General features: G+C 68.6%; 106 protein-coding genes. 64 read left to right on the plus strand and 42 right to left on the minus strand.

Annotation, left to right across the window (positions count from 1 at the left end; genetic code table 11):
• Nucleotides 1–98: 98 nt before the first annotated feature.
• Entirely contained in the window at nucleotides 99–449 is a 351-nt protein-coding gene (locus ABD260_RS27225) for a DUF2000 family protein (protein ID WP_344238085.1), read from the plus strand.
• 171 nt (nucleotides 450–620) lie between these two features.
• On the opposite strand, the gene ABD260_RS27230 is transcribed toward ABD260_RS27225, so the two are convergent.
• The 5 genes from ABD260_RS27230 to sdhC form a co-directional block, all read right to left on the minus strand.
• Nucleotides 621–1781 (minus strand): WD40/YVTN/BNR-like repeat-containing protein, encoded by a 1161-nt coding sequence (locus ABD260_RS27230; RefSeq protein ID WP_344237800.1) that lies wholly within the window; start codon nucleotides 1779–1781, stop codon nucleotides 621–623.
• An 88-nt stretch (nucleotides 1782–1869) separates the two neighbouring features.
• Nucleotides 1870–2589: a succinate dehydrogenase iron-sulfur subunit gene (locus tag ABD260_RS27235; protein ID WP_344237802.1), complete on the minus strand. Its 720-nt coding sequence runs from the start codon at nucleotides 2587–2589 to the stop codon at nucleotides 1870–1872.
• Nucleotides 2589–4343, minus strand: a complete 1755-nt coding sequence (sdhA, locus tag ABD260_RS27240) for a succinate dehydrogenase flavoprotein subunit (RefSeq protein ID WP_344237804.1) — start codon at nucleotides 4341–4343, stop codon at nucleotides 2589–2591. Before sdhA ends, ABD260_RS27235 begins: the two co-directional genes overlap by 1 nt.
• 8 nt (nucleotides 4344–4351) lie before the next feature.
• On the minus strand, nucleotides 4352–4825 hold the full coding sequence (locus ABD260_RS27245) for a succinate dehydrogenase hydrophobic membrane anchor subunit (protein ID WP_344237806.1): 474 nt from the start codon (nucleotides 4823–4825) through the stop codon (nucleotides 4352–4354).
• Nucleotide 4826: 1 nt separating this feature from the next.
• On the minus strand, nucleotides 4827–5204 hold the full coding sequence (gene sdhC, locus ABD260_RS27250) for a succinate dehydrogenase, cytochrome b556 subunit (protein WP_344237808.1): 378 nt from the start codon (nucleotides 5202–5204) through the stop codon (nucleotides 4827–4829).
• Between the two features lie 224 nt (nucleotides 5205–5428).
• Between sdhC and ABD260_RS27255 the strand changes: the two genes are divergently transcribed.
• The gene (locus ABD260_RS27255) at nucleotides 5429–6238 is read left to right on the plus strand and encodes an MBL fold metallo-hydrolase (RefSeq protein ID WP_344237810.1); all 810 of its coding nucleotides are present in this window, start codon (nucleotides 5429–5431) and stop codon (nucleotides 6236–6238) included.
• 113 nt (nucleotides 6239–6351) lie between these two features.
• On the opposite strand, the gene ABD260_RS27260 is transcribed toward ABD260_RS27255, so the two are convergent.
• The 4 genes from ABD260_RS27260 to ABD260_RS27275 all read right to left on the minus strand — a co-directional run bounded on the left by ABD260_RS27260 (nucleotide 6352) and on the right by ABD260_RS27275 (nucleotide 9563).
• The gene (locus ABD260_RS27260) at nucleotides 6352–7581 is read right to left on the minus strand and encodes a glycosyltransferase (protein WP_344237812.1); all 1230 of its coding nucleotides are present in this window, start codon (nucleotides 7579–7581) and stop codon (nucleotides 6352–6354) included.
• A gap of 49 nt (nucleotides 7582–7630) precedes the next feature.
• Entirely contained in the window at nucleotides 7631–8755 is a 1125-nt protein-coding gene (locus tag ABD260_RS27265) for a glycosyltransferase family 4 protein (protein ID WP_344237814.1), read from the minus strand.
• Nucleotides 8756–8911: 156 nt separating this feature from the next.
• Nucleotides 8912–9346, minus strand: coding sequence for a type II toxin-antitoxin system VapC family toxin (locus tag ABD260_RS27270; RefSeq protein ID WP_344237816.1), 435 nt, complete (start codon nucleotides 9344–9346; stop codon nucleotides 8912–8914).
• A complete protein-coding gene (locus tag ABD260_RS27275) occupies nucleotides 9333–9563 on the minus strand; it encodes an AbrB/MazE/SpoVT family DNA-binding domain-containing protein (protein ID WP_344237818.1) in 231 nt (76 codons plus the stop codon). The genes ABD260_RS27270 and ABD260_RS27275 overlap by 14 nt, the downstream gene beginning before the upstream one ends.
• Before the next feature lie 136 nt (nucleotides 9564–9699).
• Here ABD260_RS27275 and ABD260_RS27280 point away from each other — a divergent pair, with 136 nt between their 5' ends.
• Nucleotides 9700–11274, plus strand: a complete 1575-nt coding sequence (locus tag ABD260_RS27280; protein ID WP_344237820.1) for an acyl-CoA mutase large subunit family protein — start codon at nucleotides 9700–9702, stop codon at nucleotides 11272–11274.
• 7 nt (nucleotides 11275–11281) lie between these two features.
• Here the strand turns inward: ABD260_RS27280 and ABD260_RS27285 are convergent, their stop codons facing one another.
• From ABD260_RS27285 to ABD260_RS27295, 3 genes are all read right to left on the minus strand, one after another.
• The gene (locus tag ABD260_RS27285) at nucleotides 11282–12463 is read right to left on the minus strand and encodes an amidohydrolase (RefSeq protein WP_344237822.1); all 1182 of its coding nucleotides are present in this window, start codon (nucleotides 12461–12463) and stop codon (nucleotides 11282–11284) included.
• Nucleotides 12464–12503: 40 nt separating this feature from the next.
• On the minus strand, nucleotides 12504–12851 hold the full coding sequence (locus ABD260_RS27290) for a hypothetical protein (protein ID WP_344237824.1): 348 nt from the start codon (nucleotides 12849–12851) through the stop codon (nucleotides 12504–12506).
• A 104-nt stretch (nucleotides 12852–12955) separates the two neighbouring features.
• Entirely contained in the window at nucleotides 12956–13492 is a 537-nt protein-coding gene (locus ABD260_RS27295; RefSeq protein ID WP_344237826.1) for a hypothetical protein, read from the minus strand.
• A gap of 302 nt (nucleotides 13493–13794) precedes the next feature.
• Here ABD260_RS27295 and ABD260_RS27300 point away from each other — a divergent pair, with 302 nt between their 5' ends.
• The 6 genes from ABD260_RS27300 to ABD260_RS27325 all read left to right on the plus strand — a co-directional run bounded on the left by ABD260_RS27300 (nucleotide 13795) and on the right by ABD260_RS27325 (nucleotide 20697).
• Nucleotides 13795–14883, plus strand: a complete 1089-nt coding sequence (locus tag ABD260_RS27300; RefSeq protein WP_344237828.1) for a BMP family lipoprotein — start codon at nucleotides 13795–13797, stop codon at nucleotides 14881–14883.
• A gap of 99 nt (nucleotides 14884–14982) precedes the next feature.
• A complete protein-coding gene (locus ABD260_RS27305) occupies nucleotides 14983–16533 on the plus strand; it encodes an ABC transporter ATP-binding protein (RefSeq protein ID WP_344237830.1) in 1551 nt (516 codons plus the stop codon).
• Nucleotides 16534–17751 (plus strand): ABC transporter permease, encoded by a 1218-nt coding sequence (locus ABD260_RS27310; RefSeq protein WP_344237832.1) that lies wholly within the window; start codon nucleotides 16534–16536, stop codon nucleotides 17749–17751. It begins immediately after the preceding gene.
• Entirely contained in the window at nucleotides 17748–19037 is a 1290-nt protein-coding gene (locus ABD260_RS27315; protein WP_344237834.1) for an ABC transporter permease, read from the plus strand. Before ABD260_RS27310 ends, ABD260_RS27315 begins: the two co-directional genes overlap by 4 nt.
• Nucleotides 19012–19422 (plus strand): cytidine deaminase, encoded by a 411-nt coding sequence (locus ABD260_RS27320; protein ID WP_344237836.1) that lies wholly within the window; start codon nucleotides 19012–19014, stop codon nucleotides 19420–19422. The genes ABD260_RS27315 and ABD260_RS27320 overlap by 26 nt, the downstream gene beginning before the upstream one ends.
• On the plus strand, nucleotides 19423–20697 hold the full coding sequence (locus tag ABD260_RS27325; RefSeq protein WP_344237838.1) for a thymidine phosphorylase: 1275 nt from the start codon (nucleotides 19423–19425) through the stop codon (nucleotides 20695–20697).
• A 102-nt stretch (nucleotides 20698–20799) separates the two neighbouring features.
• On the opposite strand, the gene ABD260_RS27330 is transcribed toward ABD260_RS27325, so the two are convergent.
• Together ABD260_RS27330 and ABD260_RS27335 are read right to left on the minus strand one after the other, a co-directional pair.
• On the minus strand, nucleotides 20800–21465 hold the full coding sequence (locus tag ABD260_RS27330) for a hypothetical protein (protein ID WP_344237840.1): 666 nt from the start codon (nucleotides 21463–21465) through the stop codon (nucleotides 20800–20802).
• Nucleotides 21466–21563: 98 nt separating this feature from the next.
• The gene (locus tag ABD260_RS27335; protein WP_344237842.1) at nucleotides 21564–22163 is read right to left on the minus strand and encodes a uridine kinase family protein; all 600 of its coding nucleotides are present in this window, start codon (nucleotides 22161–22163) and stop codon (nucleotides 21564–21566) included.
• A gap of 59 nt (nucleotides 22164–22222) precedes the next feature.
• On the opposite strand from ABD260_RS27335, the gene ABD260_RS27340 reads away from it, so the two are divergent.
• The gene (locus tag ABD260_RS27340; protein WP_344237844.1) at nucleotides 22223–22684 is read left to right on the plus strand and encodes a hypothetical protein; all 462 of its coding nucleotides are present in this window, start codon (nucleotides 22223–22225) and stop codon (nucleotides 22682–22684) included.
• Here the strand turns inward: ABD260_RS27340 and ABD260_RS27345 are convergent.
• Together ABD260_RS27345 and ABD260_RS27350 are read right to left on the minus strand one after the other, a co-directional pair.
• The gene (locus tag ABD260_RS27345; protein ID WP_344237846.1) at nucleotides 22641–23426 is read right to left on the minus strand and encodes a phosphotransferase; all 786 of its coding nucleotides are present in this window, start codon (nucleotides 23424–23426) and stop codon (nucleotides 22641–22643) included. The genes ABD260_RS27340 and ABD260_RS27345 overlap by 44 nt on opposite strands.
• A gap of 6 nt (nucleotides 23427–23432) precedes the next feature.
• Complete coding sequence (locus ABD260_RS27350; RefSeq protein WP_344237848.1) at nucleotides 23433–24392, minus strand: sugar-binding transcriptional regulator; 960 nt, start codon at nucleotides 24390–24392, stop codon at nucleotides 23433–23435.
• A 160-nt stretch (nucleotides 24393–24552) separates the two neighbouring features.
• On the opposite strand from ABD260_RS27350, the gene ABD260_RS27355 reads away from it, so the two are divergent.
• From ABD260_RS27355 to ABD260_RS27375, 5 genes are read left to right on the plus strand one after another with little or no spacing between them, the layout of a single operon-like run.
• A complete protein-coding gene (locus tag ABD260_RS27355) occupies nucleotides 24553–25893 on the plus strand; it encodes an ABC transporter substrate-binding protein (protein WP_344237850.1) in 1341 nt (446 codons plus the stop codon).
• A gap of 12 nt (nucleotides 25894–25905) precedes the next feature.
• Nucleotides 25906–26859: a carbohydrate ABC transporter permease gene (locus ABD260_RS27360; RefSeq protein WP_344237852.1), complete on the plus strand. Its 954-nt coding sequence runs from the start codon at nucleotides 25906–25908 to the stop codon at nucleotides 26857–26859.
• A complete protein-coding gene (locus ABD260_RS27365; protein ID WP_344237854.1) occupies nucleotides 26856–27701 on the plus strand; it encodes a carbohydrate ABC transporter permease in 846 nt (281 codons plus the stop codon). Before ABD260_RS27360 ends, ABD260_RS27365 begins: the two co-directional genes overlap by 4 nt.
• Nucleotides 27698–29161 (plus strand): mannitol dehydrogenase family protein, encoded by a 1464-nt coding sequence (locus tag ABD260_RS27370; protein ID WP_344237856.1) that lies wholly within the window; start codon nucleotides 27698–27700, stop codon nucleotides 29159–29161. The genes ABD260_RS27365 and ABD260_RS27370 overlap by 4 nt, the downstream gene beginning before the upstream one ends.
• Nucleotides 29162–29171: 10 nt before the next feature.
• The gene (locus tag ABD260_RS27375) at nucleotides 29172–30665 is read left to right on the plus strand and encodes an FGGY family carbohydrate kinase (RefSeq protein WP_344237858.1); all 1494 of its coding nucleotides are present in this window, start codon (nucleotides 29172–29174) and stop codon (nucleotides 30663–30665) included.
• On the opposite strand, the gene ABD260_RS27380 is transcribed toward ABD260_RS27375, so the two are convergent.
• Nucleotides 30645–31691, minus strand: coding sequence for an ArsR/SmtB family transcription factor (locus tag ABD260_RS27380; RefSeq protein ID WP_344237860.1), 1047 nt, complete (start codon nucleotides 31689–31691; stop codon nucleotides 30645–30647). The two genes, ABD260_RS27375 and ABD260_RS27380, sit on opposite strands and share 21 nt — an antisense overlap.
• Nucleotides 31692–31747: 56 nt before the next feature.
• On the opposite strand from ABD260_RS27380, the gene ABD260_RS27385 reads away from it, so the two are divergent.
• The gene (locus ABD260_RS27385; protein WP_344237862.1) at nucleotides 31748–32581 is read left to right on the plus strand and encodes an aldo/keto reductase; all 834 of its coding nucleotides are present in this window, start codon (nucleotides 31748–31750) and stop codon (nucleotides 32579–32581) included.
• Nucleotides 32582–32703: 122 nt separating this feature from the next.
• A complete protein-coding gene (locus tag ABD260_RS27390; RefSeq protein WP_344237864.1) occupies nucleotides 32704–33168 on the plus strand; it encodes a YkvA family protein in 465 nt (154 codons plus the stop codon).
• On the opposite strand, the gene ABD260_RS27395 is transcribed toward ABD260_RS27390, so the two are convergent.
• Together ABD260_RS27395 and ABD260_RS27400 are read right to left on the minus strand one after the other, a co-directional pair.
• Nucleotides 33161–33412 (minus strand): hypothetical protein, encoded by a 252-nt coding sequence (locus ABD260_RS27395; RefSeq protein ID WP_344237866.1) that lies wholly within the window; start codon nucleotides 33410–33412, stop codon nucleotides 33161–33163. The two genes, ABD260_RS27390 and ABD260_RS27395, sit on opposite strands and share 8 nt — an antisense overlap.
• The gene (locus ABD260_RS27400; protein ID WP_344237868.1) at nucleotides 33409–34152 is read right to left on the minus strand and encodes a sulfite exporter TauE/SafE family protein; all 744 of its coding nucleotides are present in this window, start codon (nucleotides 34150–34152) and stop codon (nucleotides 33409–33411) included. Before ABD260_RS27400 ends, ABD260_RS27395 begins: the two co-directional genes overlap by 4 nt.
• Nucleotides 34153–34234: 82 nt before the next feature.
• Between ABD260_RS27400 and ABD260_RS27405 the strand changes: the two genes are divergently transcribed.
• The 3 genes from ABD260_RS27405 to pepN are packed head-to-tail and all read left to right on the plus strand — an operon-like array spanning nucleotide 34235 to nucleotide 37966.
• Nucleotides 34235–35116, plus strand: a complete 882-nt coding sequence (locus ABD260_RS27405) for a LysR family transcriptional regulator (RefSeq protein WP_344237870.1) — start codon at nucleotides 34235–34237, stop codon at nucleotides 35114–35116.
• Nucleotides 35113–35514 (plus strand): hypothetical protein, encoded by a 402-nt coding sequence (locus ABD260_RS27410; protein ID WP_344237872.1) that lies wholly within the window; start codon nucleotides 35113–35115, stop codon nucleotides 35512–35514. The genes ABD260_RS27405 and ABD260_RS27410 overlap by 4 nt, the downstream gene beginning before the upstream one ends.
• A gap of 10 nt (nucleotides 35515–35524) precedes the next feature.
• Complete coding sequence (gene pepN / locus ABD260_RS27415; RefSeq protein ID WP_344237874.1) at nucleotides 35525–37966, plus strand: aminopeptidase N; 2442 nt, start codon at nucleotides 35525–35527, stop codon at nucleotides 37964–37966.
• Between the two features lie 26 nt (nucleotides 37967–37992).
• Here the strand turns inward: pepN and ABD260_RS27420 are convergent, their stop codons facing one another.
• A complete protein-coding gene (locus ABD260_RS27420; protein ID WP_344237876.1) occupies nucleotides 37993–38532 on the minus strand; it encodes an RNA polymerase sigma factor in 540 nt (179 codons plus the stop codon).
• Between the two features lie 46 nt (nucleotides 38533–38578).
• Here ABD260_RS27420 and ABD260_RS27425 point away from each other — a divergent pair, with 46 nt between their 5' ends.
• Together ABD260_RS27425 and ABD260_RS27430 are read left to right on the plus strand one after the other, a co-directional pair.
• Nucleotides 38579–39589, plus strand: a complete 1011-nt coding sequence (locus ABD260_RS27425; protein ID WP_344237878.1) for a serine/threonine-protein kinase — start codon at nucleotides 38579–38581, stop codon at nucleotides 39587–39589.
• Between the two features lie 17 nt (nucleotides 39590–39606).
• Entirely contained in the window at nucleotides 39607–40227 is a 621-nt protein-coding gene (locus ABD260_RS27430; RefSeq protein ID WP_344237880.1) for a hypothetical protein, read from the plus strand.
• On the opposite strand, the gene ABD260_RS27435 is transcribed toward ABD260_RS27430, so the two are convergent.
• From ABD260_RS27435 to deoC, 4 genes are read right to left on the minus strand one after another with little or no spacing between them, the layout of a single operon-like run.
• Nucleotides 40224–41237 (minus strand): S66 family peptidase, encoded by a 1014-nt coding sequence (locus ABD260_RS27435; RefSeq protein ID WP_344237882.1) that lies wholly within the window; start codon nucleotides 41235–41237, stop codon nucleotides 40224–40226. The two genes, ABD260_RS27430 and ABD260_RS27435, sit on opposite strands and share 4 nt — an antisense overlap.
• A 5-nt stretch (nucleotides 41238–41242) precedes the next feature.
• Complete coding sequence (locus ABD260_RS27440; protein ID WP_344237884.1) at nucleotides 41243–42118, minus strand: aldehyde dehydrogenase family protein; 876 nt, start codon at nucleotides 42116–42118, stop codon at nucleotides 41243–41245.
• Nucleotides 42108–43544, minus strand: coding sequence for an aldehyde dehydrogenase family protein (locus tag ABD260_RS27445; RefSeq protein WP_344237886.1), 1437 nt, complete (start codon nucleotides 43542–43544; stop codon nucleotides 42108–42110). The genes ABD260_RS27440 and ABD260_RS27445 overlap by 11 nt, the downstream gene beginning before the upstream one ends.
• 4 nt (nucleotides 43545–43548) lie before the next feature.
• Nucleotides 43549–44505: a deoxyribose-phosphate aldolase gene (gene deoC / locus ABD260_RS27450; RefSeq protein WP_344237888.1), complete on the minus strand. Its 957-nt coding sequence runs from the start codon at nucleotides 44503–44505 to the stop codon at nucleotides 43549–43551.
• 64 nt (nucleotides 44506–44569) lie between these two features.
• On the opposite strand from deoC, the gene ABD260_RS27455 reads away from it, so the two are divergent.
• From ABD260_RS27455 to ABD260_RS27470, 4 genes are all read left to right on the plus strand, one after another.
• Nucleotides 44570–45130, plus strand: coding sequence for a PH domain-containing protein (locus ABD260_RS27455; protein WP_344237890.1), 561 nt, complete (start codon nucleotides 44570–44572; stop codon nucleotides 45128–45130).
• A gap of 4 nt (nucleotides 45131–45134) precedes the next feature.
• Nucleotides 45135–46031 (plus strand): alpha/beta hydrolase, encoded by an 897-nt coding sequence (locus ABD260_RS27460; RefSeq protein ID WP_344237892.1) that lies wholly within the window; start codon nucleotides 45135–45137, stop codon nucleotides 46029–46031.
• Between the two features lie 113 nt (nucleotides 46032–46144).
• On the plus strand, nucleotides 46145–47128 hold the full coding sequence (locus tag ABD260_RS27465; RefSeq protein ID WP_344237894.1) for a neutral zinc metallopeptidase: 984 nt from the start codon (nucleotides 46145–46147) through the stop codon (nucleotides 47126–47128).
• Nucleotides 47129–47294: 166 nt separating this feature from the next.
• Nucleotides 47295–47744, plus strand: coding sequence for a hypothetical protein (locus ABD260_RS27470; RefSeq protein WP_184836555.1), 450 nt, complete (start codon nucleotides 47295–47297; stop codon nucleotides 47742–47744).
• A 34-nt stretch (nucleotides 47745–47778) separates the two neighbouring features.
• Here ABD260_RS27470 and ABD260_RS27475 read toward each other — a convergent pair whose 3' ends face one another.
• Nucleotides 47779–49413: a phospho-sugar mutase gene (locus ABD260_RS27475; RefSeq protein ID WP_344237898.1), complete on the minus strand. Its 1635-nt coding sequence runs from the start codon at nucleotides 49411–49413 to the stop codon at nucleotides 47779–47781.
• 9 nt (nucleotides 49414–49422) lie between these two features.
• Entirely contained in the window at nucleotides 49423–49884 is a 462-nt protein-coding gene (locus ABD260_RS27480) for a gamma-glutamylcyclotransferase (protein ID WP_344237900.1), read from the minus strand.
• Between the two features lie 31 nt (nucleotides 49885–49915).
• Here ABD260_RS27480 and ABD260_RS27485 point away from each other — a divergent pair, with 31 nt between their 5' ends.
• The 3 genes from ABD260_RS27485 to ABD260_RS27495 all read left to right on the plus strand — a co-directional run bounded on the left by ABD260_RS27485 (nucleotide 49916) and on the right by ABD260_RS27495 (nucleotide 53438).
• Nucleotides 49916–51295, plus strand: a complete 1380-nt coding sequence (locus ABD260_RS27485) for an NAD(P)H-quinone dehydrogenase (RefSeq protein WP_344237902.1) — start codon at nucleotides 49916–49918, stop codon at nucleotides 51293–51295.
• 609 nt (nucleotides 51296–51904) lie between these two features.
• Nucleotides 51905–52456 carry a hypothetical protein gene (locus tag ABD260_RS27490; protein WP_344237904.1) on the plus strand — a complete coding sequence of 184 codons (552 nt, stop codon included), beginning with the start codon at nucleotides 51905–51907 and terminating at the stop codon, nucleotides 52454–52456.
• Between the two features lie 61 nt (nucleotides 52457–52517).
• Nucleotides 52518–53438, plus strand: coding sequence for a hypothetical protein (locus ABD260_RS27495; protein WP_344237906.1), 921 nt, complete (start codon nucleotides 52518–52520; stop codon nucleotides 53436–53438).
• A gap of 76 nt (nucleotides 53439–53514) precedes the next feature.
• On the opposite strand, the gene ABD260_RS27500 is transcribed toward ABD260_RS27495, so the two are convergent.
• Nucleotides 53515–54345 carry a hypothetical protein gene (locus tag ABD260_RS27500; RefSeq protein ID WP_344237908.1) on the minus strand — a complete coding sequence of 277 codons (831 nt, stop codon included), beginning with the start codon at nucleotides 54343–54345 and terminating at the stop codon, nucleotides 53515–53517.
• A gap of 171 nt (nucleotides 54346–54516) precedes the next feature.
• Here ABD260_RS27500 and ABD260_RS27505 point away from each other — a divergent pair, with 171 nt between their 5' ends.
• The 3 genes from ABD260_RS27505 to ABD260_RS27515 all read left to right on the plus strand — a co-directional run bounded on the left by ABD260_RS27505 (nucleotide 54517) and on the right by ABD260_RS27515 (nucleotide 58407).
• Nucleotides 54517–55941, plus strand: coding sequence for an N-acetylmuramoyl-L-alanine amidase (locus ABD260_RS27505; RefSeq protein ID WP_344237910.1), 1425 nt, complete (start codon nucleotides 54517–54519; stop codon nucleotides 55939–55941).
• Entirely contained in the window at nucleotides 55938–57164 is a 1227-nt protein-coding gene (locus ABD260_RS27510; protein WP_344237912.1) for a SpoIID/LytB domain-containing protein, read from the plus strand. Before ABD260_RS27505 ends, ABD260_RS27510 begins: the two co-directional genes overlap by 4 nt.
• Nucleotides 57165–57324: 160 nt before the next feature.
• Nucleotides 57325–58407: a glycoside hydrolase family 76 protein gene (locus tag ABD260_RS27515; RefSeq protein ID WP_344237914.1), complete on the plus strand. Its 1083-nt coding sequence runs from the start codon at nucleotides 57325–57327 to the stop codon at nucleotides 58405–58407.
• Nucleotide 58408: 1 nt separating this feature from the next.
• On the opposite strand, the gene ABD260_RS27520 is transcribed toward ABD260_RS27515, so the two are convergent.
• Complete coding sequence (locus tag ABD260_RS27520; protein WP_344237915.1) at nucleotides 58409–59296, minus strand: peptidylprolyl isomerase; 888 nt, start codon at nucleotides 59294–59296, stop codon at nucleotides 58409–58411.
• 166 nt (nucleotides 59297–59462) lie between these two features.
• Entirely contained in the window at nucleotides 59463–59846 is a 384-nt protein-coding gene (locus ABD260_RS27525) for an SMI1/KNR4 family protein (protein WP_344237917.1), read from the minus strand.
• A gap of 97 nt (nucleotides 59847–59943) precedes the next feature.
• Here ABD260_RS27525 and ABD260_RS27530 point away from each other — a divergent pair, with 97 nt between their 5' ends.
• Nucleotides 59944–60351 carry a hypothetical protein gene (locus tag ABD260_RS27530; RefSeq protein WP_344237919.1) on the plus strand — a complete coding sequence of 136 codons (408 nt, stop codon included), beginning with the start codon at nucleotides 59944–59946 and terminating at the stop codon, nucleotides 60349–60351.
• Nucleotides 60352–60394: 43 nt separating this feature from the next.
• On the opposite strand, the gene ABD260_RS27535 is transcribed toward ABD260_RS27530, so the two are convergent.
• Both ABD260_RS27535 and ABD260_RS27540 read right to left on the minus strand, forming a co-directional pair.
• Nucleotides 60395–62191: an acetyl/propionyl/methylcrotonyl-CoA carboxylase subunit alpha gene (locus tag ABD260_RS27535; protein ID WP_344237921.1), complete on the minus strand. Its 1797-nt coding sequence runs from the start codon at nucleotides 62189–62191 to the stop codon at nucleotides 60395–60397.
• A 120-nt stretch (nucleotides 62192–62311) separates the two neighbouring features.
• The gene (locus ABD260_RS27540) at nucleotides 62312–63877 is read right to left on the minus strand and encodes a three-helix bundle dimerization domain-containing protein (protein WP_344237923.1); all 1566 of its coding nucleotides are present in this window, start codon (nucleotides 63875–63877) and stop codon (nucleotides 62312–62314) included.
• Between the two features lie 215 nt (nucleotides 63878–64092).
• Here ABD260_RS27540 and ABD260_RS27545 point away from each other — a divergent pair, with 215 nt between their 5' ends.
• Together ABD260_RS27545 and ABD260_RS27550 are read left to right on the plus strand one after the other, a co-directional pair.
• The gene (locus ABD260_RS27545; protein WP_344237925.1) at nucleotides 64093–65022 is read left to right on the plus strand and encodes an SMP-30/gluconolactonase/LRE family protein; all 930 of its coding nucleotides are present in this window, start codon (nucleotides 64093–64095) and stop codon (nucleotides 65020–65022) included.
• 244 nt (nucleotides 65023–65266) lie between these two features.
• Nucleotides 65267–66073: a nucleotidyltransferase domain-containing protein gene (locus ABD260_RS27550; protein ID WP_344237926.1), complete on the plus strand. Its 807-nt coding sequence runs from the start codon at nucleotides 65267–65269 to the stop codon at nucleotides 66071–66073.
• Between the two features lie 56 nt (nucleotides 66074–66129).
• Here the strand turns inward: ABD260_RS27550 and ABD260_RS27555 are convergent, their stop codons facing one another.
• Nucleotides 66130–67566: an Nramp family divalent metal transporter gene (locus ABD260_RS27555; RefSeq protein ID WP_344237927.1), complete on the minus strand. Its 1437-nt coding sequence runs from the start codon at nucleotides 67564–67566 to the stop codon at nucleotides 66130–66132.
• A 90-nt stretch (nucleotides 67567–67656) separates the two neighbouring features.
• Here ABD260_RS27555 and ABD260_RS27560 point away from each other — a divergent pair, with 90 nt between their 5' ends.
• Nucleotides 67657–70692, plus strand: coding sequence for a helix-turn-helix transcriptional regulator (locus ABD260_RS27560; RefSeq protein WP_344237928.1), 3036 nt, complete (start codon nucleotides 67657–67659; stop codon nucleotides 70690–70692).
• Here ABD260_RS27560 and ABD260_RS27565 read toward each other — a convergent pair.
• On the minus strand, nucleotides 70679–71863 hold the full coding sequence (locus tag ABD260_RS27565; RefSeq protein ID WP_344237929.1) for an MFS transporter: 1185 nt from the start codon (nucleotides 71861–71863) through the stop codon (nucleotides 70679–70681). The two genes, ABD260_RS27560 and ABD260_RS27565, sit on opposite strands and share 14 nt — an antisense overlap.
• A gap of 82 nt (nucleotides 71864–71945) precedes the next feature.
• On the opposite strand from ABD260_RS27565, the gene ABD260_RS27570 reads away from it, so the two are divergent.
• Nucleotides 71946–72989, plus strand: a complete 1044-nt coding sequence (locus ABD260_RS27570; protein ID WP_344237931.1) for an ArsR family transcriptional regulator — start codon at nucleotides 71946–71948, stop codon at nucleotides 72987–72989.
• Here ABD260_RS27570 and ABD260_RS27575 read toward each other — a convergent pair.
• On the minus strand, nucleotides 72976–73416 hold the full coding sequence (locus tag ABD260_RS27575) for a YdeI/OmpD-associated family protein (protein ID WP_344237933.1): 441 nt from the start codon (nucleotides 73414–73416) through the stop codon (nucleotides 72976–72978). The genes ABD260_RS27570 and ABD260_RS27575 overlap by 14 nt on opposite strands.
• A gap of 183 nt (nucleotides 73417–73599) precedes the next feature.
• Here ABD260_RS27575 and ABD260_RS27580 point away from each other — a divergent pair, with 183 nt between their 5' ends.
• Together ABD260_RS27580 and ABD260_RS27585 are read left to right on the plus strand one after the other, a co-directional pair.
• Nucleotides 73600–74316: a hypothetical protein gene (locus ABD260_RS27580; RefSeq protein ID WP_344237935.1), complete on the plus strand. Its 717-nt coding sequence runs from the start codon at nucleotides 73600–73602 to the stop codon at nucleotides 74314–74316.
• A gap of 26 nt (nucleotides 74317–74342) precedes the next feature.
• On the plus strand, nucleotides 74343–75215 hold the full coding sequence (locus tag ABD260_RS27585; RefSeq protein WP_344238087.1) for a DUF3037 domain-containing protein: 873 nt from the start codon (nucleotides 74343–74345) through the stop codon (nucleotides 75213–75215).
• A 14-nt stretch (nucleotides 75216–75229) separates the two neighbouring features.
• On the opposite strand, the gene ABD260_RS27590 is transcribed toward ABD260_RS27585, so the two are convergent.
• A complete protein-coding gene (locus ABD260_RS27590) occupies nucleotides 75230–77356 on the minus strand; it encodes an MMPL family transporter (protein ID WP_344237937.1) in 2127 nt (708 codons plus the stop codon).
• A 237-nt stretch (nucleotides 77357–77593) separates the two neighbouring features.
• Here ABD260_RS27590 and ABD260_RS27595 point away from each other — a divergent pair, with 237 nt between their 5' ends.
• The 9 genes from ABD260_RS27595 to ABD260_RS27635 are packed head-to-tail and all read left to right on the plus strand — an operon-like array spanning nucleotide 77594 to nucleotide 89325.
• Nucleotides 77594–78961, plus strand: coding sequence for an MFS transporter (locus tag ABD260_RS27595; protein WP_344237939.1), 1368 nt, complete (start codon nucleotides 77594–77596; stop codon nucleotides 78959–78961).
• Complete coding sequence (locus ABD260_RS27600) at nucleotides 78958–81057, plus strand: molybdopterin oxidoreductase family protein (protein WP_344237941.1); 2100 nt, start codon at nucleotides 78958–78960, stop codon at nucleotides 81055–81057. The genes ABD260_RS27595 and ABD260_RS27600 overlap by 4 nt, the downstream gene beginning before the upstream one ends.
• Entirely contained in the window at nucleotides 81054–84932 is a 3879-nt protein-coding gene (gene nirB / locus ABD260_RS27605; protein WP_344237943.1) for a nitrite reductase large subunit NirB, read from the plus strand. The genes ABD260_RS27600 and nirB overlap by 4 nt, the downstream gene beginning before the upstream one ends.
• Nucleotides 84929–85327 (plus strand): nitrite reductase small subunit NirD, encoded by a 399-nt coding sequence (gene nirD, locus ABD260_RS27610; RefSeq protein WP_344237945.1) that lies wholly within the window; start codon nucleotides 84929–84931, stop codon nucleotides 85325–85327. Before nirB ends, nirD begins: the two co-directional genes overlap by 4 nt.
• On the plus strand, nucleotides 85324–86451 hold the full coding sequence (locus ABD260_RS27615) for a uroporphyrinogen-III synthase (RefSeq protein WP_344237947.1): 1128 nt from the start codon (nucleotides 85324–85326) through the stop codon (nucleotides 86449–86451). Before nirD ends, ABD260_RS27615 begins: the two co-directional genes overlap by 4 nt.
• Nucleotides 86448–87239, plus strand: coding sequence for a sirohydrochlorin chelatase (locus ABD260_RS27620; RefSeq protein ID WP_344237949.1), 792 nt, complete (start codon nucleotides 86448–86450; stop codon nucleotides 87237–87239). The genes ABD260_RS27615 and ABD260_RS27620 overlap by 4 nt, the downstream gene beginning before the upstream one ends.
• Before the next feature lie 46 nt (nucleotides 87240–87285).
• Nucleotides 87286–87516 (plus strand): hypothetical protein, encoded by a 231-nt coding sequence (locus ABD260_RS27625; RefSeq protein WP_344237951.1) that lies wholly within the window; start codon nucleotides 87286–87288, stop codon nucleotides 87514–87516.
• 24 nt (nucleotides 87517–87540) lie between these two features.
• Nucleotides 87541–87978: an SRPBCC family protein gene (locus ABD260_RS27630; RefSeq protein ID WP_344237953.1), complete on the plus strand. Its 438-nt coding sequence runs from the start codon at nucleotides 87541–87543 to the stop codon at nucleotides 87976–87978.
• Nucleotides 87979–88017: 39 nt separating this feature from the next.
• Entirely contained in the window at nucleotides 88018–89325 is a 1308-nt protein-coding gene (locus ABD260_RS27635; protein WP_344237954.1) for a hypothetical protein, read from the plus strand.
• 104 nt (nucleotides 89326–89429) lie between these two features.
• Here the strand turns inward: ABD260_RS27635 and ABD260_RS27640 are convergent, their stop codons facing one another.
• On the minus strand, nucleotides 89430–89852 hold the full coding sequence (locus tag ABD260_RS27640; RefSeq protein ID WP_344237956.1) for a MerR family transcriptional regulator: 423 nt from the start codon (nucleotides 89850–89852) through the stop codon (nucleotides 89430–89432).
• Between the two features lie 52 nt (nucleotides 89853–89904).
• Between ABD260_RS27640 and ABD260_RS27645 the strand changes: the two genes are divergently transcribed.
• The 3 genes from ABD260_RS27645 to ABD260_RS27655 all read left to right on the plus strand — a co-directional run bounded on the left by ABD260_RS27645 (nucleotide 89905) and on the right by ABD260_RS27655 (nucleotide 93367).
• Nucleotides 89905–91068 (plus strand): acyl-CoA dehydrogenase family protein, encoded by a 1164-nt coding sequence (locus ABD260_RS27645; protein WP_344237958.1) that lies wholly within the window; start codon nucleotides 89905–89907, stop codon nucleotides 91066–91068.
• Nucleotides 91069–91075: 7 nt separating this feature from the next.
• Nucleotides 91076–92605 carry an acyl-CoA carboxylase subunit beta gene (locus ABD260_RS27650; protein ID WP_344237960.1) on the plus strand — a complete coding sequence of 510 codons (1530 nt, stop codon included), beginning with the start codon at nucleotides 91076–91078 and terminating at the stop codon, nucleotides 92603–92605.
• A gap of 66 nt (nucleotides 92606–92671) precedes the next feature.
• Nucleotides 92672–93367, plus strand: a complete 696-nt coding sequence (locus ABD260_RS27655) for a maleylpyruvate isomerase N-terminal domain-containing protein (protein WP_344237962.1) — start codon at nucleotides 92672–92674, stop codon at nucleotides 93365–93367.
• Between the two features lie 105 nt (nucleotides 93368–93472).
• On the opposite strand, the gene ABD260_RS27660 is transcribed toward ABD260_RS27655, so the two are convergent.
• Entirely contained in the window at nucleotides 93473–94546 is a 1074-nt protein-coding gene (locus tag ABD260_RS27660; RefSeq protein WP_344237964.1) for a CobW family GTP-binding protein, read from the minus strand.
• Between the two features lie 106 nt (nucleotides 94547–94652).
• Here ABD260_RS27660 and ABD260_RS27665 point away from each other — a divergent pair, with 106 nt between their 5' ends.
• The 6 genes from ABD260_RS27665 to ABD260_RS27690 are packed head-to-tail and all read left to right on the plus strand — an operon-like array spanning nucleotide 94653 to nucleotide 100092.
• The gene (locus ABD260_RS27665) at nucleotides 94653–95861 is read left to right on the plus strand and encodes a GNAT family N-acetyltransferase (protein ID WP_344237966.1); all 1209 of its coding nucleotides are present in this window, start codon (nucleotides 94653–94655) and stop codon (nucleotides 95859–95861) included.
• Nucleotides 95862–95878: 17 nt separating this feature from the next.
• On the plus strand, nucleotides 95879–96679 hold the full coding sequence (locus ABD260_RS27670) for a DUF4129 domain-containing protein (protein ID WP_344237968.1): 801 nt from the start codon (nucleotides 95879–95881) through the stop codon (nucleotides 96677–96679).
• Nucleotides 96676–97263: a hypothetical protein gene (locus ABD260_RS27675; RefSeq protein ID WP_344237970.1), complete on the plus strand. Its 588-nt coding sequence runs from the start codon at nucleotides 96676–96678 to the stop codon at nucleotides 97261–97263. Before ABD260_RS27670 ends, ABD260_RS27675 begins: the two co-directional genes overlap by 4 nt.
• A gap of 8 nt (nucleotides 97264–97271) precedes the next feature.
• Nucleotides 97272–98255 (plus strand): AAA family ATPase, encoded by a 984-nt coding sequence (locus tag ABD260_RS27680; protein WP_344237972.1) that lies wholly within the window; start codon nucleotides 97272–97274, stop codon nucleotides 98253–98255.
• Complete coding sequence (locus tag ABD260_RS27685) at nucleotides 98252–99553, plus strand: DUF58 domain-containing protein (RefSeq protein WP_344237974.1); 1302 nt, start codon at nucleotides 98252–98254, stop codon at nucleotides 99551–99553. Before ABD260_RS27680 ends, ABD260_RS27685 begins: the two co-directional genes overlap by 4 nt.
• Nucleotides 99550–100092, plus strand: coding sequence for a hypothetical protein (locus ABD260_RS27690; RefSeq protein WP_344237976.1), 543 nt, complete (start codon nucleotides 99550–99552; stop codon nucleotides 100090–100092). The genes ABD260_RS27685 and ABD260_RS27690 overlap by 4 nt, the downstream gene beginning before the upstream one ends.
• On the opposite strand, the gene ABD260_RS27695 is transcribed toward ABD260_RS27690, so the two are convergent.
• Nucleotides 100089–100634 (minus strand): TetR/AcrR family transcriptional regulator, encoded by a 546-nt coding sequence (locus ABD260_RS27695; protein ID WP_344237978.1) that lies wholly within the window; start codon nucleotides 100632–100634, stop codon nucleotides 100089–100091. The genes ABD260_RS27690 and ABD260_RS27695 overlap by 4 nt on opposite strands.
• Before the next feature lie 91 nt (nucleotides 100635–100725).
• Here ABD260_RS27695 and ABD260_RS27700 point away from each other — a divergent pair, with 91 nt between their 5' ends.
• Complete coding sequence (locus tag ABD260_RS27700; RefSeq protein ID WP_344237980.1) at nucleotides 100726–102171, plus strand: DHA2 family efflux MFS transporter permease subunit; 1446 nt, start codon at nucleotides 100726–100728, stop codon at nucleotides 102169–102171.
• Nucleotides 102172–102173: 2 nt separating this feature from the next.
• Nucleotides 102174–102500: an MmcQ/YjbR family DNA-binding protein gene (locus ABD260_RS27705; RefSeq protein ID WP_344237982.1), complete on the plus strand. Its 327-nt coding sequence runs from the start codon at nucleotides 102174–102176 to the stop codon at nucleotides 102498–102500.
• On the opposite strand, the gene ABD260_RS27710 is transcribed toward ABD260_RS27705, so the two are convergent.
• Complete coding sequence (locus ABD260_RS27710; protein WP_344237984.1) at nucleotides 102493–103707, minus strand: neutral zinc metallopeptidase; 1215 nt, start codon at nucleotides 103705–103707, stop codon at nucleotides 102493–102495. The genes ABD260_RS27705 and ABD260_RS27710 overlap by 8 nt on opposite strands.
• 112 nt (nucleotides 103708–103819) lie before the next feature.
• Between ABD260_RS27710 and ABD260_RS27715 the strand changes: the two genes are divergently transcribed.
• The 3 genes from ABD260_RS27715 to ABD260_RS27725 all read left to right on the plus strand — a co-directional run bounded on the left by ABD260_RS27715 (nucleotide 103820) and on the right by ABD260_RS27725 (nucleotide 107920).
• A complete protein-coding gene (locus ABD260_RS27715; protein WP_344237986.1) occupies nucleotides 103820–105523 on the plus strand; it encodes a DUF885 domain-containing protein in 1704 nt (567 codons plus the stop codon).
• Nucleotides 105520–106704 carry a Maf family nucleotide pyrophosphatase gene (locus tag ABD260_RS27720; RefSeq protein WP_344237988.1) on the plus strand — a complete coding sequence of 395 codons (1185 nt, stop codon included), beginning with the start codon at nucleotides 105520–105522 and terminating at the stop codon, nucleotides 106702–106704. The genes ABD260_RS27715 and ABD260_RS27720 overlap by 4 nt, the downstream gene beginning before the upstream one ends.
• 85 nt (nucleotides 106705–106789) lie before the next feature.
• Complete coding sequence (locus tag ABD260_RS27725; protein ID WP_344237990.1) at nucleotides 106790–107920, plus strand: hypothetical protein; 1131 nt, start codon at nucleotides 106790–106792, stop codon at nucleotides 107918–107920.
• A gap of 49 nt (nucleotides 107921–107969) precedes the next feature.
• Here the strand turns inward: ABD260_RS27725 and ABD260_RS27730 are convergent, their stop codons facing one another.
• Both ABD260_RS27730 and ABD260_RS27735 read right to left on the minus strand, forming a co-directional pair.
• Nucleotides 107970–108161 carry an acyl-CoA carboxylase subunit epsilon gene (locus tag ABD260_RS27730; RefSeq protein ID WP_344237992.1) on the minus strand — a complete coding sequence of 64 codons (192 nt, stop codon included), beginning with the start codon at nucleotides 108159–108161 and terminating at the stop codon, nucleotides 107970–107972.
• Nucleotides 108158–109735, minus strand: coding sequence for an acyl-CoA carboxylase subunit beta (locus tag ABD260_RS27735; RefSeq protein WP_344237994.1), 1578 nt, complete (start codon nucleotides 109733–109735; stop codon nucleotides 108158–108160). The genes ABD260_RS27730 and ABD260_RS27735 overlap by 4 nt, the downstream gene beginning before the upstream one ends.
• 88 nt (nucleotides 109736–109823) lie before the next feature.
• Here ABD260_RS27735 and ABD260_RS27740 point away from each other — a divergent pair, with 88 nt between their 5' ends.
• Both ABD260_RS27740 and ABD260_RS27745 read left to right on the plus strand, forming a co-directional pair.
• On the plus strand, nucleotides 109824–110540 hold the full coding sequence (locus tag ABD260_RS27740) for a hypothetical protein (RefSeq protein ID WP_344237996.1): 717 nt from the start codon (nucleotides 109824–109826) through the stop codon (nucleotides 110538–110540).
• Between the two features lie 516 nt (nucleotides 110541–111056).
• Nucleotides 111057–113543, plus strand: coding sequence for a hypothetical protein (locus ABD260_RS27745; RefSeq protein ID WP_344237998.1), 2487 nt, complete (start codon nucleotides 111057–111059; stop codon nucleotides 113541–113543).
• A 127-nt stretch (nucleotides 113544–113670) separates the two neighbouring features.
• On the opposite strand, the gene ABD260_RS27750 is transcribed toward ABD260_RS27745, so the two are convergent.
• On the minus strand, nucleotides 113671–114150 hold the full coding sequence (locus ABD260_RS27750) for an SCP2 sterol-binding domain-containing protein (protein WP_344238000.1): 480 nt from the start codon (nucleotides 114148–114150) through the stop codon (nucleotides 113671–113673).
• Between the last annotated feature and the right edge of the window lie 83 nt (nucleotides 114151–114233).

Genomic DNA, 114233 nt, shown 5'->3' on the forward strand with positions numbered 1-114233 from the left:
CCCGACCAGCCCCCACCCCACCGCCGCCCGCCGCCCGCCCGTCCCCTGCTGCCCCGTCTCAGGGGTCAGCCCCTGAGCCGATGGGTTGACCCCCGAGAATCAGCCGGCCAAACCCACCAACTCAGGGGTCAGCCCCTCAAACGACGGCCACGCCAGGGCGGCCGTATGAGGACGCGGACGGTACGAGGTACCTGCCGATGTTCCGGCAGCCGGTGATGGTGTTCGCGGGGTCCAAGGAGTTTATGGCGACCGCGCACGAGCGGGCGCTGTCGCGGCAGATTGAGCACTCTGTTTTCACCCAGGACCTGTTCAGCACCGGCAACGATCGCGACAACCGCGCGGCCGTCAAAGCAGTCCGCACCGCCGACCTGGACCTGGTCGGGATCGCCTTCTACGGTCCGAAGAACGCCGTCGACAAGGTTCTCAAAGGCGCCGCGAAGCACCCCTGATCAGCGCCTGCTCACCGCGCCCTCGGCGCCTGCTCACCGCGCGCTCAGCGCCGCTCACCGCGCGCTCAGCGACTGCTCACCGAGCCTCAGCGCCTGCTCACCGTGCCCTCGGCGCCGCTCGCCGCGGCCTCGGCGTCTGCTCATCGGGCCGTCGGCGGCTGGGCGCCGGGTTCAGCGTGGTGCGAATTTGGTCCAGTTCGCGCCTTGGTCGGTGCTCAGGACGACCTCGGTGGTGCGGCGTTTCGGTACCTCGAAGCCGTACATCAGCTGGGCGTCGCCTTCGAGGTCGGCCAGGTCGCCGGGGTAGCCGCGGTCCAGGTTCGCGGCGCCGTCGCGGACCCGGTACAGCCGCGGCCGCTCGTTCGGGCGGCCGCCGAGCATCAGCGCGGTGCCGTCGTCGAACGCCAGCGGCGGGGTGTTCAGGGCCGGCGGCGGGTGGTCGACCGTACGCCAGCTCGCCCCGCGGTCGGTGGAGATCCGCATCGACGCGACCGTCTGTCCGTTGTCGCCGACCGTGACCGCGGTCATCACCAGCGTGCGCCCGTCCGGGCTGACCGCGAGCTGGCCGAGCTGGTTGTGGCTGTCCAACGCCCGCGAACCCCAGGTCTTGCCGCCGTCGTCGGTCCAGAGCACGTCCGTCCGGCCGATCCCGCTCAGCACCCAGCAGCGGCTGGTCTGGTCGCAGATCGGCGACCGGGTACCGCGGGTGTCGAGCATCCGCACCGACGACTCGTGCGGGTTCACGACCACGATCCGGCCCGGCACGATCCGGTCGGAGAGGATCTCGCCGCGCTGGAAGGTCGACGTGGACAGCCGGTACCGCAGCCGGGTCAGCAGCGGGCCGTCGTACGTGAGCTGGTACATCATCGTGGTGTCGCCGGTCAGCGTGCCTTCGCGCGGCGGCGCGATCGCGATCGCCTCGTTGCCGGACTTCAGCGTCACGTACGGGACCGGCCACTCCGGGGAGGTCGCGCGGGCGCCGTCACGGTCGATCACCGCGGCGTACTTGCAGTTCGGCCCGCTGGTGCAGTCGGACCAGCCGGCCGCCCAGCGGTTCCGGGTCACCATCGTGATCGACAGCACCTGCGCCCGGGACGCGTTCACCACGGCGGTCCCGGGCCGCCCGGCCGCGGCCGGCGAGATCACCACCGGGTCGGCAACGGCCTCGCCCCGGTGCCCGGTCGCGGTCAGGACCGCGAGCACCAGGGACGCGATCACGGCCAGCACCCCGAGGACGAGCAGCGGGGGCATGCTGCGGGGGAGGCCGCAGCGCGCCAGCAGGTCCACCAGCCGGCGGTATCCACGGTCGAGGACCTCACGCAGGCGCTGCACGTTCACCCCCCGGGGTCAGATCGGTCCCCGGCGAGGGCAGGGATCAGGTCGGCGGGAGAATCTTATCCGGCGCGAGGCCCAGCCGAGGTCACACCCGGCGGAAGATCAGCGCCCGCTTGACTTCCTGGATCGCCTTCGTCACCTCGATGCCGCGCGGGCAGGCGTCGGTGCAGTTGAAGGTGGTCCGGCAGCGCCAGACACCTTCCTTGTCGTTCAGGATCTCCAGCCGCTGCTCGGTGCCCTCGTCCCGGCTGTCGAAGATGAACCGGTGCGCGCCGACGATCGCCTGCGGGCCGAAGTACTGCCCGTCGGACCAGAACACCGGGCAGGACGTCGTACACGCCGCGCACAGGATGCACTTGGTGGTGTCGTCGAAGCGGTCCCGGTCCTCCTGGGACTGGATCCGCTCCCGGGTCGGCTCGTGCCCGGAGGTGACCAGGAACGGCATCACCGCCCGGTACGCGTCGAAGAACGGCTCCATGTCGACGACCAGGTCCTTCAGCACCGGCAGGCCCTTGATCGGCTCGACGGTGATTTCCTTCTCCGGGTTCAGGTCCTTGATCAGCGTCTTGCAGGCCAGCCGGTTCCGGCCGTTGATCCGCATCGCGTCCGAACCGCAGACACCGTGCGCGCAGGACCGCCGGAAGGTCAGCGTGCCGTCCTGTTCCCACTTGACCTTGTGCAGCGCGTCCAGCACCCGGTCGGTCGGCTGCAGCGTGACCGAGTACGTCTTCCACTCGGCATCAACAGAATGCTCAGCGTCGACGGCCTCGGGGTTGTACCGCAGGATCTTGACCTTGACGTCCATCAGTACTTGCGCTCCATCGGCTTGTAGCGAGTCTGTACGACGGGTTTGTAGTCGAGCCGGATGCTGACAGTTTCCGTACCGTCCTCGGCAACTGAGACTTCCCGGTACGCCATCGTGTGCCGCATGAAGTTCACGTCGTCGCGCTTGTCGTAGTCCTCGCGGAAGTGCCCGCCGCGGGACTCCTTGCGGGCCAGCGCGCCCGCCACCAGCACCTCGGCCAGGTCGAGCAGGAAGCCGAGCTCGACGGCCTCGAGCAGATCGGTGTTGAACCGCTTGCCCTTGTCCTGGACGGCCACGTTCGCGAAGCGCTTCTTCAGCGCCTCGAGATCGGTCAGCGCCTGCTTCAGCGAGCCCTCGGTCCGGTACACCTGCGCGTTCAGGTCCATCGTCGCCTGCAGGTCGGACCGGATCGCCGCGATCCGCTCCTCGCCGGTGGAGTTGCGCAGCCCCTCGACCAGGTCGACGACGTACTGCTCCGGGTTCTCCGGGAGCTCCTCGAAGGACGCGGTGGCGGCGTACTCGGCGGCGGCGATGCCCGCGCGCCGGCCGAACACGTTGATGTCCAGCAGCGAGTTCGTCCCCAGCCGGTTCGCGCCGTGCACGGACACGCAGGCGACCTCACCGGCGGCGTACAGGCCGGGGATGATGTCGTCGTTGGTGGCCAGCGCCTCGCCCTTGATGTTGGTCGGGATGCCACCCATCGCGTAGTGCGCGGTCGGGAACACCGGGATCTGCTCGGTGTACGGCTCCACCCCGAGGTACGTGCGGGCGAACTCGGTGATGTCCGGCAGCTTGGCGTCGATGTGCGCCGGCTCCAGGTGGGTCAGGTCGAGCATCACGTACGCGCCGTCCGGGCCGCAGCCACGGCCTTCGCGGACCTCGTTCGCCATCGCGCGGGCGACCATGTCCCGCGGCGCCAGGTCCTTCACGGTCGGCGCGTACCGCTCCATGAACCGCTCGTTGTCCTTGTTCCGCAGGATGCCGCCCTCACCACGGGCCGCCTCCGACAGCAGCACGCCGAGCCCGGCCAGACCGGTCGGGTGGAACTGGAAGAACTCCATGTCCTCCAGCGGCAGGCCCTTGCGCCAGACGATGCCCATGCCGTCACCGGTCAGCGTGTGCGCGTTCGAGGTGGTACGGAACACCTTGCCGAAGCCACCGGACGCGAAGATCACCGACTTCGCCGAGAACACGTGCAGCTCACCGGTGGCCAGCTCGTACGCGACCACGCCGCTGGCCTTGCCGTCGGTCATCAACAGGTCGAGAACGTAGTACTCGTTGAAGAATTCGACGTTCTGCTTGATGCACTGCTGGTACAGCGTCTGCAGGATCATGTGACCGGTACGGTCGGCCGCGAAGCAGGAGCGGCGGACGACCGCCTCGCCGTGGTTGCGGGTGTGCCCACCGAAGAACCGCTGGTCGATCTTGCCCTCGGCGGTCCGGTTGAACGGCAGGCCCATCTTCTCCAGGTCGAGAACCGCGTCCACGGCCTCCTTGCACATCACCTCGGCCGCGTCCTGGTCGACCAGGAAGTCACCACCCTTGACCGTGTCGAAGGTGTGCCACTCCCAGTTGTCCTCCTCGACGTTCGCCAGCGCGGCGCACATCCCACCCTGGGCGGCGCCGGTGTGCGAGCGGGTCGGGTAGAGCTTGGTGAGCACGGCGGTACGGGTCCGCTTGCTGGATTCGAGCGCGGCGCGCATACCCGCTCCGCCCGCGCCGACGATGATTACGTCGTACTGATGGACCTGCATGACGTCCTTTATTTGTTGGTGCAGACCGGCAACGTGGAGTTGGGGTCGAGGCAGGGGTCGAAGGTGAAGATCACCAGGGTGCCGAGGACGACGATCACGACCGCGGCCGTGATCAGCAGCGCCTTCAGCCAGAACCGGGTCTGGTCCTTCTCGGCGTAGTCGTTGATGACCGTGCGCAGCCCGTTGCTGCCGTGCAGCATCGCCAGCCAGAGCATCAGCAGGTCCCAGACCTGCCAGAGCGGGTTGGCCCACTTGCCGGCCACGAAACCGAAGTCCAGCGCGGTGATCCCGCCGCCGAGCATCAGGTTCACGAACAGGTGCCCGAGCACCAGGATCACCAGGGCGAGCCCGGACAGCCGCATGAACAGCCAGCTGTACAGCTCGAAGTTGGTCTGGCCGGACCGGTTCCGGCCACCGCCCTTGAGCTTGCGGCCGCGGCTGCTGGACCGGGGCGCGGCGATCGCGGGGGTGTTGTCTGGCATCTCAGCCTCCGAACACGTGGGTCAGATGCCGGATGACGAACGGCACGAACAGCACCACCCAGAGCACGCCGACACCGATCATCAGCTGCCGCTGGTAGCGCGGGCCCTTGGCCCAGAAGTCCACCAGGATCAGCCGGATGCCGTTGAACGCGTGGAACAGGATCGCCGCCACCAGCCCGACCTCGAGCAGGCCGACGACCGGGTTCTTGTAGGTGCCGATGACCTCGTTGTACGCGTGCGGCGAGACCCGGACCAGTGCGGTGTCCAGCACGTGCACCAGCAGGAAGAAGAAGATCCCCACACCGGTGATCCGGTGCGCGACCCATGACCACATGCCCTCCCGGCCGCGGTAGAGCGTACCGGCTGGTTTGCTGGGCAAACCGATCCTCCGATCGGGGTTCCGAACCTGGCGGACACCAGGCCGATTCGATGCTAGTCCCGCCACCGCCCCGGAATTGTCCTGACAGGTGTGAGATCGGTCGCGTCGGTGGCCCATCGGCCCGGCCCCGGAGTGGCCCTCGACGGGGTGCCCTTCGATGCCCTTGACTTCAACTGAGCTTGAACGGAAACACTGGCGAGCAGCCGAACGACAGGAGAACTACGGTGAGTTTCTGGATCTGTGCGACCTGCGCGGTCGAGCACGCCGAGCAGGTCGAGGTGTGCGCGATCTGCGCCGACGAACGGCAGTGGGTGCCCGCCGACGGTCAGCACTGGACCACCCTCGACGAGCTGGCCGGCACCGAGGTGACCATCGACGAGGTGGAGCCCGGCCTGTACGGCCTGCGCTCGAAGCCGCCGATCGGGATCGGGCAGCAGTCGATGCTGGTGACAACGACCGCTGGCAACCTGCTCTGGGATCCGATCGGGTACGTGGACGACGACGCCGTCCGCCGGGTGCGTGAACTCGGCGAGGTGGTGGCGATCATCGCCAGTCATCCGCATATGTACGGGGTGCAGGTCGAGTGGAGTCGTCTGCTCGGGGATGTGCCGGTGTACGTCGCGGAGGCCGATCAGGAGTGGGTGGCGCGGCCGGACGCGGCGATTCGTACCTGGTCCGGTGAGTTGAAGCCGCTACCGGGCGTGACGGTTGTTCAACCGGGCGGTCATTTTCCGGGGAGTGCGGTGGTGCACTGGGCGGATGGTGCCGAGGGCAAGGGAGTGATCTTGTCGGGCGACACGATCTTCGCGAACCCGGACCGGACGTCGGTCAGCTTCATGCGCAGCTACCCGAACCGGATCCCGCTCTCCGGCGCTGTTGTCGATCGGGTTGCCCGGTCGCTGGATCCGTTCGAGTACGACCGGCTGTACAACAACTTCGGCGCCTCGATCCCGGTCGACGCCAAGGCAGTGGTCCGCAGCTCCGCCGACCGGCACGCCGCCTGGGTCCGGGGGGATTACGACCATTTGACGTGAGGGGGCGGCTAACGACAGGAGGTAGTGCTGGATTGCTGGGCTTGCGGTGTCGCGCTGAGCGTGAAATCCGGCTCAGCGGGCGACTACCTCCTGTCGTTAGGCGACCAGGACAGTCAGGCGGCTAGGCGGGCGTGAGCCAGGCGGTGGTGGAGGGCTAGGAGGCGGTTGGTGCAGGTTTGCCAGGTGTAGAGCTCGGCTCGGCGGCGGGCGGCGGCTCGGCGGTGGGGGAGCTCGGCCAGGGCCAGGACGGCATCCGCCAGGTCAGCGGGGTTGGCGGGGGCCCAGCGGCCGCAGGTTTCGTCGACCAGTTCGCGGGCGCCGCCGGTGTTCGCGGTGACGACCGGCGTGCCGGCCGCCAGCGCTTCCAGAACCGCCAGCCCGAAGGTTTCGCCGGGGCAGACGGACAGCGCGATGTCCGCCTCGGCGAGCCGGGTCGCGAGCGTTTGCCGGCCGTCGACGTACCCGTGGAACGTCACCGGCGCATCACCGGCGATCTCCACCAGTTCGTCCAGGTGCGGACCCGTCCCGTACACATCCAGCCGCAGCTTCACACCCCGCCGGTGCAGTTCGGCGGCAGTGGCGACGGCGAGGTGCGGGCTCTTCTCCCGGGACAGTCGCCCGGCGTGCACAAGTTTCAGTACGCCGTCATCGGCCGGCGTACCGAGCGACGGGTGGAAGGTCTCCAGATCGACCCCAAGCGGAATCCGTACCAGCGGGGTCGTCACCTCGTCGAACTCGGCCGCCGCGTACCGCGAGGTCACCACCACCGCGTCGTACGTCCGCCCGAGGATCTTGTACAACGCGGCCACCGTGGCGACCATCCCGAGCTGGCTGTACTTCACGCCGTCGGAGCCCCACCACAACGTCCGCAGGCTGCTGTCGCCCGCCCGTTGCGTGACCGCGCCGAGCATCCGGCCCGGCCGGAGCACGTCGTTCCCGCCGAGCTGACCCGGACGGGCCGCGCCGAGCGCGAGCATCGCGTCCAGCCGTTCGTGGCTGAACAGTACGGTGCCGATGTCGTTCCGCCGGGCCCAGCGCGCGACCGGGAGCAGGGTCGACTTGTCGGAGATCTCGACCGTGGTCGGCTGGAACTTCTTCAGCAGGTCGATCACGGTCCAGGGCGTGGTGATCAGCCGGTACCCGCCACTCACCTTGGGCGCCTTCACCCGCACGATCGTGCCGAACTCGGTCTCGACCACGACGTCCTTCTCGCCCGGCGTGATCACGATCCGCTCGGCGCCCGCCTCGACGTACCCACGCCCGACATGCTCGATCGCGGTCCGCATCCCGCCGGACGTCGGCCCGACGAAGTTCGCCAACTGCGCGATCCGCAACCCGTTCATCGGCGTCCCCGCGGCGCCGCGCTGGTGCGGCTCGTGTCGCTCGGCCGGCTCATGCGACCCGCCGGACGGTGGCGGCTTCGCGGAGCACTTCGGCGTAGTGCCGGTCGACCAGGTCGTCGACGACCGCCGGCCACGTACGCGACTGAACCCGCCGCAGCCCACTCGCCGCCATCCGGCCGCGGGCGGTCGGATGATCCAGCAGCGTCTTGACCGCGGCACGCAACGACCCGGGCTTGCCGGGCTCGAACAGCAAGCCGTTCTCACCCGGATGAATCAGATCGAGCGGCCCACCCGCCGCCGGCCCAACCGTCGCGACCCCCGACGCCTGCGCTTCCTGAATGGTCTGGCAGAACGTCTCGTGTTCACCTGTGTGCACGAAAACGTCAAGCCCGGCGAAGATCGACGCCAGGTCGGCCCCACGGCGCATCCCGAGAAAGGTTGCCGTCGGCAACGCATGCTCCAGCGCGGCCCGATCCGGCCCGTCCCCGACGACCACGATCCGGCAGTCCAAGTCAGTCAGTTCAGCCAGCCGGCGAACCTTCTTCTCGGCCGCGAGCCGTCCCACGTACCCGACGATCGGCCGCCCGTCCGGCGAAATCTCCCGCCGCCACTGCTCGTCCCGATGCTTCGGATCGAACAGTTCGAGGTTCACGCCACGTCCCCACAAATGCACCCGCGGCACGCCCCGCTGCACCAGCGCGCCGACGGCCGCGGACGACGGAGCGAGGGTCCGATCGGCGCGGGAGTGCGTGCGCGTCACCCAGCGCCAGATCCCGCGATCCGCGGCCGCGTACCACGGGTACTGCCGCGCGAACCCGGCGATGTCGGTCTGGAAGATCGCCACCGTCGGTACGCCGAGCCGGCGCGCGGCGCGCAGCCCGTACGCCCCGATGATGAACGGTGACGCGAGATGCACCAGGTCCGGGCGGAAGTCGGCCATCGCCCGCTCGATCGACGGATCCGGCAGGCCGACCGGGTACTCCTTGTACCCCGGTGTGCGGAAACTGCGGGCCCGGATCACCTGGACGTCGCCGTAGCTGTCCGGCCCGGGCCCGGGGGCGATGATCAGCAACTCGTGCCTGCGGGCACGCAGCCGGTCGGCGACGTGGCGAGCCGTGTTCGCCACGCCATTGATCTGCGGCAGGAAAGTCTCGGCCACCATCACGATTCGCACACTCCGAAGGTTCCTCACCAAGCGTGAACCCTCGGCGACACTCCCATGACCCCACGTCGATCCCCTGTCGACACCTGCAAAACATTGAAGTGTCCTTCAGGTAGCCACCGAGCGGCGTTTGGTCGCCGGACGCGAACCTGGGGGATCAGCACAGGGTCAAGGCGCGATGACCGGAACGCTGGGGAAGTACGTCAGGTAGCGGTTGGCATCGCGGGTGAGGAGGCGGTGACCGGCGATCGCGGCGTGGGCGCCGATGTAGAAGTCAGCGATCGGTGACCGGCGGGTTCCGCCCCGCCGGCGGTAGCTGACGTAGGCCTTCCCGGCGAGGAACCCGGCCTCGAACGGCAGCGGCTCACGCTGCAACTCGGCTTCGGCAAGCACCTCGTCCAGTTCCTCGATGGAGCCGAAGTCGACCGACACCTCCGCGTACACGATCGGGTTGATCACCAGCGGCCCCTCGTCGCCCGCGCGGGCGAGGGCGTCCTCCGACCAGTCCGCCCACTTCGGATCGTCGGTGGTCAGGTCGAGCAGGACGCAGGCGTCGACGAGTGTCGTCGGCGGCCGGACCAGGGTGAGATCAGTCTTCGCCACGGAGCAGGTCCATGATCTCGTCGGTGCTCATCCCGCTGCTGCCACGGCCGCGCAACCGGCTCGCGGCCCGGCGGCCGTGGGACCGGTTGGACTTTGCCCGGACCAGCTGCACGGCGCTCCCGCGGACGACGAACTCCACCTCGTCGCCTTCGTGCAGCCCGAGGTGCTCGCGGATCTCCACCGGCACGGTCAGCTGACCCTTCGGTCGCAGTTTCATGGCACCTCCCGAGTAGGAATCCAACTGGTAGGAATCCTACCCGCCGGCCGGAGCTCGTGCGCGGCGGCGGTAGAGGTGCTGGATGTCACCTGGTGGTGCGTACCAGTGGGGGTGTGGTTCGGATTACCGTGGGGAGATGGGTCATCGCAGTGAGTCGGGGTTCGAGGTTTTGCCGGTGTACGGGCCGTTGGACGGGTTCGATCCGGCGGCGAAGCTCGGTGCGCCGGGGGAGTTTCCGTACACCCGGGGCGTCTACCCGACCATGTACACCCAGCGGCCGTGGACGATGCGGCAGTACGCCGGGTTCGGGACCGCGGCCGAGTCGAACCAGCGGTATCACCAGCTGATCGACCACGGCACGATGGGTTTGTCGGTCGCGTTCGACCTGCCGACCCAGATGGGGTACGACTCCGACGCCCCGATCGCGCACGGTGAGGTCGGGAAGGTCGGTGTCGCGATCGACTCGATCGACGACATGCGGGTGCTGTTCGACAAGATCCCGCTGGACCAGGTGTCGACGTCGATGACGATCAACGCGCCGGGTTCGGTGCTGCTCCTGCTGTACCAACTGGTCGCCGAAGAGCAGGGCGTGTCCGGCGACAAGCTCACCGGCACGATCCAGAACGACGTGCTGAAGGAGTACATCGCCCGCGGTACGTACATCTATCCGCCGAAGGAATCACTGCGGCTGATCAGCGACATCTTCGCGTACTGCAAGGCCGAACTGCCGCGCTGGAACACGATCTCGATTTCCGGGTACCACATGGCCGAGGCCGGTGCGACGCCCGCGCAGGAGATCGCGTTCACGCTGGCGAACGGGATCGAGTACGTGCGGGCGGCGATCGCGTCCGGGCTGGACGTGGACGAGTTCGCGCCGCGGTTGTCGTTCTTCTTCGTCGCGCGCACCACGCTGCTGGAGGAGGTGGCGAAGTTCCGCGCCGCGCGGCGGATCTGGGCGCGGGTGATGCGGGACGAGTTCGGCGCGAAGAACCCGAAGTCGCTGATGCTCCGCTTCCACACCCAGACCGCCGGCGTCCAGCTCACCGCACAGCAGCCCGAAGTGAACCTGGTACGCGTCGCGGTGCAGGGCCTGGCCGCCGTCCTCGGTGGAACCCAGTCGCTGCACACGAACTCGTACGACGAGGCGATCGCGCTTCCGACCGAGAAGGCGGCGCGGCTGGCCCTTCGTACGCAGCAGGTGCTCGCGTACGAGACGGATGTGACGGCGACGGTGGATCCGTTCGCCGGGTCGTATGTGGTGGAGGCGCTGACCGACGAGGTCGAGGCCGCCACGCTCGAGTTGATGGAGCAGGTCGAGGAGTACGGCGGTGCGGTCGCCGCGATCGAGCAGGGCTTCCAGAAACAGGAGATCGAGCGGTCCGCGTACCGCATCGCGCAGCAGATCGACACGGCCGAACGGGTTGTCGTCGGCATGAACAAGTTCAAGATCTCCGACGAGGAACCGTACGAGCCGCTCCGCGTCGACCCGGCCATCGAGGCCCAGCAAACCGCCCGCCTGGCCACCCTCCGCAGCACCCGCAACCAGGCCGCCGTCGACGAGGCCCTGGCCGCCCTGAAAAAGGCTGCCCAAGGCACCGACAACTGCCTCTACCCGATGAAACAGGCCCTGAAAGCCCAGGCCACGGTAGGCGAAGTCTGCGACACCCTCCGCGAAGTCTGGGGCGCCTACGTCCCCGCCGACACCTTCTGATCCGGACCTAATCCAGGAGGGCGGTCGAGGTCAGGAGGGTGGTGGCTACGGTGATGGCTTCTTCGGAGGGGTTGAAGGTGGGGGTGTGGAGGTCGCCGGTGGTGTCCAGGGTGGGGGGCCGGACGCCTAGGCGGGCCATGGCGCCGGGGACGTGTTCGAGGTACCAGGCGAAGTCTTCGCCGCCGAGGCTCTGATCGGTGGGGGCGACGGCGCTGGAACCCAGTGTCTGGTGGACGGCGTTCTGGAGGACGGCGATCGCGGTGGCGTCGTTCATCACGGGAGGTACGCCGTGGGTGACCTCCGTGTCGACCTCCACGCCGTACGGGCGGGTGATCTGCTCGGCCAGCGCGGGGATGAGCTCCTCGGCGAGGCGCCAGGCGTTCACATCGAGGCAGCGGAGCGTACCTTCGGCCTCGCCCCGGGACGGGATCGCGTTTGCGGCGGAGCCTGACGTGATGCGACCCCAGACCAGCGACATGCCCGCGCGCGGATCGACGCGCCGGGACAGCGCGGCCGGCAACTGAGAGACCAGCGTCGCCAGCGCGTACACCAGATCAGCAGTCAAATGCGGCCGGGACGTGTGCCCGCCAGGTCCGGTCAGATACACCAGAAGCTTGTCAGCAGCGGCAGTCAGCGCGCCGACCCGCAGACCGACCTGCCCGACCTGCAGCCGCGGGTCGCAGTGCACGCCATAGATCCGGCGTACGCCGTCGAGCCCGCCCGCCGCGATCACGCCGAGCGCACCGCCGGGCATCACCTCCTCGGCCGGCTGGAAGATCAACCGCACCCGCCGGTCCAGCTGCCCGTCACGCGCCATCCCGGCCAGTACCAGCCCGGTGCCCAGCAGCGCCGAGGTGTGTACGTCGTGACCGCACGCGTGCGCGACACCGTCGATCGTCGACTGCCAAGGCTCCACCACACCATCCGGCACCGGCAGGGCGTCGATGTCCGCCCGGAGCGCGACGCAGGTGTCACCCGATCCGATGTCGCAGATCAGCCCGGTACCGGTCGGGAGCACCCGCGGCGACAGTCCGGCTTCGACCAGGCGCTTCTCCAGCAGCGCGGTCGTGCGTACCTCATGCCACCCGAGCTCCGGGTGCGCATGCAGGTCGCGCCGTACGTCGACCATCTCCTCGCGTACTGCCTCGACGCGCGCCAGCACGTCCGCGACCAGTAACTGGTGAGTCATCCCGCGATTGTGGCAGACGGTGAATTTCAGGCCGAAAGCACTATTTCGCCGGCTGCTTTTCCTTCGCCACGATGAATGTCCAGTGCGTTCCCGGTGTCGTTGTCAGCCGCAACGAGGTGGCCTTGGACTCGGTCAGCATCCGGAGCCGGGCCGGTACGCCGTCGCAGCTCACGTCCCAGGGATCGCTGCCCGTGACCTCGACATGCAGACCCGCGCCCCGGCACCGTGCGTACAGAACGTAATCGGGTCCGAAGGAGCCGGCGATCGGCGCCTTGAGCGAGCTCTGGCCACTGCGTGTGACGACGGCAACATCGGTCGGCAGCGTCGTCAGCGAGACGTCACCCGCGGAACCCCCGGCGTCAGGCCCAGAGGAAGTCGGCTCAACCACAGGGGTCGACGGTGTACTCGCCGCGGTGCCGGAGCCCTGCCCGCACCCGGCCGCGAGGGCGAGCACGGCAACCGCCGCGCCCACCCCCAAGACCGAGGGCCGGCTCAGTAGATCAGCCACTGGGCCCGGCTCGGTGCGTGCGCGGTCCAGGACTGCCGGATCGTGCCGGCGCCGCCGCCGTAGTACGAGAGGGTGCTGTGGCCGCGGACGTTCTCCTGGTAGATGCCGCGGTCGCAGTACACGGTGTCCTTCGCCTTGACGGTGAAGTTTGCCGAGGTCACGTACCCGGTGGCCATCGAGGTCTGTACGTTCGCGGTCACCGACGCCTCGACGCTGGCGAAGATCGCGGCCTTGACCTCGGCCTTCACGCCGACGCTGACGCCCCAGGTGACGGTCTTGCTGACCGAGGCCTGGCAGGACGCCGTGATCGGGTAGTTCCGCAGGTTGCGGACCGAGTCGCGGTAGCCGGCCGTGAACGAGACCGGGATGCGCTTGTCGATCGTGCTGCAGGCGCGCCAGTTGTAGCCCGACTTGCAGGAGGTCGCGGCCGAGGCGGTCGGCGCCTGGACGACGCTCAGGCCGACGACGGCGAGGGTGGCAGTCAGGCCGGCGGCACCGGCCTTGATCAAACGTGAACTCATCCGAACTCCCCCGTACAGGTTGTCCCGGTGGCCGGAGCCACTCGAGATGGTTGCTGAGAGTCACAACATAGGTCGCCGTCCGCGAGCAGGTCGATGCCTTCTGCAACAACCTGCAATGTGGCCTATCACACACCGAAGTTGACTCGTCACCGAAAGTCGATCGGCCGGAGTGGCTGGTCACTATCAGGTATCGGGGTCGCCGCGCAGTTCTGCGAATGCGTCCGGACGCTTATAGTCTGCGGATGCGGTACGCGGGAATCCGGCGTGTCGCGAAAAGATTTCCGGGACTAAGGAGACCTCCGGTGAAGAAGTACCTGCGGGGAGTGGCAGTTGCGGGCGTCCTCACGCTCGCCGTTGCCGCATGCGGTAGCAAGCCGACGACCAGCGACAACGCCGGCGGCGCCAAGAAGGACTTCAAGGCGTGCATGGTCTCCGACTCCGGAGGTTTCGACGACAAGTCCTTCAACCAGACCTCGTACAAGGGGATGCAGGACGCCGTCAAGGCGCTGAACATCAACGAGGCGAAGGTCGAGTCGAAGTCGGACAACGACTACCCGACCAACATGACCGCGATGGTGTCGCAGAAGTGCAACATCATCGTCGGGGTCGGCTTCAAGCTGAACGACTCCACCTACAAGGCGGCCGCGGCCAACGCCGGGATCAAGTTCGCCCTGGTCGACCCGGGTGACCTGGCCACGCTGCCGAAGGCGGCCAACGTCAAGCCGCTGGCCTTCAACACCGCCCAGTCCAGCTACCTGGCCGGCTACCTGGCCGCCGGGATGTCGAAGAGCGGCAAGGTCGGTACGTTCGGCGGCGTGCAGATCCCGACCGTGACCATCTTCATGGACGGTTTCGCCGAGGGCGTCAAGCACTACAACGAGGCAAAGGGCAAGAACGTCCAGGTCCTCGGCTGGGACGAGAACACCCAGAAGGGCCTGTTCGCGGGCGGCTTCGAGGACAAGGCGAAGGGCCAGACCACCGCGCAGAACCTGGTCACCCAGGGCGCGGACATCCTGTTCCCGGTGGCCGGCCCGGCCGGTCTCGGCGCGCTCCAGGCGGCCAAGGCCAGCAGCGGCAAGGTGAACGCGATCTGGGTGGACACCGACGGCTGCGTCAGCGCGGCGGAGTACTGCAGCGTGCTGCTGTCCAGCGTCTTCAAGGGCATGGACGTCGCGGTCCAGGACGTCATCACGGCGACGGTCGACAACAAGTTCGACCCGACCGCGTACGTCGGAACCCTGCAGAACAACGGCACCGGCCTGTCGCCGTACCACGAGTTCGACAGCAAGATCCCGGCCGACCTGAAGTCGGAGATCGACCAGCTGAAGAAGGACATCGTGGACGGCAAGATCACCATCGCGTCGAAGGCTCAGCCGAAGAGCGCGTCCTGATCCACCGCGGTACCGAACAAGGAGTACGGTGCGAGCCAGGAGGGCGGACCCACAGGTCCCGCCTTCCTGGCTCGCCGTCTGAGAGGGAGGCGTCCCCGCATGCACCTCGAGCTGTCCGGGCTGACCAAGAGCTTCGGCTCGCTGGTCGCCAACGATCACATCGACCTGGTCATCGAGCCGGGCGAGATCCACTGCCTGCTCGGTGAGAACGGCGCCGGCAAGAGCACGCTGATGAACATGCTGTACGGGCTGCTGCAGCCCGACGAGGGCGAGATCCTGATCGACGGCGAAAAGGTGAAGATCACCTCGCCGAGTGACGCGATCAAGCACCGGATCGGGATGGTGCACCAGCACTTCATGCTGGTCCCGGTGTTCACCGTCGCCGAGAACATCATGCTCGGCCGGGAGAACACCCACCCCGGCGGCGTACTGGACCGGAAGAAGGCGCACGCCCTGGTCACCCAGCTGTCCGACCGGTACGGCCTGCAGGTCGATCCGGAGGCACTGGTCGAGGACCTTCCGGTCGGTGTCCAGCAGCGGGTCGAGATCATCAAGGCGCTCACCAACGACGCCAGCGTGCTGATCCTGGACGAGCCGACCGCGGTACTCACCCCGGCCGAGATCGACGAGCTGATCGGCGTGATGCGGCAGCTCAAGGAGAGTGGCACGTCGATCGTCTTCATCACCCACAAGCTCAAAGAGGTGAAGGCGATCGCGGACAAGATCACCGTGATCCGCCGCGGCCGGGTGGTCGGCAACGCCGAGCCGTCCGCGTCTGAGGAGGAGCTGGCCGAGCTGATGGTCGGCCGCGCGGTCGATCTGGTCGTGGACAAGGCGCCGGCCGAGCCGAAGGACACGGTGCTGCGGGTCGAGGGGCTGACCGTGATCGACGAGCGTGGCTTCACCGCGGTCGACGACGTGGACCTCGAGGTACGCGCCGGTGAGATCCTCGCGGTCGCCGGCGTGCAGGGCAACGGCCAGACCGAGCTCGCCGAGGCGCTGCTCGGGCTGACCCCGGTGGCGGCCGGCAAGATCAGCCTGGACGGCGAGGACCTGACCGGGCGGAACACCCGGCACCGGCTCGACGCCGGCATCGGGTACGTCCCCGAGGACCGCGCGCACGACGGTTTCGTCGCCTCGTTCTCGGTCGCGGAGAACCTGGTACTGGACCTCTTCCGGCAGGCGCCCTTCGGCAACGGGCTGTCGCTGCGGACGGACGAGATCGAGAAGAACGCAACGGCCCGGGTCGAGGAGTTCGACATCCGTACGCAGAGCATCGACCTGGCGGTGTCGTCGTTGTCCGGCGGCAACCAGCAGAAGGTCGTACTGGCCCGGGAGCTGTCCCGGCCGCTGAAGCTGCTGGTCGCCTCGCAGCCGACCCGCGGCGTGGACGTGGGCTCGATCGAGTTCCTGCACACCCGGATCGTGGAAGAGCGCGACAACGGTACGGCGGTGCTGATCGTGTCCACCGAGCTGGACGAGATCGCCGCGCTGGCGGACCGGGTCGCGGTGATGTACCGCGGCAAGGTGGTCGGCGTCGTACCGGCCGACACCCCCCGCGACGAGCTCGGCCTGATGATGGCCGGCGCGTCCAAGTCCGAGGCGCACGACGAGGCGATCGAGCACCCGACCACGTTGGGAACCATCTAGATGACGCCCGAAGAGAACAACACAGAAACTCCTGCCGAGCCCGCTCCGGCGCCGGCTCCGGCCAAGGAGCCGCAGCGGTCCGGGCTGCCCACCTGGGCGGTCCAGGGCCTGGTGTCGCTGAGCGCGGTCGTGCTGGCGCTGGTGGTCGGGGCGATCCTGATCATCGTCGGCGACGACAAGGTGCAGACCACGGTCGGGTACTTCGGTGCCGCGCCGATGGACACGATCTCGGCGGCGCTGAGCGCGGTCGGCGAGGCGTACAAGTCGCTGGCCGCCGGTGCGCTCGGCGGCTGGACGCCGATCAGCGAGTCGCTGACCCAGGCCACGCCGCTGATCTGCGGTGGCCTGGCGGTTTCGCTCGCGTTCCGGACCGGGCTGTTCAACATCGGCGCGCAGGGCCAGCTGATCATGGGCGCGGTGCTCGCGGCGTACGTCGGTTTCGCCTGGCACCTCCCGCCGGTCCTGCACCTCGTCCTCGCGATCGTGGCCGGCCTGGTCGGCGGTGCGATCTGGGGTGGTGTCGTCGGCCTGCTGAAGGCGCGTACGGGTGCGCACGAGGTGATCGTGACGATCATGCTGAACTACGTCGCGATCTACCTGCTGCAGTGGTTGCTGACGACAACGACCTTCCAGCGGCCGGGGCGGACCGACCCGATCTCGCCGATCGTGGACGCGAACGCCCAGTTCCCGAAGTTCGGCGGCACCCGGTTGCACCTCGGGTTCGTCCTGGCGTTGCTGGCCGCGGTCTTCGTGTGGTGGTTGCTGAACAAGTCCACGATCGGCTTCGAGCTGCGGGCAGTCGGTGCGAACGCGGACGCGTCTCGTACGGCGGGCATGTCGGTCGGTCGTGCGTACGTGATCGCGATGGTTGTTGCCGGAGCGCTGGCCGGTTTGGCCGGTGTTCAACAGGTACTCGGCACTGATCTACCGCTGACCGATGGCGTCGCGGCGTCGGTCGGGTTCGACGCGATCACGGTCGCGCTGCTCGGACGCGGTACGCCACTCGGCACCGTACTGGCCGGGTTGCTGTTCGGCGCGCTGAACGCGGGCGGTCTGCAGATGCAGCTGATCACGCAGACGCCGCTGACCCTGACCACTGTCCTGCAGGCCGTGATCGTGCTGTTCGTCGCGGCTCCGGCGCTGGTGCGCTCGATCTTCCGCTTCCTGCCGAAGGAACGCGGCGCCGGCGCCGTTCTCGCGAAGGGTTGGAACGGATGAGCGACACGACTCCGGACGCGGTTCCGGCCGCGGCACCGGCCGGACGCCAGATCGAGGCGCCGGCCGAGCGGACCCGGCGGTTGCGGGTCGGCGGTCTGATGGTGGTGTTCGCGCTGCTCGGTCTCGGGCTGGCGATCTTCACCAAGGGCGGCAAAGCGACGTTCCAGCTGGTGTCGGGGGACTTCGAGAACAACCTGCTCGGGCTGCCCGCGCAGACGGTCGGCCTGATCCTGGGCATCGTCGGCGTCGGCGCGGCGGTTGCGTACGTGCTGCGCCGGGTGCCGCAGCGGTACTCCGGCTGGCTCGCCGCCGCGCTCGGCATCTGCTTCATCGGCGCGTTCCTGTGCTGGGCGGCGGCCGGCAAGACCTTCCCGCTGGCCAACCAGTTCCAGGGCACGCTGAACTTCGCCACCCCGCTGATCCTCGGCGCGCTGGCCGGCGTGATGTGCGAGCGGGCCGGTGTCATCAACATCGCGATCGAGGGCCAGTTCCTGGTCGGCGCGTTCACCGCGGCGATCGTGTCGAGTACGACCGGCAGTGCCGCGGCGGCGCTGATCGCCGCGTCCGCGAGCGGTGTGGTGATGGCCGCGCTGCTGGCGGTGTTCTCGATCAAGTACCTGGTCAACCAGGTAGTCCTCGGGGTCGTGCTGGTGGTCTTCGCGACCGGTATCACCGGCTTCCTGTTCGACCAGTTCATGCAGCCGAAGGCGGATCAGCTGAACACACCGGCCGTGCTGTCGGCGATCAAGATCCCGGGGCTGGGCGACATCCCGTTCATCGGGCCGATCCTGTTCCGCCAGACGATCCTGGTCTACCTGATGTACCTGGCGGTCGTGGTGGTCACGTTCGTGTTGTTCCAGACCCGCTGGGGTTTGCGCATCCGCGCGGTCGGCGAGCACCCGAAGGCGGCCGACACCGTCGGGATCAAGGTCAAGCGCATCCGGTACTCGGCGGTGCTCGCGGCCGGCGTACTTGCCGGTCTGGGCGGTGCGTTCTTCACGGTCGGGTACGCCGGATCGTTCAGCAAGGAAATGACCGCGGGCAACGGGTTCATCGCGCTGGCCGCGCTGATCATGGGCCGCTGGCACCCGATCGGTGCGACCGTCGCCGCGTTGTTCTTCGGGTTCGCGACCCAGCTGCAGTCCCAGCTCCAGATCATCAACACCCCGATCCCGGGCCAGTTGTTGCTGATGGCACCGTACCTGGCGACCATCATCGCGGTGGCCGGTCTGGTCGGACGGGTCAGAGCGCCAAAGGCCGATGGTGAGCCGTACGTCACCGAGTGAGGTCGACTGGCCGGCGCTGCGGACGGCGGCCGTCGACGCGATGCACCGTGCGTACGCGCCGTACTCCGGGTTCGCGGTGGGTGCGGCCGCGTACGCCGACGACGGCCGGATCGTGGCCGGCTGCAACGTCGAGAACGCCTCGTACGGGCTGACGTTGTGCGCCGAATGCGGTCTGGTGTCGGAGCTGCACCGGACCGGCGGCGGGCGGCTGGTCGCGTTCACCTGTGTGGACCGGCACGGGCACCTGCTGACGCCGTGTGGACGGTGCCGGCAGTTGCTGCACGAGCATGGTGGCCCGGCCATGCTGATCGAGACGGCGACCGGCGTCCGGCCGCTGCGGGAGTTGCTGCCGGACGCGTTCGGGCCCGAGTTTCTGGAGGAATAGATGAGTTTCGACGCGGTGGACGTGATCCGTACCAAGCGCGACCGGGGCGAACTGAGCGACGGGCAGATCGACTGGGTGATCGACGCCTACACCAAGGGCGACGTCGCCGACGAGCAGATGTCCGCACTGGCGATGGCGATCCTGCTGAACGGGATGAACCGGCGCGAGATCGCCCGCTGGACAGCCGCGATGATCGCGTCCGGCGAGCGGATGGACTTCGGCAAGCTGTCCCGGCCGACCGCCGACAAGCACTCGACCGGTGGCGTCGGCGACAAGATCACGTTGCCGCTGGCACCGTTGGTGGCCGCGTGCGGGGTCGCCGTACCGCAGCTGTCCGGTCGCGGCCTCGGCCACACCGGCGGGACGCTGGACAAGCTGGAGTCGATCCCGGGCTGGCGGGCGGCGTTGTCGAACGACGAAATGATGCGGCAGTTGGAGGACACCGGCGCGGTGATCTGCGCGGCCGGTGACGGGCTGGCTCCGGCTGACAAGAAGCTGTACGCGTTGCGCGACGTCACCGGTACGGTCGAGGCGATTCCGCTGATCGCCAGCTCGATCATGAGCAAGAAGATCGCCGAGGGTACGGGCGCGCTGGTGCTGGATGTGAAGGTCGGCTCCGGTGCTTTCATGAAGGATCTGGCGAACGCGCGTGAGCTCGCCGAGACGATGGTTGCTCTGGGCACCGATGCCGGGGTGAAGACGGTTGCCTTGCTCACCGATATGTCGGTGCCGCTCGGGTTGACCGCGGGGAACGCGCTCGAGGTGCGGGAGTCGGTCGAGGTGCTGGCCGGTGGTGGTCCCGCCGATGTCATCGAGCTGACGCTCGCGCTCGCGGCCGAAATGCTCGCCGCGGCTGGTGTGACCGATGTGGACCCGGCGGAGAAGCTTCGCGACGGCAGTGCGATGGACGCGTGGCGGGCGATGATCTCCGCGCAGGGCGGTGACCCGGACGCCGAACTCCCGGTCGCGCCGGAGCAGCACGTCGTACCCGCTCCTTCAACTGGGGTGCTGTCAAAGCTGGACGCACTCGCGGTGGGCGTCGCCGCCTGGCGCCTCGGCGCCGGCCGCGCCCGCAAGGAAGACCCCGTCTCCCCGGTAGCCGGCGTCCAACTCCACGCCAAGCCCGGCGACCACATCACCGAAGGCCAGCCCCTCCTAACCCTCCACACCGACGACCCCACCCGCATCCCCCGCGCCCTGGACTCCCTCACCACCGCCGTCGCCGTAGCCCCCACCCACCAACCCGCCCCCCTCGTAATCGACCGAATCAGCTAGGGGTCAACCCCCGAGCTGGTGGGTTGCCCCCCGGGATTTCGAGGGGCCAACCCACCAGCTTAGGGGCCAACCCCTGAGGTGCTGGGTTGGCCCGTGGGTGTTTCAGTTGGAGGTGGGGGTGGTTAGGCGGGTGTGTTGGTCTTTGGTGAGGGTGGTGAGGAGGGCTGTGTCGGGGGTGAGGGTGGTGCCCAGGGGTGCGGTTTCGCGGATGGTTAGTTCGGCGACGATTGCGCCGACGGTGAGGCTGGCTTCGGCGATGGCTACGGACTGGTCGGCGGCGCCGTCGTACTCGACGTGGGCGTCGGCGAGCGCGTTCGGGATCGCGAACGGGTGCTGACGGCTGTCCTGCGACCACAACCCCTGCTGCAGCGTCTTCGCCTTCGCCGCGGAGCCGGCTTTGAACAATTGCAGCGTGTAGCGCTTCTTCTTGTCCGGACTCAACCGGGTCGCCCGGTAACCCTCCACGAAACTCGCATTCAGCAGCAACGCCCGATCCAAAGCAGGATCCGCGGACCACGTGTTCAGGAACGCGCTCGCGGTGAACGGACCAGTCCCCTTCCGGGTGTCAGCGACAAAACCACGAGGCAGTACGACGTACTCGGCGAGCGCGCTCTTCGTGGGTCGCTCCACCGGACCGGAGAGTGCCGAATGATCAGCGGCGGGGGACGGTCCGGCACCGGCCGATGAGCCGTCCTCGTTGCCGCAGGCGGTCACGCCCAGCAGCAGCGCGGTCACTGCAACGGCAACGCCTGGCGCACTTCGCGTCACGGTCCCTCTCCGTCCGGCCACACGCCCCCCACAGCGTTTTCGGCATCTCGGAGTTGATGGCACCAGACGTTGGTGAACTTCAGGCGAACAGGCTCCTGTTATTGAGATGCGGCCGCAGTGAGAAGCGTCTCGATCCGGGCGCGGGCGGCCTTCGGGTGGAGCGGTTCGCAGCCCGCGTCGACGCAGCGGCGAATCACCTTCGGGTCGTCGCGGAGCAGCAGGAGACCGCGGCGGAGCAGGGTGAGCGGGGGTTTGCGGTGCTCACGGAGATCCCGCTGGAACCGGCGCGCGAACGTGACGATCCGGTGGTGGTACACGCAGATCGCCGCCGCGAGCAGGTCGCGCTCGCGCAGTGCGCCGGTGATCTGGTCGGCGAAGATGCCCTCAGCAACGATCAGCGGCGAACCGTCCGTGGTGACGGGACGATGACCGACAGTACCGTCGGCGGCGATGTCGTAGATCGGTAGCTCGGCGGCGCCGGTCGTACACAGCTGCTCGAGCGCGGCGACGGCGCGGTCGCCGTCCCAGGAGCGTGGGTCGTCCCAATCGACGATGCCGAGCGGTGAGCGCGGCATCGCGGCGTCGTCACCGTCGCGGTAGAAGTCGTCCAGCCGGACCACGGGCAGCCCGGCGTGCTCGGCGAGCCGCGACTTCCCGGCCCCCGACGGCCCCGCCAGCAACACCACCCGTGAACGCATCCGGACATTCTCCGCCACGCCCACCCGTAACGGCCAATCCCGCCCAGCGATAACCAGGTGTGCCGAAACTGAAGCTGGGAGCCGCGGTGTACGCGCTGGCCGCCGTGGGCTGGTTCGTGTCCGCCGTGCTGATCCTCCGCGGGTACGGCGACTACGCCGGCGCCGACCGGTGGTTCCTGATCGCCACCGCGATGCCGGTCGCGCTCACCGGCGTGCTGTACACGATCGGCGCAGTGACCCGCCGAGGCCTGATCGCCTCAGAAGGCCCCCGGATCTGCCAGATCGGCTGGGCCTTCGTGATCGGCCTGGTGGCGGTGGAGCTCGTGCTGTCGTTCATCTACGACCAGACCGGCGGCCCGATCGCCGGGGACTCCTCGCCGATGATCGCACCGAGTATCGCCGCGGTCTTCATCCCGCACTGGATTGGGCGGCTGCAGGAGAAGTACTACGAGGGCATCGCCGAAGGCGAGCAGGAGCTCAGTTCTCGAGAATCTGGCGGAGGACCTGCGCCGACTGCTTGAACCACGCGTTGGTCCGGTCGGTCAGTTCGGATTCGCCACTCGTCCATCGTTGGTGGAACCACGGATGTCCGGTCTCAGCCCCACGGCGTACGTAGTCCATGCACCACACGTGATTGTCCGCCGCCGCCTGCACCAACCGCGCGCGATCCGCCCCCGACAGCCCATAACTGTCCGCGAAACGCCGCAACCGCTCCGCCGAGCGCCCCCGGCGTACGTCATGAATATCCGCCTCCGGCCGCAGCGGCGCCCACAACCGCACCGCAGTCGCCACATCCCACAACGCCGACCCCGGCCCGGCGAGATCGAAGTCGATCAACGCGACCGCGACCCCGTCCCGGAACACCACGTTGTCGAGGTTCGGATCGTTGTGCCCGATCAGCCCAGTCACGTACGCGTCCGGTACCGGCTCGGCCCACTCCAGCCCAACCGGCCGGAAGTCCGCCACCGCCTCGTGGTACGACCGCAGCAGCACGGCCACGCTGTCCAACGCCGCATCCGTCATCGACCACGCCGGGTACGGCGCCTGCACGGTCTCGCCAGGCAGGTACGACAGCACTTCCCGCCCTTGCTCGTCGACGCCCAGCAACCGCGGTGCACCGTCGAAGCCGACCCGCTCCAAGTACTCCAGCAACGCATGCGTCGCCCCGCTACTGGCACGCAGCGGCCGCCGGACGGTGTCTCCGATCCGCACGACGAACCCGCGGTTCGCAGTCCCGCCGAGCAGCAACGTCTCGTCAGGCATCGCCGGTCAGTCTGTCTCGTTCAGCAGCGCCTTCGCCAGGGGTGCGTGGGTAACGATCCCGTTCACCAGTCCGCTGCGTACGGCGGCCCGTACCGCAGCGACCTTCGCCAGCCCGTACGGAATCGCGATCACCTCGTCGATCTTGGCCATCTGCTCCGCGTTGATCGCGATCACCCGATCGGTCACCCGGCTGTGGACGGGTACGCCGTCGGCGTCGACGAACACACCCGAGATGTCCGCGACCACCCCGCCCTTTTCAAGCTGGACACACGCCTTCGGGTCCATCGCGTCGTACAACGTCGACTGCCCGGCCGACCAGGAGCCGAGCCCGACGACTGCCTTCGAGACCGAGTCGAAGTGGCCGATCGCCTCCGCGACCTCAGGCTGCTGCCGCAAGGCCCGCGCGGTCGCCGCGTCCGGGACCACGAGCGGCGCGTAGAACAGGTACGCCGGGCCGCCGGAAAGCCGCGCGGTGTGCCGGACCAGCTCGACCGAGTTCGCCTCGACGTCCGGCCGGGTGAGCGCGCCGGTGAGCTGTACGACCGGCACGGGCGCGAGTGACGTCAGCTGCTCGGTCATCGCGGTCACTGCCCGCGCCCAGGCCAGCCCGAGGACGTCCTCGGCGGTGACGATCTCCGACAGCAGATCGGCGGCGGCCTTGCCGAGCTGGGTCCGCAGCGCCGGGTCGTCGACCTCGGGAGTGTCGACGACGATCGCGCGGCGCAGGCCGAGCGCCTCCTGCAGGCGGGCGGACAGGTCCAGGTCGATGGCGCCCGGATGGCTGATCTCGATCCGTACCAAACCGCTGCTGCGGGCCTGGTCGAGCAGCCGCGCGACCTTGAACCGGCTGAGCCGGAACTCGTCGGCGATCTCCACCTTGGACCGGCCGTCGACGTAGTACCGCCGCGCGATCGACGCGGTCAGGACCAGCTGAGCCGGCCCGACGGCACCCGGACTCGATTCCATTGCAGCCTCCCCGCTCATCTGAGCACCACCGAACCCAAGTGTTGCACAGCCCCTTGACAGGTCAAGTGCCTTCCCGGTTCACTCGTAGCATGAGCGGATGCTTGCTCATTTGAGCGGATTGGAGCGGCTTGTGCCCGGAAGCAGGCTCAGGACACGGCTGGTGGCGGTCGGGACCGTACTCGCGCTGAGTGCGGTCAGCGGCTGTGCCGGTTGGGGTGGCGGCGGTGGTGGCGGCGGTGCCGACAGCATCAACGTGCTGATGGTGAACAACCCGCAGATGGTCGACCTGCAACAGCTGACCGCCGAGAACTTCACCAAGCAGACCGGCATCAAGGTCAACTTCACCGTGCTGCCGGAGAACGACGTCCGGGACAAGATCAGCCAGGAGTTCTCCAGCCAGGCCGGTCAGTACGACGTGGCGTCACTGAGCAACTTCGAGATCCCGATCTACGCGAAGAGCAAGTGGATTGCGCCGCTGTCGGACTACATCGGCAAGGACGCCGCGTTCGACCAGGCCGACGTACTCAAGCCGATGACCCAGTCGATGACCGGCGAGGACGGCAAGATCTACGGCGAACCGTTCTACGGCGAGTCCTCGTTCCTGATGTACCGCAAGGACATCCTGGCCGCCAAGGGCGTGACGATGCCGGCCAAACCGACCTGGCAAGAGGTCGCGGACATCGCCGCCAAGGTCGACAACGCCCAGCCCGGTATGCGCGGCATCTGCCTGCGCGGCCAGCCCGGCTGGGGCCAGCTGTTCGCCCCGCTGACCACGGTCGTGAACACCTTCGGCGGCACCTGGTTCAGCAAGGACTGGCAGGCCCAGGTGGACTCGCCGGAGTTCACCGCGGCGACCAAGTTCTACGTCGACCTGGTCCGGGCGCACGGCGAGGCGGGCGCGCCGCAGGCCGGCTTCACCGAATGCCTGAACAACACCGTCCAGAGCAACGTCGCGATGTGGTACGACGCCACCTCCGCCGCCGGTTCGCTCGAGGCACCGAACTCACCGGTGAAGGGCAAGATGGGGTACGCCCCGGCGCCCGTGGTGAAGACGGACAGCTCCGGCTGGCTGTACGCGTGGGCGTGGGGAATCCAGGAAGCCTCGAAGAAGAAGGACAACGCCTGGAAGTTCATCTCCTGGGCCTCGGGCAAGGGCTACGAGAACCTGGTCGGCCAGAAGCTCGGCTGGTCCCGGGTCCCGGCGGGCAAGCGGACGTCGACGTACGCGAACCCGGCGTACCTCAAGGAGGCGTCCGCGTTCGCGGAACCGACCAAGAACGCGATCGAGCACGCCGACCCGAACAACCCGGGGACCCAGCCGCGCCCGGCGCCGGGCATCCAGTTCATCGACATCCCGGAGTTCCCGGACCTCGGGACGCAGGTCAGCCAGGACGTCAGTTCGGCGATCGCCGGGCGGATGAGCGTCGACCAAGCCTTGAAACGCGGGCAGGTGCTCGCCGATGACGTCGCCGAGCGGTACCGCTCGCGCGCAGCGAAGTAAGGGGTGCCGTTCATGTCAGTCGACGCGAAACCCGAAGCCGAGCACCGGCCCGCGGCACCACCTGGTTCCGAAGGCACGATGATGCGCAAGGCCGGCAACTGGGCGCGCCGGGCACCGTTGCTGCCGGCGCTGGTGTTCATGATCATCGTCACCCAGCTGCCGTTCGTGGTCACGATCATCACGTCCTTCATGGACTGGAACGCGTACTACCCGGACGAGCGCGGTTTCGCCGGGTTCGCGAACTTCCGCCGGGTGCTGACCGACGCGAACACCCGGAACGCGATCTGGGTGACGATCCTGCTGACCGCGGGCGTGGTGCTGCTCAGTCTGGTCCTGGGGTTGCTGATCGCCTTGTTGCTGGACCGGAAGTTCCGTGGTCGTGGTGTCGTCCGGACGATGATGATCACGCCGTTCCTGGTCGTCCCGGTCGCGGCCGCGCTGCTCTGGAAGCACGCGCTCTACAACCCGACGTACGGGCTGTTCAACGGCGTCCTGAAGTGGATCTTCGGCGACAACGCACCACAGCCGGACTGGATCAGCAATCAGCCGTTGTGGTCGATCATCTTCGCGCTGGTCTGGCAGTGGACGCCGTTCATGATGCTCATCCTGCTGGCCGGGCTGCAGAGCCGTCCGCTGGACGTGATCGAGGCGGCCGGGATCGACGGCGCGAACCAGTGGGACATCTTCCGGTACATGACGCTGCCGCACCTGCGCCAGTACCTGGAACTGTCCGCGCTGCTCGGATCGATCTACGTGGTGCAGAACTTCGACGCGGTGTTCACGATCACGTCCGGCGGGCTCGGTACGGCCAACCTGCCGTACACGATCTATCAGACCTTCTACACCGCGCACGACTACGGGCGGGCGTCGGCGGCGGGGGTGATCGTGGTGATCGGGACGATCGCGATCGCGACGTTCGCGCTGCGCTCGGTGTCCACGCTGTTCCGAGAGGAGACCGGTCGATGAGCGGCCAAGTCGCGATCGTGACTGGGAAGAAGAAGCGTGGCGGTGGGTTCGTCCTGAGCGGGGTGGCCTGGGTTGTCGGCATCCTGTTCGTCCTGCCGGTGCTGTGGATGCTGCTGACCTCGTTCCACTCCGAGGAGGACGCGGCGAAGAACCCGCCGGACGTGGCTGCTCCGCTGACGCTGGACGGTTACAAGTCGTTCTTCGACAGCGGACCGTGGCCCTCGATCGCGAACTCGCTGACCGCGAGCATCCTGTCCACGGTGCTGGTCATCCTGCTCGCGTTCCCGGCCGCGTACGCGCTGTCGATCCGGCCGGTGAAGAAGTGGACGGACGTACTGTTCTTCTTCCTGTCCACGAAGATGCTGCCGGTGGTGGCCGGGCTGCTGCCGATCTATCTGTTCGCGCAGAAGACCGGATTCCTGGACAACATCTGGCTGCTGATCATCCTGTACACGTCGATGAACCTGCCGATCGCGGTCTGGATGCTGCGCAGCTTCCTGTCCGAGGTACCGGTCGAGATCCTCGAAGCGGCCTCCGTCGACGGCGCGTCGCTGACCCGTACGCTCCGCTCCGTGGTCGCGCCGGTGGTGACGCCGGGGATCGCGTCGGCGGCGCTGATCTGCTTCATCTTCAGCTGGAACGAGTTGCTCTTCGCCCGGGTGCTGACCGGTACGGTGGCGCAGACGGCGCCGGTGTTCTTGACTGGGTTCGTGACCAGCCAAGGACTGTTCCTCGCCAAAGTCTGCGCCGCGTCGATCGTGGTGTCGTTGCCGGTGCTGATCGCCGGATTCGCTGCCCAGGACAAACTCGTCCAGGGCCTGTCGCTGGGGGCGGTCAAGTGAAGTTGTCAGCTGCGGTTCTCGATGCCCTGGGCAACGATGTGGCGGTGCCGTCGTACGACCGGGCGACGGTCACGCCGGGGATCGTGCACTTCGGCGTCGGTGGTTTCCACCGGGCGCATCAGGCGATGTACCTGGACCGGCTGATGTCGGACGGGAAAGCCCTCGACTGGGGGATCGTCGGCATCGGCGTACTCCCGCAGGACCGCCGGATGTACGACGTGCTGTCGGCCCAGGACCACCTGTACACGCTGGTGATCAAGCACCCGGACGGGACACTCGAACCGCGCGTGATCGGATCGATCGTCGACTACCTGTTCGCGCCCGACGACCGCGAGGCCGTACTCGCCCGGATGGTCGACCCGGCGACCCGGATCGTGTCGCTGACGATCACCGAGGGTGGTTACCACGTGAACCAGGTGACCGGGGAGCTGGACGCCTCGGACCCGGCGCTGGCCGCCGACCTGGAGCCGGGCGCGACGCCGGGGAGCGCCTTCGGGTTCATCGTGGAGGCGCTGCGCCGGCGGCGGGATGCGGGCGTACCGCCGTTCACGGTGATGTCCTGCGACAACATCCCGGGGAACGGGCAGGTCGCGCGGAAGATGCTGGTGTCGTTCGCCCGGTTGAAGGACGCGGCGCTGGCGGACTGGCTCGCGGCCGAAGTGCGCTTCCCGAACTGCATGGTCGACCGGATCACTCCGGTCACCACCGACGCCGACCGGGAGGCGCTGGCGGAGCGGTTCGGGATCGAGGACGGCTGGCCGGTGGTGTGCGAGCCGTTCACGCAGTGGGTGCTCGAGGATGAGTTCGGGGGCGTACGGCCGCCGTACGAGGATGTCGGCGTCCAGATCGTCGAGGACGTCGAGCCGTACGAGCTGATGAAACTGCGGCTGCTGAACGCATCGCACCAGGCGCTGGCGTACCTCGGGTTCTTGTCCGGGTATCGCTACGCGCATGAGGTGTGTCAGGACAAGCTGTTCGTGGACTTCCTGCTGGGCTACATGGACAACGAAGGGACGCCGACGTTGCCGGCAGTGCCCGGGGTGGACCTGGACCGGTACAAACATCAGCTGATCGAACGGTTTGCGAACCCGGAAGTGCGGGACACGCTGGCGCGGTTGTGCGCGGAGAGTTCGGACCGGATCCCGAAGTGGTTGCTGCCGGTGGTGCGTGAGCAGTTGGCGGCCGGCCGGGAGATCACCCGGTCCGTGCTGGTGGTCGCGTCGTGGGCGCGGTACGCGGAGGCCGTGGACGAACAGGGTCAGCCGATCGAGGTCGTGGACCGGTTGCGCGACACGTTGGTCGAGCGGGCGCGGCACAACCGGGACGATCCGTTGGTGTTCATTTCGGACCCGGATCTGTTCGGTGACTTGGCGTCGGACGAGCGGTTCGTGACGCCGTACAAGGCTGCTTTGAAGTCACTCCACGAGATCGGCGCCCGCCGCACGCTCGAAGCCCTTTAGTCTGGGAGCCATGACTGAGCTGAGGCTGGTTGCAGGGGTTGACTGCTCGACCCAGGCGACCAAGGTTCTGGTGTGCGACGCCGAGACCGGAGCGGTCGTCCGCGAAGGGCGGGCGCCGCACCCGGATGCCACCCAGGTGGACCCGGCGGAGTGGTGGAAGGCGTGGGAAACCGCGTCGGACGGTCTGCTCGACGGTGTGCAGGCGATCGCGGTCGGTGGTCAGCAACACGGCATGGTCCTGCTGGACGAGGCCGGCGAGGTCGTCCACCCGGCAGTCCTCTGGAACGACACCAGCTCAGCCGACGCCACCACCGAGCTCATCGCGGAGCTGGGCGGTCCAGAAGCCTGGGCCGAGGCAATTGGTTCCGTCCCGGTCCCGTCGTTCACGGTCACCAAACTGCGCTGGCTGCGTGACGAGGCCGCCCGCTCCGCGGCGGGCGGTGTCGCAGCAGGCGGTGACGCGGCGGCGATGCGCCGCGAGGCGGCGCGGCGGGCGGCGGCGGTGGTGTTGCCGCATGACTGGATGACCCACCGGCTGGCTGCCGACCGGTCGGGGATTGCGGGGATCACCACCGATCGGGGCGACGCGTCGGGTACGGGGTGGTGGTCGCCGACTACCAATGACTACCGGACTGATCTGGTGGAGCTTGCGTTTGGGCGTCAGCTCGCGCTGCCGCGGGTTGCGGGGCCTGCTGAAGTGGTGGGGGAGACCGCGTTCGGTGCGGTGATCGCGGCCGGCACCGGCGACAACGCGGCCGCCGCGCTCGGGCTCGACCTGCAGCCCGGTGACGTCGCCGTCTCGCTCGGTACCAGCGGCACCGCGTTCGCCCGCTGCGCGCACCCCACCAAGGACGCCTCCGGCCTGGTCGCCGCCTTCGCCGACGCGACCGGCGAGTACCTCCCGCTCGTCTGCACCTTGAACGCGGCCCGTGTCATGTCCGCGACCGCCCACCTCCTCGGCCTGGAGCTGTCCGCCTTCGACGAGGCAGCGATCACGTCATCCGGCAGCGACGGCCTGGTCCTGCTCCCGTTCCTGGACGGCGAACGTACGCCCGACCTCCCGCACTCCACCGGCCTGATCTACGGACTCACCCGCGCCACCATGCAACCCGCGACGATGGCCCGCGCGGCGGTCGAGGGCTTGCTCTGCGGCCTCGCCGACGCCGTCGACGCACTCCGCGACCAGGGCGTACCTGTCCAGCGCGTCCTGCTCCTCGGCGGCGGCGCCCGCTCCCGCGCCGTCCAGGCCCTCGCTCCGGCTCTCCTCGGCGCGGAGATCGTCCTCCCCGAACCAGCCGAGTACGTCGCCCTGGGCGCAGCTCGCCAGGCCGCCTGGGCGTTGTCCGGCGCCGCCACCCCGCCCACCTGGCAAGTCCCGCTGGGCAAACCCGAACCAGCGATCACCGTCGACGCCGCCACCATCCGCGCCAACTACAGCCAGGTCCTCACCAGCACCCGGCCCCTCCTCTCCACCCCCTACCCCTCACCGGGCAGCGGCCAGTAGCGCCTCGGCGGCCGGCGTACGGGCATACAGCACGACCCGCCCGGCTCGATGTGGGATCACCAGCCCAGCGTCCCGAAGCGCCGTGAGGTGCTGTGAAACACCACCCGGAGTCAGCCCGGTGCGCCGCGCCAGCTCGGTCGTCGACAGCGGACCCTCGAGCTGATTGAGCAGCTCGGCACGCGAGCGCCCCAGTACGCCGGCCAGCCCTGTCGGCGTCGCCCGCCCCGACTCGTCCCACAACCCCGCCATCCCACGCGCCGGGTACGTGAGCGTCGGCTGCCACGGCGGGATCGTGGTCGTGTACACCGTCGGCCAGAGGAACGCCGACGGAATCAGCAGCAGCCCCTCACCGGACAAGTTCCGCTCACCCCCGAACCGCCGATGCCTAATCGACAGCGTCCCGTCGCGCCACCGCACCCCGTCGGCCAGATCCTCGAACAACCCAGCCGGCCCGGCCTGCCCCAACCGCCGCCCGCGATACAGCAGATCCCCGTCGAGCAGCGCGCGGATCCGTCCCCAGTACGGCGCGATCGCGAGTTCCCAGTACGCCTCGACCTGTTCCGCGAGTCGCGCGATGCCCGCGTCCGGGTCGGCGTACAGCGCGGCGACCGCCGCGGACGGCAGCTCATCGGGCCGGGCCCGTCGTAACCTCCGCGGCACCCGCACCTCCGCCAGCGACCCGAGCGGCGTACGGCGCGCGTACGCGAGCACGTCCAGGTCGGCGCGGACCTGCTCGGCCGGTACGCGGCGAAGTGCGCCGAGGTCGGTCTCGAGGTCTGGCAGCGGACTGTTCGGCGGCGGGGTGAGGAAATCGGCCAGGTACCAAGCGGTGGGGTCGACCAGATCGAACAGCAGGCCCAGCTCCGCGCCGGCAATCTGCTGCCGCGCCGCCGACACCCAGCGGCGATGGAACGGGTGCGGCCGTGATGCCTTGAGCAGCCGGATGCTCGCCACCGCCTCCCAGAGCGGCGACATCGCGAGCCGCGTCCGGGCCAGGTCCGGCACCGTGAAGGTGATCGTCAGCATTTAGCTCAGTCTAAATCATTTCCAGGACCCCATCCGCCGGCCGGACCCTGTCCGGTATGGACAACCTGCGTTTGAAGATCGGCGAACTCGACATCCACCGGCTGGGCTTCGGCGCGATGCGCCTGACCGGGTACCGCCCGGCCGCTGACCGTACCGAAGCGATCCGGGTCGCCCGCCGCGCCGTCGAGCTCGGCATCGACTTCATCGACACCGCGGACGCGTACGGCGTCGGCGCGAACGAGGAACTGCTCGCCGAAGCCCTGCATCCGTACGACAACCTGCTGATCGCGACGAAGGTCGGGCACACCCGGCCGTCGCCGCGCGAGTGGATACCGTGCGGCCGCCCCGAGTACCTGCGTCAAGCCACCGAGCTGTCGTTGCGCCGGCTGCGGGTCGAGCGGATCGATCTCCTTCAACTGCATCGCGTCGATCCCGCGGTGCCGCTCGCCGATCAGCTCGGCGCGCTGGCCGGACTGGTTGCCGAGGGCAAGGTACGGCACGTGGGACTGTCCGAGGTATCGGTGCAGCAGTTGCAAGAGGCCCGCCGGTACGTGGAGGTGGTGAGTGTGCAGAACCGCTACAACCTCACCGACCGGCAGCATGAGGAGGTCCTGGACTACTGCACCGCCGAAGGGATCGCGTTCATTCCGTGGGTGCCGATCGCGCACGGTGAACACGCCGCCTCCCAGTTGCTCGGCCTGATCGCGGGCGAACTCGGAGCAACCGCCGCCCAACTGTCCCTGTCCTGGCTCCTGCACCGCTCACCGCAGCTGGTCCCCATCCCAGGCACCAGCTCACTCGACCACCTGGAAGAGAACGTCGCAGCCGCCGCCCTGACCCTCACCGAAACCCACCTAGCCCGCCTGGCCGCCCTGAGCCCGTCGCGCTGAGACCGGCAGCTCGACAGTACGTATACGTCTGCTGCGCGCCGCAGCAGGCGGGGCGGGGCGGCTGGAGCTGGGGTAGTGGGGATATACGTACTGTCGGGCTGCCGACCGCCTACAGTTGGTGGATGGTGCCTTTCGGTGGGTTGATTGCGCTGATCGGGTTGCTGACGCTGGTGTTCCGCGACGGCGACGTGCTCGGCGTGCCCGCGGTTGGAGTGGGCGTCGGCCTGCTGGTGATCGGCGTCGGCGTCGGTGCGCTCGGGGTGTGGCGCCGGCGCGTGGTGCGGCGGCGGAAGATCGCGCGCGGCGAGCCGGTCCCGGTCGGGAACGTGATCGAGCGGGCGCAGGCACTGCCGAGACTGCTCCGCGACGTCCGCCGCGGCACATACGCGGACCTGCCGAAGAGCCGCACGTTCCTCTGGCTGCTCGCGCTGGTCTACCTGGTCTCACCGATCGACATCATCCCCGACCTGCTCCCGATCATCGGCGTCACCGACGACGCCGGCGTCGGCGTCTGGCTCCTCACCAGTGTCTCCACAGCAGCCGGCTTGTACCTCCGCAAAGAGCGTGAACAGCAGCAGCTCAAGTAGTCCGCTCTAGCCAGCTGGCAATGTCCGCAGCTGCCTCTTCCGGGTGCTCGTACGCGAACAACTGCAGTGGGTCGGTCGGCGGTTCGCCGGTGCTGAGGTGGTTGGCGGCCGCAACCAGCGACTGGGCGGCGGCTAGTACCCGAGCGGCCTGTTCTGTTGCTTCCTGCGGGTTGTGCACCAGCGCGGCAGCAAGATCGGCCACCTCACAGGCCTGGTACGCCACGGCCAGTTGAGCGCGGTTCATCCGAACGCCCGGACAAAGAACACCGCGGTCATCAGCACCGCAGTCGTCAGCACGAGCGTACGAAGCACCCGCGCCGGCATCCGTCGTACCAGCTGCGCGCCCGCGTACCCACCGATCATCGCCCCGCCCAGCATCGCCACCAACGCGACCGGCTGCGACAACACATCAGCCGCGAACACAAACACCACCCCAGCGGTCAGGTACACGGCCGCGACCTGAATCACCCGCAACGGATTCCCCCGCGCCGGATCCAGCGAGGTCGTAGCGGTCCAGAACGCGAGCATCATCAACCCGACCGCCCCACCGAAATACCCACCGTAAATCGCCAGCAAGAACTGCCCGGCCAAGATGACGGCAGGCCCCGGCCGACCCAACCGAAGCGCCGCGCTGACCCGCTTCCCGAACGCCAGCACGACGGTCGCGAACGCCAGCAACCAAGGAACCGCCGCATCAAAGGATGCCGACGGCAACCACAACAGCAACCCGGCACCGAGCGCCCCGCCCAGCACGCTCGCCAGCGTCAGCCGCGTCCGCGACGGCTGCCCGATCCCCTCGATCTCCCGCCGATAGACCCACGCGCTGGTCGCGTTCCCCGGCAGCATCGCGACCGTCGTGGTCGCGTTCGCGGTCACCGGCGGCATCCCGGCCGAGACCAGCGCGGCCAGTGCCACGAAGCTCCCGCCACCGCCGACGGCGTTCAGCGCGCCGGCCACGACACCGGCCAGGAGGATCAGCAGCACCCTTCGAGGATCAGGCTTGGGCCGGTTCGCCACAATGCGCGATCCCCGTACCCAGCCTAAGGCTGAGGCGTAGGCTGATCCCATGCGGTACGACCTGGACGACCTCCGACTGTTCACGAATGTGGCGGCAGAAGGCTCGATCACCGGCGGCGCCCGGATGATGCACCTCAGTCTGCCTTCGGCCAGTGCGCGGGTCAGAGCGCTCGAAGCGCAGGCCGGCGTACCGCTCCTGGTGCGCGAGCGTCGCGGCGTACGGCTCACTCCGGCGGGCGCCACGCTCGCCCGGCACGCCCGTGACGTACTCGCGCAAACGATCCGCCTCGACAGCGCGGTCGCCTCGTACGCGGTCGCCCGTACCGCCCCGATCCGGCTCGTCGCCGGTGGGTCCGCGATGCACCAGCTCGTACCGCTCGCACTGGCGACGTTCCTGCGCGACCACCCCGAGTACGACGTGAACGTGGCCGAGCGGCGGACGGTCCGCAGCGTACGGCTGCTCGCCGCGGGTGAGGCCGATCTCGGCGTGATCCTCGACGACGAACCGACCGAGCTCCGGACCGAACCGCTCGCCGACGACTCGCTGGTCGTGATCGGCCAATCCGGCGGCATCCTTTCGGGCCGCGCCTCGATCGCGTACGCGGAAGTGGCCGAGCACCCGTTGGTAGGACTGGACCGCCACTCACCGCTCAGCCAATGGATGGACGAACGACTGGGTCGGCACGCACCGGCGCCCCGCTACCGCACGCTGGTCCCGACACTGCATGCCCTGATCACGCTCGCGACCGCGGGCGCCGGGCTGGCCGTCGTACCCCGCCGGGCCGTGCACTCCAACGCCGACGTGGACATCTGCCCGCTCCAGGACGCCTGGTCCACCCGCGGGCATCTGCTCTGTTACGCCACCGATGCGCCAGAGTCCGTACACCTGCTCGCCGAGCACTTGCACCTGGCGGCTAGCGTGCCTACATGAGCGTGGACATCCCCCTGCAGGCGTTCGGCGCGCTGCTGCACAGCGCGAACATCCCGACCGTCTGCCGGGCGCTGAACATGTACCAGGTCGCGGCCGCGTACACCCAGCTGAGCGGCGGCAACCCGCTCGAACCGATGGCCGATGAGGTACGGCAGGTGGCCCGCGAGATCCTGTCCCGGCCGCCGGTCGAGGCGAGCGACGACATCCAGGCCGGCTTCGACCACCTGAGTGCGCTGAACGTACTGACCACGCTCGCCGAGCCTGCCGACGCCGACCTGATCGCGGGCGTACTGGCTAGCACGGAGGACGAGCAGATCCGCGCGGTCGCGTCTCTAGTAGCAAGCACCGCGCTGGCAGCAGACACCGCGCGCCGCGAGGTGACCGGCGGCGAGGGATAGCGTTCATCCCATGCGTGCGTTGACAGTAGAAGAGGCCCGGCAGCGGGCGGCGGACCTGAGCCTGCGGTCGTACGAGGTGTCGTTCGACCTGACCGGCGAAGGCGACACGTTCGTGGCGAGCAGCCGGATTCGCTTCGGAGCGACGAGTGCCACTACCTGGGTGGACGTGAAGCCCGAGCAGCTGATCTCCGTCTTCCTGAACGGGCAGTCGCTCGATCCGAGTGCACTCGACGGCGGACGGTACCCGCTGACCGACTTGCAGGCGGAGAATGATCTGGTCGTCACCGCCGAGCTGAAGTACTCCGCGGACGGTGAGGGTCTGGTGCGATCCGTCGACGCCGCGGACGGCCGCGTCTACACGTACGGGATGTCGTCGCTGGAGTCCGCGCCGCGGTACTTCCCGTGCTTCGACCAGCCCGACCTCAAGGCGCCGTACACGGTCACGGTGAAGTGCCCCGAGGACTGGATCGTGCTGGGCAACGGCGCCGCCACCCGGACCGCGCCGGGGGAGTGGACGCTCGCCGAGACCAAGCCGCTGTCGACGTACTTCGTCACGCTCGTCGCCGGGCCGTACCACCAGCTCCGGAGCGAGCACGACGGCATCCCGCTCGGCATGGCCTGCCGGCAGTCGCTGCGGGAGTACCTGGATCGCGACGCCGAGGACCTGTTCCGGACGACTGGGGAAGCCTTCGACGCGTACCACCAGCTGTTCCGCGCGCGGTACCCGTTCGGCGAGTACTGGCAGGTGTTCGTACCGGACTTCAACCTCGGTGCGATGGAGAACCCGGGCTGCGTGACCTTCACCGACGGCCTGCTGTACCGCGGGCAGGCGACCGAGGCGGAACGCAGTACCCGGGCGCGGATCGTCGTGCACGAGATGGCGCACATGTGGTTCGGCGACCTGGTCACGATGAAGTGGTGGAACGACATGTGGCTGAACGAGTCGTTCGCCGAGTACATGGCGCACCGCGTGACCGAGGACGCGACCAGCTACGGCGGCAACTGGACCGACTTCGCGTTCGTGCGGAAGTGGTGGGGGTTGCAGACCGATCAGAGCAGCTCGACGCACCCGGTCGCACCGGACAGCCTGAAGGACGCCCGCCAGTCACTCGACGACTTCGACGGCATCTCGTACGCGAAGGGCGCGGCTGTCCTGAAACAGCTGGCGAAGTACTTGGGCGACGACGTGTTCCTGAAGGGCGTCAACGCACACCTGGAGGCGCACGAGTACGGCAACGCCGACCTGTACGAGTTCGTCGCGAAGCTCACCGAGGCCGGTGCACATGGGCTCGACGGTTGGGTTGACCAATGGTTGCGGACCGCTGGTGCGGACACGATCACGGTCGAGCGTACGGACACTGGTGTCGTTCTGCACCGGAAGAGCCCGGACGAGTCGCGCCGGTTGCACAAGCTGAGCGTCGGTGGGTACGCCGCGGACGGTGCCGTCAGCTTGGTTGACGTTGAGTTGACCAACGATTCGGTAGAAGTTGCGTTGGGCAATGATGTGGTGGTGCCCGATGCCGGTGACGACACCTGGGCGAAGATCCGGCTCGATCCGGCCAGCCTCGAGGCCTTGCCGCGGGTCCTGCCAACGATCGCGGACAGCACCACCCGGGCGGTGATCTGGAACTCGATCCGGGACGCGGTCGCCGACGCGGAGCTCGACCCGCGGCAGGCGCTCGCCCTGTTCCGCGCCGCGCTGCCGGCCGAGGACAGCGACATCGCGGTCGGCTCGCTGATCCGCTGGCTCGAGGACCGCGTACTCGGTGGCTACCTGGACTACGAGACCGCCCGCGGCCCGATTGCCGAGGCCCTGAGCAACAAACTGGCAACCACCGAGCCCGGCAGCAGCCTCCAGCTGATCACCGCCCGCGGGGTTGTCGCGACCACCGACGACGCGCAGTTGCTGCAGTCGTGGCTGGACGGTTCGGCCGGCCCCGACGGTCTGGTGATCGACCAGGATCTGCGCTGGTCGATCACCCTGCGGCTGGTCCGGCTGGGCGCGTTCGGGGCGGACGAGATCGACGCGGAGCTCGGCCGGGACAAGTCGACCGAGGGCGTGAACCACGCCGCCCGGTGCCGGGCCGCGCTGCCGGACGGCAAGGAGGCGGCCTGGGCGCGGATCATGACCGACCCGTCGATCGGTGTGCAGGAGCTGCTGGCCGCGGCCGAGGGTTTCTGGCACCCGATGCAGTCCGGAGTCACGGCTCCGTACGTCGAGCGCTTCTTCGCCGACATCCCCCGCACCGGCGAGATCCGGGCCGGGATGGTGGTCAGCCTGACCGTACGCCGGATCGCACCGCGGTACGCGATCGACCCGGCGCTGATCGCCCCGGCCGAGGCGCTGATCGGGAACGCCGACGTGGTCTCGGGCATCCGCCGGCAGACCGCGGACTTCCTCGACGACCTGCGCCGGACGCTGGCGGTCCGCCAGGCGTTCAGCGGACGATGAGGGCGTTCAGCGAACGGTGAGGGTGCTCAGCGGACGGTGAGCCGTTCCGCGACGGCCTTCCGGGCCTGGTGGATGCGGGCCTTGACGGTGCCGAGCGGGACATCCAGCTCGTCGGCGATCTCGGCGTACGTGAGTGCGCCGAGATCACGCAGCACCAGCGGCTGAACCAGCTGCGGGTGGCTGGACTCCAGCGCTTCGAGCGCTTCCAGGAGGTCCAGCCGGGAGCCCGCGATCACCGAGGTGGTCCGCGGGTCGACGGACTCGGGCAGCATCTCGGCGGACTGCTCGACCGCGCGGCGCTTGAGTGAGCGGTATGTCTGCCGGGCCTGGTTGGTGGCGACGATCGTCACCCACCCGGCGAAACTGCCGGTGCCCTTGAACGTGTGCACCTTGTTCGCGACCTGGAGCAGGGTGTCCTGGACGGCCTCCTCGGCGTCCTCCCGGTACGGCAGGAACTTGGCCACCCGCCGCTGCACCTGCGGCCGGATGGCCTGCAGGAGCTCCGGCAGCACGCTCTGATCGCCCGAAGCAGCCCGAGCGCCCAGAACCTCAAGCTCGTCGTTCATCGTCCCCCAGTGTTGGATGAGCTCGCTGTGACCGACAATAGCTGGAATGGATGTCATCGGGCGGTACCGGCTGCGGGACAAGGTCGGCGCCGGTGCGTTCGCGACGGTGTGGCGGGGGTACGACGACGACCTGGACGTCGACGTCGCCGTCAAGATCCTCGCGGACAACTGGGCGTCCCGCGCCGACGTGCGCGAACGCTTCCTGTCCGAGGCGCGGCTGATGCGCCGGATCGCCAGCGACCGGGTGGTCCGGGTCTTCGACCTGGGCAAACTCGACGACGGCCGCCCGTACTTCGTGATGGACTACGTCGGCGGCGGCACCCTCGCAGACGTGCTCCGGCAGGGCCGGCTGGACGCCGTGGACGCGCTCTGGTGGGGCGCCGACCTGGCCCGGGCGGTAGCGGCCCTGCACAGCGAGGGCGTCGTCCACCGCGACGTCACCCCGGCGAACCTGCTGCTCCGCGCCGGTGACGAAGCCGGCGGCGGTACGCACCGGATCGTGCTCGCGGACCTCGGCCTGGCGAAACGGGCCGCCGAGGCGTCCGGGCTGACCCAGGCGGTCGGCACGCCGTCGTACATGGCTCCTGAGCAGAGCCGTGGCGACGGCGGATTCGACGAGCGCGCGGACATTTACGCGATCGGTGCGGTGACGTACGCGCTGCTCACCGGTCATCCGCCGTACGCCGCGGGATCGATCGGCGACGTACTGAACCGCGACCCCGATCTCCCGCCGCCGAGCCTGCGCTCCGTCCTGCACGACTCGGTCGGCCAGCTGGACGACGTCTTCGGGCGCGCACTCGCGTACCGGGTCGCCGACCGGTGGGAGCGCGCGGACACCTTGGCCGACCGGCTGGAAGCGGAGGCGTACCGGCTGGAGCAGGAGGCTCCGCTGCGGGCCGAGGAGCGGACCGCGATCACGGACGACGACCTGGACACGACGGTCGCCACCGACGCGCCGGTACGACGCCGGCGCCGGATGCGCCGATGGTTCCTGCTGGCGCTGCCGGTGGTGTTCGTAGCGGCAGGCGTGGGCGGCTGGTTCCTCTTCGCATCCTGACTGCATAGAGTAGTTTCATGGCTACTTACCGCAGTCTTGTGGTGCTCGCCGTTCTTCCGCTGCTCACTGTCCAACTCCCGCTCGCCCAGGCTGCTCAGCCGGTGGCGAGTTACTCCTGCCGGGCGAACACCAAGTTCGGCCAGCACACTCTGTCCCTGCGCCAGGGCGTCAACGCCAAGGCGCCGGCCACCGTACGCCCCAACACCCGTTTCACCATCGCCGTCGACCTGCAGCCGGGTGCGCTCCCGGGCGAGGTCAAGGGCTTCAAGCTCCAGGAGGTCCGCGACCTGGCGCTGCGAGTGCCGGTCCCGGCCAATTCCGTCTACCTCAGCGCGAGCCTGTCCGGCGGCTCCGGCCTCAACTCCACGCCGAGCATCCAGCGCGACGGCAACGTCGTGATCGTCAAAGTGCCCGGCCCGATCCCCGGCGGCGCGAGCTACGAGCTGCCGACGCTGAGCGTGCGGCTCCGATCCGGCGGCCGCGGCACCGCCGTCGAAACCAGACTCAAAGGCAGCAGCTACGACGACCCCGGCCTCACCCTGCAGGCCAAGATCAAGTGGAAGTTCATCACCACCACCGCCCCGGTCGCCTGCTACCCCAACCCCAACCCAGCCCTGACGAGAACAGTCGTCCGCTAGTACACGACCGTGATCCGTTCCGCGGCCGGGTCGACCCGGACCTGGCCGCCGTACGGCAGCGTCAGCATCGGATCGGTGTGCCCGATGTCGAGCCCCTTCACCACGACCGCCTCCGGGTTGTACTCGGCCAGCGCCCGGTCGACCGCCGCGTACTGGCCGGTGACGTACTCGGCCGAGTGCTCCGGGGTCAGCCGCCGGTCCAAGGCCCACGACTTCGGCCGGCCCCAGAGAACCGCGTCGAACCGTTCCAGCAGGCCGCGTTCGCCGAGGTTGCGGAGCATCCAGTACACGTGCTGGCCGGTCGGCATGTCCTCGCTGGTCTCGAGGAACAGCACGCCACCGTACGACTCGGTCGGCAGCATCCAGCGGTTCACGGCGAGTTGCCAGTCGATGATCTCGATGCAGCCGCCCCAGAGCTTCCCGCTGACCGTCCGCGAACCGCTCCAGCGCCAGCCGGTCCCCGGGAACAGTGGCGGCTCAGTCTCCAGATTCGCCGGGTTTGCCCAGTCGTGGTCGTGGTCGGTCCAGCCCTTGGCCGGGGTGAGGTCGAACTCACCCGGCGTGAACATCGCCGCCCGCAACGACCGCTCGGTGTCCGGGTGCATCGCACCGCCGCGCCCGAACTGAACCATCACGCTGCCGCCGTAGTACCCCGGCAGCCCCAGCGAATGCAGGAAGTTCAGCAGGTTCGTGTTGTCGCTGTACCCGAAGAACGGCTTCGGATCGGCACGGAACACCGCCGGCTCCAGGTGCTTCAGTACGGTGACCTGATCCGAACCGCCAATGGACGCGAACACCGCGCGAATCGACGGATCGGACCAGGCCGCATGCAGATCGGCCGCCCGCTCGGCCGGCGTGCTGCCGAGCTTGCGAGTGGTCGGGTACTCGACCGGTTCGAGGCCGAAGTCGTCCCGCAGCCGGCGCAGACCGAGCTCGTACGGCAGCGGGAAGATCTCCGGCAATCCACCGGACGGCGAGACGATTGCCACCCGGTCGCCTGGCTGGATCACCTTGTTCAGACTCCGATCGGGTGCCAGACGGTTTTGAGTTCGAGGTACTGGGTCAGGCGGGACAGGCCCTGGTCGGCGGTCCAGTCCTCGTCGGCCGGGCGGCGTACGCGCTTGAGGTTTCCGGCGGCGGCGATCTCCAGCTCGCGGGCCTCGTCGTCGGACGAGACGCCACAGAGGTCGATTGCGTTCACGTCCTGGTGCGACGCCAGCCAGGGGCCGATTTCGGCGGCGGAGCCGGTGAGGATGTTCACCACGCCACCGGGTACGTCCGAGGTCGCCATCACCTCGCCGAGCGTGACAGCCGGCAGCGGGCGCTCGTACGAGGAGACCGCGACCACCGTGTTGCCGGACACGATCGCCGGCGCGATCACGCTGGTCAGCCCGAGCAGGCTGGAGTCCTGCGGCGCCAGCACCGCGACCACACCGGTTGCCTCAGGCAACGAGAAGTCGAAGTACGGCCCGGCCACCGGGTTGCTGGAGCCGACCACCTGGGCGAGCTTGTCGGCCCACCCGGCGTACCAGACCCAGCGGTCGATCGACGCGTCCACGACCGCGCGCGCCTTGCCGATCGAGATCCCTTCACCGGCGGCGACCTCGGCACTGAACTGCTGGTGCCGGCCCTCCATCACCTCGGCGATCCGGTACAGCACCTGACCACGGTTGTACGCCGTCCGCGCGTGCCAGCCGTTGAACGCCTTCCGGGCCGCGACCACCGCGTCCCGGGCGTCCTTGCGGGAGGCCTGCGACGCGTTCGCGAGAAACTTGCCCTTGGCATTGTTCACGACGTACGACCGGCCGGATTCGCTGCGGGGGAAGGCGCCGCCGACGTACAGCTTGTAGGTCTTGCGCACTTCCAGCCTCGGCGTTTCGTTAGTGGGCAAGGTAGGCCTCCAGACCGTGGCGACCGCCCTCGCGGCCGTAGCCCGACTCCTTGTACCCGCCGAACGGCGAGGCCGGGTCGAAGCGGTTGAACGTGTTCGCCCAGACCACGCCGGCGCGCAGCTGGTTCGCCATCCAGAGAATCCGGGAACCCTTCTCGGTCCAGATCCCCGCGGACAGCCCGAACGGGGTGTTGTTCGCCTTCTCGACCGCCTCGGCCGGGGTCCGGAACGTCAGCACCGAGAGCACCGGCCCGAAGATCTCCTCGCGGGCGATCCGGTGCGCCTGGGAGACGCCGGTGAACACGGTCGGCGGGAACCAGAAGCCGTTCGCCGGCAGCTCGCACTCCGGCGACCAGCGCTCGGCGCCTTCGTCCTCGCCGATCTGCGACAGCTCCCGGATCTTCGCCAGCTGGGCGGCCGAGTTGATCGCACCGATGTCGGTGTTCTTGTCCAGCGGATCGCCGACCCGCAACGTACTCATCCGGCGCTTCAGCCGCGCGAGCACCTCGTCGTACACGCTCTCCTGGACCAGTAGCCGGGAGCCCGCGCAGCAGACGTGGCCCTGGTTGAAGAAGATGCCGTTGACGATGCCCTCGATCGTCTGATCGATCGGGGCGTCCTCGAAGACGATGTTCGCCGCCTTGCCACCGAGCTCCAGCGTGACCGCCTTGCGGGTCCCGGCGACCGAGCGCGCGATCGCCCGGCCGACGTCGGTGGAGCCGGTGAACGCGACCTTGTCCACGTCCGGGTGCTCGACCAGCGCCTGACCGGTGCGGCCCGCGCCGGTGACGATGTTGACCACACCCGGCGGCAGATCGGCCTGCCGGCAGATCTCCGCGAACGCCAGCGCGGTCAGCGGCGTGGTCTCGGCCGGCTTCAGGACGACAGTGTTGCCGGCCGCCAGCGCGGGCGCGATCTTCCACGCCAGCATCAGCATCGGGAAGTTCCACGGGATCACCTGGCCGGCCACACCCCACGGCTGGGGATCGTCACCGACGCCGGCGTACTCGAGTTTGTCCGCCCAGCCCGCGTAGTAGAAGAAGTGCGCGGCCACCAGCGGGATGTCGACGTCGCGGGACTCCCGGATCGGCTTGCCGTTGTCCAGGGACTCCAGCACGGCCAGCTCGCGGGCGCGCTCCTGGATCAGCCGCGCGATCCGGAACAGGTACTTGGCCCGGTCCTTGCCGCTCATCGGCCCCCAGACCTTGTCGAACGCCTTCCGGGCGGCGCGCACGGCCTTGTCGACGTCGGCCGGACCGGCCTCGCTGACCTCGGCCAGCACCTCCTCGGAGGCGGGCGACACGGTCTTGAACGGTTTCCCGTCGGTCGCGTCGACGAACTGCCCGTTGATGAAGAGCCCGTACGACGACTTGATGTCGACGATCGCCCGCGACTCGGGCGCGGGGGCGTACTCGAATCTGCTCATGCCGTCAGTCCAGGGTGAAGTAGTCGGGGCCGGGGTAGTGCCCGGTGGCCAGCTTGGTGCGTTGCATCAGCAGGTCGTTCAGCAGGCTGGAGGCGCCGAAGCGGAACAGCTCCGGGTCCAGCCAGTCCGGTCCGGCCGTCTCGTTCACGGTGACCAGGTACTTGATCGCGTCCTTCGCGGTCCGGATGCCGCCGGCCGGCTTGACGCCGATGTGCAGCCCGGTGGCCTCGTGGTAGTCGCGGACCGCCTCCAGCATCACCAGCGTCACCGGCAGCGTGGCCGCGGGGGACACCTTGCCGGTGGAGGTCTTGATGAAGTCGGCGCCGGCCAGCATCGCCAGCCAGGACGCCCGGCGGACGTTGTCGTACGTGACCAGCTCGCCGGTTTCCAGGATCACCTTGAGATGCGCGTCCCCGGCGGCTTCGCGGATCGCGGCGATCTCGTCGAAGACCATCGCGTACCGGCCGGAGAGGAAGGCGCCGCGGTCGATCACCATGTCGACCTCGTCGGCGCCGGACGCGACCGCGTCCTTGGTGTCCTGCACCTTGATCGCCAGGCTGGAACGCCCGCTGGGGAAGGCGGTCGCGACACTCGCCACGTTGATCCCGGAGCCCTGCAGCTCGCGCTTCGCGGTCGCGACCAGGTCCGGGTACACGCAGACCGCGGCCACCTGCGGCGCGGTCGGGTCGGCCGGGTCGGGCCGTTTCGCCTTCGCACACAGGGCGCGCACCTTGCCCGGGGTGTCCTGGCCCTCCAGCGTGGTCAGGTCGATCATCTGGATCGCCAGGTCCAGCGCGTACTGCTTGGCGCTGGTCTTGATCGAGCGGGTGCTCAGGGTGGCGGCCCGGGCCTCGGCGCCGACCTGGTCGACGCCCGGCAGCCCGAGCAGGAACCGGCGCAGCCGGTCCTCGGACGAGGTCACGTCGGCCAGGGTGTCGACGCCGCTGTCGAGTGTGGTCACGCCCGGCAGTCTAGTCGCCGGATCGCTGGTCGCCGGATCGCCGGGCCTCGGCTACGTTGGGCGAGTGAAGCCGAAGTCGCCCGAGAGCGAGTACTACATGTCGGCGTCGAACCGGATCACCGGCAGCATCGTGCTGGTGATCGGGGCCCTCGGCCTGCTCGACGTGATCCTGGAGTGGCGGACTGCCAGTGGGCTGCTGGTGGGCAGCATCATCGGGATCTTCATGGTGCTGGCGTACGTCGGCCTGATGCGCCCGTCGGTCACCCTCAGCCCCGAGAAGCTGCTGCTGCGTAACCATCTCCGCGACCACGAGATCCCCTGGTCGGCAGTGTCCGGCGTGGACATCACCGACATCCTCCGGGTGCACACCGGCGACAACAAGTACCGCGCTCCCGGCGTCCAGCTGGTGATGCGGGACATGCGCAAGCAGCGCGTCGGCGGCCGCAAGCTGGCGGCCGACAGCTCGATCTCCAAGGCCGATTTCGTCGTGAACCGGATCGAGACCCACCAGGACCAGTACGCCGCGCAGTCCACCGGTGAGGTGATCACCCGCTGGGCGCGACCCGAGCTGATCCTGGTCGGGGTGCTGGCGGTCGTCGCCATCGTCGCGGCGCTGGTCCGCTGAGCCGGTGCTGACCCGGCGAGTGCTGCTCCGGACCGGGGTGGCGGCGGGCGTGGCAGGTGTCGGGGCGGTGGCCGCGCTGGAGACCGGTGTGATTCCGGGCCGGGCGCGCGTACACGACGCACTTGGGCTGACCGGGCCGGACGGGGTGGTGCCTGATGTACCGGCTGGGCCGGCGGTGTCGGGCAGTTTCGAGTCGTACGGCCGCGGAACCCGGGTCGGGTACAGCGTGCTGTACCCGGACGGGTACGCCACGTCGGCCGAGCTTCCGGTCGTCCTCGTCCTGCACGGTCGTGGGGGCGACCACACCTCGGCGGTCAACGACCTCGGCATCGACAAGTACCTGACCGCGGCCGTACAAGCCGGCACCCGCCCGTTCGCGATCGCCACCGTAGACGGCGGCCAGGACAGTTACTGGCATCACCGGGCGGACGGGAACGACACCCAGTACATGCTCAACGAGGAGTTCCTCCCGTTGCTGGCCAAGCGCGGTCTTCGGATCGACCGGTACGGCGTCTTCGGCTGGTCGATGGGCGGGTACGGCGCGCTGCTCTGGGTCGCACTGCAGGCGTGGCAGCGACGGGTACGCCCGGAGGTCCAGGCGGTCGCGGTCAGCGCGCTCAGCCCGGCGCTGTGGCGGACGTACGCCGAGGCGCAGCCGGGTGCTTTCGACGACGCCGGCGACTTCGAGCGCAGCCAGGTCTTTGGGCGCCCCAACGGATTCCGCGAGGTCGCCGTCCGGATCGACTGCGGCCGGGACGATCCGTTCGCGGACACCGCGCTGGAGCTGCGCGACGAGCTGCGCGCGGCGGGCGGTCAGCAGCCCGGCCGGCACACGCCCGGCTACTGGCGGCGCATGCTGCCTGACCACCTGCGATTCCTGGGTGCGAAACTGCCCTCCTGACGGGGAACTGTGGCGAGAATCGCTGCGTCCGACCCCGTGTCCGGCCCCGGGTGAACCTTTGTGCACCCAGGATTGGGCTGACAGGTCCCTAAGACACATCGAGAGTGGAGCTCATGGTCAACCTCTCCCGCACCACCCTGCGTGGCCTGGCGACGGCCGGTGTCCTGGCCGGCTTCGCCGCCACGCTGGTGCTGCCCGCCCAGGCAGCGCAGACCTCCGGCTCGGCGGCCACCGCCGCGACCGCCGGTTCGGTCAGCACCGCCGCCACCCAGGCCGCCGCGACCCCGAAGCCGATCCTGCTGGACGGCACCGGCATGGTCGCCGGCCCGCCGCCGGCCGGTGAAGGCCTGACGACGAAGGCCTCGACGACCAACGTCGTCCGCTACAACCGCCTGTACAAGACGGGCCCGATCACCCCGTCGAAGTGCAAGGAAGTCAACGTCTCCCTGCGTACCCACGCCGGCGTCGTGGCGTACGACACCCAGCTGTTCAAGTGCATCTACGCCTCCTGGGCGCTGCCGCTGAAGCAGGCCGGCGCGGCGTACAAGGTCGCCCCGCGGCTGATCTTCCACCAGTCGAGCGCGGTCAACTCGCCGTGTGGCGTGGTGCGTGGCGGGACCGCGTTCTACTGCGGTTACGGCAACGGCCTGCTGTACATCCCGACCTACACGGTGACGAACTTCTGGAAGCAGAGCCCGACGTTCGCGCGGGCGTACGCGACCAACACGCTGTCGCACGAGTACGGTCACCACGTCCAGTTCCTGACCGGGATCCTGGGCGCCTCCTGGCAGCGTCAGCGGGCGATCAGCACGTACGCCGGCCAGATGGAGGAGAGCCGTCGCCGTGAGCTGCAGGCGTCCTGCCTGGGTTCGGCCGACATCGGCGCGAACAAGCGCTACTACCCGATGAGCGGTGGCCTGTACCAGCAGTGGGTCTACCTGGTGCAGCACTCCGGCGACCAGTCGGGCGGTGCCCGTGACCACGGTTCGATGAAGAACCACGGCTGGTGGTCGCAGGCCGGTTTCTACGCGGCCAGCTCGAAGACCTACGCGGGTCGCTGCAACACCTTCAACGCGGCCTCCAGCGCGGTCTCCTGATCACCCGCTGAAGTCCTGACGTAACTCAGCCGCCCGGTACGCGTTGGCGTACCGGGCGGCTGTTGCGTTTTGGCGACACCTGCACGATCTGCGATCGTGTGGCTACAAGTTTTCGGTGCGCACGCCCTAGAGTTCTGAGTCGATCGTCGAACGAGCAGGAGTCAAAGTGAACTACGACGAGTTCAACACCGAGTACGCGAAGGTGCTGGACAAGATCAAGAGCGGTCGGAGCACCTGGTCGGAGCTGTCCGGGCACGTCACCCGGCTGCGGCAGGCCACTGTCGGCATCACCGCGCCGGTCGAGCGCACCCAGGTCGACCACGACCTGGCCGCGCTCAGCCAGATGGTGGACATGTCCCGGCGGACCAACGACAAGGAAGACGTCTGGACGGTCACGTCGGACGCGATCCGCAAGGCCAGCAGCCAGGAGGGTACGGTCGCGGACCGGATCGCCCGGATCGAGGCCAGCATCAACGACATCACCGCGCTGGCGAACCGGAACCCGGACGAGCGGGACGCGCTGATGCAGTCCACCAGCACGCTCCGCATCCTGCACTCGTCGCTGCAGAGCTCCTTGCACGCCGAGGCAGCCGAGGCGGCCGCCGCCGCCCGCTGATCGGGAACCGAACCACCCGCCAGGTGTTCTGTTCTCAAATACCTGCCGCGGCAGCCAGATCGGTCTTGATGGCTGCCAACGCTGCTGCCGCCGTGGTGCGCGCCGTGGCCACGTCCCTGGTCACGGGCACGACGACCTCCAGGTAGCACTTCAGCTTGGGTTCCGTCCCCGACGGGCGTACGACCACGCGTGCGCCCGCGGACAGCGTGTACCGCAGCCCGTCCGTCGGAGGCAGTGCCGCCGACCCCTGACTCAGATCGTCGATCCGCTCGACCGTGTACTCGCCCAGTGTTGCCGGTGGTGTGGCCCGGAGCCGGTCCATCGCGGCGCCGATCAAGGACAGGTCCTCGACCCGTGCCGACAGCTGATCGGTCGCGTGCAGTCCGTGCTTGATCGCGAGATCGTCCAGCAAGTCCAGCAACGTACGCCCCGCCGCCTTCGCCTGCGCGGCCAGCTGCAGTACGCGGACCAGCGTCGAGATGCCGTCCTTGTCCTTCACGGCCGCCGGGTCCACGCAGTAGCCGAGCGCTTCCTCGTAGCCGAACACCAGCTCCGGTACGCGGCCGATCCACTTGAAGCCGGTCAGCGTCTCGGTGTACTTGACGTCGTACGAGGCGGCGATCTTGCCGAGCAGTGACGACGACACGATCGAGCACGCGGCGACACCGTCCGGGCGCTGGCTCAGCAGGAACTCGCCTAGTAGGGCGCCGAGCTCGTCGCCGCGGAGCATCCGCCAGCCGTCCGCGGCGGCCGGGTCCGGGATCGCCACCGCGCAACGGTCCGCGTCCGGGTCGTTCGCGACCGCGATGTCGGCGCCGATCTCGCGGGCCAGGTCGAGCGCGGCGTCGATCGCGCCCGGTTCCTCCGGGTTCGGGAAGGAGACGGTCGGGAAGTCGGGGTCCGGGTCGGCCTGGGACGGCACCACCCGCGGCGCCTCGAACCCGGCCCGGGCGACGGCCGCCTCGACCAAAGTGCGTCCGACGCCGTGCAGTGGGGTGTACGCGACCTTGAGGTCCCGCGGGGCATCCGCTGGGACAAGCTCGGCGATGCGATCCAGGTACGCGTCCAGGAGGTCGTCACCGGTCGTCTGCCAGTCGTCGCCGCGCGGTACGTCAGCCAGCGGGCCGACCGCGGCGATGGCGGCCGCGATGTCCGCATCGGCCGGCGGGACGATCTGCGAACCGTCGCCCAGGTAGACCTTGTAGCCGTTGTCCTGCGGCGGGTTGTGCGACGCGGTCACGACCACGCCGGCGACAGCCTTCAAGTGCCTGATCCCGAAGGCAACCACGGGGGTCGGGGCGGGGCGGTCCAGCAGTACGGCGTCCAGGCCGGCGCCGCGGATCACGGCGGCGGTGTCCCGGGCGAACACATCGGACTTGTGGCGCGCGTCGTACCCGATCAGCACCGGGCCGTCCGTACGCCCCTGCGCCTTCAGGTACGCCGCGAGGCCGGCGGCGGCGCGGATCACGACCACCCGGTTCATCCGGTTCGGGCCGGCGCCGACGGCACCGCGCAGTCCCGCCGTACCGAACTCGAGGGTGCCGGCGAAGCGATCGGCCAGCTCAGCGGTCTCCCCGGCGGCCAGGAGGTGTTCCAGCTCGGCGTGGGTATCAGGGTCAGGGTCCTCGCGCAGCCAGGCTTCGGCGGCGGCCTTCAAGTCATCTGTCACATGGGCACTCTAATGACCGGACGACTGGCACGGGCGGGAGCGCAGGTCGGCGACGTAGTCGTCCGGGGCGCCCGCGGCCTCGGCCGCCTCGGCGAGAATGCCCAGGTAGCGCGCGGAGGGCAGTCCGCCCTCGTAGGCGTTCAGCACGTACATCCAGGCCAGCTGCTCGCCGTCCAGGGTCTGTACGCGGACCTGGATCTTCCGGTACACGCCCTGGTCGATCCATTCCCACTCGTCCAGCCGCTCGACGTCCTTCGGGTGCACGTCGTACAGCGCGACGAAGACCTGGTTGGACGGGTCGGCCGGGTCCTCGACCACGGTCGCCATCGCGCCCTCCCAACCGAGCTCCTCGCCGCCGAACGTGAGCCGCCAGCCGGTGATCCAGCCGGTCCCACGCAGCGGCGAGTACGGGCACCGCTCGGCCATCAGGTTCGGGTCCAGATTCGACGCAAACGCGGCGTACAGGTTCACGGAATCAGAGGATACGGAACAATGGCCTCCCGTGGCGCGAGTTGTGATCATCGGAGGCGGTCCAGGCGGGTACGAAGCGGCGAGTGCGGCCGCCCAACTCGGCGGGGAGGTGACGGTTGTCGATTCCGGCGGAATCGGCGGTTCCGCGGTGCTCACCGACTGCGTACCGAGCAAAACGCTGATCGCCACCGCCGAAGTGATGACGGAGGTGGAGGAGGCGGGCGAGCTCGGTGTCCGGCTGGACGATGGCGACGAGGATCCGGCCAACTCCGTGCGTGTCGATCTCTCCGTCGTCAACCAACGGGTCAAGGCGCTGGCCGCCGCCCAGTCCTCCGGCATCGGTCGCCGGCTGGACCGGGACAAGGTGCGGGTGATCCAGGGCCGGGGGCGGCTGGACGGCCCCGAAACCGTGGTGGTCGGCGACGAGCGGCTGGACGCCGACGTGGTGCTGATCGCCACCGGGGCAAGGCCTCGCATCCTCAAGGGGTCCGAGCCGGACGGCGAGCGGATCCTCACCTGGGAGCAGGTCTACGAGCTCTCCGAGCTGCCGGAGCGGCTGATCGTGGTCGGGTCGGGTGTGACCGGCGCCGAGTTCGCGAGCGCGTACGACGCGCTCGGCAGCGATGTGGTCCTGGTGTCGTCGCGGGACCGGGTGCTGCCTGGCGAGGACGCGGACGCAGCGGCGGTGCTGGAGGACGTGTTCAAGCGGCGCGGGTTGACCGTACTGAGCAAGTCGCGAGCCGAGTCAGTGCAGCGCCGGGGCGACGGGGTTGTGGTGACGCTCACGGACGGCCGTACGGTCGAGGGATCGCACGCGCTGCTCGCGGTCGGCTCCCTCCCGAACACCGATGACATGAACCTGGTCGAGTCGGGCGTGTCGCTCACCGACGGCGGCTTCGTCCAGGTCGACCGGGTGTCACGGACGACCGCGCGCGGGGTGTACGCGGCGGGCGACTGCACCGGCGTACTCATGCTCGCGTCCGTCGCCGCGATGCAGGGCCGGATCGCGATGGCCCACGCCCTCGGCGACGCCGTCACACCGTTGGACCAGTCAACAGTCTCCGCCAACGTCTTCACCGCCCCCGAAATCGCCACCGTCGGCCTGACCCAGGCGGTAGTCGACGCCGGCGGCAGCACCGCCCTCGTCGTCAAGGTCCCGCTGGCCGACAACGCCCGAGCCAAAATGCAGGGCGTCCGAGACGGCTTCGTCAAACTCTTCTGCCTCCCGAACACGGGAATCGTGGTCGGCGGCGTCGTCGTGGCCCCCCGAGCCAGCGAACTCATCCACCCCATCTCCCTGGCCGTAGGCGCCCGCCTCACCGTCGACCAGGTAGCCCAATCCTTCACCGTCTACCCCTCCATCACCGGCTCCATAGCCGAAGCCGCCCGCCGCCTCCACCTCCGCAACTGAAGAGCAGCATTCGCGTGCCTGGACTGTACGTATACGTCCACTAGTGGTGCGCGGTCCGACTACGCACGCTCACGTACGCACCTCAAGCGCCCACACCTCCTGTCGCCCTGCCGACGACCCAGCCCTGTGCAGGGCGCCTTTGGGAAGCTGCCGCGTGTTTTGGTCGCCGGGAAATGCCTGGTGGGTTCTCAAAGCGGGGTGTGAGGGCGCAACTTTTGGGGGTGGGGGTGCATCGGGGGTGGTGTGAAGGGTTCCTTGGGGAAATTGGCGGCGGTTGGGGTCGGTGCTGTTGGGCTGGCTGTGGTGGGGGCTGGGTTGGTGGGTGCGGCGGGGACGCCGGGGGTGGTTGCGGCTGCTCGGACTGATGCGGCTGCTAAGGCTGCGGGGGTGTGCAAGGTGCAGTTGGAGGGGGTTTCGGGGCGGGGGGATGTGGTTGATACCTACGTCACGGCTGGGAAGCCCGTGGCCTCGAAGGTTGTGGGTGGGGCGCATTTGTTTGGGGCGGGGGTGGCGCGGATCAGTTCTACCTGGCGGTGGGATGCGGGGGCGACGGATGCGTACGTGGTGTTGGGGTCGAGGCTGTATCAGGTTTCGTATGGGTATGACGAGATGACTGGGCAGTTGTACGTGTACCCGAATCCGGTGGGTGGGGGCTGGGACAGGTTCACGATGGTTGAGCAGTCCGTCTGGGGATCGGGGCGTACGTTGCGCACCGCCCGGTACGGGATGCGCAACGACGGTCTGCTGTTTCGCTGGACCAGTTGGAAGAACCCGAAGCAGTACGCCGGGTTCTCCGCGGTGAAGGCGATGACGTTGATCAGTGAGACGAGGACGTACGACACCTTTCTCGCGACGACCCGGGGTGGGGCGCTGTACACGATTCGCATTCCGGCGGATACGCGGTTGAAGCCGGTGGTGACGAAGGTGCGATCGGCCGGCTGGGCGGGGTTCGAGACGTTGGTGGGCGAGCGGTGCGGTACGCAAAGCACGTTGCTGACGGCAATCGATCGGGACACCGGGGCGGCGTACTTGTACGCGGTCGGGCATGCGAAAGGCGCCGCGACCGTGATTCAGGGACTTGGCCGGATCCCGGGGACGTTCAAGGACCCGGTGGTGGCGCGCTGGACCCGCGACGACGCCCCACCGCGCAATGGTGAATGACAACTTTTCCGGTCTGTACCGTATCTAGCTGATGCGAAGACAACTTCCGAAGGGGATTCCTATGAAGCTCAAACGAGTGTCCGCGGCCGCGGCGCTGCTGCTCGGTGGTTTGGCTGCCGCGCCGGGCAGCCCGGCCATTGCCACCACCACAGCCGGCGCCGCGACCACGACCGCCACTGCGGTCAGCGCCGCCTGTCAGGTGACTGCCGGATCGATCACCAGTGCCGGCGATTTTGCGGGTACGACGGCGACCGCCACCGCGCCGCCGACCGCGACGCGCGGCAAGGGACCGCACTTGTTCACCGCGGGCATCACGAAGGCGAGTTCGACCTGGACCACCGCGCTCGAGGTACCGGCCGGCTCGACCTCGACCGGCCTGGTCATCCTGAACGACACGCTCTACTCGGCGTTCTACTCCGACCTGTCCGGCGCGCCGCCGAAGGGCCTGACCAAGATCGGCTCCGGCTGGGGCAACTTCACCACGGTGGAGGAGTCGTTCTGGCAGAAGGCGCCCGGCTCGACGGTGACGGCCAGCGCGATGTACGGCCTGAAGGGTGGCAGCGGGGACCTGTACCGCTGGGTCAAGGGGCGCCGTGAGGTCGCGTCCGGCTTCACCGCGGTCAAGACGATGGCGCTGATCAGCGAGACGCAGACGTACGACACGTTCCTCGCGAACACCCGCGGCGGCGCGCTGTACACGATCCGGATTCCGCGGACGTCGCCGATGAAGCCGATCGTCAAGCAGGTCCGGACGTCCACCTGGCAGAAGTTCGAGTCGCTGGTCGCCGAGAAGTGCGGTACGCAGGGTACGTTGCTGACGGCAATCGACAAGGACACCGGCACCGCGTTCTTGTACGCCGTAGGTCACGCCAACGGAACTGCCACGGTGATCAAGGGCCTCGGCCAGGTGCCGGGTACGTTCAAGGACCCGGTGTACTTCCTTGCCACCGCCGAGGGACAGCCCCCGCTCTTCGGCGAGTGACCCAGTGACCGAGTGACCGACTGACCACATGACAAGGCCCCGGTAACCACCTGGTTACCGGGGCCGCGTCAATCGATCAGAAGTCGCCGCCGAAGTCGAAGCCGCCGCCGTCGCCGCCGTCGAAGGGGTTGAAGTCGCCGCCCCCGTCGCCACCGTCTCCGCCGTCGCCGCCACCACCGTCGCCGCCGTCGGCCATGCCGTCCTGGTAACCGGCCGCGTAGTCACCGTAGCCACCGCCGGCGAACATGCCGCCGAGCGCGGTGCCGATGAACATGCCGGTCATCACGCCGCCGAGGCCACCGAACAGACCTTGCGCGTACGGCGAGTACGCCGGACCGGCCTCCCAGTACGGAACGCGCTGCGGGCCGACCATGACCTTGCGGACGTCCGGCTCGGCGCCCGCCCGGACGCGCTCGGCGTCGGCGGCGCAGGCCGGCACTTCGCGCGGTGCACCGCTCGGCGGTGACCACATCACGTCGACGACGGACGGGCCGTGCTGCGGGTTGAAGAAGCAGGCCGGCCGGCGCTGCGGCAGCGGCTCACCGTTCACCCGGGCCTTCACGCAGGCCGCGGCGTAGCGCCCGTCCTCGAGGATCTCGATCACGTGCTTGATCTGGTCGGCCTGGGTGACTTCGCCGACCGCTTGCTTGGCGGACTCGTAGGCGTCCAGCGCGCGCTGGTAGTCCTGCCGCGCGCCGTCGCCGAGGTCCTTGCCGACCATCTCCAGGTCGAGGTCCTGCAGTTCCTCGCCGAACCGGGTGATGTCCTCGTCGGCGGTCCGTTTCACCGCCTCCAGCTCGGCAGCGGTGATCTCGTGCTGCTGCTTGCTCTGCAGCTGGGTCCGACGGTACGACCGGTACGCCAGAACCGCGATCACCACCACGGCGATGATCAGGATGAGTGTCATGTCGGGCCTCTCTCGGGGGCTCTTTGGACCGAGCCTATCCAATCCCTCAAGCCGCGGACGCCACGCAGGGTGACCGATCGGGCCGAAATGCCGGGAAAGCGGTGCCCAGCAACGCATAATCGAGGAGCCGCGCCGCCCAGCGTCCGTCCTACCCCCGCCGGAAGGCTGTTCATGGGCAAGACCGCGCGACTGCTCCCGCTCGTCCTCACGGCGGCTGCTCTGGTCCCGTCACCCCACGCCCCGGCCGCATCGCCGATGCCCAGCGCGCCCGCACCGGTCCAGGCCGAGAACCCAACGTACGAAGAGATTCCGCTCGACGGACCGTCCGTGCAGGCCGAGACCAAGCCGTACGGAATGGTCGGCGTCACCTGGCCGGAGGGCGTGCACGGTGTGGTCGCCAAGATCCGCGTCGAGCGCGCCGGGCAGTGGACGACCTGGCAGACCTTGCGGGTCGAGGACGGGCACGGCCCAGATCCATTGGTTTCCGAAGGAATCCAGCGCGGTGGTACCGAACCGTTATGGGTCGGTGACGCCACGGGTGTCGAGGCGAGCGCGGTCACCACCGCCGGTACGACGATCGAGGGTGCGAAGGTCGTCCTGATTCAGCCAGGTGTATTGGCAACTGATGCAGATCCCGACCCGGGCGCGCAGGCGATCGAGCCCGAGGCGAGCCGGGCGCCGTACCCGATGCCGTTGATGGTCAGCCGTCGCCGCTGGGGTGCCGACGAGCGGCTCCGCGCGCACAACGGCGCCGATTGCGTACGACCGAAGTACACCACCACTGTGCAAGCAGCCTTCGTGCACCACACCGCCGATCGCAACGACTACACGCGTACGCAGGTCGCGGCGATGATGCGGGCGATCTACACGTACCACGTGAAGAGTCGCGGCTGGTGCGATGTCGGCTACAACTTCCTGATCGACCGGTTCGGCCGGATCTTCGAGGGTCGCGCCGGTGGTGCGCAATGGCCGGTGCTCGGCGCGCACACCGCCTCCTTCAACTCGAACTCGTTCGGCGTCGCGCTGATCGGGAACTTCGACAAGGTCGCGCCACCGCCGGTGATGCTGGAATCCACCGCCCGCCTGATCGCCTGGAAACTGGACGCGAACTACCGCTCACCGCTGGCGACGATCGTCCTCGACGGCAGCCGCCTGCACACCGTGTCCGGGCACCGCGACACCAAGGCGACCGACTGCCCGGGAACCCAGCTGTACAACAGACTCGGCTGGCTCAAGCAGCGCGTGAACACGTTGATGAGCGGCAGTTTCAGTACCCCGATCTACCAGTACGCGCGGCGGATCGGCTTCCGGACCGTCGGCCAGCCGTTCTGGGGCGAGCACCCGACGCGTACCGGCTGGGCGACGTACTTCGCCGCCCGGGACGTCTTCTATTCCGTTGCCGCCGGCCCGCATTCCACCGCGGGCGCGTTCCGGACCAGGTACCGGCGGCTCGGCGCGGGCAGTGCCCGGCTCGGACTGCCGATCACCGACGCGTACGAGGTGCCGGGCGGTTCCCGGCAGAAGTTTCAGCGCGGCTGGCTCGTCTGGGACCGCCGCAGCCGTCAAGTCAGTCTTGTGTACGGGAGAGCATCATGAGGAAACGCGGGATCGCCGCCATCGTCCTGTCGTCCACGGTGATCAGCGCGACCGCGCAGGCCCGCGAGATCGATCCGGCCGCCACCGCCGACGCGGCCACCACGATCGCGGGCCGCGGCTTCGGGCACGGCCGCGGGATGTCGCAGTACGGCGCGCAGGGCGCGGCGATCGCCGGCAAGTCGGTCAAGCAGATCCTGGACTTCTACTACCCGGGGACGACGACCGCGAAGGCGACCGGCAGCATCCGGGTCCGGATCAGCGCCGACACGACCGATGGCGTCCGGGTCGGCGCGGTCAGCGGCCTGCAGGTCCGATCGCTTGCCACCGGCAAGGTCTATACCTTGCCTAGGGCAACGACGATGAACCAGTGGTCGATCGACCCGAACGGTGAGCACGGCACCAAGCTCAGCTCGTACGACGCGAAGACGAAGAAATGGACGCTCTACAAGACGTTCACCGGGATGGCGCAGTTCGAAGGCGCGCCCGTGATCGGCCTGGTGCTGCCGAGTGGTGCCGTACGCAAGTACCGCGGCGCGCTTCGTGCGATCGATGTCTCCGGCACCCATCTCGACACCGTGAACGTCTTGTCGCTGGAGTACTACCTCCGCGGCGTCGTACCGCGCGAAGCCATCACCAGCTGGAAACCGGCCGCGCTGCAAGCCCAAGCCGTTGCCGCCCGCACCTATTCCGTGTACCACCGGAACCGCGCTTCGAGCCGCGCGTACGACCTGTGCGACACCACCTCCTGCCAGGTGTACGGCGGGTACGACTCGGAGGAAACGTCGACGAACAACGCGATCGCGGCGACCGCCGGGCAGATCCGGTTGTACAACGGGAAGCCGATCATCGCGGAGTTCTCGTCCTCGAACGGCGGCGCGACGGCGGCCGGCGACGCGCCGTACCAACTGCTCAAAGCGGACGGCTGGGACGGGTACCCGCGAAACGGCAACCCCAACGTCACCTGGACCGTGACCCGGTCCGCGGCCGACCTGCAGGCGACGTTCGATGTCGGATCGATCCGCAGCTTGCGGGTGCTGAAGCGCACCGGCGTGGGTCCGGGTGGCGGCCGGGCGCTGACGATCCAGGCGGTCGGCTCGAAGGGGACGCGGGTGCTGAGCGCCGATCAGGTGCGGATTCGGCTGCACCTCCGGTCCGGCTGGATCAGCTTCCCGGCGCGGGCACTTGATATACCAATCGACGTTGACGAAACGGCTTCTCGTTGAGCCATTGACGCCGTATCCCCGGGCCGGTTAGAACCTTGACATCGCTGTCAACCGCCACCGCCCAGGAGGAGCAGGTCGATGCGCAGGAAATTTGGTATATCAACTCGTCTGGCCGCGGGAGTGCTCGCGGTCGCCGTTCTCGGGAGCCTGAATCTGGCCAGTGCCGACGCCGGTTCGGGGACTGATCCGGCCGCCGCGGCGCGGGCGCGGGCCTCGTACGACGCCATCAACAAGTACTTCGACGCAGGGCAAGGGCCTGCTGCTCGAGGAGTACCCGAACACGCAGTCCAACCCGTACTCGTACGTCTGGCCGTATTCGCAGGCCGCGATCGCCGCGGAGGACCTGGCCGGCGTACCGGGCGCGGGCCGGGCTGGTTCCGCGGAGGCCGACCGGCGGCTGGCCGCGTACGAGTTCTACTGGAACGCCGGGACCACGCCGACCGGGTACGACTCGTACGTCCGGCCGCCCAATGGTCAGGGCGGCGACAAGTTCTACGACGACAACGAGTGGATCGGGCTGAACCTGATCCAGCGGTACAAGCGGACCGGTGATCGCGCCGCGCTCGCTCGCGCCAAGGACATCTTCGCGCTCGTCGTACACGGCTGGGACACGGACCCGTCGCATCCGTGCGCCGGCGGCGTGTACTGGACCCAGGCGCCGTGGAGCCAGGACCGGAACACGATCTCGAACGGGCCGGGCGCCGAGCTCGGAGCGCATTTGTACCTGCTGACGCGTGACCGGTCGTACCTGACCTGGGCGCAGCGGATGTACAAGTGGGCGCAGGACTGCATGCTCGCGCCGAACGGTCTGTACTGGGACCACATCGACCTGGCCGGAAAGGTCGAGAAGACGCAGTGGAGTTACAACCAGGGCGTGATGCTCGGCGCCGGGGTTTTGTTGTTCAAGGCAACGGGTGACGCGAAGTACCTGCGGGACGCGAAGTCGGTGGCGAATGCGTCGCTGGCGTTCTACAACACCCCGGAGATCCTCGCGAAACAAGGCGCGGCGTTCAACTCGATCTGGTTCAAGAACCTGTTGATCCTGGATTCGGTCGTTCCCGATTCCCGGTATCGCAAGGCGATGCAGGCGTACGCCGACTACACCTGGACCACCCAGCGGGACCCGGCCACCAACCTCTACAAGTTCCGCGAAGGCTCAGTCGAACTACTCCAGCAGTCCGGCATCACCCAAGTACACGCCTTGCTGGCCTGGCCCCGCTCCAAGTACCACCTGCTCGCCTGACTCAGGCCGCGGCAGTTGCTGTTTTGATGTCTACCGGGATGATCGGCGTGCCGTCCTGCGGTCCGTTCTGTGGTGTGACGCCTGCTTCCGCGACCTTGTCGATCAGTTTCAGGCTTGGCGCGTCGATCGTCCCGAAGGCCGTGTACTGAGGGGTCAACCCGGATGCATCTCCGTACACGATGAAGAACTGACTGCCGTTGGTGTTCGCGCCGGCGTTCGCCATCGCGAGCGTTCCGCGCCCGTACTTCAGCGTCGGGAACACCTCGTCGTTGAAGCTGTACCCCGGACCGCCCGATCCAGTGCCGGTCGGGTCGCCGCACTGCAGCACCTGCAACCCCTCGCCGACCGTCAACCGGTGGCACTTGGTGTTGTCGAAGTACTTCTGCCCGACCAGGCTGAGGAAGTTCTTCACCGCACACGGCGCCAGCGCACTGTCCAGGTTGAGCTGCAGATCGCCGATCGACGTGTTCATGCTGACCTTCGTCGTCCCGGACGCCTTCGTCATCCCGTCGGCCGGCGGGTTCACCTTCTTGCTCGCCGGTTCGGTGGACTTCTTGTACGTGCAGCTCACCTCGGCCGCGAGCGGTTTCGGCCGCTTCGGGGCCGGCGCCAGCGCGGTCGGGATGCTGGCCGGCTTGTTGTCCGGCCCGGCCGCCGACTGATCCGCGCCCGACGGCGTGTCGGACGGCTGACCCGCGGCGGCGGCCGGCTTGTTGCTGTCACCGTTCCCGACCACCACGAAGACCCCGACGATCACCACGACCACCGCGGCGACCGCCGTGATCGTGATGGCGAGATTCCGCCGCTGCCGGCGGTGCTCCGCGTCCCGCTCGGCCTGCCGCTTGGCCTTGCGCGCCGCCAACTGCTGCTGATGGGTCTTCTTGGACATGCAGGAACCCTCCTCACCGGAATGTCTGCACGGAACCTACCGCCTCAACCTGAGAACTGTCTGTCAATCCGCGCGCCGCACCCCGGGCCGCACAGGTGCTAGTCAAAATCCCACTGAAGGTAGCCCTCGTCGACGTACGCCGTCCACCCTCCCGACCCGCCCCCGTTCACCCCGTCCGCGACGCCCGCGAGATCGGCAGAAACTCGTCCAGCCAGGGGAAGGACGGCGTACCGGCCGGTCCATCCTCGATCGGCACGTCCATCGTGGACCAGATGCGGCGCAGCATGTCCCGGTCGCGGAGCATTTCGGTGGTGGACATCGGTACGTACAGGACCGGGATCAGACTGCCGAAGCTCGTCGTCCGAGCGAAGCCGTTGTTCAGGGTGAGCCAGGCGATCAGGTCGTTCGGGAGGCGGCGGCCCATCGCGGTGCGTAGGGCGGTGAGGTCGGCTCCGGTCGCCGGTGGCTGGAGGTGCTCCAGCGCTGACGGGAGGTTGGTTTTCAGCCAGTCGACGATCGTTGCCCAGGATTCCGCGACGGTTGGGTTCATAACCTGCGGACTATGCCAGTTGCGCGGGTCGCTGGACCAGTGACCCTCGGTTGCTGCATACTCGGTATCTAAATACCCAGTATGCAATGGAGGATGGATGATGAAGAGCTGGATGCGGGTCGGTGCGGTTGCGGTGATGGCGGCGGCGCTGGTGGGCGGGCCGGTTGCGGCGCAGGCGGCACCGGTCACGCCGCAGGCGGCGGCCGCGAAGGGCGGTCAGCCGTACACGCATCTGTTGACCAGCAAGGACTGGAGCACCGGCGGGGCGTACGTGGCAAAGGGCGGGGCTGTCACCTTGCAGCTGAGCACGTTGCCGAAGGCGACCGAGGTACTGATCGAGGAGTGCGAGGGCGGGCATGACCTGGGCGACGTCCAGCTGTTCAGCAAGCCGGGCGCCACCCAAACCCTCGCCACCAACGTCCCCAAGGGAACCTGCTTCGTCATGCTCCTGCACCCGAAAACAGGCAAGACCGGCTACCAGGTAAGCGGCACCCTCACCTACTGACCGGAACCGGGGGTGCCACGCTTTCGTGGCACCCCCGCTCCTCTCAGTCCTTGATTTCGCAGATGGGGGCGCCGGCGGAGACCGTGGCGCCTACCTCGGCGGTGAGGCCGGTGACTGTTCCTGCCTTGTGGGCGTTCAGCGGCTGTTCCATCTTCATCGCCTCGAGCACGACGATCAGGTCGCCCTCGGCGACCGTGGCGCCTTCCTCGACCGCGATCTTCACGATCGTGCCCTGCATCGGCGACGTCAGCGAATCACCCGAAGCGGCCGAACCCTTCGACCCACCGGCCCGCCGCGCCGGCTTCTTCCGCGCCCCGCCGCCGGCAGCACCGCCACCAGCCGCACCGCCAGCACCGGCAAGCGCGCCCAGCCCGGCCGGCAGTACGACCTCGAGCCGCTTCCCGCCGACCTCGACCGTGAGCTTCTCCCGCTCGGCGTCCTCAGCCGTCTCCGCGACCGGCCCGTCGTACGGCGCGAGCTGATTGTCGAACTCGGTCTCGATCCACCGCGTGTGCACCCGGAACCCATCGGTCCCGACGAACGCCGGATCCGACACCACCGCCTGATGGAACGGGATCACAGTAGGCATCCCCTCCACGACGAACTCGCGGAGCGCCCGCCGGGACCGTTCCAGTGCCTGCGTCCGGTCCCGCCCGGTGACGATCAGCTTCGCGACCAGCGAGTCGAACGCACCCGGCACCGTCTCGCCCTGGTCGTACCCACCGTCCAGCCGGATCCCCGGCCCGGACGGCGCGTGCCACCGGGTCAGCGTGCCGGGCGCCGGCAGGAACCCACGCCCGCCATCCTCGGCGTTGATCCGGAACTCGATCGAATGCCCGGACACCTCCGGATCGTCGTACCCGAGCTCTTCGCCCTGGGCGATCCGGAACATCTCCCGCACCAGATCCAGCCCGGTGACCTCCTCGGACACCGGGTGCTCGACCTGCAGCCGGGTGTTGACCTCGAGGAACGAGATCATCCCGTCCTGCCCGACCAGGAACTCACAGGTACCCGCGCCGACGTACCCGGCTTCGCGCAGGATCTTCTTCGACGCCGAGTACAGCGTCTCCAGTTGCTCGTCGGTGAGGAAGGGCGCCGGCGCTTCCTCGACCAGCTTCTGGTACCGGCGCTGCAGCGAACAGTCCCGCGTCGACACCACGACAACGTTGCCGTGGGCATCGGCCAGGCACTGGGTCTCGACGTGCCGCGGCTGGTCCAGGTACCGCTCGACGAAACACTCGCCCCGCCCGAACGCGCTGACTGCCTCACGGGTCGCCGACTCGAACAGGTCGGGGATCTCGGCGATCGTCCGGGCCACCTTCATGCCGCGGCCACCACCGCCGTACGCCGCCTTGATCGCGATCGGCAGGCCGTACTGCTCGGCGAAGGCGACCACCTCGTCGGCACCGGCGACCGGGTCCGGCGTACCGGGGACCTGCGGCGCGCCGACCTTGTCCGCGATGTGCCGGGCCTTGACCTTGTCGCCGAGCGAGTCGATCGCCGACGGCGGCGGGCCGATCCAGATCAGGCCGGCATCCAGTACGGCCTGGGCGAACTCGGCGTTCTCGGCCAGGAACCCGTACCCCGGGTGCACCGCGTCCGCGCCGGAGCGGGCCGCCAGGTCCAGGATCTTGGTGATGTTCAAGTAGGTGTCGGCCGGCGTGGAGCCGTCGAGCGCGTACGCCTCGTCCGCGAGCCGGACGAACAGTGCGTCGCGGTCCTGGTCGGCGTACACGGCGACACTGCCCAGCCCCGCGTCGGCGGCGGCCCGGACCACCCGGACGGCGATCTCGCCCCGGTTGGCCACCAGCACCTTGGTGATCTGCTTGCGGTCGGACACGACTGCTCCCTTCGGCTGGCCCGAGTCTAGGGTCAACCGGCCGTCCTGGAGACAGGGTGTTCCTCACACCACACAGCGTCGCCGCCCGGATTCCGCGCCCGGGCGGCACGCGTGGCTGGTTCAGCGGTAGGACTTGCCGACCGCGTCGAGCAGGTGTTCGAGCGTGTCGTACGTCGGCGTGTCGGCTACGTCGATCACGTCCTTCGCCACCGGGACCTGGTACCGGCTGACGACGCCCGCGAACTGGGTCTCGTCGGCAGTACGGAAACCGTGCTTCGCGGCCAGCTCCTGCAGCTCCGGATCGGTCGACAGCAGGTCACCGAGCTTCTCGCCGTTCGGGTTCAGCGAGATCAGGGTGTGCTTGGACTGCACGGTCGGCGACGGGTACATCAGCACCATGCCGGGTTTCAGCTTGTGCTGTACGGCGGCGTCGACGAACTGTGCTTCGTAGATGTTCACCATCGGCGACTTGCCCATGCCGAGCGACAGGTAGTCGTCGAACGGGCCTTCGCTAGAACTGTCGGTGTAACCCTGGTTCACGAACAGCGGCGCGACCAGGGGCAGCACCTTCCGTTCGTCCGCCGGGCTCTGGACGACGGTGTTGTGGTTGGCGACGTAGCTGACGATCGAGAGGAACATCGCCGCCGAGTTCGAGGTCCGCGGGTCGGTGGTGGTGATCAGGATCCGCTTGTTCACCGGGTAGGTGGTGTTGCCGCGGATGTTCGTCCAGCGCCAGTTGGCCTTCGCGAGGTCGACGTACTTGCGGACGTCGAAGTACCAGGTGCCGTTCACTTTCCGGGCGATGCCGGTCGCGGACAGCAGGTCGACGATCGGCTGGAAGGTGGCGATGGCCAGCGGTGACGAGAACACGGCGTACTTCTTGCCGCTGACGGCCGGCCGGCCGGGCGCCGGCTGCAGGATGCGCTCGGCCGCGACCGTACTGGACGGAAACGCGAAGTCGTACTTCCCGAGGTCGACCGAGGTGGCGATCTCGCGCGACCCCGCGGTATCAACCTTCACCGCCAGCCCGTGCTTGGCCAGCACCGCCTGCACCTCCGGGTCCGCAAAAAACCCCCGCTTCTCCGACCCGACCACCCCACCAACCGTCACCACCCCGGGCGCCGTCTGAGCCTGCACGTCCCCACTGTTCCGCACCACCACCACGGTCGCCACGGTCGCCAAAACCAGCACCCCAGCAACCGCCGCCGGAAGCACCACCGCCTTCCGCCGCCAGCCCTCCAACACATCAACCAGCGACCCACCCCCGGCCGCTCCACCACCCGCTGAAGCGACGGGCAGCTGCTCGGCTCCACCACCAGCCGCCGACCGCTCGGCTCCACCACCAGCCGCCGCTCCTTCGGCGCCCGGTGCATTTGCGTCGTCTGGGATGGTGCTGCCCGGACTCTCTGCGGTGGTGCCCGCCTCCAGAGCTACTGCCGGTCTGGTCCACTTGGCCTTGCGGTCTTCTGGGGTTTGGGGTGTGGGTTTGGGAGTGAGTTCTTCTCTGACTATGCGTTCGATCAGGATCGGTACGTAGTCGCGGACCGGGTCGCCTTCGAAGGTGTCTCGGGCGGTGCGGATCGCGGATTCGATGTCTTCGGGAGTATGTAGGTCGGCGAAGGTTTCGGTCAGCCTGCTGGTGAGATTCTCGATCGCCTTCTGTTCACGAACGGTGTCAAGCTTCAAGGGGATGTCTCCACATCACGATCACTTGAGGCGCCGTACTCAGCGCCCCCGTTGCGGCGCCGCGCCAATCCTCCCTAACCAGAGGTCCAACCGGCGCGAGATCCGCCCCGCCAAACGGCGCCAACCGGCGGCAACCGGCGGCAACTGGCGCGACAACCGGCCCGGCAACATAGGCTCGGCGGGAAAGCGTGCAGCCGAGTTCGCGAGGAGTCGTGATGACGGGAATTCCCGAGCCGTTGGCCGGTACCGCACCCGCGGTGTGGGAGAAGCTCGACGACCGGTTCGACGGGGTCCGCGGTGACAGCCGGCTGGAGCGGTTGTGGACCGGCGGCCGCTGGCTCGAAGGACCGGTGTACTCACCGTCCGGCCGGTACCTGCTCTGGAGCGACATCCCGAACGACCGCATGCTGCGCTGGGACGAGACGTCGTACCAGGTCTCCGTCTTCCGCCAGCCGGCCGGGAACACGAACGGCCACACCCGCGACACCGAGGGCCGCCTGATCAGTTGTGAGCACGGCAACCGTCGTGTGACCAGGACCGAGCACCACGGCGGCATCACCGTGCTCGCTCACGAGTACGACGGCAAGCGGCTGAACAGCCCGAACGATGTCGTGGTGAAGCGCGACGGCTCGGTCTGGTTCACCGACCCGGCGTACGGGATCGACTCCGACTACGAGGGGTACAAGGGCGAGATCGAGACCGGTGGTTGCCATGTCTACCGAGTTGCGCCGGACGGCCGGCTGACCCGCGTCGCGGACGACTTCAATCGCCCGAACGGCTTGGCGTTCTCGCTGGACGAATCGTTGCTCTACATCACCGATTCCGCCGAGCGTACGATCCGCGTCTTCACTGTCGACGGCGACCGGCTGACCGGCGGTGAGCTGTTCGCCGAGTGCGGCAACGGGCTCTTCGACGGCATCCGGCTCGACACCCAAGGCCGGGTGTGGGCGTCAGCTGCCGACGGCGTGCACGTGTACCACCCCGACGGCACCTTGCTGGGCAAGCTCCTCGTCCCCGAAACCGTCAGCAACCTCACCTGGGGCGGCCCGAAACGCAACCGCCTGTTCCTCACCGCGACCACCTCCGTCTACTCCCTCTTCACCACCACCACCGGCGCCCCCGAACCCTACGGCCCCCACCGCTAACTCACTCGCCCAAACACCGGTGAATATCCACTGCTGTTGTGGGTTCTCCACCGGTACACGAGTGGAGAACCCACAACGCGAGCGGATATCCCCGCGCAGCACCTACCCCAAACCGGTTTGGGGCACCCGGCAACCATCCTCGCCGCACAGCTGTTTGCGAGGTGCGGCATCCCCCGGTAAGTCGTTCGCCTTGGGGCTGGCTGGTGTGCAATTCTGGCCTGCTGGCCTGATTCAAGGAGGATGTATGAGCATGGTCGGCGTTCAGGTGCCGGAGCACCTGCGGGAGCTGGCGGGCAGTGTGGTGGCGGAGGCCGAGCGGGATGCCCGGATCGTTGCCGTCATCGCCGGTGGTTCGGTCGCGACCGGTACCGGCGACGAGTTCTCGGACCTCGATCTCGTGCTGGTGTGCACGCCCGCGGGACAAGCGGCATGCCTCGCGGAGGCGAAGGAGTTCGCCGGGCGCGCCGGGAAGTTGCTGGCGGGCTTCACCGGGGAACATGTCGGCGAACCGCGGCTGCTGATCGCCTTGTACGGCCCGCCGCCGGTGCACGTCGATCTGAAGTTCGTCACGGTGGACGACCTTCGAACCCGGGTCGAGGACGGCGTCGTACTGTGGCAGCGCGACGACAGCATCGACCACGTCTTCAAGGAGTCGGCCGCCGAGTGGCCGCAGGTCGATCCGCAGTGGATCGAGGACCGGGTCTGGGTCTGGGTGCACTACACCGCGGTGAAGATCGAGCGCGGTGAACTGTTCGAGGCGATCGATGCTCTTGGCATGATCCGATCGGCCGCACTCGCACCACTGGCCGCGTACGGGCGTACGTCCCGCCCGGCCGGCGTACGCCGCCTCGAAACGCTGGCGCCGGAGCTCGTACCGGAACTGCGCGCGACTGTCGCGATCGCCGACCGCGAGGACTGCTGGCGCGCGCTGAACGCCTCGGTTGACGTCTACCGCACAGTCCGGGATCGCGCCGGGGCGCCGGTCGTACGCCGCACGGAGGCCGAGGACGCAGCGGTCGCCTACGTGCGGGTGGTCCCAACCCAGTCCTGAGTCGCGCCGGGCACAACCCGGTTCTGAGTGAACCGGGTTGTGCCCGACTGGGGGGCCTAGAGCTTCTTCACCTGGTCGATGATCGTGAACACGGCCAGGCAGCCGAACGCCAGGAACGAGAACCACAGCACCGCCGAGCGCCAGGTCGGGATCCGGATCGCGTGCGGCAGCGCCCGCGAGTTCATCCACCAGAGCAGACCGGAGTAGACGAACATCATCGTGCCCGCCGTACACGCGGAGATGACGAGCAGCACCAGCGGCTGGGTGAGACCGGCGAGCAGCACGATGATGCCAAAGGCAACCAGCCCCCAGACCAGCCAGAAGTACAGCTTGGACTCGGTGATGCGGGAGGTCCGCAGGTACCGGGCCTTGATCATGTCCGAGGTCAGCCGGGACGTGTAGTCGACGATCCCGGCGGCCGCGGCGAACAGCGAGAACGCGCCGATCGCCCAGAACAGGTAGCCGAACCAGCCGCCGACCAGGGTCTGCAGGGTGGTGCCTTCGATCTTCAGGAAGCCGATGTTGTTCTTGACGTTCGGGTCGCCGAACAGGGTGGCGTGGGCAAGCATCGACGTGAACGCGATCGTCAGCACGGTGATCGCGACGAAGGTCGCCGCCTGCTCGATGTTCGCGAACTTCCACCAGCGCTTCCAGCGGGCCAGGTTCGCGTCGTCGGGCGTGAAGGTGTAGCCGTTCGCGGTCGGATCGGCCTCGGTCTCACCGGTCACCGGCGAGGTCAGCCGCGGCACGTGCACGCCCATGCCGAAGCCTTTGTCGCGAATCCAGTTGCTCTGCACCAGGTTCTGCCCGCCGCCGGCACCCGCGTACGCGATCGCGCCCATCACCAGGGCGAACCCGAGCTGTTCCGCGGGGAACTGCGGATTCGTCACCGCGTCGCCGAGCGCACCGTACGTCTTGCCGCGGATCGCGAACACCAGCGCGAGCACGACCAGCAGCGCGACGGCCGCGATCTTCACCGCGATCAGCCGTTCCAGCATCACGTACACGACCGGGGCGAAGGTCAGGATCGCGCCGATCAGCAGCAGCATCCCGATCGCGATCCAGCGCGGGTCGCCGCCGCCGAACAAGTACGTGAGCATGCTCGCGGAGCTCGTCGCCCAGCCGGGCCAGAGGTTCGCGAAGTAGGTCATGATCGCGAAGAACAGGCCCCAGTGCTTCCCGTACCGGTTGAAGCCGGTCAACGCGGTCTCACCAGTGGCCAGCGTGTACCGCTCGATCTCCATGTTCAGGAACCACTGGATCACGACGCCGACGACGGCGCCCCAGAGGAACACCAGGCCGACCTGGCTGGAGATGTACGGCCAGAGGATGAACTCACCCGAGGCGAGCCCGACGCCGGCGCCGACCATGCCGGGGCCGATGATCTTCCAGGTGCTGCTGGGCGGCTCGGGCAGGTCGCGAACCTGCGGCGCGGGCAGGTTCTTGGTGGGCAGTGCGAATCGTCCGTGGTCGGTTTGTGCGGTGTCTGCCATCGGCTCCTCACTTCCTCGACCCCCTGCCCGGAGGGTAGCGAATACTGTCGACAACGGCGACCCCAAACCGGCGAGTGGCAGACTGACCGCATGCGCGGGGTGACGGTTTTGATCGCGGCGTACGTCGGCGCGGCCAGCGCGCCCGCGTACGAGCGGCTGTCCGGTCTGGTCGCCGAGTTGCCGGGGGAGCGGCTGGAAGCTGGTCGGCCGGTTCTCGGATTTGACGACGTGGTGGTCGCGATCGGGGCGGCGCGGGAGCTGCGTACGGCGGCGTCCCGCGTACCGGCCGGTGAGCTGCTGCGGATCGCCCTGCACACCGCGCCGACGGCAACCCTCGCGCTCCGCCATGCCGAACACCTGTTGGCGATCGCCAACCCCGGCCAAACGTTGCTCACCGCAACAACTGCGGCCGAAGGTTCTTGGGATGTCACCGATCTCGGGGTGCATCGGTTGCGCGACCTGGGATCTCCGGAGCGGATCTTCGAGCTGACTGCGACCGCCGAGCCGCTGCGCACTCTCGACGGCATCCCGAACAACCTGCCGGTGATGTTCACCAGCTTCGTCGGCCGTCAGACCCAGGTCGCGGCCCTCCGTACCCAACTCGCCGCCAATCGCCTCGTCACCCTGACCGGGCCAGGCGGCAGCGGCAAAACCCGCCTGGCCGCGCAGACCGCGGCCGAGCTGGCCGACCGCTGGCCCGACGGCGTCTGGTGGGTAGACCTCGCCGGCGTCACCGACAGCGCGCAACTCCCGGAAGCCGTCGCTTCCGCGATCGGGCTCCTCGTCGAGCCCGGCGACCGGCTGCTGTTCGGGCAGTTGCGTACGCACCGCGCGCTGATCTGCCTGGACAACTGCGAACAGATCATCGACGGCGTAGCCGAGTTCGTCCTCGCACTGCACACCAGGTGCCCAGAAATCTCCGTACTCGCAACCAGCCGCGAACCACTGGACCTGCCCGGCGAAGCGATCTGGCGCGTACCCGCCCTGGCCCCGGACGAAGCCCGCGCCTTGTTTCTCGAACGTGCCGGCGCGGAGTTTCCCGAATCGGAGCAGGCGATCCGGTCCATTTGCGTTCGCCTGGACGGCATGCCGCTGGCCCTCGAACTGGCCGCCGCCTGGGTGCGTACGCTCACGCCGGAACAGATCGAGGCCGGCCTCAGCGACCGGTTCGGCCTGCTGACCAGGAACGTACGTGGCGTCGCCGCCCGGCAGCAGACGCTCGCCGCGTCGATCGACTGGAGCCACGACCTCCTCGCGGCCGACGAACGCGAAGTCTTCCGGCAGCTCGCGGTCTTCGCCGGTGGGTTCACGCTGGAAGCGGCGACGGCGGTGTGCGGCGGCGTACGCGACATCCTCGCGCGGCTTGTCGACAAATCGCTTGTCGTCGCGGAGGGCGGCCGGTACCGGTTGCTGGAGACGATCCGCGAGTACGCCGGTACGCGGCTGACCGATCCCGGCCCGGCTCGGGACCGGCATCTGGACCACTACCTGCAGGTCGCTGAGGTCGCGGAGCCCTTGCTGGACAAGGATCGGGACGCTTGGCGGAGGGTGATCGAGCCGGACCGGGAGAACTTCCGCGCCGCCCTCGAACACGGTCTGGCGGCGGCCGATCCGGAACGCGGCCGGCGGTTGGCCGCGGCGCTGCGCTGGTTGTGGAACCTGCAGGCGACCGGCAACGAGGGCATCGGGTACCTGCGCCGGGCGATCGAACGGGTGCCGGATGATCGGTCGTTGCTGCAGGCCCGGTTGCTGTACGGGTACGCGACCGTTGCGGATACCGTCGATCCGTTCGGGTACGACGCGGCCGGTCGCGGACTCGAGCTTGCGACCGAGTTGGGCGATGATCGGCTGCGATCGCTCTTTCTCGCGCTGGTTGCGGTTGGCGAGTTCTTCACTGATTTCGGGAAGGCGTGGGAGCTCACGGCCGAAGGGCGGCGGCTGGCGGAGGGCATCGGCGACGAAGCGGCCAGGAACTCGAACATCGCCTTGCAATGCGTACTCCTCGCACTTCGTGACCGGCACGACGAGCTCCGGCCGTTGCTCGAGCTGGTCGCGGAGGATCTGGTCACGAGCGGCGAGCGAGGGATCGCGTCGACTGTGCTGACGGTGTGGTCGGAGAGTTTGCTGAGCACGGGTTCACCGCGGGAGGCGGTTGCGACCGCCGAGCGGGCACTCGCCGCGGCCGAACCGCTTGCCGACTTTCATCGCGTGGGGGTGGCACGTGGACAGTTGGCGACGGTGCTCGTACGCGTCGGCCGGCTCGATGATGCCCGCGAGTTGATGCGGCCGCTGCTGGAGCTGGCGGAGACGGCTGGTGCGGTCGTACCCAATCTTGGCCAGGTGATGGGGCTGATCGCGTTCTGGGGCGGTGAGTACGACGCGGCGATCGAGTGGATGGCGCGCGACACCGCGCCGGACAGCCCGCTGGCGGGGACGTTCGCACCGACGATGCTGATGCCGACGGTCGCGGCCGCGCTGCGGGCGACGGGGCGTCCTGATGAAGCATCCGAACTGCTTGAACGCGCGGTCGAACAAGCCCGCCGGTACGACCTGCCGCGCATCCTTGCCGATGCCCTTGACCAGCAGGGGCGTGCTGCCATTGCGGACCATCCGGACCAGGCGGCTGACCTGCTCCACCAGGCACTCACGATCCGGGTGGAGCACGGCCTGCGTACGTACCTGATCGACAGCCTGGAGTCGCTCGCGTTGCTGGCTGACCACACCAACCGTCCCGCCGACGCCAGCCGTCTAGCTGCCGCCGCTGCCGAAGCTCGCCAAATCCTAGGCCTACCCGTTGCTGCGTCGCTCACACCCGACAGGCCCGGCCCAACGCTCGACCAGTCTTCCGCCTCGCTCGGTGAGCCGTCCGCGGTGCTCACGCTTGACGAGGCCGTTGCCTACGCGCGGCGGTCTCGGGGTGCTCGTGGGCGTCCGTCATCCGGATGGCCGAGCCTCACCCCCACCGAACAGCAGGTGGCCGCCCTCGCCGTGGAAGGTCTGACCAACCCCCAAATAGCCGACCGCCTCTTCATCAGCCGGGGCACCGTCAAAACTCACCTCGCCCACATCTACACCAAACTCTCAGTCGCCAACCGCACCGAACTCGCCAACCTCAAACGCTCTTGAGCACCCGCACCTCCTTGAACCCCAGCGAACTCCAAGCCGCACAGAGATGACAAACCCCGGAAACCACCGCGACCCGCCCGGCGCCGAACAACTCCGCCAACGGCCCAACCGCCACCATCCCCACCGGAATCGCCACAAACGACAGCAGATCGTCGATGGACGAGATCCTGGAGAGCATTCCCCGATCGACGTGTTCCTGCAGCGACGTCTCCCACGCGACACCAGAGACCGAGAATCCGACCCCGGCCACGAAGGCCGCGATCAGCAACCACCCAGGTTGCACACCAAATCCAAGCGCGAACAGCGGAAGCGCGCCGAGCCCACTCAACAGTTGCCCGGTGGCAAGCAGCCGCCGGACAACCACGCGGTACATCAACGCACTCATCACCAGCAGCCCGACGCCGCGTACGCTCAAGACGACGCCCCACAGCTCGGACTGCCCGGTAAGACTCGGCCCAAGAACCTGCCAGACCCCCACCTGGGCAAGATTCATCACCGCCGACGACACAGTCACCACCCACACCCACCGCACCCGCCGAAACTCACCCCATCCGCGCCAAACCCCAGCCAGTACGTCTGACCGGCGCGGTGCGGTCGTCGGCGACGCGGGCAGTCGTGCCAAGAGCGCGGCGGCGAGTACATAACTGACGGCATCAACGGCGATCGTCGTGCCGCTGCCGGCGGTGGCGACCAGTACGCCGGCCAGCGCCGGCCCGATGACCTTGGTGGCGTTGCGGACTGAACTGAGGAGCGCGTTCGCCTTGCGCAGCTGATCTGCCGGTACGAGCTCCGGGACCAATCCGCGAAGGGCAGGCGAGGTGAAGGCATCCAGTACGCCGTTGGCCGCGCTCAATGCACCGATCAGCAGAAGATCGTAGTGGCCCGTGATCAGCACAACCGCGACCGCGCCCTGCGTCAGCCCGCCACCGAGGTTGGCCGCAACAAGCACCGTGCGCCGGGGCCACCGATCAGCCACCGCCCCGCCGATTAGTACGAAGCACAGCATCGGGATCATCCGCGCGGCGAGCACAATACCGAGATCGGCCGGGTCGCCCGCCGCGTCCAGCACCGCAAACGCCAGCGCGACCGGCGCCATCGAACTACCAAGCAGCGAAACCAGCCGCCCGGCGAGAAAATACCGAAAGGCCGGCCGGCGTAGCGGAGAAGTCACTGCGCCACAATCAGCTACGCGACCCACCAGCACGACTCTTTCGCCGAGCGGCGAAACCCACCCATGCGTTAGGAGACAGAAGTTGACCCTGCTGCGGCTCAACTCACTGGCGCTGTCCCGGTCACGGTTCGCGCTGTCCCCGCTCGCCGAGACCGTTGGCGCGATCATCAGCCTGCGGCGCGGACAGCCCGATCCGTGGCTGTATGCCTGGTACCGGCGTCATCAGCTGCCCTTCAACCGGCGGCTTGAACAGGACCCGTTTCTCAGTGGGCTCGCTGACCTGCTGAGCGCGACGAAGTGGCTGCCGGACGTTGTGGTGCTGCCGCCCAGCGGTGGGATGAACACGGCGCTCGCGGACGAGCTCGACCCGATGCTGACGATGACGGACCGTGAGATCTGCGCCGGTTTGGAGGTGGCGATCGAGCATTGCTGGATCGACCACGACCCGAGCTGGATTCGCGGGCGGGACCTCGGCACACGGTTCGCGGCGGTGCTGCAGTCGGTCTGGAACGAGTACGTCGCCCCGGACTGGCCGCGGCGCCGGCGTGCACTGGAGCAGGAAGTGATCTATCGCGCCGGCCTGTTGGCAGCGTACGGCTGGCCGCGCGCCCTGGACGGAATGAGTTCGCGCAGCAAGTGGATCGGTGCCGACAGCATCAAATTCAGCGGGCAGTCCGGCGCGGACGTACACGTCGGCGACGAAGGACTCCAGTTCGTCCCAGTCACGCTGCGTGGCGGCACCTGGTTGTGCGAAAGCGTGACCCGCGGGTACGCCCTGGTCTACCCAGCACGCCGCGCAGCCACCGAAAGCACGCCCGACGCCCGGTTGGCCGTCGAACAGCTGATCGGGCGCGGCCGTACGCGAATCCTCGAAGCGCTCGCGCGCCCGGCGAGCGTCACCGACCTGGCCGAAACCCTCGACCTGTCACTCGGCACGGTCGGCAGACACCTACGCATCCTCCGCAACGCCAACCTCATCACCGCCCACAAGATGATCTACCACCAAACCCCGCGAGCCAACGCGTTGCTCGAGCCGCCGCCCACGCGCCCCGACCCCTCGGCCGTGCCGCCCACGCGCCCCGGCCCCTCGGTCGTCAAAAAGCCCTCGGCCTTCACGCGCCCTTGAGCGCTTCAACCGCCTTCGCGATCCGCCGCTCGCGTGTTTCCGGCTTCGTCGCGTCGTCGATCGCGTTCACGTGCTCCCGCCGACGGCTGTAACTCAACGCATCAAACGCCTCCCGCACACCAGCCCCCGCCAGCGCCGCCGCGAGATCCTCCGGCACGTCAACCGTCCGCGGATCCCCATCCAGCTCGACCGTAACCGTCACCGCATCACCCCCACCCTTTCCCAGCTCACTCCGAATGCTCTTCAGCACCCCAAGCGCCATACACCCACCTATGGACGCAATCGACCCGCGATACTCAACCCCATCAAAGGCGGCCCGCACCGCAATCCGCCCACCCCCACCAAGCGCGGCCACAACCTCCCCAGGCACCTCCACCCAAGCCCCGCCCCCATCGCCGACCTCAATCGTCCCCTCAAACGTCTCCATCCAACGAGACTACGAGAAATCAGGTGAGCCGACGACGCGCCTACGTTAGGGCCACGACGGATTATCGTGAATCCTGAATAGGCAATCCGCCGGGCTTATGCGATTCTTCTGCAGGTGGAACGTCGCGAGGATTGGCGCGGTGCTCTCGACGGCGTACGCCGATCGGAGGCAACCGAGGTACTGATGGCGCCAGTGCGGACCACAGACTCGGGTGCAGCAGCTTTCCTGGGAATAGCAGAATCCGGCAATCAGTACTGGATCAAACCCCTCGGCAATCCGCAGGGCGATCAAATCCTGGTGACGGAGCAGTTGGTCGCAGCGGCCGGGAGGTTGATCGACGCACCAGTGCGGCCGACAGCCTTGGTCACCGTGCCGCACGAACTCGCCGGCTGGAAGTACGGCGAGACTCAGCGGCTGGCCTCCGGAGTCGCGCACGGCTCACTCAACCTCCCGTCGGCAGACGTCGTAGATGAACTGCTGTACACATTTCACGACGACAACCAACGGCGCCAGCCTGCCCTGGCGGCCCTGTGGGATTGGTGTCTTGGAGAAGACGAGCAGTGGCTCTACGACCTTGATGACGATCGTTCGATCTGGAGCTTCGACCATGGCCTGTGGCTCGGCGGCGGCTTCGGCTGGAGCGGCGACCAGCTCGAGCGCGATGTTGGCGTCGACTGGTCTTGGGACGAATCGGTGATCGGTATGGACAAGGCGGCCTTCCACGAGGTCGCGGATCGGCTCCACGCCGTGACCGTGCAACAGTTGCTGGAGGCCGTAGCATGTGTGCCAACCGCCTGGCAGGTACCGCAGTTCGAGCTCGAGACCGTAGCCTGGCTGCTGTACCGAAGGCGTACACAGGTAGCTGTGCGGCTGAGAGATGCCGGCAGGTCGCTGCGATGACCGAATCGGGACGGAGGTCGAGTGATATGGGTTACAGCTACTGGCTACTGCGATATGTACCCGACTCGGCCCGTGGTGAGTTCGTGAACGTCGGGCTGATCGTAGGGAGCGACGAGGCGTCCGACTGGGCGGTCCGTACCGTCCCGTCGTTGGCGAGAGCATCGCGGCTCGGCGGCGACGCCAGAGTGGTGCAGGATTGGCTCGACCGGATTCGGTTGGCTGTTGCTCCGGAGTCGCTCCACGTACGACGGAACCAGCACGAGTCGCTACCGCGCCTCTCTCTCGCCTGGCTGGATCGCATCAGGCGTCATCTGAACAACACGTTGCAGATCTCGTCGCCGCTTCCCCTTCGAGCGGCCAGCGCGGAGTCCGCAGCCGATCTCCTCTACGACCAACTAATTGTGAGTTCTGAGGGACAAGTCAGGAGCAGTGAGCGGGATTCTGCGGTTCGTGAGCTCCGCGACGCGTTCTACACGGCTGGAGAACTCTCGCCAAGAGAGGTGCAGCGTCGCGTCAGGCTCCAGGTCGGTCGCCAGCACGCGCGCTTCGAGTTTGCGATTGGTGAGCAGCGGATCGCTCAGCTGTCTCAGGTTTGGTCTTTCAATCGCCGGTCGCTGGACGGCCTGACGCAGGACATTCAGGCCTCGAGCTACGCAATTAAGCGACTTCGTGAACACGGCGGAGTTCTGCTGAACCCCGGACGAACCAACCAACGTCCGATCGACCTGATCCCCGACGTCGCGATCAGGGTGCTGTACGTACCGCCGTCGTCGGCTGTACAGCGTGAAGTGTTCGCTGACGCCGAAGATGCCTGGGCAGACCTCGGCGTAGTTCCGTTCCCGCTTGGTCAAGCGGAGCACCTCGCCGAGGAAGCCGCTCACTTGCTCCGGGCAAGCTGAGCTTCCTGACTCTCCTATTTTCCGGCGCGGCTGAGTTTGCTGGGCCACCAGACTTTTTTGCCGAGGTCGTGGGCGAGGGAGGGGACGAGGAGGGAGCGGACGACTGTGGTGTCGAGGAGGACGCCGAAGGCGACCATGAAGGCGATTTGGGCCAGGAAGAGGATGGGGAGGACGGCCAGTGCGGAGAAGGTGGCGGCCAGCACGACGCCGGCGGAGGTGATGACGCCGCCCGTCACCGCCAGGCCGATCAGGACGCCCGGTCTGGTGCCTTCGGTGTGGGACTCCTCGCGTACCCGGGTCATCAGGAAGATCGAGTAGTCGATGCCCAGGGCAACCAGGAAGACGAAGGCGTAGAGCGGGATGCCGGGGTCGGCGCCGGGGAAGTCGAAGAGGTGGTTGAAGACCAGCGCGCTGACCCCGATGGTGGCGCCGAAGGACAGGACGTTGGCGATCACCAGGAGTACGGCCGCGGCCAGCGAGCGCAGCAGCAGCATGAGTACGACGAAGATGACCGCGAGAATGGTCGGGATGATGACGCGCAGATCGCGTTGCGACGCATCCAGTACGTCGAGGTTGATCGCGGTGTTGCCGCCGACCAGGATGTCCGGACTGACCTTGTCGAGCTCGGATCGCAGATGTTTGACCACTTGAGTGGCGCCTGGTGAGTCCGCCGGGACCGTCAGCGTCGCCTGCACCAGCACCTTGCCGTCGACAACCTTCGGCGGTACGCCGGGAGCCGCCGAGGCGGACGCCGCACCGACCCCACTGACCTTGGTCGCGGTCTGAATCACCTGGTCGGCCTGCGCGACCGGGGTGAGGATCTCGACCGGTGTACCAGCGCCGGCGTCGAAGTGCTTGCCGAGTTGCTCCTGCCCGGTGACCGATTCGACCTTGTTCAAGAACAGGTCCTCTTGCGACGTGCCGCTGGCCTTGAACGTCGGCAGGAAGGCCGCGCACGCCAGCAACGCCAGCGCGGTCACGACCCACACCCGGCGGGCGCGCCGCCCGACCAGCCCGGAGATGCGGCCCCAGAGCCGCCGCCCGCCGACCTGGTCGCGGGAGTGTACGTGGTCCAGGCGCGGGATCGACGGCCAGAAGATCCGCCGCCCGAACGCGAGCAGAATGGCCGGCAGGAACGTCATCGCCGCGACGAACGCTCCGGCGATCCCGAGTGCGCCGACCGGTCCGAGGCCCTTCGTACTGCCGAGCTGGGAGAGCAGCAGGCACAGCAGACCGAGGATGACCGTCGCCGCGCTGGCCGCGATCGGCTCGATCGACGCCCGCCACGCGACCCGCATCGCCTGGTACTTGCTTTCGTAGTCGTGCAGTTCCTCTTTGTAACGGGAGACCAGCAGCAGTGCGTAGTCGGTGGAGGCACCGACGACGAGGATGAAGAGGATGCCCTGGCTCTGGCCGTTCAGTTGGAGCACGCCGTGCTTCGCCAGCGGGTACACCACCAGCGCGGCGAGCGCGAGGCCGAACACGGCGGTGAGCAGGACGGCGATCGGCAGGATCGGGCTCCGGTACACGATCAGCAGAATCACGAACACCACGGCGAGCGCCACGCCCAGCAAGATCCCGTCGATCCCGCTGAACGCGACCACGAAGTCCGCGAACACGCCGCCCGGGCCCGTCACGTACACCTGAAGTCCGGTCGGGGTGAGGTCCTGTTTGATGTCGGTGCGCAGTGAGTCCGCGACGGCGTACAGCGCGGTCTCGCCCTGCTTGACCACTTCATCGGCGCGATCGCTGCTGGTTTGTACGGTGATCAGCAGCGCCTTCCCGTCCTTCGACGGCGCCGGCGGACCGATCGGGGCGACCAGGTAGTCGCTGAGCTTCTTTCCGCCGCCGAGGTCCAGCGCCGGGATCTTCGCGATGAACGCGGCGACCTTCGCGCGGTCCACGGCGGTGATCCCGGAATCGCGTTCGACCAGGACGAAGTACGGCAGGATCTTCGAGTCGGTGAACTTGGCCGCCGCGTTCGCGACCTGGGTCGACTCGGCTTGTTTCGGCAGGAAGTTGGCGTTGTCGTTCTGCTGGACCTCGCTCAGTTTGCCGACCGCCGGGCCGCCGAGTGAGCCGAGCACCAGCCAGATGATCAGTACCGCCGCGATCCCCGCCCGCCACATCCACCGCTTCACGATCGTCCCCTCGCCGTCGGTACGCCGACAGTACCGGTTGATCTCTCACCCACCGGCGACCGGTGTGCGGGAGCCGTTTCGGCGGCGTAACAACAAGATGACTACGCGGAAACACCCCGGTCATAACGTCCAGGCCTAATCAGTAAGAGGGCGTCTGGGAACTGTGCCCGCCGAGTGCCGCGCAGTAGGCGCACAGTTCCCAGACGCCCTCTTGGGTCGGATGATCGGAGAACTGCGATGACGCTCGAGGCAGGACAGGCTGCTGTCGCGCACCGCGATGGCAGCGGCGCGGTCGGTACGGTCGAGGCGCCGCGGCGCGGGCGCTGGATCGACGTCTGGGATCCCGAGGACAGCGGTTTCTGGGCCGGGAAGGGCCGGGCGGTCGCGCGGCGGAACCTGTGGCCGTCGATCTTCGCCGAGTTCCTCGGCTTCTCGGTCTGGCAGCTCTGGAGCATCGTCGTGGTCTCGATGCCGAGAGCCGGCTTCACCTACAGCACCGACCAGTTGTTCTGGCTGGTCGCGTTGCCCAGTCTGGTCGGCGCGACGCTCCGGCTGCCGTACACGTTCGCCGTCCCGCGCTTCGGCGGGCGGAACTGGACGGTCGTTTCCGCGTTGCTGCTGCTCGTACCGACCGTTGGTCTGTCGTACTTCATGACGCAACCCACCACCCCGTTCTGGCTGATGGCGCTGGTGGCGGCGACCGCTGGTGTCGGCGGCGGCAACTTCGCCAGCAGCATGACGAACATTTCGTTCTTCTACCCGGAGAAGGAGAAGGGCTTCGCGCTCGGCGTGAACGCGGCCGGCGGGAACCTCGGCGTCGCCGTCGTGCAGTTGCTGGTTCCGATCATCATCGTCGCCGGCGCCGGCCTCACCTTGAACCGGGCCGGCCTGATGTGGCTGCCGCTGATCGTGCTGGCCGCGGTCTGGGCCTGGAAGGCGATGGCGAACCTGTCGGTCGCGAACTCCTCGTTCCGGACCTCGATCGCGGCGGCGAAGCGGCCGCACACCTGGGTGATCTCGTTCCTGTACATCGGCACGTTCGGCTCGTTCATCGGCTTCGGCGCCGCGTTTCCGCTGCTGATCAAGACCACCTTCGCGGACATCACGCCCGCGCACTACGCGTTCCTCGGGGCGCTGGTCGGGTCGGTCGCGCGGCCGTTCGGCGGCAGGCTGGCCGACCGGGTCGGCGGCGCGTGGGTGACGGTGTGCTCCTTCGTCGTGATGGGTCTCGGCATCCTGTCCGCCGTGTTCGCGCTGAACGCGGAGAGCTTCCCGGCGTTCCTGGGTAGCTTCCTGGTCCTGTTCGTCGCCAGCGGCATCGCGAACGGGTCGACGTACCGGATGATCCCGGCCGTCTTCCGGCTCACCACGCCGGACGACTCGGGCCGGGCGCGGCGGGAGGCGGCAGCGTGCATCGGGATCGCGTCGGCGGTCGGCGCGTACGGAGGGTTCCTGGTGCCCCGTGGATTCGCGATGTCGACCAGCCACTTCGGTTCGCTGGTCCCGGCGTTGTACGTCTTCTGCGGCTTCTACGTGCTTTGCCTGCTGGTCACGTACTTCTGCTACCTGCGCAAGGGCGGCCCGCTCAGCCGGGAGCGCGTGTGACGCCAGTAGCCACGCACTGTCCGTACTGCGCGCTGCAGTGCGCCACTACGCTGCATCCGGTCAAGCTGGAGGTACGGCCGCGCGACTTCCCCACCAATCAAGGTGGACTGTGCCGCAAGGGCTGGACGGCTCCTGACGTACTGACAGCGCCGGACCGGCTCACCACCCCGCTGGTCCGCGACGCTGACGGCGTACTGGTGGAGACGACCTGGGACGCTGCACTGGACTTCGTTGCCGATCGGCTCCAGTCGCTGCACGCGGCGTACGGGCGTGATGCGGTCGCGGTGTTCGGTGGTGGTGGACTGACCAACGAGAAGGCGTATGCGCTCGGCAAGTTCGCGCGGGTGGCGTTGCGTACGGCGAATGTGGACTACAACGGACGGTTCTGCATGTCGTCGGCGGCTGCTGCGACGAACCGGGCGTTCGGGATCGACAGGGGCTTGCCGTTCCCGCTGGCGGACCTCGGCGGTGCCGGTGCGGTGCTGCTGGTGGGTAGCAACCTCGCCGACACGATGCCGCCGGCCGTGGCACATGTGCAGGGCGTACGAGACGCGGGCGGCCTGCTGGTCGTCGATCCACGTCGCTCCGCGACAGCTGCACTGACTGGCGCTCTCCACCTGCAAGCCACGCCGGGTACGGACCTGGCGCTGGTGCTTTCACTGACGCACGTGGTGCTGCAGGAGGGTCTAGCCGACAAGGCGTACCTGCAGGAGCGTACCGATGACCCGGACTCGCTCATCCGTTCCACAGCCGCCTGGTGGCCGGAGCGGGCCGAGCGAGTGACCGGTGTACCAGCAGCAACGATCCGCCAGGCTGCGCGGGTACTCGCGGCAGCCGCTCCGGTGCACGGTGGTGCTGGTGCGTTCATCCTGACTGGACGCGGTGCAGAGCAGCACAGCAAGGGCACGGACACGGTCACTGCCTGCATCAACCTCGCACTGGCGCTCGGCCTGCCGGGGCGGCTCGGTAGCGGCTACGGGTGCATAACCGGGCAGGGCAACGGACAGGGCGGTCGCGAGCACGGTCAGAAGGCCGATCAGCTCCCTGGTTACCGGAGCATCTCGGACCCGGCCGCACGTGCTTATGTAGCAGGGGTTTGGGGCGTACGGCCGGAGGACCTGCCTGGTCCGGGGAAGAGTGCGGTCGAGCTGATCAACTCCCTGGGCACGGACACCGGCCCGAAGGCGCTGCTCGTACACGGCAGCAATCTACTGGTGTCCGCGCCGCGCCTCGCCTCAGTACGGGAGCGCCTGGCTGCACTGGACCTGCTGGTAGTGGCCGATGTCGTACCGTCGGAGACCGCTCTGCTCGCGGATGTGGTCTTCCCGGTGACGCAGTGGGCCGAAGAGGACGGCACGATGACGTCCCTCGAAGGGCGGGTGCTGCGGCGGCGTACGGCAGTAGCAGCGCCCGGCCAAGTACGCAGCGATCTAGCGGTGTTCGCCGGACTGGCCGAGCGCCTTGGGGTGGAGGGGTTCTCCACGGACCCGCAGGAGGTGTTCGAGGAGCTGCGGCTGGCGAGTGCCGGCGGGCGAGCGGACTACTCAGGGATCACGTGGGAACGGCTGGACGCGGGTGAGGCGCTGTTCTGGCCGGTGCCACACGTAGAGCATCCAGGTACGCCGCGGCTGTTCGCGGACCGGTTCGCTACGCCGGACGGGCGCGCGCATGTGGTGCCGGTCGATCACCGGCCGGTGGCGGATGATCTCAACGCTGGTGCCCCGATGTACCTGGTGACCGGGCGGCTGCTGCAGCACTACCAGAGTGGGGCGCAGACGCGGCGGGTGCCTGAGCTGGCGGAGGCGGAGCCGGAGGTGTTCGCGGAGCTGCATCCGCGGGTGGCGGCGCAGTTGGGGATCGGTGACGGTCGTCCGGTGCGGTTGCGTACGGCGCGTGGCTCGATGGTGCTGCCTGCGCGGGTGACTGCTGACGTACGCCCGGACACGATCTTTGTGCCGTTCCATTTCGGGGGCGTTGGTGCGGTCAACGAGCTGACCAACGACGTACTGGACCCGGTGTCGGGGATGCCGGAGTTCAAGGCCTGTGCGGTGCAGGTCAGTGCGGCGAGCCTGCCGGTGGCGGAGGTGTCCGCATGAGGGTGGTGATCGTCGGCGGAGGCATGGCCGGTCGGCGGCTGGCTTCGTTGCTGCCCGCGGACGACGTGACTGTGCTTGGCGACGAGCCGTCATACAACCGCAGCCGACTGACCGAGTACATCGCGGGCCGCAGCTCTTTGGCGCTGGGGGATGAGCCAGTCGTGACCGCGGTTGCAGTGGACCGGGTTCGACGGGTCGTGACCGACTCTGACGGCTCTGAGCATCTGTACGACCACCTGGTCTTTGCGACCGGTGCTGAGCCAGTAGCACCAGTCGCGGGGGAGGGAGTCTGCGTACTGCGGTCCGCAGCGGATGCCCAGGCGATCGTGACTGCCGCCAAGCAGGTGCGGCGGGTGGTGGTGCTCGGCGGAGGTGTACTAGGCGTCGAGACCGCCTGTGCGCTGCGCGAGCGTGGTGTCGCGGTGACGCTGGTACACGACGGTGAAACCTTGCTGGACAAGACGATCCGGGCCTCCGCCGGCCGCCGAGTCACCCGGGCGGTCCGGCAGCTCGGCGTGGAAGTACTACTCAATTCTGAGCTGAAGGACTACCGCTTCCAGGCGCTGACGCTGCGGAACGGGCAACAGGTGTACGGGGACCTCCTGGTCGTCGCATGTGGTGTACGAGCGCGGACTGCTCTTGCGGGCGGCCTGACTGTCCAAGACGGCATCGTGGTGGACGAGACACTCACCAGCCCGGATGACCCGCGAGTCCACGCAATAGGTGACTGCGCTGAAGTCAACAGCCGCCTGACCGGGACAGTCGCTGCGGCCTGGGCGCACGCCGAAGCCCTCGCCACCACTCTGACCACCCAGCAGCCCACGCCGGCGTCCGTAGTTGAGGTGGTGCGGGTTACCGCGGGTGGACTGGACGTGTTGGTACTAGGCCCGCAGGACGAGGCCGGGGAAGTAGTCCGGCTAGAGGATGACCAGCGGTACGTACGGGCCGTGCTGCGCGACGGTGTAGTGCGGTCGGCGGTCGTAGTAGGTGCACCGGACGTAGCGGCTGAGCTGGTGTTGCTGGCTGACCGGGGGACCCCGGTTGTCGCGGACGGTCTGCTGGCTGCGCCGGTCGTACCGAAGAAGCGAGTGGCGACCGTGTGCAGGTGCAACGGCGTTACCAGGGCCGCGATCGAGACGGCCTGGCGTGGGGGTGCCGACAGCGTCGACGGCATCGCCGCCACCACACGGGCGACGACCGGGTGCGGCAGTTGCACCGGCGCCGTCGGTGAACTGCTCGACCGCCTCCGGCGCGGCGAGACCGAACCAGTCCCGAGCAGCAGGAGGGCGACGATGGCAGAGCTCCGCAGGGCCAGGCACGTGGTGGTGGTCGGCGGCGGCATGGTCGCGCACCGACTGGTCGAAGCCCTTCGCCAGCGCGACACCGGCACCAGCCACCGGATCACCGTGTTCGCCGAGGAACCGCGGCTGCCGTACGACCGGGTCGCACTGACCAGCTACTTCTCCGGTCGCGACCCGCAGGACCTGTCCCTCGGCGACCCCGACCTGTGGAACGACCCAGCAGTCAACCTCCGCAAGGGCGTCCAGGTCACCGCGATCGACACCACCGCCAAGACAGTCACCACAGCGCGCGGCGAGCAGGTCGCGTACGACGAACTGGTCCTCGCCACCGGCTCGTCCGCCTTCATCCCACCGGTGAAGAACAACGACGCCCAAGGCTGTTTCGTCTACCGGACCATTGACGATGTCGCAGCCCTCCGCGTGTACGTGGAGCGCCTCAAGTCCGAAGGCAAGCAGGTCAACGGTGTCGTGGTCGGCGGTGGACTGCTCGGTCTGGAGGCTGCCGGTGCGCTCCGGGCGCTCGGTGCCGCGACGAAGGTCGTCGAGTTCGCGCCACGGTTGATGCCGTTGCAGGTCGACGAAGGCGGCGGCTCCGCGCTGGCCCGGCTGATCGAAGGGCTCGACGTCGACGTACTCACCGCGACTCAGTGCCAACGGGTCAAACTCACGTCCCAGGGCGCGGCACGGGCGATGGCTGTTGCCGACGGCCCCGATCTGCCGGCCGATGTGGTCGTGTTCGCGACCGGCGTTCGCCCGCGCGACGACCTCGGCCGCGCCGCCGGTCTGCAACTCGGCGAACGCGGCGGCGTCGTGGTGGACGAGGCCTGCCGGACCTCGGTCCCCGGTGTCTGGGCGATCGGCGAAGTCGCTTGTATCGAAGGGCGTGTGTGGGGCCTGATCGCGCCCGGGTACACGATGGCCGAGATCGTCGCGGACCGGCTGCTCGGCGGCGAGGCGACCTTCCCGGGCGCGGACACGTCGACCAAGTTGAAGCTGCTCGGCGTGGATGTGGCGAGTTTCGGCGACGCGTTCGGTGCGACCGAGGGCGCGTTGGACATCGTGTACGCGGACCCGGTCGCCGGTGTTTACAAAAAGCTCGTGCTGTCCGACGACGCCCGTACGCTGCTTGGTGGAATCCTGGTCGGCGACGCGTCGGCGTACTCCGGGTTGCGGCCGATGGTCGGCCGGGAACTGGGCGCGGACCCGGCCGCTTTTCTGCTGCCGGAAGGCGCCGCGCCGGTGCAACTCGAGCTGCCTGACGATGCGCCGGTGTGCTCGTGCAACAACGTGTCCGCGGGGACGATCCGGTGCGCGGTCCGCGACGAAGGATGTGCGGACGTCAAGTCGGTGTGCGGGCGGACGAAGGCCGGGTCTTCGTGTGGTTCCTGCCTGCCGATCGTGAAGAACCTCGTGAACGCCGAGCTCACCAAGGCCGGTGTCGAGGTCAGCAAGGCGTTGTGCGAACACTTCACGCTGTCCCGGGCCGAGCTGTTCGACGTCGTCCGCGTCACCGGGCTGCGCACGTTCAGCGAGATCGTCGAGCGGCACGGCAGCGGGCGCGGCTGTGACATCTGCAAGCCGGTGGTCGGGTCGATCCTGGCCAGTCTGGACCCGGCCGGGCACGTCCTCGAAGGGGAGCGTGCGGCGCTGCAGGACACCAACGACCACGTGATGGCGAACCTGCAGAAGGACGGGACGTACTCCGTCGTACCGCGGATTCCCGGTGGTGAGATCACCCCGGACGGACTGATCACGATCGGCGAAGTGGCGCGCGACTTCGGGCTGTACACGAAGATCACCGGCGGGCAGCGGGTCGACCTGTTCGGCGCGCGGATCGAGCAGCTGCCGGCGATCTGGAAGCGCCTGGTCGATGCCGGATTCGAGTCGGGACACGCGTACGGCAAGGCGTTGCGGACGGTGAAGTCCTGCGTCGGATCGACCTGGTGCCGGTACGGCGTGCAGGACTCGGTCGGGATGGCGATCGCACTGGAGCTGCGGTACCGCGGGCTGCGCTCGCCGCACAAGCTGAAGCTCGGCGTGTCCGGCTGCGCGCGCGAGTGTGCCGAGGCGCGCGGCAAGGACGTGGGCGTGATCGCTACGGAGAAGGGCTGGAACTTGTACGTGGGCGGGAACGGCGGGATGACACCGCGGCACGCCGAGCTGCTCGCGTCCGATCTGACCGACGAGGAACTGTTCCGGGCCGTGGACCGATTCCTGATGTACTACATCCGCACCGGAGACCGGTTGCAGCGTACGTCGGTGTGGATTCGCGAACTCGAGGGCGGACTGGACCATGTCCGCGACGTCGTACTGAACGACAGCCTCGGCATCGCGGCCGATCTCGATGCGGCGATGGCCTTGCATGTCGACTCGTACGTGGACGAATGGCAGGCGACGCTGAACGATCCGGCGAAGCTGGCGCGGTTCGTGTCGTTCGTGAACGCGCCGGACCAGCCGGACGCCGACCTGCGGTACGTGGTCGAGCGCAACCAGCCGCGCCCGGCCTCGGCCACCGAACGCGACCAGCTCGAGCCGGTCCTGCTGGCCGGTCCCCGATTGGAGGTTCGCCGATGAGTGTCATCGCGGTTGGTTCGACCACGGTCTGCGCGTACGATGTGCTGCTCCCGGAGCGCGGTGCCGCCGCGTTGCTCGGGGACGTACAGATCGCCTTGTTTCGTACGCACGCGGGGGAGGTGTTTGCTATCGGCAACCAAGATCCGTTCAGCGGGGCGAATGTGATGTCGCGCGGGATCGTCGGCAGCCGGGGCGAGGTCCCGACGGTGGCGTCGCCGATGTTCAAGCAGGTCTTCGATCTGCGCACCGGGGTGTGCCTGGACGATCCCGAGGTGGTGCTGCCGGTGTACCCGGTGGAAGTGATCGAAGGGCAGGTGGTCGTAGCCGCCCTGTCTGACGGATTGGCGCGGGCTGACGGTTCGGCGCGGGCTGACGGTTTGGCGCGGACGCGGTGACGATCAGGTCGGGGCCGCTCAGTGGCTGCACGATCGCGGTCACGGCGCATCGGCGGGCGGAGGATCTGATCGCCTCGTTCGAGCGGCGTGGCGCGAAGGTGGTGCACGCGCCGACGTTGCAGATCGTGCCGGTCGCGGACGACCACGCGCTGATCGAGTCGACCCGGCGGGTGATCGCGAACCCGCCGGACGATGTCGTGGTCACCACCGCGGTCGGGTTTCGCGGCTGGATCGAGGCGGCCGACACGGCCGGGCTGGCGGCGGAGCTGCTCGGCACGCTCGAACAGTCGCGCATCCTTGCCCGCGGCCCGAAAGCACGCGGCGCGATCCGGGCGGCCGGGCTGGTCGAGCACTGGTCGGCGCGGTCCGAGACGACGGCCGAGGTGGTGGATTGGCTGTGCGCGCAGGGCATTCACGGGCGGAAGATCGTCGTGCAGTTGCATGGGTTGTCGGATCCGTCGCTGCAGGACGAGCTGCGGGCGGCGGGAGCGTCCGTACGCGGGTTGGAGGTGTACCGGTGGGGGCCCGCGCCGGACCCGGTGGCGGTCGAGCGGATGATCAGTCAGGTTTGCGCGGGGACGGTCGATGCTGTCGTACACACCTCGGCGCCCGGTGCGCAGGCGATGCTCGACGCGGCGGCGTTGGGCGGGCAGTACGACGCGTTGGTGTCGGCGTTGCGTACTGGGCGGGTGCTGAACGCGTGTGTGGGTCCTGTGACGGCAGGGCCCTTTGTGGCGTTGGGGTTGGAGCCGCTGGTTCCGGATCGGTACCGGTTGGGGGCGTTGATCCGGATCGTCACTGATCGGTTGACGGCTGACAATGCGCGGTCGATCGAGACCGAGTTCGGGTTGCTGGTGATCCGGGGCGGGGCGGCGGTGCTGGATGGTGCGGTGCTGCCGCTGGGGCCTGGGCCACGTGCCGTACTCGCTGCACTGGTCGCGGCTGGGGGTGACGTGGTGTCCCGGCCTGAGCTGCTGGCTGTTCTCCCTGGTGCGGAGGACGTGCATGCGGTCGAAGTGACCGTCAACCGGCTCCGGACAGCGGTAGGGCGGCCTGACCTGATCCGGACAGTGGTCCGCCGCGGGTACCGCCTGTCCGTTGAAACAGCCGGAGTACCCACATGATCTCCGCTGCCGGCCGCACGGCCGTGCAGCCGGTTGATCTGGTGGCGGTTGCGCATGGGACTGCTGATCCGGGTGGCATCCGGGTTGTGCATGAGCTGGTGCGGTTGATGGCGCGGGCGCGGCCGGAGGTTGCGGTTTCGCTGGGGTTCGTGGATCTGCTGACGCCGGCGCTGCCGTCACTCGTACGCCGCATCACTGCCGACACCGACGAAGCGGTTGCGGTGCCGCTGTTGCTGAGCGCGGGCTATCACGTGTACGTCGACATCGCGGCCGAGGCCAACCGGTACCCCAACCAGCTTCACACCGCCCCGGCGCTCGGCCCCGACCCAGCCCTCGCGGATATCCTCACAGACCGCCTCGCCGCCTGCTTCCCCGATCACTACCCCGCCGCTGCCGAGCTGCCTGTTGATCAGGTGGTGCTTGCCGCAGCTGGTTCCTCGGATCCGCGCGCCTTGCGCGATTGCGAGGAAACCGCCGGGCTGTTGAGCGCCCGTATCGCGCGGCCGGTCACCGTCGGCTACCTCTCCGGCGCCGGCGAACGCCTCCAATCCGTCCTCGCCCGCACCAAATCTCGCCTGGCCGTCGCCACCTACCTGCTCGCGCCCGGCTTCTTCGCCGACCGCACCCGCCGCCTCGCCGGTCCGCACCCCGTCTCCGCCCCGCTCGGCGCCGACCCCCGCCTGGCCGCGCTCGCCCTCCACCGCTACGACCAAGCCCTCGCCAACCGCCAACTGCCCCAAGCACCTGGCCGGTTGGAGAACCTCAGCAGGTTCGAGTACGCACAGTGAGCGTGGACGCTTGCGTACCCCGCCCACCGGGGCGCATCGTGGAGAGGTGAATGGGAAGAAATGGGCCGACCTGAGCCCCAGGTACCGGCGGCTGATCGTGATCGGCGCAGCCGCCGAGGGCGTACTCAAGGTGGCCGCCCTGGTGGATCTCGCCCGCCGGCCCGCTGCCGAGGTCAAGGGCCCGAAGGCTCTCTGGGCGGTCGTCATCACCCTGGTGAACTCGGTCGGCGCCGCGCCGATCGCCTACTGGATGTACGGGCGCCGCAAGCGCACGTAGCCGATTCTTCGATAGGGGCGCATCATGCCCGAGGCTGTGCACACGATCCGGATCCACCGTCCACCGGCAGCGGTGTTCGCGTACTTCGCGGACGGTGAGAACGACCCGCAGTGGCGTACCGGGGTCAAGGAAATCATCCGCAACGGCCCGATCGGTCCAGGCATGACGTACCGGCAGCGCATCGCCGGTCCCGGCGGCCGCGCGATCCCGTCCGACTACAAGGTCACCGCGTACGAACCGGACAGCCACCTGGCCTTCGAGGTCACCGCCGGCCCCGTCCGCCCCATCGGCGACTACCGCTTCGAGCCCGTCCCCGACGGCACCGAAGTAACCCTGAAACTCACCGCCGACCTCACCGGCCTGAAAAAACTCCTGATGACCAAGCCGGTCCAGCACTCCATGGACACCGAAGTCTCAGCCCTCGACCGAGCCAAACAAATCCTCGAACAAACCACCCAGTAGCAGGTTGTGTGACAGCCCGGCGCGCGGTTTGATGCGACGGTGCTGGAGTTGTGGGGAGCGGTGCTGGACCGGTCGCTCGAGTCGATCGCGGCAGCCTCGGCGGATGCGCGCGCGTTCGACCGGACCCTGATCGTGCGGGTCTCGGATGTCTGGGACAACAACACCTTCCCGTTCGTCCACGCTGCTGTCGCGCGGGGCTCGCGACAGGCTGTGCTGGCGGAGGCAGGCTTCCGCTGGATGGCGGACTTCGGGACGGAGCGCCGGGACTGGGTGCTGGAACAAGCAGCAGCCTGCGGTCGGTCGCTCAGCCTGCCACCGGTGTCGCGGACCGAAGGCGGCCGGCGCGGGTACGACGGAAAGGTGCACGCACCGCAAGAGCCGTTGACGCCCGAGGTTGCAGTTGCGCTCGCGACTGATTACGACCTGGCGTCGACCCGGGTGCGGCACTTGGTGGTGGAGCGCTCCGCCGATGGGCTTCGTGCCGCACTGCTGCTGGCCGCCGACCGACGGTTCGAGATCGATCAGGACGACGCCGGGCCGGCCGAGCTCGACCTGCGCTTCGACGGCGTCGAGGAACTCCGGTTCGACTCCAGCAACTCCCTCGGAACAACCATCGCCGACCAGCTGACGATCGGCCCAACCGGCGTACTGCGCGCCACCCACGCCACATCCTGGATCCACGACAGCTGGTGGCACCACTCAACCGCCGGCCACGCCGCCGACGCCGCCACCCCACCCAATCCGACGGTACGCCGCGCCGCCACCCTGCCCGGTCCGGCGGCACGCCGCGCTGGTCGGGCGGGTGGTCGGTTGGCCGACGCCGGACTGCTCGCGGCCATCGTCCTGCACCGCGCCATGCTCGACGTGCGGGCGGTCCGGTACCCGTCCCTCGCGGATGAGATGCCGGTGCACAAGATCGCGCGGGCGTTCGCTGGTTCGGGGGCCGCGATGATTGCAGCCGGTGGTCTCCGGGTGCGGCGGCAGGCAGCGTTCCGCCGGCTGATCGAGCACTGGATCGCGGCCGGCGGTGACGAGCTCGCACCGTACCTCCGCGAGACGATGACCGAGTTCGCCGCGGACGAGCACCTCCGGCGCGGGGTCCGCGACCTGGCTCGGGCGTTGTGCCCCGAGCCGGTTCCCGAGGCGAAGGCGGTCCAAGGTTCTCCGGAGGGCGGTGAGGTCGTGCTGGTCGAGTACCGGGCGGCGACCGAGCACCATCGAGCCGAGCTCGTGGTGCAACAGGCCGTAGCGGTCGCCGGCACCTGGGTGCTCCGCGGAACGACGGTCGAGAGCCCGGGCAACGTCGCGGTGGAGGTGCGGGGCGGCCGGCTGACCGTCGCCATTTGAGGGGTGGACCTCCGATCGCGTCCGTTCACCATCCGCAGGCGGGGGGTGAACGGGCAAGGGCAGACGTTCACCCCTGAAATGACGGTGGGCGGGTTGCGGAGGGTTCACCCGTCGGCTGGTGATTTGTGGGTGGTGATTTGCGTGCGGAGGGCCTGGAGGTCGGTGCGGCAGCGGGTTTCCACTTCGGAGAGTTCGGCGAGGGTTTGGTCGATGTCCTGGCGGCGTTGTTCGAGTTCGGCGCGGCGGTGGGTGATCTGGTCGAGGAGGTAGACGAGCTGGCCTTCCTCGCCGGGCTCGGCGTCGTACATGTCGACGATCTTGGCGATCTGGTCGAGGGAGAAACCGAGGCGTTTGCCGCGCAGGATCAGCGCCAGGCGGATGCGGTCGCGGGGGTGGTACACGCGGACCGTGCCGCGGCGTTCGGGGGTGAGCAGGCCGCGGTCCTCGTAGAAGCGAATGGTGCGCAGCGTCACCTCGTACTCGGCCGCCAGTTCGGCGATCGACCAGGTCCGCGCAGCCTTGTGCATGCTGCCAGCGTGCTTTACGTTTACGTAAGCGTCAAGCACGAAGGAGTGCGGCATGTTCGAGTTGTCCGAGGAGCATCGGGAGTTCCGGCACAGTGTCCGGGAGTTCGCCGAGGCGGAGATCGCGCCGCACGCGGCGGAGTGGGACCGCAAGCACTACTTCCCGGTCGAGGTCGTGCAGAAGATGGGTGGGCTCGGCCTGTTCGGGCTGACCGCGCCGGAGGAGTACGGCGGCGCCGGCGGTGACTTCACCAGTCTGTGCGTGGCGATCGAGGAGATCTCGCGCGCCGACCAGTCGATGGGGATCACGCTCGAGGCGGCGGTCGGGCTCGGCATCAACCCGATCCTGACCTACGGCACCGCCGAGCAGAAGGCCACCTGGCTGCCCGACCTGGTCGCGGGCCGGCGGCTGGCCGGGTTCGGGCTGACCGAGCCGGAGTCCGGATCGGATGCCGGCGCGACCAAGACCCGCGCGGTGCTGGACGGCGACGAGTGGGTGATCGACGGGTCGAAGCAGTTCATCACCAACTCCGGCTCCGCGATGACGTCGTGTGTGACAGTGACCGCGAGGACCGGCACGAAGCCGGACGGCAAGGCGGAGATCTCGACGATCATCGTCCCGGCCGGCACGCCCGGTTTCACGGCGGAAGCGGCGTACGACAAGCTCGGCTGGCACGCGAGTGACACGCACCCGCTGTCCTTCGTGGGCTGCCGCGTACCCGAGGCGAACCTGCTCGGTCAGCGCGGGAAGGGCTTCGGGCAGTTCCTCGCCACGCTCGACGACGGGCGGGTCGCGATCGCGGCAGTCGCGCTCGGCTGCATCCGCGCCTGCCTGGAGATGTCCATCCAGTACGCGGGCGAGCGGCAGACTTTCGGCGGGCCGATCGGCCGTAAGCAGGGTGTCGCGTTCCAGATCGCCGACCTGAAGGTGATGGCCGACGCGAGCGAGATGCTGATCTACCGGGCCGCCGCGATGAAGGACGCCGTCGCGTCGGTGGCCGACTTCAAGCAGGCCGCGTCGGTGGCGAAGCTGTACGCGACCGAGTCCGCGGTGACCGCGACCCGGATCGCCACCCAGGTGTTCGGTGGCTACGGGTTCATGGAGGAGTACCCGGTGACCCGCTTCTATCGCGACGCCAAGATCCTGGAGATCGGCGAGGGTACGTCGGAAGTACAGCGGATGCTGATTGCCCGGGGTCTCGGCCTCCCAGTGGAATGATGACCACATGACCCACGACCACTGGACCGAGGTCAAGGTTGCTCGCGAGGCGACGCTGGCTCCGTCGGAGAAGGCGGCGGCCAAGCTCGACAGCCAGCACAAGCTGTACGTACGGGACCGGATCGCGCTCCTCGTCGACGAAGGCAGTTTCGTCGAGGAGGCGCAGCTGGCGAACGCGCTGAACCCCGGCCTGCCCGCGGACGGCGTGGTCACCGGTCGCGCGCTGATCGACGGCCGGCCGGGCCTGATCGTCGCGAACGACCCGACCGTGAAGGCGGGCTCGTGGGGCGCCCGGACGGTGGAGAAGATCGTCCGGATCACCGAGGTCGCGCTCCGCGATGAACTGCCGATCTTCTGGCTGATCGACTCCGCCGGCGCCCGGATCACCGACCAGGTCGAGCTGTTCCCGGGCCGTCGCGGCGCGGGCCGGATCTTCCACAACCAGGTCGCGCTGTCCGGCAAGGTGCCGCAGATCTGCTGCCTGTTCGGTCCGTCGGCGGCGGGTGGCGCGTACATCCCGGCGTTCTGCGACATCGTCATCATGGTCGACGGGAACGCGTCCATGTACCTGGGTTCGCCGCGGATGGCGGAGATGGTCGTCGGCGAGAAGGTCACGCTGGAGGAGATGGGCGGCGCCCGGATGCACACCAGTGTGTCCGGCTGCGGTGATCTGCTCGCGAGCGACGACACCGAGGCGATCGAGCTCGCCCGGCAGTACTTCTCGTACCTGCCCGGTTCGTGGCGGTCGCGGCCACCGTCGTACGACGCGTCGGAACCCGGTCGCGACTTCACCCGCGAGCTGGTGCCGGCCGAGGAGAGCGTCGGGTTCGACATCCACGACGTGATCGATGCCGTACTGGACGCGGACACGTTCTTCGAGATCAAACCGGCGTACGCGCCGGAGCTCGTGGTCGGTTTCGGACTACTCGCCGGGCAGGTGGTCGGGATCGTCGCGAACCAGCCGGCCGTGAAGGGCGGGGTGCTGTTCGTCGACTCGGCGGACAAGGCAGCGCGGTTCATCTGGTTGTGCGACGCGTTCAACGTACCGCTGATCTATCTGTGCGACGTCCCCGGTTTCATGATCGGCAGCGAGGTCGAGCGGGCCGGGATCATCCGGCACGGCGCGAAGATGATCACCGCGGTGTCCGAGGCGACCGTGCCGACGGTGTCGGTGATCGTCCGCAAGGCGTACGGCGCCGGCCTGTACGCGATGTGCGGCCCCGGTTTCTCGCCCGACGCGTGCATCGCGCTGCCGACCGCGAAGATCGCCGTGATGGGCCCGGAGGCCGCGATCAACGCCGTGTACTACAACAAGATCCAGGAGATCGCGGACGAGACCGAACGGGTCGAGTACGTGTCCAAGCTGCGCGAGGAGTACGAGACCGACATCGACATCCTCCGGCTGGCCGCCGACCTGGTCATCGACGCGATCGTCGAGCCGGAGAATCTCCGCGCCGACCTGATCGCCCGCCTCGCCGCCGCCCAGTCCAAGGACCGCACCTTCAGCCACAAGCGCCACGGCGTACCCCCGGTGTAGTCCCGGGGTTGGTGCCTCGTGCGCGACCGGACTACCTTCGGGGAGAGCACACCGAGGAGGCCGGGGATGAAGGCACCCGAGCGCGGCGCGTTGCCGCGGGGGCTGGCGGGGACGCTGGGGCGGGTCTACGGGCGGTTGACGCAGACGGTGCAGGGGCTGAGTGACGCGGATTTCGGGCGGGAGACGCGGTGTCCGGGGATGCCGGTCGGGCCGCTGCTAGTGCATCTCCTGTACGACGCCGAGCGGGCGCTGGTCGCCTTTGCCAGCCCGGCCGTGGCCGAGCCGGATCGGGACTTCGTCACGTACTGGCGCGACTTCCCGCCCGGGCCGGAGACGGACACCAGCTTCGTCAAGAACATCGCCGCCGCGTACCGCAGGCCTGGTGTGCTCGTGCAGCACTGGCGCGAGGTGTCCGAGGCGGCGGTCCGGGCCGCGGCGGTGGGTACGTCCGCGAACGGGCACCGGATCGAGACCCAAGGGCATGTACTGTACGCGGCCGACTTCGTCGCGACTTTGGTGCTTGAGGCAACTGTTCATCACCTCGACCTGATCGTCGGACTACCCGGCGCACCCGAGCCGGACCCACAAGGCCTGCAGGTCACGGCGCGCACGCTGGACGGACTGTTCGGTCCGGAGGCGTGGGACGTGATCGGCTGGGACACCACCACCTACGTACTGAAGGCGACCGGCCGCCTCCCGCTGGACGAGGACGACCTGGACATGCTCGGCCCGCACGCGAGCAGGCTCCCGCTCCTCGGCTGATATCGGCAGCTCGACAGGAGGTGTCCGCATCCTGCGCCGGATGAGGTGCGTCGCTGAGCCTGGCGGCGGATGGTTGCGCCGGACACCTCCTGTCGAGCTGCCGGTCTAGAAGACTCCGGCGAACGGGTCGTCCAGGTTGTTCCAGTCGAGGGTGGCCAGCTCGGACTCTGTCAGCAGGCACGCGTCGAGGACCGCTTGCAGACGGGCCGGGTCCAGTCCCATGCCGGTCGCGACGACAGTGCACTCGGCAAGGTGGTCGGAGTCGGACCACTCGCCGAGCGTACCCAGGGAAGCGCTGTAGCCGGCCGACTCCCAGCGCACCCGCTGCGTCGGCCGGTTCGCCAGCCACACGACACCGCGGCTGCGAACCACTCCGTCGACGATGTCCTCCAGCGCATCGTTCAACCGCGCCGGATGCAACGGCCTGGTCGACCGCCACAGCACCGTGGTCACACCGTCGTCACTCGGCTGCACCCGGTCGGACGACGCAAACTCACCGGCCCATGCCTCAGCCGCGTCGAAGTCAAACCGTCCAGTGCGGGCGACAGGTCCAGCTGGTACGCCGGCCGCATCCGCGGGCACCACGCTGGTCCGTGGATTCAGGTGTACTAGCAGGTGCTCCAGCCGCTCCAGCTTTGCGCTGCGATGCGCATTGGCAAGTACGCACACGTCCGCGTACTCGACCTGGCGAGCAGTCAGCTCCGCAACGTTCCGCCGATCCGGGAGTCCTAGCGCCAGACCACGCTCGGCCAGCAGCTCATCACCGGACAGCTGCTCAACCACTAGTACCGCATCCACCACGCACGTAACCGTGTCTACGACGACCTCAGGCAGTACGGAGACCAGCGTGCTGACGAGTGGACGCGCCTCCATCGCAGGTGGTGCGGCGAGCACGATGTGGTCCCAGTGCCCGCGATCGACCAGTGTCTCCAGCAACGGCAGCAGGGACTCGATTAGCTGGCATGCACCGCAGTTGTCGCCGACTGTGAACTCACCGGCGTCGATCGGGCCGGAGCTGTCGGACACGCGCCAGCCCAGTACGCCCCGGCCTGGCAGCTCGTCCTGGTCAACGGCCACAACCACGGTGGTGGCGTCGGTCATCGCTGCCAGTACTGGCTCGCGCAACGTCGTGGACAGCCCCACCAGCAAGGACAACGGGGTTTTCGCTCGGGCGGTCATGACAGCAGTATATGAAAACGGTTTTCATCAGTCCAGTCCTCGAGCTGCCCTTGGTCCAGCCAAAAGGGGGAGGTGCCGGAGGTGGATCGTCTGATAGGCAGTGCCTATGACGATCGAGATCGAGCGGTTCAAGGGTGAGTGGGAAGAGCTGGTCGAGCTGCTGGACCTGGCGTTCGCGGCGCCGTGGAAGGACGAGCAGTACGAGGCGGCCCGGGGCATCCAGGAGTTCGACCGGAGCACGGTCGCGGTGGACGACGGCCAGATCGTCGGCCACACCGGTTCGTTCTCGCTCCGGCTGTCGGTGCCGGGTGGCCAGTTGCCGATGGGCGGCGTGTCCATGGTCTCGGTCCGGCCGACGCATCGCCGGCGCGGCATCCTGCGCGACCTGATGCGTACGCAGCTGAACGACCTGCACGAGGCGGGCGAACCGCTGGCCGGGCTGACTGCCAGCGAGCCGGTCATCTACCCCCGGTTCGGGTACGGGCTCGCGACGGATCATCAGGCGATCGTCGTACCGAAGGCGTCGCGGGAGCTGAAGCCGGTGGCCGGCATCGACGACGTACGCATCCGCTACGTGGACGCCCGTGAGTACCTGGCCCGCTGCGGCGCACTGCGGAACAAGCTGGCGCTGGAGCGGCCGGGGATGTTCCAGCACAACGAGCACTGGCAGGAGGCCGCGATCGGCACCTCCATGTCCACCAGCGCTGGGAGCGCGTCGAAGCTTCGCTGCGTCGTGGCCGAGCGGGACGGTGAGCTGACCGGCTTCGCGTACTACCGGACGCAGCGCGCGGACAAGGCGTTCGTCGACGTGGAGCGGGTGCACGCGGCCGATCTCGCCTCACATGCTGCGCTCTGGCGCTACCTGCTCGAGCCGGACCTGCTCAGTGAGACGCGGTGCGGCTCGCTCCCGTCGGACGACCCACTGCTGGACCTGCTGCTCGACCCGCGGGCGCCGTCGCCGATCACCCGGGACGGTCTGTGGCTCCGGGCGGTCGACGTCGCCGCGACACTCGCCGGGCGTACGTACGCGCGAGACGTGGACGTCGTCATCGAGGTGATCGACGACTTCCTGCCGTGGAACGCGGGCCGCTGGCACCTCACGGGTGGACCGGACGGTGCCGCTTGCACGCAGGCCTCGCGGGACGCCGACCTCACGCTGCACGTCCGCGACTTGGGCGCCGCGTACCTCGGCCGGCCGTCGCTGGCAGGGCTCGGCCGGGCGGGTCTGGTCGAGGAGCACACGGCGGGTGCGCTGGCGGTTACGTCGGAAGCGTTTTCCACAATCCGGCTTCCATTCCTCGACACGGGCTTTTGACGGGGTAGCCTGCCGAGATGCAGACGCAGCGTCGGGGTGCGCTGACGGTCGCCGCCGTCCTGCTGGTGGGGATCGTGGCGGCCGGCTTCGTCGTGCTCGCGTCCGCCAGCGGTCCGGTCCGGCCGGTCAGCGAGAGCACGCTGAAGGCCAGTCCGGAACCGCTTCCGACGTTCACGCCGACCGAGTCGGCGCAGACGCCCCCGCCGGCGCGGTCCGCGCGCCCGATCAAGCAGACCGAGATGCCGGGCTGGCTGAAGTCGTTGTGGCAGGCGCTGATCTACCTGGCGATCGCGGCCGTCGCGGTGCTGCTCGGTCTCGTGCTCTACCGGATCATCCGGAGGGTGCAGCTTCCGCAGGCGGAGCCCGAGGGAACGGACTGGGAGCGGGTGAAGGCCGAGCGGCTGGCCGAGGCGGTGGACAGCGGGCTGGCGCGGATCGACAGCGGTACGGCGACCGATGCGGTGATCGCGTGCTGGGTAGCGCTTGAGGGCGCTGCCGCATCGGCCGGCGTACCGCGGGAAGCCTCCGAGACGCCGGCCGAGTTCACGGTGCGGGTGCTCGGGGTCGGCGGGATCTCGGAGCCGCAGCTGATCCGGTTGGGGGCGTTGTACCGCGAGGCGCGCTACTCGACGCACGGCTCCAGTGAACAAGCCCGCACCGAAGCCAGGGCCGCCCTGGAACGCCTCCGGGACGAGCTGGCGGCTAGCGCCGAACGGGCGGCGGCTGGCGCCGAGCGGGCGGCGCAGGACGGACCGGGCGGACAGGACGGACCGGGCGGATCGGGCGGGCAGGAGTCCGGGGCGGGGGCGGTGCGATGACTTCGTACCGGTGGACTCCGTTGGAGGAGAAAGGGCCGCCGCCGGAGGTCAAGAAGAAGCGCTCGCTGCTGCCGCACAAGCTGCTGTTGCAGCACGTCGGCATCGCCGTACTGGTCAGCCTCGCCCTTGTCGTGATCTTCGCACTGGCCGGGATGGCGCCGCGCCCACTGTGGTTCATAGCGGCCGCACTGGCCATCGGCATCGTGTCACTGGCGATCCGGCTCGTACTGCCTGAGGTACTGGAGACGAGCTGGCCCGGGCGGCACGACGAGAAGCTGGCGGCGCTGCGGACCCGTACCAACGACAACCGCACCCAGTTCCTTGCCACCTGGGTGCAGGAGGCCGGCCGGGAGCGACGGTCCGGTGAAGGGTCGCTGACCTTCGTCCGCCGCGTCCGGCCGCTGCTACTGGAGTTGACCACTGACCGGCTGGTGCACCGCCACGGCGTCGACCCGGAGCTCGAACCGGACCGGGCGCGGGCGATCACCGGCGACCAGCTCTGGCAGCTGATCACCAGCGACGACAAACGCACCGCGTCCCTCGGCGACATCGAGGCCGCGATCCACACCATCGAGAATCTGTGAGGGAACCTGTGACTGATGGCGAGCTGACGCTGGCTGAGGTGTCGGAGCTGAGCCGGCGGGTGCTGGAGCGCGTCAGCCAGGCAGTAGTCGGGAAGGCGGAGGCGCTGGAGCTCGTACTGGCTGGGGTGCTGGCCGGCGGGCATGTGCTGCTCGAGGACTACCCGGGTCTGGCGAAGACGCTGGCCGCACGGTCGTTCGCGCAGGCGCTGGGGCTGGAGTTCCGGCGCGTGCAGTTCACTCCGGACCTGCTGCCGTCGGATGTGACCGGTGCCTTCGTGTACGACCAGAAGGAGTCGGAGTTCGTCTTCCGGCCCGGACCGATCTTCACCGGGCTGCTGCTGGCGGATGAGATCAACCGGACGCCACCGAAGACCCAGGCCGCGCTGCTGGAGTCGATGCAGGAGCATCAGGTGACAGTGGAGGGCCAGACGTTCCCACTGCCGGTTCCGTTCCACGTGCTCGCTACAGCGAACCCAGTGGAGTACGAGGGGACGTACCCGCTGCCGGAGGCTCAGCTCGACCGGTTCATGCTGCGGATCGGCTTTGGGTACCCGACGCCTGCGGAGGAGTGGGAGGTGCTGCGGCGCCGGATGAGCCGTCGCAGCGAGGACCAGACAGTAGAGGCGGTGACTGACGCCGCGGGCCTGCTAGCTGCACAACGTGCTGTTGAGACGGTGACAGTCGACGACACAGTCGGTCAGTACTGCGTGGATCTCGCCGCCGCTACTCGTCGGGACTCGCAGGTACTAGTCGGTGCGTCGCCGCGTGGTTCGCTGGCCTTGCTGTTGACGGCGCGGGCGTACGCAGTGATCAACGGTCGCGATTACGTCGTACCGGAGGATGTAAAAGCGGTAGCGGTTGCCGCGCTGGCGCACCGGATCACCGTACGGCCGGAGCTGTGGCTGCATGAGGTCACAGGGGCGACGGTCGTTCGCACTGTGCTCGGTACGGTCGCCGCGCCGCCCACTGTGGTTGGTGCGGCGCAAGCATGAAGTGGCGTCCGACGCACGCGCAGATCCGCGCCATCTGCGTGGCCGCGGTGCTGCTGGGCGTCGCCGTCCTGCTGCGGCGGCCGGACGCGGCGGTCTTCGGGTTGCCGTTGGCGTTCTTGGCGGCGTGGGGGCGGTTCTTCCGGCCGCGCGAGCAGCCGGAGGTGCAGACCGAGCTCGACGCGGACGTGCTGTTCGAAGGGCAGGCGACGACGTACCGGCTGTCCGTGCCGTCCGGTGCCGACCCGGACATCGACCTGATCGTGGCCGCGTTGCCGCGGACGGCGTGGTTCCAGTACGACCCACCGCAGGCGGCGATCGCGGAGCCGGTCGCCGCGGGCGAGGTGACGCTGGAGGTCGGCGTACGGTCGCAGCGCTGGGGGATGCGGTCGTTGGAGCGACCCACGGTTGTGGCGACGTCGTCGATCGGGGCGTACCGGATTCCGGTGCTGTCCGCGAAGGTGCAGACCGTGACGACGCTGCCGTTGCGGGAAGGTTTCGAAGCGGTCGATGCCGTACCGCGGCCGGCCGGTCTGGTCGGCCTGCACCGGTCGCGGCGTCCGGGCGAGGGCACCGAGCTGGCCGGCGTCCGCCCGTTCCGTACTGGCGACCGGCTGCGGCGGATCAACTGGGCGGTCTCGGCGCGGACCCGCGAACTGCACGTCACCTCGACCTGGTCGGACCGCGACACCGAGGTCGTCATCATGGTCGACACCGGCGGCGAAATCGGCATCAGCGAAGGGATCGACGGGCGATCGAGCAGTCTGGACACGGCGGTCCGCGCGGCCGCGGCGATCGCCGAGCACTACCTGCGCAACGGCGACCGCGTTCGGCTGATCGACACGGGCAGTGTGTTCCGGGGCGTACGCTCCGGCAGCGGGCGCGGGCACTTGCGGCGGATCCTGGACACGCTCGTACACGCCGATCGGCGCAGCCGCCAGCAGGATGAAGAGCAGCTCGCGCGGCGAAACCGGGTCCGCTCCGACAGCCTGGTGCTCGTACTCAGTCCACTGCTGCGACCGTCGATGCTCGGCTACATCGTCACGCTCGTACACTCCGGCTGCACCGTGATCGCGGTCGACACCTTGCCGCCGGACATCACCACGGTGCTGGACCCGGAAGCCCACGACGCCCGCTCGTGGCCGCTGGCCTGGCGGCTGCGCTTGCTGGAACGCCGTCGCGACCTGGACCGCCTCAGCGACCTAGGCGTCCCCGCGGTCCCTTGGCAAGGCTCCGGCACCCTGGACGAGGTCCTCCGCGACGCCGCCCGCCTGTCCGCCGCTCCCAGGATCCGCTCATGACAGCCTCAGAAAAAGTAACCCTCTGGCTGGCCCAGCTACGTTCCTCCGGCCGCGCCGTCCTCTTGGCGCGCCTACTGATCGCTGCGGCCGGCACTGTCGCGCTGGTAGTACCCACAATCCAGCCCTGGGACCAGCTGGACCTAGTACCCATCCTCGGCGTCCCGCTGCTGCTCACCACGGTCGTCCTGCCCGATTCCCTGGCCGGCCTGATGTTCCTGCTGGTAGTAACCCTCGGCTGGCTGACCCGAGCCCCCGCGGACCTCACCGCCGGCCTGGTCATCACCGCAGTAGCTCTGGTGATCCTGCACCTGGCCACCGCCTTCACCGCCCAACTCCCGTCCTACGCCCGCCTGACCCCCAAGGCCCTAACCCGCTGGCGCGTCCCCACCACCATCGCCGTCCTACTGGCCCCAGCCATCGCCCTAGCAGCCACCCTCATCCACAACGCCAACATCCCCGGCTCCCTGGCCATAACCGTCACAGCCATCGCCCTAACCACCACCACCATCTGGCTAACCGCCGGCCAAAAACTCAACTAGTCGATGCCGAAGGTTTGGATTAGTTCTTGGGCCCATTGGATGGGGATGGGGTTGGGGCCTATTACCTGCATGGCGGACATGCAGGTGAGGAGCATGCCGGCGGAGAGGAAGTCTCGGGTTTGTTCGGGGGTGGCGCCGGTGAGGTCGCGGACCAGGGTGTAGATGCTGCCGAAGCGTTGCCGGACGCAGTCGCCGATGACGGGGTCGCCGCTGGCGGAGAAGCTGTGCAGGAGGACCAGGAGCAGCTCGGGCTCGGCCAGTAGGCGGTCGTAGTTGCGGCCGAGGGTCGCCAGGTCGGGGCGTTCCGCGGCTGCCTCGCGAAAGATCTGTTCGATCCGCGCGCAGACCGTCTCGACGGCGGCGAGGAAGAGCTGTTGCTTGGTGCCGAACAGCCGGATCACGTACGGCTGCGACACCCCCGCCAGCCGGGCGATCTCGTCGGTCTTGGTGCCCTCGTAGCCGGACGCGGAGAAGGCGCGTACGGCCGCCCGCAGCACCTCGTCGCCACGCTCTTTGGCGGTCAGTCTGACCTTGCTCGCCATCCGTTCTCCCTCCGTTGCTTGACATGTTATCAGTCGATGCATACTCTCGTGATCGAGCTTGTTATCAGTCAATTACAACAAGGAGTACGAGATGACAGCGACCGCTCTCGGCAGGGGGGATGTGAACCAGCAGCCCAGGCCGGGTCGTGGGCTGCGTGGGCCCAGGCGGCCAAGCGGGCTTGGCGTGGTGCTCGCCGCGGTGGGGATTCCGACCTTCATGGTCACGCTGGACAACCTGGTGGTGACGAACGCACTGCCGGTGATCAAGTCCGAGCTGAACGCGTCGCTGGGCGATCTGGCCTGGTTCGTGAACGCGTACACACTGTCGTTCGCGGCGCTGCTGCTGACGGCGGCCGCGATCGGCGACCGGCTCGGCCGGCGGCGGATGTTCCTGGCCGGGATCGCGCTGTTCACGCTGGCCTCGGCCGCCTGCGCGCTGGCGACCGACTCGTGGATGCTGATCGCGTCCCGGGCGATCCAGGGCGTCGGTGCGGCGGCGGTGATGCCGTTGTCGCTGACCTTGCTCGCGGGCGCCGTACCCGAGAAGCAGCGGAGCGCCGCGATCGGCATCTGGGGCGGGATCTCCGGCCTCGGCGTCGCGGTCGGTCCGGTGGTCGGCGGCGCCGTCGTCGACGGGCTGAACTGGCAGTGGATCTTCTGGCTGAACGTCCCCATCGGTGTGGTCGCCGTGCTGCTCGCGGCGCGCGTCCTGACCGAGTCGAAGGGTACGGCGAAGAAGCTCGACCTGCTCGGCCTGGTACTAGCGGCCGGCGGCGTACTGTCGATCGTCTGGGGAGTGATCCACGGCGCCGACGACGGCTGGACCTCCGGCGGCGTACTGGGCACGCTGATCGCCGGCGTCATCCTGCTCGCCGCGTTCATCGCCTGGGAGCGCCGCACTGCCACGCCGATGTTGCCGCTGCGGCTGTTCTCGGTCCGCTCGTTCAGCGTGGTGAACGTGGTTTCGTTCACCTTCGCGGTCGGCGTGTTCGGCTCGGTCTTCCTGCTCGCGCAGTTCTTCCAGGTGGTGCAGGGCTACTCGCCGTACCAATCCGGTCTGCGTACGCTGCCGTGGACCGCGGCGCCCTTGGTGGTCGCACCGATCGCCGGACTGATCGTCGACCGGGTCGGCGCGCGAACGCTGATCACAACGGGACAGGTACTACTGGCCACCGCACTCGGCTGGATCGCTCTGATCACCTCCGCCACAACGCAGTACGCCGACCTGATCGGACCGTTCGTACTGGCCGGAGTCGGCATGGGGCTGACCTTCGCGCCCGGTGCGAGCGTGGTGATGAACAGTGCGTCCGACGCGGATCGCGGTGTGGCCTCCGGTACGAACAACACGATCCGCGAGGTCGGTGTCGCGATGGGGGTCGCGCTCCTCGCGTCGGTGTTCGCATCGGCCGGGTCGTACGAGTCGCCGGCCAAGTACGCCGCCGGCCTCGTACCCGCCGTCTGGACCGGCGCGGCAGTCGTCGCCGTCGGCGCGGTGATCGCGCTGCTACTCCCCGGACGCGAACGATCTACAGTGTGAGCGTGCTCGACGCAGACGACGTACGCCGGATCGCCCTGTCCTTCCCGGAGACGGTGGAGAAGAAGCGCTGGGGGCACCCGACGTTCGATGTGGCCGGGCGGATGTTCGTCACCGTGCCGGACGACCAGAGCTCGTTCGCGGTGCGCTGTCCGCGGCTGGAGCGGGACGAGCTGATCGCGGCGGAGCCGGAGAAGTTCTGGGTACCAAAGCACGAGGCGGGCTCGAACTGGGTTCGGGCCCGCCTCGCCGCGCTCGAGGATGCCGACGAACTGCACGACATCCTGGCCGACTCCTGGCGCCAGGTGGCGCCACCGGAACTGGCTAGCTGACGTACCGCGGTGACACCGCGAAGGTGTTGCAGCTGGCCGGGTTGCCGGTCTTGAACGACTGACCCATGAACCGCTGCTGACTCGCCACGCTGCCGTGGTCACCGTCCTCCGGCTTGTCGCCCGCGGTCACCACCCACTTGTTCCAGACGTACAGCAGCTCACCGCTGATCGGGTAGCTCTTCTTGTTCATCGCCAGGAACACACCGGCGAAGCAGTTCGCCTGCAGTTCCATCCGGCGGGTCTGACGCTGCCGGTCGTTGTAGTCGCTCAGCTCGTAGCGCAGGTTGTCCGACGCCTGCAGAATGCCGGTCATGTTCTGCACACTGTGCCCGTACTCGTGCGCGACGGATCGGGTGTACCACATCCGCGCGTACGCCTTGGACTCCGCGTCGGAGTACTGGGTGTACGACTTCACGAAGACGTCGACCTTCATGTACAGGTTGTTGTTGGACGAGCAGTAGAACGGCACGTTGACCACGCCGCTGCCGCACGGGGTGGTGGTGCTGCTACCGGACCAGTACGACATCGACGGCGGCTGGAACTTGTAGCCGGCCTTCGTCACCAACGGTCCCCAGGACCGGTCCAGGCACGGCTTGATCGCGGCCCAGTACGCGGCGGCGTTGCGGGCGTTGGTCGGCCGGACCTTCGGCTCGCGGCAGTTCGCCGTACGCATCTGGCCGACTTTGTAGATCGCGTTCTTCGAGACGACGGTCGCGTCGTTCACCTTCGGCTCGGACGTCGGCGACTCGGTCGCGGTCGAGGTCGGCTCCTCGGTCGGCTGCCCGGTCGACTCGGTGGTCGGCTTCGGCGTGTACCGGGTCGGGACCACCGGCGGGTGCGTCGTGTCCTTCGCCGCCTGCCGGACGATGCCGATGAGGCCGGCACCGACGATCCCGACACCGACCAGCGACAGGATCACGATCAGCGGGGCCTTCGACTTCTTCCGCGGCCGCCGCGGCTGCCAGCCCGGACCACCTGGTCCACCGGAACCACCCGGACCGCCGAAGCCCGGACCCCAACCGAAACCGGGCCCCTGCGACGGCGGGCCGTACTGAGGCGGACCTTGAAAAGGCGGCCCTTGCGGTGGCGGCCCGTACTGACCTTGTGGCGGTCCGTAAGGAGCAGCAGGCTGACCCTGTTGCGGCCCCGGCTGGTACGGCGGGTACTGCTGGTTCTGGCCGGGTGGCCCGAAGGGTGGCTGGCTCAACGCCGGTCCTCTCGTAGTTCAACAGCAACAGCAAAGTGCGTTACGGCGATCGTCACAGTATCGGCAACAATCAGGTCAGTTCCGGACGGCCCCGGCAGGTAAGGTCGGCCAGGTGACCGATGCCCACAGCACGGCGAGTACGCCGACCAGCTCCATCGACCAGCTCGCCGACCGGTACCTCGAGCAGTCCTTCGTCCTCGACCCGATCGCGGCGACCGAGATGGGTGTCGCCGGGCACGACCACGAGCTGCCGGACTACACACCGGCCGGTTTCGAAGCGCCGGCCGAGCTGATCCGGCGGACCCTTGCCGAGGCCGGCGCGATCGAGCCGGGCAGTCCGCGCGAGGAGGTCGCCAAGGACGCGCTGCTGGAGCGGCTCGGCCTGGAGCTCGAGCGGCACGACGCGGGCGTACCGCAGTACCAGCTGAACGCGATCTCGTCGGTCCCGGCGTATCTGCGGCAGGTGTTCGACCTGATGCCGACGGCTACCGCCGAGAACTGGGAGAACGTCGCGATCCGGCTGAACCAGCTCGGCACGACCCTCGACGGGTACCGCGAGACGCTGCTCGACCAGGCGGACCAGGGCCGGATCTCCGCGGTCCGGCAGGTGCACGGCCTGGCCGAGCGGATCGCCAGCTGGACGGGCGCCGACGGCGACGACTTCTTCGCCGGGCTGGCCGCGCAGGCGCCGGACGGGCCGGTCAAGCCGGCTGTCGAGGCCGCGGCGGCGTCGGCCCGGAAGGCGTTCGGGCAGTTCGGCCAATGGCTGACCACCGACCTGGCGCCGCGCGCGCCGGAGCGGGACGCGTGCGGCCGCGAGGTGTACGAGTTGGCGTCCCAGCACTTCCTCGGCGCGTCGATCGACTTCGAGGAAACGTACGCCTGGGGCTGGGAGGAGCTGGCCCGGATCGAGTCCGAGATGGAGCAGATCGCCGCCGGGCTGAACGGTGGCGACCGGACCATCGAGGCGACCGCGGCGCTGCTGGACGACGACCCGGCGCGGACGATCCAGGGCAAGGAAGCCTTCCGGGACTGGATGCAGCAGCTGTCCGACGCGGCCGTCGCCGAGCTGGGCGGTACGCACTTCGACATCGCCGACGAGATTCGTACGTTGGAGTGCATGATCGCGCCGACGTCGGACGGATCGATCTACTACACCCAGCCGAGCGAGGACCTGACCACCCGCCCGGGCCGGATGTGGTGGGCGGTGCCGGCCGGCGTCGAGAAGTTCGCTACGTGGCGCGAGGTCACCACGGTGTACCACGAGGGTGTGCCGGGGCATCATCTTCAGGTGGCGCAGACCATGCTGCGTACGGACCTGCTGAACCGGTGGCAGCGGATCGCCTGCTGGGTGTCCGGCCACGGCGAAGGCTGGGCGCTGTACGCGGAGCGCCTGATGGAGGAGCTGGGCTACCTGGAGGACCCGGGCGCCCGGTTCGGCATGCTGGACGCGCAGGGGTTCCGCGCGGCCCGGGTGATCGTTGACATCGGCATGCATCTGGAGCTGGAAGTGCCGCGGGACAACCCGTTCGGCTGGCGGCCGGGGGAGCGGTGGAACGCCGACCTCGGGTTCGAGTTCCTGCGCGCGCACTGCCGGATGGAGACCGAGTTCCTGCAGGCCGAGCTGAACCGGTATCTCGGGTGGCCGGGGCAGGCGCCCGCGTACAAGGTCGGCGAGCGGATCTGGCTGCAGGCCCGCGAGGAAGCCAAGCAGCGGAAGGGATCGGCGTTCGATCTGCGTGCGTTCCACCGGGACGCGCTGAACCTCGGGTCGATCGGTCTGGACCCGCTCCGCCGGGCGCTGGCGAAGCTATGAGGTTCGTCCTGGCGTCGGCGTCCCCGGCGCGGCTGAAGACGCTGCGCGGCGCGGGCATCGAGCCGATCGTGATCGTGTCCGGGGTCGACGAGGACAACATCACCGCGGAGAGCCCGGGCGAACTGGCCCGGTTGCTCGCCACGCTGAAGGCGCGGGCCGTGATCGCGAACCTGACCGATCACGCGACCGTACTCGGCTGCGATTCGGTGCTGGAGTTCGACGGTGTGGCGTACGGCAAACCCGGTACGCCGGAAGTTGCCCGTGAACGACTGCGGATGATGCGCGGGCGGAGCGGCGTACTGCACACCGGCCATTGCCTGATCGACACCGCGTCGAAGCACGAGCTTCGCGAACTCGAATCGACGACTGTGCAGTTCGCGGACATGAGCGACGCTGAGATCGACGCGTACGTGGCCACGGGCGAGCCGTTGGTGGTGGCCGGATCGTTCACGGTCGATGGTCTCGGCGGGCCGTTCGTGACGTCGATCGAAGGCGATTACCACAATGTCGTCGGCCTATCGCTGCCGCTGTTGCGCCGGATGCTCGCCGAGGTGGGCATCTCCTGGCCCGAGCTGTGGACGACGACGGCGCCTTATCTGTACGACGAGGCGGTCGCGGCCGCGTACGACGACACCCGCGGCGGGACTGCCCGCGCCGAAGCCGCCGCCCGCGCGGTCGACGCGATGCTGCCCAAGGGCGGCCGGGTACTCGAACTCGCTGTCGGTACCGGCATCGTCGGCGCGGAGCTGGTTGCCATGGGCAACTTGGTACACGGCGTCGATCTGTCACCGGCGATGCTGCAGCACGCCCGCGTACGCCTCCCCGGCCACGTCGCCGCGGCGGACGCCAGCAGGCTGCCGGTCGGCGACCGTCGCTGCGACGCGGTCGTCGCGGTCTGGCTCTTGCACCTCCTGGACGACAGCGAACCAGTCATCGCCGAAGCTGCCCGCGTCCTGCGCACCGACGGCGTCTTCATCACCACCACCGAAAAATCCGACGCCACCCGCTACGCCGACGGCCGCGGCCCCGACGACCGCCGCTCCCAGGACGCCTTCACCCACCTGGCAGCCACCGCCGCCAAACACGGCCTCGCCCTCGACAGCGCCACCACCTTCCAAGGCCCACCCCGCAACACCGGCGACTCCCCGACGTACCCCTTGATCCGCTTCCGCCGAGTGTGAAGGCCGCCCTGAACGGTGGGTGAACTGTTGCCGAGGTGAGTCGGCGGCCGGGGTGGGTGGCCTGGTTGGCTGGCAACGTTGGGTTATGGACGGTGACCGGTTGCCGTTCGTGCATCAGAAGGTGCACGAGCTGATGCGGCAGATGCAGGTGTCGATGCGCGAGGTCGGGAAGTTCTACGGCGGTGGGCAGCCGGATCGGACCTCGATGGGGCAGGCGCGGGTCGATGCCGGCCGGCGCGGGGTGATGAGTTCGGCGCCGGGCGCGCCGGGTACGCCGGTGTTCGGTGCGGAGGAGCACCGCACGTTGAAGGACCTGATCGCGCCTGGAGTGGGGAAACGGATCGGTCTGCGGATGCGTGGTGACCAGGCCGAGTACCAGGAGCGGTACGACAACCGGAACATTCGGCAGACCGCGATGATCGGCGCGTTGCGGGCCGTGGCCGAACTGGCCGAGTCGCGGCGCTACCGGGACGGGCGGGCCGCGACCGAGGTGGAAGCCAGTGCGATGCGGGAGGCGGTCGCTGGGGCTTGGACTGCCGCGCACTACGACCGTGTGCTGCACGACCTGGAAGGCAACGGGCGGGTGCCTGCCGGGACCACCGACTACCTGGCGTTGGGGTGGGCGGAGGCGAATTCGGTGGAGCGGCAGCGGCTGCTGGCTCGCGTCGACGATCAGGCGCCCGCTGGGTACGCGTTTGCGGAGGCGGTCGGCCGGCGGGCTGGGATGTCGGGCGAGCGTACGTTGCACTGGCTGAACAATGCGCCGCCGGACAGGGCTCCTGAGGTTGCTGCTGGGCTGCTGATGCGCGGGTCCGAACGGATGGTTCGGCTGTTCGAGGAGGACCCGGCCGCGTACGCCGTACTCGAAGGAGAAGTGTCGGAGGTGATCCGCTCCGAGTTCGAGAATCTGCAGCAGTTGAAGGACACCGGGATGGTTCACGCGTACGGTGCCAACACCGCTGCTCAGTCGGCGAATGGGGGACGGCGGGTGGCCACGCTGGCGTTGGAGCTGATCGCGCACCAGGAGCGTGCGCTCGAGGCGCGGGCTGAGCCAGAGCGTGCACCCGAGGCACAGATCGTGGACCCGCGGATCGGGGTGGCCGAACCGGGCGGTGGCGCGGCGGATGCACCGGCGTCCGGCGGCAGCGCGCCGACCGGGCAGGTACGGCAGACCGGCCAGTCCCGAACGCCCGATCGCTCGACCGGCAACGGCTAGCGGCTACCAGGCAACAGGTAGATCGCGGCGGTCAGCGCCAGTCGGGCGACTACGGGTGGGCGGACGCGCGCCACTGGCCGGGGCCGGGGTGTAGGGGTTGGCGGGCGTTGCGCCAGTAGGTGGCCCAGTTGCCGGCTCGCTGTGGGTCGGGGCTGGGGGCGGGGGTGGTGGCGCGGGCGGCCAGGACCGTGACCAGGGCAGCCAGCTCCTCCGGCGTGGGATCGCCTTTGATGATCTTCACAGGGGGATGTTCCCATGCTTTTTCGGGGGCAGGGTGTCGCGTTTGGTGCGGAGGAGGCGGAGGGCGCGAACGATTTCGGCGCGGGTTTCGCTGGGCTTGATCACCGCGTCGATGTAGCCGCGTTCGGCGGCTACGTACGGGTTCGCGAGATGGTCCTCGTATTCGGTGATCAGTTCCTGGCGGCGGGTCTCGACGTCTTCGGCGGCGGCGAGTTCGCGTCGGTGCAGGATGTTCACCGCGCCCTGGGCGCCCATCACCGCGATCTGGGCGGTCGGCCAGGCGATGTTCATGTCGGCGCCGAGGTGCTTCGAGCCCATCACGTCGTACGCGCCGCCGTACGCCTTCCGGGTGATCACGGTGATCATCGGGACAGTCGCCTCCGCGTACGCGTAGATCAGCTTCGCGCCGCGGCGGATGATCCCGTTCCATTCCTGGTCCGTACCGGGCAGGAAGCCGGGGACGTCGACGAAGGTCAGGATGGGCAGGTTGAAGGCGTCGCAGGTACGGACGAAGCGGGCCGCCTTCTCGGACGCGTCGATGTCCAGGGTGCCGGCGAACTGCATCGGCTGGTTCGCGACCACGCCGACCGGACGGCCCTCGACCCGGCCGAAACCGACGATAAGGTTCGGCGCGAACAGCGCGTGCACTTCGAGGAAGTCGCCGTCGTCGACGACCGCCTCGATCGCGGTGTGCATGTCGTACGGCTGGTTCGGCGAATCGGGGACGAGCGTGTCGAGCGCGAGATCGGTGTCGTTCGGTTCGAGATCGGCCGGCGCGTCGTACACCGGCGGGTCTTCGAGGTTGTTCTGCGGGAGATGCGCGACCAGCGCCTTCACCCACTCGATCGCGTCCTCCTCGTCACTGCCGAGGTAGTGCGCGTTGCCGGACTTGGTGTTGTGCGTACGGGCACCGCCGAGCTCTTCCTGGCTGACGTCCTCGCCGGTGACGGTCTTGATCACGTCCGGGCCGGTGATGAACATGTACGACGACTCGTCCACCATCACGGTGAAGTCGGTGACCGCGGGGGAGTACACCGCACCGCCGGCGCACGGGCCCATGATCAACGAGATCTGCGGGATCACCCCGGACGCGCGGACGTTGCGGCGGAAGATCTCGCCGTACAAGCCGAGGGAGACCACGCCCTCCTGAATCCGGGCGCCGCCGGAGTCGTTGATGCCGATCAGCGGGCAGCCGATCTTCATCGCCAGGTCCATCACCTTGACGATCTTCTCGCCGAACACCTCGCCGAGACTGCCGCCGAAGACGGTGAAGTCCTGGGCGAACACGCACACCTGACGGCCGTCGATGGTGCCGAAGCCGGTCACCACGCCGTCGCCGTACGGGCGGTTCGCGTCCAGGCCGAAACTGGTCGACCGGTGCCGGGCGAACTCGTCCAGCTCGGAGAAGGAGCCCTCGTCCAGCAGCATCGTGATCCGCTCCCGGGCGGTCTTCTTGCCGCGCGCGTGCTGCTTCTCGACCGCCCGCTCCGACCCGGCGTGCACGGCCTCGTCCAGCCGGTGCTCGAGGTCCGCGAGCTTCCCGGCGGTGGTGTGGATGTTCACCGTCTCTCCCATGAACCGGCAGCCTACGCGCCAGTAGGCCGCGCTGCCTGTGACATCGGCCGCAACGCCGCTGACTCGCCCAGCCGCTACGCTGCCGCCCGTGGCGGATGCACAAGTGGACGAGATCAGGGCAATCGTGGCGCGAGCCCTCGTGGACCGGGTGGAGCACCACGCCGACAGCGAGACCGGCCTGCGAAACGAGCAGGTGGAGTCGCCGGACCTCGTGACGGTCGCAGCGGCGGAGACGATGGTGGCGCGGTCGTCCATCCCGCGCGCGAGCCGGCCCGCGGCCGCGGCCGCGACCGCGACGGTGCTGGCTGAGGGCTTCCAGGAACTTCCCGTCCGGGTCGCCGACTGGCGGCTCGAAGGCACCGACACCCACGTGCGCCGCGAGGCGGAGCGGTACGGCGCGGGGCTGGGCGACCAGACGCTGGCAGCGGTCCGCGTATTCGAAGCGCAGCCGCCAGCCCCGCTTGACGTACCCTCCGACCGCGACACGTCCGTTGGGAACAAGCCACCCGCGTCCGTCGCGAACGAGCAGGCTGCGTCCGTCGCGAACGAGCCGGCGGCGTCCATTGCGGGCGAGCCGGCCGCGTCCGTCGCGGATGATCTGGCCGCGAGGTTCGCGAACGACCCGGCGCTGCCGCGTGCCGGCGGGGGCCGGGCCACATCCGGCGAGCAAGGACGAACCGGTGAGCAGGCCACGTCCGGTGAGCAGAGACGAACCGGTGAGCAGGGACGGGCCGGTGAGCACGGAAGAGCCGATCGCGGCTCCACCGGCAGCAAACGGCACACCCCCGGCAGCCCGGCCCTCTAGCCGACCGGCCGCGGCCCCGGCCGCGCGACTGTAGCCGACAGCTCCACCTGTTACCCCTCCCAAACCGGTTTGGGGCGCCGAACTGCCCATTGCAGGAGCACAACCCTCCCCGCTCTACGTAGGCAACCACCCCAAACCGGTTTGGGGCACCCAACACCCCGCTTGACGAAACCGGCAGGGGTAACCCCCGGCGGCAGCCGACTGCTCCGCGGCCCTGGCGGCCATAGCCGACAGCTCCACCCGCTACTCCAAACCGGTTTGGGGCACCCAACACCCCGCCTGCCGCACCCGGCAGGGACGCACCCCCAGCGGTAGCCGACTGCTCCGCAGCCCCGGCGCGGGTAGCTGACTGCTCCGCAGCCCCGGCGCGGGTAGCCAACCGATCCGCAACCCCCGGCGGGGTAGCAACCGATCCGCCACCCCGGCGGGGTAGCAACCGATCCGCCACCCCGGACGGGGTAGCCGACCGGTCGGCGATTGCCGGTTGGCAACCCTCGGTGGCGGTAGGTTGCGGGGGTGGCGGATGTGCGGGTCAGTGAGTTGGTGCAGAGGATCAACGAGCTCGTGGTGGCCGACACCGGCACCAGGTCGCTCGCGGTTGGCGACCAGATCGCAGGGCGGGTGACCAAGACCAACGCGCAGGTCCTGCAACTGCTCGCGGACAACTTGGACCGACCGGATCGGCTGACCCCCGGCCCGGGGCAGGTGGATATGCGTCCGGCGCTTCGGGCGGCGCTGACGGAAACGGTCGCGGCTTGTGCCGGTGTACTCGTGGCCCGGGAGCGCCCGGCCGGTGACATCTACGACAGGGGCCGGTACCGGTTCGAAGCCGGGATCAGCCGCGCGTACGCCGAGTCCGCGATGCCGCGACTGATGGAGCAGTTGCTGCCGGAAGGAAACGCGGCGCACCTCGGCCGGTTCGAGCCGCGACAGCTCGACGGTGACGTACTGGCCGCGCGGGCGGTCGCCCTGTCGATCATCGCGCGGACCGAAGGCAGTGAGCGCGAAGTACTGCGGGACCTGGTCGCGGCCGGCCGGGACGCGGTCGCACCGGCCGCCGCGCGGATGCTGCTCGAACCACGGGCCGAGTTCCAGGCGCTTCCGGCCCGGGAGCGGGACGATCTCGTCGAGGGCGTCGCGTACGAAATCGAGCTGCACTTCGAGCGCGCCGAACGGCCGCAGCCGGGTACGGGCGCGGTGGCCGCCTGGCGGTCCAGGCGGGCCGCGGCGAACCTTGGCGCGTACGCGATCACCAATGCGAGCCGCCTCGGCACCGAAGCGATGGCGGACCTGTACCGGAACCTCGACGAATTCGGCTGGCCGGAAGTGCCGCGGCCGGAGTCGATCGACGCGCTGTCCCGGCAGATCGGGGAGGTTGTCGGCGAGCTTTCCGAGGCGCCGGCGACGCGGTGGAACGGCCGCAACATCCAGATCGAGCTCGGCCAAGCACCTGACGCCACGGTCCGCCTGACTGCGACCCAGATCATGTCCCTGGACGCACTGCTGAAGAGCGCTTCGGAGCCGCCGCTGACCGCGGAGCAAGCGCTGACTGGGGAGCAGTTGCTGACCGCCGAGCAGGCGCTGACCGCGGAGCAGGCGCTGATTGACGAGCAGGCGCCGGCTGGGGCGCGGGTACTGACCGAGAAGCAGGCGGCGACCGAGGAGCAGGCGCTGACTGGGGAGCAGGCGCTGACTGAGAAGCCGGTGCTGACCGCGGAGCAGGCGGTGACCGCGGAGCAGGCGGTGACTGCGGAGCAGGTGGTGACCGAGGAGCCGGTGCTGACTGCGGAGCAGGTGGTGACCGAGGAGCCGGTGCTGACTGCGGGGCAGGTGGTGAGTGCGCGGGAAGCGTTGCAGGTGCTGGCTGCTTCGCACGCGCGGATGGCGGTGCCGGACGGCTACAGCTCCGCGCACGAGGCAGCCGCGCGGCAGATCGCGCCGCAGTACACGGTGATCGACCAGGCGGTCGGTCAGGCGTTCGCGGAGGACAACTACGCGAAGATCGTCGATCGGTCGCTGCCGGCTGAGTTGGCGCGGCAGGTGCGGGAGGCGCCGGCACCGGATCAGCGGCTGGCACCGGCGGCGCGCGGGTTCGCGAGCGCGATCGACGTCGCGATGCGGCGGCCGGACGGTGAGACGTTGCGGCAGATGACCGGGCAGGATCGGGTCCGGATGGGGCAGATGGTGGCCGACGCGCTGGTGGCCGAGTCCCGGGTCCGGCCGGCGGAGCGGTTCCGCATCGCCGGGCAGGTCGCGGCGGCGATCGACCAGAGGTTCGACGCGCTGCCGGAGGAGCTGGATCGGTGGGCGGCGGGTGAGCAGACGTATGTTCACGATCGTTCGGTCAATGATCCGTTCCTGTACGGTCACCAGGCCGGCCGCCTCGCGCACCAGATCATCGAGACCCACGTCGAGGAAGTCCGCGCCGCCGAGCAAGCCGCCCTGGCCGAGCAAGCAGCCGCCGAAGAACGCGCCGCCGAACAACGCCTGGCCGAACAAGCCCAACTCCAGACCGAAGAAGGCGTAACCCCCACCAACCAACTCACGCCCGCCGACCAGCTCACGACGGCGGACCAGCTCACAACCGCCGACCAGCTCACGAAGGCGGATCAGCTTGAGTCCGAGGACTGGTTCGTGCCCGAGAACCCCGCGCCGACGGAGCAGGGTGTCGCGGGAAGCGCATCTGGTGCGGGAGCGGCGCCGGCGGATCAGCTCGAGTCCGAAGACTGGTTCGTGCCTGGGAACCCCGCGCCGACGGAGCACAGTGTTGCGTCTGCCGCGGGAGGCGCGTCTGGTGCTGGTGCGGCGCCGGGGGCGAGAGGGGCACCGGCGGCGGTTGACAGTGAGTTGACCAGGTTCGCCCCGGGGCACGATCCGGCGCACGCCCCGCCGGGTGCACGACCGGCCGGTCCGGCCGGCGGCTCGAAGGGCACGGCTGGTTCGGCCGCCCCGGCTGCGGATCGAACCACCTCCACCCCGAAGCGCCCCGACCGAGACCGCTGACCACCAGGCCCCGTCACGCAGGTCCAGTGGTCGTCTGTGCACGCCCGGCGGTCATCAGGCGAGCCCGGCACTCGTCAGGCGGGCAGCGGTCAGGTGGGGGGCGGGGCTCGGCGGGCAGGTTGGGCGGTTAGGTGGGGCCGGCGGCGAAGAGTTTGGTTAGGCGGGCGGCTCGGGTTAGGTCGCCTTGGACGGTGAGGTGTTGTTTGAGGACGGCGGTGATCGGGTCCTCGTTGCCGGTGACGACGCGTAGCAGTGTGGTGGGGTCGGTGCGGATCGAGATGTCCGCGGCGCCGCCGGGTGGTTTCAGGGTGCAGTGGCCGTCGTGGATGTGCAGGCAGTACTCGGTGACGGCTTCGGGCCGGCCGGCCCCGCCCGCGCCGGTGATCTGCCAGCTGATGACAGCTTCGAATCCGGCGGCCCGGGCGGGTCGGAGGTACTCCGGCATCCGGCGAAAGATCTCGCGCAACGCGACCTCTCGTACTCCCCCGATGAGTCGATGCCGAAGCTCCCGCTCCGACGTCCGGTCGACCAGTCGGGACAGCTCACTCGCGTCCAGGGCGGCGACACCCTCGGACTCCAGCCAGCCGGCACTGCCTCGTTCGGTCATCGACCACCCCCGCGGCAGCTTTCCCACCAGACCCGTAGGAATTTCCCCTGCGGCCGTGCCTTTGTCAAGTACTGACGAACGCA

Source organism: Kribbella hippodromi (genome assembly GCF_039531045.1).
Classification (GTDB): Bacteria; Actinomycetota; Actinomycetes; order Propionibacteriales; family Kribbellaceae; genus Kribbella; species Kribbella hippodromi.

Bases quoted from the DNA above. Each gene is read 5' to 3' on its own strand.
- ABD260_RS27235 (WP_344237802.1), bottom strand. From the start codon at position 2,589: ATGGACGTCAAGGTCAAGATCCTGCGGTACAACCCCGAGGCCGTCGAC.
- sdhA (WP_344237804.1), bottom strand. From the start codon at position 4,343: ATGCAGGTCCATCAGTACGACGTAATCATCGTCGGCGCGGGCGGAGCG.
- ABD260_RS27245 (WP_344237806.1), bottom strand. From the start codon at position 4,825: ATGCCAGACAACACCCCCGCGATCGCCGCGCCCCGGTCCAGCAGCCGC.
- ABD260_RS27260 (WP_344237812.1), bottom strand. From the start codon at position 7,581: ATGAACGGGTTGCGGATCGCGCAGTTGGCGAACTTCGTCGGGCCGACG.
- ABD260_RS27275 (WP_344237818.1), bottom strand. From the start codon at position 9,563: ATGAAACTGCGACCGAAGGGTCAGCTGACCGTGCCGGTGGAGATCCGC.
- ABD260_RS27280 (WP_344237820.1), top strand. From the start codon at position 9,700: ATGGGTCATCGCAGTGAGTCGGGGTTCGAGGTTTTGCCGGTGTACGGG.
- ABD260_RS27285 (WP_344237822.1), bottom strand. From the start codon at position 12,463: ATGACTCACCAGTTACTGGTCGCGGACGTGCTGGCGCGCGTCGAGGCA.
- ABD260_RS27295 (WP_344237826.1), bottom strand. From the start codon at position 13,492: ATGAGTTCACGTTTGATCAAGGCCGGTGCCGCCGGCCTGACTGCCACC.
- ABD260_RS27305 (WP_344237830.1), top strand. From the start codon at position 14,983: ATGCACCTCGAGCTGTCCGGGCTGACCAAGAGCTTCGGCTCGCTGGTC.
- ABD260_RS27310 (WP_344237832.1), top strand. From the start codon at position 16,534: ATGACGCCCGAAGAGAACAACACAGAAACTCCTGCCGAGCCCGCTCCG.
- ABD260_RS27315 (WP_344237834.1), top strand. From the start codon at position 17,748: ATGAGCGACACGACTCCGGACGCGGTTCCGGCCGCGGCACCGGCCGGA.
- ABD260_RS27320 (WP_344237836.1), top strand. From the start codon at position 19,012: ATGGTGAGCCGTACGTCACCGAGTGAGGTCGACTGGCCGGCGCTGCGG.
- ABD260_RS27325 (WP_344237838.1), top strand. From the start codon at position 19,423: ATGAGTTTCGACGCGGTGGACGTGATCCGTACCAAGCGCGACCGGGGC.
- ABD260_RS27335 (WP_344237842.1), bottom strand. From the start codon at position 22,163: ATGCGTTCACGGGTGGTGTTGCTGGCGGGGCCGTCGGGGGCCGGGAAG.
- ABD260_RS27345 (WP_344237846.1), bottom strand. From the start codon at position 23,426: ATGCCTGACGAGACGTTGCTGCTCGGCGGGACTGCGAACCGCGGGTTC.
- ABD260_RS27350 (WP_344237848.1), bottom strand. From the start codon at position 24,392: ATGGAATCGAGTCCGGGTGCCGTCGGGCCGGCTCAGCTGGTCCTGACC.
- ABD260_RS27360 (WP_344237852.1), top strand. From the start codon at position 25,906: ATGTCAGTCGACGCGAAACCCGAAGCCGAGCACCGGCCCGCGGCACCA.
- ABD260_RS27365 (WP_344237854.1), top strand. From the start codon at position 26,856: ATGAGCGGCCAAGTCGCGATCGTGACTGGGAAGAAGAAGCGTGGCGGT.
- ABD260_RS27375 (WP_344237858.1), top strand. From the start codon at position 29,172: ATGACTGAGCTGAGGCTGGTTGCAGGGGTTGACTGCTCGACCCAGGCG.
- ABD260_RS27380 (WP_344237860.1), bottom strand. From the start codon at position 31,691: ATGCTGACGATCACCTTCACGGTGCCGGACCTGGCCCGGACGCGGCTC.
- ABD260_RS27385 (WP_344237862.1), top strand. From the start codon at position 31,748: ATGGACAACCTGCGTTTGAAGATCGGCGAACTCGACATCCACCGGCTG.
- ABD260_RS27390 (WP_344237864.1), top strand. From the start codon at position 32,704: ATGGTGCCTTTCGGTGGGTTGATTGCGCTGATCGGGTTGCTGACGCTG.
- ABD260_RS27395 (WP_344237866.1), bottom strand. From the start codon at position 33,412: ATGAACCGCGCTCAACTGGCCGTGGCGTACCAGGCCTGTGAGGTGGCC.
- ABD260_RS27405 (WP_344237870.1), top strand. From the start codon at position 34,235: ATGCGGTACGACCTGGACGACCTCCGACTGTTCACGAATGTGGCGGCA.
- ABD260_RS27410 (WP_344237872.1), top strand. From the start codon at position 35,113: ATGAGCGTGGACATCCCCCTGCAGGCGTTCGGCGCGCTGCTGCACAGC.
- pepN (WP_344237874.1), top strand. From the start codon at position 35,525: ATGCGTGCGTTGACAGTAGAAGAGGCCCGGCAGCGGGCGGCGGACCTG.
- ABD260_RS27420 (WP_344237876.1), bottom strand. From the start codon at position 38,532: ATGAACGACGAGCTTGAGGTTCTGGGCGCTCGGGCTGCTTCGGGCGAT.
- ABD260_RS27425 (WP_344237878.1), top strand. From the start codon at position 38,579: ATGGATGTCATCGGGCGGTACCGGCTGCGGGACAAGGTCGGCGCCGGT.
- ABD260_RS27430 (WP_344237880.1), top strand. From the start codon at position 39,607: ATGGCTACTTACCGCAGTCTTGTGGTGCTCGCCGTTCTTCCGCTGCTC.
- ABD260_RS27445 (WP_344237886.1), bottom strand. From the start codon at position 43,544: ATGAGCAGATTCGAGTACGCCCCCGCGCCCGAGTCGCGGGCGATCGTC.
- ABD260_RS27465 (WP_344237894.1), top strand. From the start codon at position 46,145: ATGGTCAACCTCTCCCGCACCACCCTGCGTGGCCTGGCGACGGCCGGT.
- ABD260_RS27490 (WP_344237904.1), top strand. From the start codon at position 51,905: ATGACTGGGCAGTTGTACGTGTACCCGAATCCGGTGGGTGGGGGCTGG.
- ABD260_RS27495 (WP_344237906.1), top strand. From the start codon at position 52,518: ATGAAGCTCAAACGAGTGTCCGCGGCCGCGGCGCTGCTGCTCGGTGGT.
- ABD260_RS27500 (WP_344237908.1), bottom strand. From the start codon at position 54,345: ATGACACTCATCCTGATCATCGCCGTGGTGGTGATCGCGGTTCTGGCG.
- ABD260_RS27505 (WP_344237910.1), top strand. From the start codon at position 54,517: ATGGGCAAGACCGCGCGACTGCTCCCGCTCGTCCTCACGGCGGCTGCT.
- ABD260_RS27510 (WP_344237912.1), top strand. From the start codon at position 55,938: ATGAGGAAACGCGGGATCGCCGCCATCGTCCTGTCGTCCACGGTGATC.
- ABD260_RS27520 (WP_344237915.1), bottom strand. From the start codon at position 59,296: ATGTCCAAGAAGACCCATCAGCAGCAGTTGGCGGCGCGCAAGGCCAAG.
- ABD260_RS27525 (WP_344237917.1), bottom strand. From the start codon at position 59,846: ATGAACCCAACCGTCGCGGAATCCTGGGCAACGATCGTCGACTGGCTG.
- ABD260_RS27530 (WP_344237919.1), top strand. From the start codon at position 59,944: ATGATGAAGAGCTGGATGCGGGTCGGTGCGGTTGCGGTGATGGCGGCG.
- ABD260_RS27545 (WP_344237925.1), top strand. From the start codon at position 64,093: ATGACGGGAATTCCCGAGCCGTTGGCCGGTACCGCACCCGCGGTGTGG.
- ABD260_RS27550 (WP_344237926.1), top strand. From the start codon at position 65,267: ATGAGCATGGTCGGCGTTCAGGTGCCGGAGCACCTGCGGGAGCTGGCG.
- ABD260_RS27555 (WP_344237927.1), bottom strand. From the start codon at position 67,566: ATGGCAGACACCGCACAAACCGACCACGGACGATTCGCACTGCCCACC.
- ABD260_RS27560 (WP_344237928.1), top strand. From the start codon at position 67,657: ATGCGCGGGGTGACGGTTTTGATCGCGGCGTACGTCGGCGCGGCCAGC.
- ABD260_RS27575 (WP_344237933.1), bottom strand. From the start codon at position 73,416: ATGGAGACGTTTGAGGGGACGATTGAGGTCGGCGATGGGGGCGGGGCT.
- ABD260_RS27580 (WP_344237935.1), top strand. From the start codon at position 73,600: ATGGCGCCAGTGCGGACCACAGACTCGGGTGCAGCAGCTTTCCTGGGA.
- ABD260_RS27585 (WP_344238087.1), top strand. From the start codon at position 74,343: ATGGGTTACAGCTACTGGCTACTGCGATATGTACCCGACTCGGCCCGT.
- ABD260_RS27595 (WP_344237939.1), top strand. From the start codon at position 77,594: ATGACGCTCGAGGCAGGACAGGCTGCTGTCGCGCACCGCGATGGCAGC.
- nirB (WP_344237943.1), top strand. From the start codon at position 81,054: ATGAGGGTGGTGATCGTCGGCGGAGGCATGGCCGGTCGGCGGCTGGCT.
- nirD (WP_344237945.1), top strand. From the start codon at position 84,929: ATGAGTGTCATCGCGGTTGGTTCGACCACGGTCTGCGCGTACGATGTG.
- ABD260_RS27620 (WP_344237949.1), top strand. From the start codon at position 86,448: ATGATCTCCGCTGCCGGCCGCACGGCCGTGCAGCCGGTTGATCTGGTG.
- ABD260_RS27630 (WP_344237953.1), top strand. From the start codon at position 87,541: ATGCCCGAGGCTGTGCACACGATCCGGATCCACCGTCCACCGGCAGCG.
- ABD260_RS27640 (WP_344237956.1), bottom strand. From the start codon at position 89,852: ATGCACAAGGCTGCGCGGACCTGGTCGATCGCCGAACTGGCGGCCGAG.
- ABD260_RS27645 (WP_344237958.1), top strand. From the start codon at position 89,905: ATGTTCGAGTTGTCCGAGGAGCATCGGGAGTTCCGGCACAGTGTCCGG.
- ABD260_RS27650 (WP_344237960.1), top strand. From the start codon at position 91,076: ATGACCCACGACCACTGGACCGAGGTCAAGGTTGCTCGCGAGGCGACG.
- ABD260_RS27655 (WP_344237962.1), top strand. From the start codon at position 92,672: ATGAAGGCACCCGAGCGCGGCGCGTTGCCGCGGGGGCTGGCGGGGACG.
- ABD260_RS27660 (WP_344237964.1), bottom strand. From the start codon at position 94,546: ATGACCGCCCGAGCGAAAACCCCGTTGTCCTTGCTGGTGGGGCTGTCC.
- ABD260_RS27665 (WP_344237966.1), top strand. From the start codon at position 94,653: ATGACGATCGAGATCGAGCGGTTCAAGGGTGAGTGGGAAGAGCTGGTC.
- ABD260_RS27670 (WP_344237968.1), top strand. From the start codon at position 95,879: ATGCAGACGCAGCGTCGGGGTGCGCTGACGGTCGCCGCCGTCCTGCTG.
- ABD260_RS27675 (WP_344237970.1), top strand. From the start codon at position 96,676: ATGACTTCGTACCGGTGGACTCCGTTGGAGGAGAAAGGGCCGCCGCCG.
- ABD260_RS27685 (WP_344237974.1), top strand. From the start codon at position 98,252: ATGAAGTGGCGTCCGACGCACGCGCAGATCCGCGCCATCTGCGTGGCC.
- ABD260_RS27690 (WP_344237976.1), top strand. From the start codon at position 99,550: ATGACAGCCTCAGAAAAAGTAACCCTCTGGCTGGCCCAGCTACGTTCC.
- ABD260_RS27695 (WP_344237978.1), bottom strand. From the start codon at position 100,634: ATGGCGAGCAAGGTCAGACTGACCGCCAAAGAGCGTGGCGACGAGGTG.
- ABD260_RS27700 (WP_344237980.1), top strand. From the start codon at position 100,726: ATGACAGCGACCGCTCTCGGCAGGGGGGATGTGAACCAGCAGCCCAGG.
- ABD260_RS27720 (WP_344237988.1), top strand. From the start codon at position 105,520: ATGAGGTTCGTCCTGGCGTCGGCGTCCCCGGCGCGGCTGAAGACGCTG.
- ABD260_RS27725 (WP_344237990.1), top strand. From the start codon at position 106,790: ATGGACGGTGACCGGTTGCCGTTCGTGCATCAGAAGGTGCACGAGCTG.
- ABD260_RS27735 (WP_344237994.1), bottom strand. From the start codon at position 109,735: ATGGGAGAGACGGTGAACATCCACACCACCGCCGGGAAGCTCGCGGAC.
- ABD260_RS27750 (WP_344238000.1), bottom strand. From the start codon at position 114,150: ATGACCGAACGAGGCAGTGCCGGCTGGCTGGAGTCCGAGGGTGTCGCC.